An 87,902-nucleotide genomic window follows, 5' to 3' on the forward strand; every position below is an offset into this window, starting at 1 on the left:
CGCCGGCAGATCGGCGTGTGCAACGAAACGCATTAAGGACTCCTTTGTTCTTCGTGGGGTGCACAGTCGCTGCCTTCCAGGGGCCAGGTGGAAGGGCTGGACGGGAGCAAGGCTAAGGTGGCGAAATCAGCGTGCCGTGCTGATCTTCCTCAAGATTAGGTCGCTGGCAAGAGCACAGCTAGCCTCTTGGTTGCCGATGTTTGATACTAATTTTCCGGCCCAGCCCGCGGAGAGGCAGCGACCCTCAGGGGCTTACGCTTGCTGCCCCAATTGCATGAATGCCCCAGATGGAGAATGACAAATAAGCGCAGCACATGACGGAGCAACCGCGCGCTGGCCGATCGGCTGCTCGCCATGCGAGCCAGCCGGAAAGCCATCTCACCTGACGTAAAACATTTCCGTCAGGTGTCGCTAACACGACTAGTCCAACCCGCTGGTTGGCTGGACTATGAGTACGAAATCCACCTGACCGTAAAGGCACGGGAAAAATTTCAGGATGCAGGGGAAACACAAAACAACACAGCAACGTGCCCAGGGTCGACTTCTTCCATAGAGTGCTCGCGTCATCCAGAGCAAAAAACCTGTTGAAGATCAGCGACAGGGAACGAATCGCTCTGGCGGTGCCAACGGCCAAGGGGACAAATGCCGGCGGGCAGTAGGGGTGAGGAATACCGCTAGTGGCCTCTGCCCATAATGCCGGAGTGCAATTCGTGCTTGCTGAAGGTTGGTTAAGTCCCCACAACATCAGGTGACCAAGACCGACATCGCACACTCTGCGGCAGCTGCGGGGTGGGGTGACGGTGAAGTACACCCACCCTGACGTCAGGCAAGCCCGAAAAACCGTCAGAATAGAATGAGCTTGTCCTTTCCTGACGGAGGCTGAACAAAGCTCCAAGAGCCAAATCGGACACTTCTGGCCCGGCTCGGGTGTCAACCACACTGCGACGCGCTCCCGGTCTTGGTATTTGCTGAATCCGGAACCGGCCGGCTGACGCGCCCTTGGAGGCAGTCGGACGCGTGCTATAGCGCGGACAGGATCCCGGCAACGTCGTCCAGGGCACCGGGGACCAGGGAGTAGTAGGCCCAGGTCCCGCGCTTCTCCCGGTGCAGGATCCCGGCTTCAACCAGGATCTTGAGGTGGTGGGAGACGGTGGGCTGCCCCAGGTCGAGGGGCCCGGTCAGGTCGCAGACGCAGGACTCCCCCGCCTCTTCACCCTTCACGATGGACAGCAGGCGCAGGCGGTTGGGATCGGCCAGCGCCTTGAAGACGAGAGCTTTCTGCTGGGCTTCCTCGGCGCTGAGCGCCGGCTTGGCCGAGGGAACGCAGCAGGAAGCATCGACGGCGGGGTCAAGGGTCTGCAGGGGGTTCATGACTCCCATTATGCAGTAGATTGACATCCGTCGATATAGCCCGGAATACTGCAGATATCGATTTTCATCAATCTAAGCACCAGGAGCCCAGTGAGCACCCCGACCGAGACAATGCCCGCGCCAGGGGAAGCCGTCGTCGGCAAACTCTCCACCCTGGACCGCTTCCTCCCGGTATGGATTGTCGCTGCCATGGTGCTGGGACTGCTGCTGGGCAACCTGGTCCCCGGCCTGAACACAGCATTGGAAGCGGTCAAGGTGGGCGAAGTGTCCCTGCCCATCGCCGTGGGCCTGCTGGTGATGATGTACCCGGTGCTGGCCAAGGTCCGTTACGACCAGGCCCACCGCGTCATCGCGGACAAGAAGCTCATGGTTTCCTCACTGGTGATCAATTGGGTCCTGGCCCCGGCGTTCATGTTCGCCCTTGCATGGCTCTTCCTGGCGGATCTTCCCGAGTACCGGACAGGCCTGATCATCGTTGGCCTCGCCCGCTGCATCGCCATGGTGATGATCTGGAATGACCTTGCCTGCGGGGACCGGGAGTCCGCGGCCGTCCTGGTGGCCATCAACTCCGTCTTCCAGGTTGTGGCCTTCGGCGCGCTCGGCTGGTTCTACCTGCAGCTCCTGCCGTCCTGGCTGGGACTGCCCACCACCAGCGCCGATTTCTCCTTCCGGGCCATTACCCTCTCGGTGCTGGTCTTCCTGGGCGTCCCGCTGCTGGCCGGTTTCCTCACCCGTACCGTCGGCGAGAAAGCCAGGGGCCGCGACTGGTATGAGGGGACGCTCCTCCCCAAACTCGGCCCGTGGGCACTCTACGGCCTGCTGTTCACCATCACCCTCCTCTTCGCCCTGCAGGGCGGGACCATCACCGCCCGCCCGCTGGATGTTGCCCGGATCGCGCTTCCACTGCTGGTCTACTTTGTGGTGGTATTCGGCGCCGGCATGCTGATCGGCAAATGGCTCGGCCTTGGCTACGCCAAGACAACCACCCTCGCTTTCACCGCCGCCGGTAACAACTTCGAACTGGCCATCGCCGTGGCGATTGGCACCTTCGGCGTGACGTCCGGCCAGGCGCTTGCCGGCGTCGTTGGCCCCTTGATTGAGGTGCCGGCACTTGTTGCACTGGTGTATGCGGCCCTCTGGGCCCGCATTCGCTTCTTCAGCCCCGCCCCCGCCTCCCTCTGACCCGCACTACATCCCTGGAGAACTTCATGAGCACCGAAACCGACAAGAAGCCGTCCGTCCTGTTCGTCTGCGTCCACAATGCCGGCCGCTCCCAGATGGCCGCAGCGTTCCTCACCTCGCTGTCCAAGGGCTCCATTGAAGTACGGTCTGCCGGCTCCCAGCCTGCGGACAGGATCAACCCGGCCGCCGTCGAGGCCATGGCCGAGGTGGGAATCGACATGTCCGCCGAGGTTCCCAAGGTCCTGACCACCGAGGCGGTGAAGGAATCCGATGTGGTGATTACCATGGGCTGTGGCGATGATTGCCCTTACTTCCCCGGCAAACGGTACGAGGACTGGGTCCTGGAGGACCCGGCAGGCAAGGGTGTGGATTCCGTCCGCCCCATCCGCGACGAGATCAAGGGACGCATTGAGGAACTGATTGCATCCCTGACCCCCGCCGCCAAGTAGCACCGCGCCAACCAGCACCAGCCCCGACCACCAGGAGACTCCAGTGAGCGACACCGTGAACACCGAACAGCTGATCATCATCGGCTCCGGCCCCGCCGGCTACACCGCAGCCATCTACGCCGCGCGCGCCGGGCTCAAGCCCCTGGTCCTGGCCGGTTCCGTTACCGCCGGCGGCGCCCTGATGAACACCACCGAAGTGGAAAACTTCCCGGGCTTCCCGGGCGGCATCCAGGGCCCGGAGCTCATGGACGGGCTGCAGCAGCAGGCGGAAAAGTTCGGCGCGCAGGTGATGTTCGACGACGTCACGGAGGTCACGCTGGCCGGTCACCTCAAGCGCGTGGTCACCGGCGGCGGGGAAACCTATGAGGCCCCGGCCGTCATCCTCGCCACCGGCTCCGCCTACAAGGAACTCGGCCTGCCGGAGGAGAAGAAGTTCAGCGGCCACGGGGTTTCCTGGTGCGCCACCTGCGACGGTTTCTTCTTCCGTGACCAGGACATCATCGTGGTCGGCGGCGGCGATTCGGCCATGGAGGAAGCGATGTTCCTAACCCGTTTCGGAAAGTCCGTCACCGTCGTCGTGCGCAGGGAGGAACTCCGGGCCTCCCGCATTATGGCCCAGCGTGCCAAGGACAACCCCAAGATCAGCTTCGCCTGGAACTCCGCGGTGACCGCCATCCACGGCGACGGCAAGGTCACCGGCGTGACGCTCACTGACACCCGAAGCGGGGAGACCCGGCACCAGGCAGCCACCGGCATCTTCGTCGCCATTGGCCATGTCCCGCGCACTGAGCTGGTGGCCGGGCAGGTGGAGCTCGATGACGAGGGCTACATCAAGGTGGACTCCCCCACCACCGTCACCAACCTCTCCGGCGTCTTCGCGTGCGGGGACGCAGTGGACCACCGCTACCGGCAGGCCATCACCGCCGCCGGCACCGGCTGCGCCGCCGCCCTCGACGCCGAGCGCTACCTGGCAGCACTCGAGGACGCGGACAGCATAGCCACTGCCCTGGTGGAGGAACCCACCCACGCCTAGCGCCACGCCTGCCGCTTTGCGAACGGACGGAACCGAGGACCCGATGCATGCAGCCAAGAACCTTCCCGTCGCGGTGATCGGGGCGGGCCCGGGGTTCTCGCCGTGGCGGTTCAACGTGGACTGCCGGCAACTGAATCCGGCTGACGGCATCTACCCCATGGCCACCAGCACGGACATGCCCATCACCACATCGACCCAGGACGCCAGAGGCGATCAGCACCGTCACTCCGTTGGCGCTAATGGACGTAGTGGGTACTCGAATTCCGGCACGCACCCGTTTCGCGGTACTTGGGCCGCTTCGGCGCCTGCGGCAGCGGGCTAAGTGCCGGTTGCCCTCGGCCGCCACAGCACCACAGCCTGGGACCGGGGCCGGGGACGCTGGCCGCGTGCCAGGCTCACCACATCTCCCGCCGCGCCTGCGGCGAAGATCCGCGCGTCAAGCGACTGGCGGCGCCTGCCGAGTTCCTCGGTCAGTTCCGTAATCCGGCTCTGCAGGGCTGCCACCTGGTTTTCAAGTTCCAGGATCCGTTTGATCCCTTCCAGCGAAACGCCTTCCTGGGACAACCGCTGCACTTCACGCAGCATGTTGACGTCCCGCTGGGAGTAGCGGCGGGACTTGCCGGGGGCGCGGCTGGGCGAAACGATTCCCAACCGGTCGTACTGGCGCAGCGTCTGGGGGTGCATGTCCGCGAGCTCAGCCGCCACCGAAATCACGAAGATGGGCTGGTCAGCATTGATGTCCAAGACACACCTCCCCTGCTACAACCGGGCCTTGGCGGCCAGGCCCTCGCGGACGTCGGCTCCGGCAGTGGCCTCGGCGAAAGCCTTGACCGCAGCTTCGGCTTCCTTGTTCAGGTTCTTGGGAACGGCGACGTCGATGGTCACCAGCAGGTCGCCGGTCCCCTTGGACGTCTTCACGCCTTTGCCCTTGACCCGCAGCGTACGGCCCGACGGCGTTCCCGCCGGAACGCGGACCCGCACCCTTTCGCCGTCAATGGTGGGCACCTCCACGTCCGCCCCCAAAGCAGCTTCGGGGAAGGTGACCGGAACGTGGATGCGGAGGTTGTCGCCGTCGCGCGTGTAGAACGGATGCGGCTGGACTGCGACGGTCACCACCAGGTCACCGTTGCCGGCGGCACCGGGCTGGCCCTTGCCCCGTACGCGCACCTTCTGACCGTCCTTGATTCCCGCCGGAACACGGACGTCGATCACTTCACCGCTGGGTTCCCGCAGGCCGATGGTGGTGCCGCGGATGGAGCCGGCAAAGGAAATGCTCGTGGAAGCGGTGCGGTCGGCACCCTTCTGCGGGGTCCGCTGGTATCCGGTCTGGCCGAAGCCACTGCCGAACAGGTCGGCGAATTCGGGCGGAATGCCGCCGGCGGAGGGGTTGAACCCGCCCGCATGCCGGCCGGTGTTGCCAGTAAAGAGGCCGCCGAACAGGTCCTCGAAGCCGCCGTTGCCGGCCCCTGCCCCGCCGGGAGCGAAGCGGGCACCGCCGCCCATGGCCCTGATGGCGTCGTACTGCTGGCGCTCATCCGGATCCGAGAGCACCGAGTAGGCCTCGGAAATGTCCTTGAACTTCTTCTCGGCAGCGGCGTTCCCCGCATTCGTATCAGGGTGGTGCTGCCGCGCGAGCTTCCGGTAGGCCTTCTTGATGTCGGCGTCGGAAGCGTCCTTGGCAACACCAAGGATCTTGTAAAAGTCCTTGTCCACCCAATCCTGGCTAGCCAATGGCGTTTCCTTTCAAAGTCTTCTAACTAACAGCTCTCCGCGGTACAGGGGCCCCCGCCCCTACGCTGGACGGCCAAGGATCTGCGATCCTCAGCCGCCCAGCTTCGGCAGGCCCGATGCCACTCCCGGGGCCCCTGTACCGCTCCGAGCTATGTTGTTACCTCACCTTAGGCGAGGCTCACGCCGGAACCGCGACGATGACCTGTGCCGCGCGGAGGACGCGGTCGCCTGACTTGTAGCCTGAGCGGAGCACCTGGCTGACCGTGTCAACTTCGATGTCCTCGCCGGGCTGCTGGATCAGGGCCTCGTGGATCGTGGGATCGAACTCCACGCCGGTCTCGTCGATCCGGGTCAGGCCGTACGTCTTCAACGCGTTCTCCAGCTTGTTCGCGATCGCGGCGAACGGACCATCCGCCAGATCGCCGTGCTGCCGGGCTGCATCAACGTCGTCCAGAACCGGAAGCAGGGAGTTCAGGACGCCGATCACGGCCATCTCCCCTGCCACGGCGCGGTCGCGTTCGACCCGCTTGCGGTAATTGACGTACTCGGCCTGCAGGCGGAGCAGGTCGTTCCTCAGCTCCGCCGCTTCCGCACTGGCAGAACCGGCGGGTGCCGCGCCCTGGGCCACGGATTCCTCCGCCGGCACCTCAACGCGGTTGAGGATCTCCTCAGCCTGAGCCAGCGCGTCGCCGTCGGCATCCTGCGAGGCCGAGGCCGGCCCGGTCCCGGCGCCCGGGGCGGAGTGGTCGCCCTCGGGGTGCCGTGCCTGTCCGGTCACCGGGTCAACCTTGCGGTTGTCCCTGATGACCGGCTCATCGTTGTGCCTGCTCTGGTCGGTGGAAGTGTGCTCTTCCTCGTTACCGTGATGGGGCATGATTACTTCTTCGCTTCGTCTTCGTCGATGATTTCGGCGTCGACGATGTCCTCGTCAGCCTTACCGCCTGCGGAGCCTGCCGCGCCTTCAGCACCTGCGGCTCCGGTGTTTCCGTCCGGGGAGCCGGCCTGGGCGTAGATAGCCTCGCCGAGCTTCGTCTGGGAAGCCTGCAGCTTCTCGAACGCGCTCTTCACGGCGGCGTCATCGGTGCCCTCAAGGGCCTTCTTGAGGTCGTCGACGTCGGCCTGGACCTGGGTCTTAATCTCTTCAGGCAGCTTGTCGGCGTTGTCGGCGATGAGCTTGTCCACGGAGTAGGCCAGCTGCTCGGCGGAGTTGCGGGTGTCGGTTGCCTCGCGGCGGGCCTTGTCCTCGGCTGCGTGCTCCTCGGCGTCACGGACCATGCGGTCAATGTCTTCCTTGGAGAGCGCGGTGCCGCCGGTGATGGTCATGGACTGTTCCTTGCCGGTGCCCTTGTCCTTCGCAGAGACGTGGACGATGCCGTTGGCGTCGATGTCGAAGGTGACCTCGATCTGCGGGATGCCGCGCGGTGCCGGGGCGATGCCGGTCAGCTCGAACGTACCCAGCGGTTTGTTGTCGCGGGTGAACTCGCGCTCGCCCTGGAAGACCTGAATGGCCACCGACGGCTGGTTGTCATCAGCGGTGGTGAAGGTCTCGGACCGCTTGGTGGGGATAGCGGTGTTGCGCTCGATCAGGTGCGTCATCACACCGCCCTTGGTTTCGATACCGAGGGACAGCGGGGTGACGTCGATCAGGAGGACGTCCTTGCGCTCACCCTTCAGCACACCGGCCTGGAGGGCTGCACCAACGGCCACAACCTCGTCCGGGTTGACGCCCTTGTTCGGCTCCTTGCCGCCGGCAAGTTCCTTGACCAGGTCGTAGACGGCGGGCATACGGGTGGAGCCGCCGACGAGGACGATGTGGTTGATGTCGGAGAGCTTGATTCCGGCTTCCTTGATTACATCGTGGAACGGCTTTTTGGTGCGCTCGAGCAGGTCCTTGGTGAGGTCCTGGAACTTGGCGCGGGTCAGCTGCTCGTCCAGGTGGACCGGGCCGTCGGGAGTGACGGACAGGTACTGGAGCGAAACGTTGGTGCTGGTGGAGGAGGACAGTTCCTTCTTGGCCTGCTCGGCAGCTTCGCGGAGGCGCTGCAGGGCGATCTTGTCCTTTGACAGGTCGATGCCCTTGACCTTGAGCTGGTTCAGCAGGTAGTCAACAACGCGCTGGTCCCAGTCGTCGCCGCCGAGGCGGTTGTCACCGGCGGTGGCGCGCACCTGGATGGTGGAGAAGCTGTCTTCGTCCTTGCCGACTTCCAGCAGCGAGACGTCGAAGGTACCGCCACCGAGGTCGAAGACCAGGATGAGTTCGTCCTCCTTGCCCTTGTCCAAGCCGTAAGCCAGTGCAGCCGCAGTGGGCTCGTTGACGATGCGCAGGACGTTCAGGCCTGCGATCTCACCGGCTTCTTTGGTGGCCTGGCGCTCGGCGTCATTGAAGTATGCCGGAACGGTGATAACGGCGTCGGTGACCTTTTCACCCAGGTAGGACTCGGCGTCGTTCTTCAGCTTCATGAGGATACGCGCGGAGATTTCCTGCGGGGTGTACTTCTTGCCATCGATGTCCACCTTCCAGTCAGTGCCCATGTGGCGCTTGACGGAGGCGATGGTGCGCTCGATGTTGTTGACGGCCTGGCGCTTGGCGATCTCACCAACCAGCACCTCGCCGGACTTGGAGAACGCAACGACGGACGGCGTGGTGCGGCCACCCTCGGCGTTGGCAATAACGGTGGGCTCGCCACCTTCGAGAACGGAGACGACGGAGTTGGTGGTTCCGAGGTCAATACCTACTGCACGTGACATGTGTTGCTTCCTTCTTTCCTTGGAAACTGGCTGGCGCCCGCTATTGAGCGTTCTGCACTCAACCTTACTCAGCGCACTTCAGATGTCAATCAGAAGTTGAGTGGAGTGCGCTCAACTTCTAGGCGCTGCGCTGGTCACGGTGGTGTTTTTCCCTGCAATGGCGCGGATCCTGCAGCTTAAAGGGAACGACGGCGGTTCTCCATTTTCGCTATGGGAGAACCGCCGCCGCACGTTTTTCGTTGACCTGCTAGCGCTCGCTCTCGCGACCGCCATGCAGCGGACCGCGCTCCTCGGCCGTCGTATTCACCTGCCGGTCCGTGAGGCCTTCGCGGATGCCATCGGTTGCGCGGGCGGAACTGGCAGCTCCGGCATCACCGTAGTCGCCGTCCGGGTACTCCCCGTCCTCGAGGTCTTCGCGCTCAGTACCGACCCCCCCGGCCGGACCGTAGTCGCCACTGGCGTAGCCGCCCTGTTCGAGGTCATCGCGAGGGGTGTCGCTGACGCCTGCAGCACCGTAATCACCGTCCGCGTACTCGCCACCCTCGAGGCCTTCGCCACGGGCGCCTGCCGCACCTGCATCACCATAGTCGCCGTCCACATACTGCCCACCCTCGCCTTCCAGCCCAGGGGCCGTGCTTCCCCTTCGCGGCTCCTCGCCAGGGATTTCCGGGTTCTCAGTCATGGTGCATCTCTCCTTTGAGTTCCGCGTCCATGCGGGCGCATTGGCAGTCTATCGAGCGGGTGTTTCCGCCAACAGGGCCTCAGCCCGGCCCGGACGCTCCTCAAACTCCTGCCGCGCCAGTTTGCTGGGCCACCAGATGCGGGGACCGATGTCGTAGGCCAGGGCGGGCACCAGCAGCGAGCGCACCAGCACGGTATCCGGCAGCACGCCGAAGGCCACGATGAAGGCAAGCTGCACCAAGAACATGATGGGGATGACGCCCAGGGCCGCGAAGGTGGCAGCGAGCGGGTGCCGTGCTTGAGCGATTCCTCGCGGACTCCGCTTATCAGGAAGATGTTGTAGTCCACGCCAAGGGCTACCAGGAAAACGAAGCCGAAAAGAGGCACCGTGGCGTCCGCGCCGGGGAAGCCCAGGATGTTGTTGAGGAAGAGGGCAGAAACTCCCATGGCACCGTAGGAATCTCAATGATGTTGGCGAGTGCTTGACATCCCGAGTGACGGGGTCGATGTTTGGCATGTCCAACACATCCAGACCATCCCAAGGAGCAGATATGGAAGCCACGCCCTACGGAATCCTGCACTTCTTCCCGGGAGGCACAAAGGACCAGTACGAGGCCTCAATTGCCGCCACTCACCCAGGCGAGGGGCGCCTGCCCGACGGTCAGATCTTCCATGCCGCAGGCGCTTCTGCCGGTGGTTGGACGATCATAGCCGTCCATGAGTCGAAGGAGAGCTGGGAGAAATTCCGTGACGGCACCCTCCTTCCCCTGATGCAGCAGGGCATCGAGGGCGGATTCGCATCACCGCCCGAAGAGACAGTCATCGATCTGTACAAGATCATGCCCTAGCGATTCAGGCCTGAGCTTGACCCTGCCGCAGTGGAACTACCGCCACACCTCCAGAGGGATGAACGTGGAGTGGACCTCTACCCGCCGTCGAGGTTCGCCAATGGGCTGGTCGACTCCGCTGGTGTGTCTCGTCAGGCGGCCACGGAAGTAACCCCTGCCGAGACTGCCATGTAGGTGGTGCCGCCGCGGAGCATGGCCCAGAGGACGTTGAGGCGGCGCCGGGCCAGGGAGAGCATGGCCTGGACGTGAGTTTTTCCTCAAGACGTTTTCGGTCGTAGTAGGTCCGGGAGCGGGGCCGCTTCTCAGGGCCGAGAACCCGGAGAGGTAAAAGACGCGGAAAAGCCGTCGGTCGTAACGTCCGGGCCGGTGGTGGTTGCCGGTGATCCGGCCGGAGTCCCGGGGTGCCGGGGCCAGTCCGACAACGCCGGCGTGTCCTTATCGGGCGATCATGTCGCGTCTCTCAATTTAATGAGTCGTCCGGCCACAGCAACAAAGCCAATACCCGCCTCCCCTGGGTAGCCACCCTACAACGGCCACGGAACCACCGGTCAACAACATAAGGACAGCACCACGGAAAGCACCAGCAGGACCGGCGCCAGGACGGAGCGCAGCATCAGGATGAAGAGGATCACCACCAGGACCACGGTGATGATGATCACCAGGTCGCGCTGGGCGGTGGTGTTGGTGTCCAGCGCCGTCGCGGTCACACCGCCCACCAGGGCCCCCGGATCCACCCTCTTCACTTCCTCGCGCAGCGCCTTGACCGCTTCCTCGGCTTCAAGCGAGTCCGCAGCCGAGTCCAGCGTGGCGTTGATGAGCACCTTGCCCTCGCGGACGTCAGGGGCGCTGGAAGTGCCGGGGGCTCCGGTAATGGGCACCGAACCCTGCGCCAACAGGTAGGCTTCGTCCACGGCGTCGGCCGCCTTCACGGTGTCCAGCACTTCCTGCGCCTTGCCCTGGTCTGCAACCACGACGGCGGGGCTGCCGCTGCCGGCGTCGAAGTGACGCACCAGCGCGTCCTGGCCATCCACGGCATTGGACGCGGTGAGGATGACGTCCGTCTGCGGGACGCCGTCGGCCTTGAGCTGCAGGACGCCTGCGGAGGCGGCCACCAACAGCAGGACCGAGGCAAGCCATATCCGCGGCCGCCTGGCGACCAGGGAGCCGGTGGCATGCCACAATCCCTCCTGGCCCTCCAGCCCGGTGACAAGTTCCGGTTCGCGCCCGTCCACAGAAACCAGCTTGGGAAGGAAAGGCCAGAAGGCCGCCCTCCCCAGGAGCGCCCTCAACTGACCGCCGCCCTGACGCCCGGCAATAACAGTTAGGGCGGCACGTTGGGGGTAGCGTTTGGTTATGAGTGCGCAGCAGCCTGAAGATGACGTTTACACCCACGGCCATCACGAATCCGTGGTCCGCGCCCATGCGGCCAGGACTGCCGAAAACTCCGCCGCATTTGTCCTGCCGCACCTCGCGCCGGGAACAAACGTGCTTGACGTCGGCTGCGGACCAGGCACCATCACGTGCGACTTCGCCGCCGTCGTAGCCCCCGGCAAAGTGACAGGTCTGGACAGGTCGCCGGATATCATCGCCCAGGCACAGGCACTGGCGGTCGAGCGCGAGGTGCCCAACGTAGAGTTCGTTGCCGGCAACATCTACGACCTGGACTTCGAGGACGATACGTTCGACGTGGTTCACGCCCACCAGGTGCTCCAGCACCTGACAGATCCGGTGGAGGCATTGCGTGAGATGCGGCGCGTGGCAAAGCCAGGCGGCATCGTTGCCGTCCGCGACGCCGACTTCCACGGCATGAGCTGGTACCCCGCCATTCCAGAGCTGGACGAATGGATGGAGCTTTACCAGAGGATCGCACGGCACAACGGGGCGGAGCCCGACGCCGGGCGGCGGCTGGTCAGCTGGGCGCAGGCGGCGGGGTTCACCGACGTCGCCCCCAGCAGCAGCAACTGGCTCTACGCCACCGGCCAGCAGCGCCGCTGGCAGGCGCGGGTGTGGGGCGAGCGGGTCCTGCATTCGGCCTTCGCGGAGCAGGCCCTGGAATACGGCTTCGCCAACCCCGCGGACCTCGCCCGCATCTCCGCCGGCTGGCACCGCTGGGGCTCCACGGACGACGGCTGGTTCCTGATCCCGAACGGTGAGGTCATCGCCAGGGCCTGAGTTGCAGGAGCCCTTCAGGCGGCACGCCATATCCCACAGACAGGCACGCGTAAGATTGCGGGGTGCAATTTTCCCTTTGGCTGGCCCTCGCAGGCGCCGGCGCGCTGATCAGTTTCACCCCAGGCGCCGGAGCCATCAACACCATGAGCAATTCCCTGAACGCCGGCTTCCGCCGCTCCATGTGGGGAATACTCGGCCAGCAGGCAGCCCTCGTGATCCATGTGGTGATCGTGGCCCTGGGAGTCGGCGTGCTCGTGGCCAGCTCGCCCGTCGCGTTCAACGTGATCCGCTACGCCGGTGCGGCCTATCTCGTGTACCTGGGCATCAGGCAATTCCTCAGCAAGCCCAGCGTGGAGGAACAGCAGGCTGCGGTCCTCCGCAACGAGCCGGCCTGGTCCATCTTCCGGCGCGGTCTCTGGGTGAACCTGCTCAACCCAAAGGCAATCGTCTTCTTCCTCGCCTTCATGCCCCAGTTCATCCGTCCGGACCAGCCACTCCTGGCCCAGTACGCGGTGCTGACGGCAACGATCGTGGCCATCGACATCCTGGTCATGTGGTTCTTCTTTGCGGCGGCAGCCCGCTCCTTCCAGCGGTTCACCCGTACGGAACGCGGCCAACTTGTCCTCAGCAAAGTCTTCGGGATCCTCTTCGTTGCGGTCGGTATCTTGCTCGCCTTCATGCACTGACCGGACAGGCCTCAACGTTGTTACCTACCCATTTCCAGCCAAGTCATGCTTCTTTACAAGCCAGTCAACTTTTATGAATACGCATCTAGCCAACCCGGCTGTTAGCGCTCATGCTTAGTTCCATGAACTCAACGTCGAGCCCATACCGCGTCATCGCCGTCTGCACCGGAAACATCTGCCGGTCGCCCATGGCCGAGCTCATGCTCACCGCGGCACTGGAGCGGGAGGGACTCGACGGGCTGGTGACCGTGGACTCGGCCGGAACCACAGGGTATGAGGCCGGCAGGCCCATCGATCCCAGGGCAGCCCGCAGGCTGGCCGCGGCCCAACTTGTGTCAGACCGGCACGTCGCCCGCGAATGGGTTCGCGAATGGTTTCAGGAGCGGGACCTGATCCTTGCACTGGACATCGACCACTACGCATGGCTGAGCGAAGCGGCGCCCGACCAGGAATCCCTGTACAAGATTCGCATGCTCCGCAGCTTCGACCCCGCCATGGCCGGCCTCGATTCCCTGGACCAGGGCATCGAGGATCCCTGGTATGGCGGGCATGCGGACTTTGACGCCGTCTGGCACCAGATCCACGCCGCCCTGCCCGGAATTGTGGACCACATCAAGTCAGCCATGCTGGGGGAGCCGGCAACTTCAGCGGCAGGCTTACTGAAAACGGTACGCTCTACTGCATGAGCCCAGCCCCCGTCATCATCGCTATTGACGGGCGTTCCGGCGCTGGGAAGACCACCCTCGCCGTCGAACTTGCAGCCCGGCTGCGCGTCCACCACAAGGTTTCCCTGTTCCACCTCGAGGACATCTACCCCGGCTGGAACGGCCTGGCGCCCGGCATCGAACGCTACGTCTCCACCGTGCTGACGCCGCTGAGCCGCGGGGAGGCCGCAGCATGGGTCAGCTGGGACTGGGAGAGGCACTACGACGGCGATGCCCGGGTGACGCTGCCCGCTGAGATCGTCATCGTGGAGGGCGTGGGCGCCGCCGCCGCCGAAGCGCGGCCGTTGCTGAGCGCGGTCATCTGGGCCGAATCCCCGGAGGACGTGCGCAGGACCAGGGCGCTCCAGCGTGATGGCGCAACCTACGAGCCGTACTGGGACCAGTGGGCATCGCAGGAGGAAGAGTGGCTCGCGGGTGATGACGTCCCCGGCCACGCCGACCTCCGGGTACGGAACCCGGCCGACGGTTCTGCACCCGGAGACATACTCCAGGTCCTCCCCTACCTCCCCCGGCTGGCACCTGCCCTGGCGCCGGAGCTCTCCGCGCGCCACGGGATCCGCCTGCGGTCGGAGCGGCTGGAGGTCCGGCCGGATCCCGCCAAGCTGTTCCATGCCCTGTATGCCGGCTCCGCCAATGCCGTCTGGCTGGACTCCTCGAACGCGGACACAGCCGGAGCGCACCAGTCCGGAGCAGCGGCATCCAGTGCTTTGGAGCGCAGCCGCTTCAGCATCATGGCGGACGACGGCGGCATTCTCGGCCAGTCCGTAACGCACCACAGGGGCCGCAGCCTCGTCCGTGCCGGCTGCGCAACCGCCACGGTGGAAGGACCTTTCTTCCGCTGGCTCGGCACCGTCTGGGGCGCCCGCGCCGTCGACAATCCTGAAGGGTATCCCGGCGACTTCATGCTGGGTTGGCTGGGTTGCCTGGGTTACGAGCTCAAGCGCGAAACCGGCGGAACCGACCTTCCCTCCAGCACGCCGGACGCCGCCCTGATCTTCGCCGCCAGGGCGGTGGTCCTGGACCACAAGGAAGGGACTGCCTGGCTACTGGCACTTGACGCTCTGGATGCGGACCAGTGGATTGCTGAAGCGCGTGGGGCCGTGGCAGCCGCGGAACCGGCGGCGGTGGCCGGCGGCAGCACCGGCGTCGTACTTCCGGCGCCGCCATCCTTCCGCAGCCGGGACAGCCGCGGGGCGTATCTGGAAAAGGTCGCCGCCGCCCAGCATGAGATTGCGGAAGGCAACTCCTACGAGGTCTGCCTGACCACAACCCTGTCGGCACGCGCACCGGTGAACGCGCTGGATTCGTGGAGCACCTACCTCGCGCTGCGCGGCAGGAATCCCGCTCCCTTCGCCAGCTACCTGAGACTGGGCGGGCTCACCGTGGCCAGCACCTCGCCGGAGCGGTTCCTGAAAATAGCGTGCGACGGCGGCATGCGCGCCGAGCCCATTAAGGGAACCCGCCGGCGGGCGGGCGATCCGCACGAGGACCGGCAGCTGCGGGAGGACCTGGCTACCTCGCTGAAGGACCGGACAGAGAACATCATGATCGTCGATTTGCTGCGGAATGACCTCAGCCACTTCGCCGTCCCGGGCTCGGTCACCGTGAGCAGGCTGTGCGCCATCGAGAGCTACGCCACCGTGCACCAGATGGTCAGCACCATTGACGCCCGGCTGCTGCCGGGATCATCGCGGGCCGAGGCGGTGGCTGCCTGCTTCCCTGCCGGCTCGATGACCGGAGCACCCAAAATCAGCACCATGGCGATCCTGGACCGGCTGGAGGGCGGGGCGCGCGGCGTCTACTCCGGCGCCATCGGCTATTTCTCCCTTAACGGGGCCACGGACCTCGCCGTCGCAATCCGGACCCTGGTAATCAGCGCGGAAGGTGACGGCACCGCCGAGCTGACCCTCGGCATCGGCGGCGCCATCACGTCCGATTCCGTCCCGGAGGAGGAATACGAGGAGATCCGGACCAAGGCGTTCGGCGTCCTCTCAAGTCTCGGCGCGGAGTTCCCGGAAGATTAGGACAGCTCCAGTTTCACGGTCAGCCGCGCCGGGCAGGCCTGTCAAACTTCCACCCTTCGGCCTTGAGCTGCGGAATAACCTCATCAACGGCTTCCACGGTCTGCGTTCTGTCACCGCCGCCATCGTGCAGCAGCACAACCCCGCCGGGCCGGATTCCTTCACGGAGCCGCCGGACCAGCTCCTGCGTTCCGGGCGGCTCCCAGTCACTGATGGTCAGCTGCCAGCCGAGCGGCTGCATGCCCAGTTCCGCGGCTACTTCCGGCGTTTGCCCCCAGCTTCCGTACGGGGCACGGAAATAGTCGATCTTCGCATCCGGCAAGGCTTCCCGGATGGCCGCGCTGGTTTCCAGCAGGTCCGCCCTAATGGCCTCGGCGCTCCATTCCGCCATGTTGTCGTGGTGCATGGTGTGGTTGCACAGCAGGTGGCCCGCCGCCGCGATCTGCCGCACGATGTCGGGGTGCTGCTTCACATGGTCGCCCCAGAGGCAGAATGTCGCCTTGACGTGGTGCTTGTCCAGGACTGCCAGCAGCTTGGGAGTGGTCACGGGGTGTGGGCCGTCGTCAAAGGTCAGGCTGGTGTACTTTCCGTCGTGGCGGGTGGAGTCGACAATCGCGGAAGTTGCCTCGTCCGCCTGTGCTGCCGTTGCCCCGGCGAGTCCCCCGGGAACAGAAGCACCCAGGGCGAGAACTGCCGCCGCAAGGGGGAAGGCTGCCTTACGGAGGGAAACTGGGCGGCGAATCGGTAGCGTCATTGCTTTCCTTTCTGTCATCATGAGCCCCGCCGCGTCCCTGGGCACGGACTACGGCGCGGGAATCACAAAGATTTCCGGTAATTTCCGGAACGAGCTCAGCGTAGAGTCCCGCGCGGGCACCGTCAAGGGTGCGGCGGGAAACGATGGCTTTGTTTCAGAGAGGGGCTGGCGGCAGGATTAGTGGCTTGCCGGTGCGGCAGTGCTCTCCCGGACCACCAGCCGGGTGGCCAGTTCCACTCGGGGACTCTCGGGGCCTTCGCCCTGGAGCATCCGAAGTACCGTGCGGGCGGCAAGTTTGCCCATTTCGGCCAGCGGCTGCCGGACGGTGGTGAGGGGAGGCGAAGCCCAGCGGGCTTCAGGAAGATCGTCGAACCCTACAACACTGATGTCCTCGGGCACCCGCAGGCCCTTCTTGCGCACCGCTTCGTACACTCCGAGGGCCATCTGGTCACTGGCGGCGAAGACCGCAGAGGGCGGCTCCGGCAACTCAAGCAGGCTGCAGCCGGCGCGGAAACCGGACTGGTAGTCAAAGTCGCCCTCCATGGCCAGCGCTGGATCGAAAGCAATACCCGCCGCATCCAGGCCCGCCCTGTAACCGTCCAGCCTTGCTCGGCTGCACCACAGTCCAGGTGTACCGGCGACGAACCCGATGCGGCGGTGGCCGGCCGCTGTCAAATGCTCTGTTGCGCCCACCGCTCCCGTCCAGTTGGTGGCGCCGATGGTGGGCACGTCCAGGTCGGGCACGCCGGCAGGGTCCACCACTACCGCAGGTACCTGCAGGCGCTGGAGTTCTGCGCGCAGGAAGGAATCAAGGTCGGTGGTCACCAGGATTGCCCCGTCGCTGGCCCTGGCGCTGACGTTGTCGAGCCACTGCCGGGTTGAGGTGGGGCTGGTCTGGCGGTGGATGGCGGACACCACCGTGGAGACCCCCGCCTCATTGGCAGCTTCCTCCACGCCGCGGATGATCTCCACGGCCCAAGGACTGTCCAGGTCGTTGAATACGAGGTCGATGAGCCCGGAGCGTGCTTCCGGACGTGCTCCCCGCCGCTGGTAGCCGTAATCCCTGAGCAGCGTTTCCACGCGTTCACGGGTCCGGGGGGCAACATCACCGCGGCCGTTGAGCACCCGGGAAACAGTGGGCACAGATACACCTGCCTCGGCGGCGATGGCCGAAATAGTGACTGCCGGGCGGTGACTTTCCTGCACGCATTCCTCCTGGTCCGCTGCAAGTATAGGCCTTTCCAGCACGGTGGACGGATTCAGTTTTGTCGAAACTCTTGACGCGCGCTCCGAAATATTCCTAACCTACTTCTACGCGACTTCCGGAAACTTCCGGAAGTCGCTTTCTCGGCCTCATCCGCCGATTTACTCAGTACCTCAAAGGAGAGCTCTTCATGAAGGTTGCAAAACTCGTCGCCGCCGCTGCACTGGCGTCGACCTTTGTCCTCCCGACGGCCTTGCCCGCGATGGCAGGCCAGGATGGCAAGCCGCAGCCCCCCGGCCTTGCAAAGCAGGACACCCTGCGCTGGGCCGCCCCCAAGGACGTCCGGATCGGCACGGCAGTTGCCGGCGGCGGGCACCACGACACCATGCCCTACGCCAACCCGTTCACCTCTGATGCCCAGTACCGCCAAGTGCTGGCAGCGGAATTCAGTTCCGTCTCCCCTGAGAACCAGGCGAAGTGGGAGTTCATCCACCCGCAGCGGGACCAGTACCGGTTTGCGGAAATGGACGCCATCGTGGAATTTGCGCAGCAGAATGGACAGGTGGTGCGCGGCCACACGCTGTTCTGGCACAGCCAGAACCCCGCCTGGCTGGAGCAGGGGAACTTCAGCAAGGAGGAACTCCGTTCCATCCTCAAGGACCACATCACCACCGTGGTGGGACGGTACGCCGGCAAGATCCAGCAGTGGGATGTCGCCAACGAGATCTTCAACGGCGACGGAACGCTGCGCACCGCCGACAACATCTGGATCCGGGAGCTCGGGCCGGAAATCATCGCCGATGCCTTCCGCTGGGCCCAGGAAGCCGACCCCAGCGCCAAGCTCTTTTTCAACGACTATGGCGTGGAAAGCATCAACCCCAAGAGCACGGCCTACGTCGGCCTCATTTCGAAGCTCCTGGCCCAGGGAGTCAAGGTGGATGGCTTCGCCGTCCAGGGCCACCTGAGCACCCGTTATGGTTTCCCTGGGGACCTGCAGGCAAACCTTCAGCGTTTTGAAGACCTCGGCCTGGAAACGGCCGTCACTGAGATCGACGTCCGTATGGACGTTCCGGCCGGAACCAAGCCTACGGACGAGCAGCTGGCCAAGCAGGCGAGCTACTACCAGCGGGCCTTGGACGCATGCCTGAACGTTGAGGGATGCAAGTCCTTCACCATCTGGGGCTTCAACGACAAGTACTCCTGGGTGCCTGTCTTCTTCGGCGGCGAGGGCGAGGCAACAGTGATGTGGGAGGACTACACCCGCAAGCCTTCCTACTACGCACTGCAGTCCACCCTTGCGGCGGCAACCCCGGGCGGGGAACAGCGCTACAGCCAGCACCCGGCCTACCAGCGGTAATAAGATCAACAGCAGATAGTCAAACGGCCCGGAACCTTCTGGTTCCGGGCCGTTTTGTCTAACCCTCCAGCCCGTACACGCTGAAGGCGAGGGCATGCGACTGCCCGGGCTCCAGGACAACGAGGTCCTGCCCCGAATTAAAAGCATCAGGCGGGCAGGTCATCGGCTCCACGGCAAGTCCTTTGCGGCCGCGCAGCTCACCCGAGTAGAGCTGCAGCCAAGGCGCCTGAGCAGTGGCCGACCGCACCACGGCTGAAAGCTGCAAGGCAGGGTTGCGCAGGGTGACGTCCCACTCCCCCTCGGGAAGATCGGTGAAGGCGTGGTCCAAGGACTGGGAGGCAATCTTCCGTGCCGCCGAAAAATCAAAGTCTGTTCCCTGGCTGTCAAGGAGTCCGGCAGGCCGCAGCTTCTCGTCCGTCAGGAGCACCTTGCGTGCCCGGAAGCCCAATTCGCAGTTGGAGATATCCTCGCCTCCTACCGTGACGTAGGGGTGGGAGCCGCAGCCATAGGGTGCCGGCGCCGTGCCGCAATTTCGGGCCTCAAGCTCAACCCCCAGCCCTGTGGCAGCGTCCAGCACGTAGGACGCCGAGAGGGCCAGCTGGAAGGGATAACCGGGTTCGCCCCGCAGGAGGTGCGTCAGGGTCACGGAGGCCGCAGAGCGCTGCTCCACCAGCCACTCGCTCCACAGTGCAAGCCCATGCAGGGCACTGCCGGTGGCTGCCTCGTTGACGGGCAGCTCATAGGACTGCCCGCCGAAGGCATAGGACCCGCCCGCCACCCGGTTCGGCCACGGCATGAGGGTCTTTCCCGCATATGCCGGGGGCAGCTCAGCGGCCGGGAAGGGAAGCACCAAGTCCTTGCCCTGGTACGAGAGGTGCTGCAGTCCCGCACCCACAGTAGTGACTGTTGCCGCATAGTCCCCCGCGTGGAGGGTGATGAGCTCACCGTTGGGGTTGGCGATAGGTGACATCCGGTTCCTTTCAGGAGAGGTGTTGGTAGGCATCAGCTGGCGGGCCCTGCGGTGCTTTGGCGGACAACGAGCGATGTTGCAAGGTCGAGGCGCAGATTCTGCGGCCGCTCGCCTTCGCGCAGACGCAAGACCATCCGCGCCGCCTCTTCGGCCATCTCAATCAGGGGCTGGTGCACCGTGGTCAAGGCCGGGCTGGACCAGCGGGCCACCTGGAGGTCGTCGTATCCGACGATGGACAGCTGATCCGGAACGGACACTCCCAGCTGGCGGGCCGCATCGAGCACCCCGAGCGCCTGCAGGTCGCTGCCCGCGAAGATAGCACTGGGGCGGTCCTTCATCTGCAGCAGTTCCAGCGCGTGCGCGCGGCCGCCGTCAACCTGAAAGTCGCCGTACCTGATGAGCGAGCGGTCCAGCGGAATGCCCGCGGCGTTCAGGGCGGAGCTGTAGCCGTCGATCCGCGCCAGCGAGCACATCATGTCTTCCGGTCCCGAGATGGCGGCAATGCGCCTGTGCCCCAGTTCAATCAGGTGCCGGGTTGCCATCATTCCCCCCGCCCAGTTGGCTGAGCCGACCGACGGAACATCGGGGGCCGGGTCGCCGGCCGGGTCGATGATGGCGAAGGGAATGGAACGCGACTCCAGTTGCTGCCGGTACTCAAGCGGCAGGTCGGAAAATACCAGGACCACGCCAGCGGGGCGCCGCGCCATGACACCTTCCACCCAGCCGGCAGCCGGAGCTTTGCGGGTGCCGCTTTCCGTCAGCACCACGCTCAGGCCGTTGGCCTTGGCGACATTTTCGACGCCGCGGATGATCTCCAGAGCCCATGCGCTTTCAAGTTCGGGAAAAACGAGCTCCAGGAGCGCCGATTTCGAGGACGCATTCCTTCTTTTGTACCCGTGCTCCTCCAAAAGCTCCTCAACTTTCGTTCGCGTTTTCCGCGAAACATCTGACCGCCCGTTGAGGACCTTCGAGATGGTGGAGAGGGATACGCCCGCTTCCTCGGCCAGTTGGGCCAGGGTCACGCGCGTATCAGATGGGGAAACAGGGCTGGTCATGGACATCATGATAGCGAGAGTTTCGATAAATGTAACGCAACTTAGCGGAAGTCTTGCGCGTGGCCCACGGCACACCTAGACTGTGATCCGTAAAACAACTTTCGATCTAGGTATCGAAACTTTCGAGAGGCGTTCAAGGATGAACAAGCATGGATGGGTGGCCCGCAGCCTTGCAGGCGGCGCGGCTTTGGCCCTCGGCCTGACTATGGCCGGATGCTCAGGAGGGAACGGCGCAGCCAGCCGGCCCGAAAATGAAATTCACATCGCGATGTACGGCGACGCTGGCAACACCGTCGAGCAAAAGATCATCGACACGTTCAATGCAACATCTGAGGTCAAGGTTGTCCTGGACAAGATTCCGGGCGCCGAGTACCAGTCCAAACTGCAGACCATTATCGACACGCCCACGGCTCCGGACATCTTCTTCAACTGGGGTGGCGGCAGCATCAAGAACTTCGTTGATGCCGACCTGCTCCTCCCGCTCGATGACTTCATCAAGGAAGATCCGCAGCTGAAGGACGCCTTCCTGCCGTCTGTCTTTGAGACCGCAGTCATTGACGACAAGGCCTATGGCATCCCCATGCGTGGAACGCAGCCAGTCATGCTCTTCAATAACTCCAAGGTGCTTGCCGATGCAGGCATTGCCAACCCTCCCGCCACATGGGACGAACTCCTCGAGGACGTCAAGATCCTCAAGGACAAGGGCATCACCCCAATCGCCCTGGGCGGCGCGGACCGTTGGCCTACCCTGATGTGGGTTGAGTACGTCTACGACCGGGTGGCCGGTGAAGGCCTGTTCCAGAAAGCCCTGGAGGGTGACACCAGCGTTTGGGAGTCGGAGGAAAGCCGCAAGGCCCTGGGCATGCTCCGTGACCTGATTGACGCAGGAGCGTTCGGCACGAACTTTGATTCCGTGAAGTTCACCGACGGCGGTTCACCCGCCCTTCTTGCCAGTGGCAAGGCGGGCTTTGAGCTGATGGGCTCGTGGGAGTACTCCACGCAGCAGAGCAGCGACCCTGCGTTCGCCGCCGAGGTGCTGGGCTACAGCGAGTTCCCCAAGATCGAAGGCGGGCTCGGTGACGAGGACAACCTGGTGGGCAACACCAACAACTTCTACTCAGTGCACAAGAACACGCGCTACCCGGAAGCCGTGCGCGACTTCCTTAAGCTCATGTACTCGGACCAGTTCGTGCAGGAACAGGTGGGCATCGGAAACCTGCCCACCACCAACAACACGGAAAAGTTCCTCGACAAGGCAGCAGACCCTGAGTACGCCAAGTACCAGTTCAACCTGGTGAAGGAAGCCCCGTCCTTCCAGCTCTCCTGGGACCAGGCCTACCCGCCGGAAGCAACTGTCACCATCCACACCGCCGTCGCCCAGTTCTTCAGCGGACAGATCGACGAAGACGGCTTCATCAAGGCCATGCAGAGCCTTTAGGAAACAACTATGACGACGACGCTTGCACCACGCAGGCGCCCGGCACGCCAGGGTGGCCCCGCTGAGGGCCGCCCTGCGAGCCGGGGCGGCTCCTCCGTGGGCCGCCCCGGCTTTGTCTGGGCCCTTCCTGCCAGCATTTTCTTTGCACTTTTCGCGCTGGTCCCGCTCCTGGCGGTGGCCGCGCTCTCCTTCACCAGCTGGAGCGGCCTTGGCGACCCGAAGTTCGTCGGGCTCAAGAACTGGGAAGCCCTCTTCGAGGACCCGGTCATGCTCCAGAGCCTGTGGCTCAGCCTGCTGTTCATCGTGCTCGGCATCGTCACGCAGACCCCGCTCAGCATTCTGCTCGGCGTCTGGGCTGCCGGGAACCAGAGGAACCGCGCGATCCTCAGCGCCATCTACTTTGTTCCGCTCCTGCTGTCCTCAGCCGCCATTTCCGTTCTGTGGCGGGCACTGCTGGACCCCAACTTCGGAATTCCCGGCCAGATGTCCTGGCTGTTTGGAGACGGCAATGTCCTCGGCACGCAAACCGGTGCCATCGCGGTGCTGATCTTCGTGGGCATGTGGCAGTTCACGCCGTTCCACACCCTGATCTACCAGGGTGCCGCCCGGCAGATCCCGCCTGTCCTGTACCAGGCTGCTTCAATCGACGGTGCCGGCACCGTCCGGCAGTTCTTCAGCATCACGCTGCCGCAGCTGAAGAACAGCATCATCACCTCGGTGATCCTCATGGTGGTCGGCGGCCTGACCACCTTTGAAACCGTCCTCATCCTGACCAACGGCGGCCCGGGAACCGGTACCACCATCACCGCCTTCCACATGTACCAGGAAGCCTTCCGGCGGTTCGATTTCGGCACCGGCAGCGCCATTGCGCTGGTACTCGTGGTCATCTCCACGGCCATCTCCTTCGCTGTGGTCCGCCTCTCGGGTTACGACAAGATGCGCAGTTCCCTGGAGGGGCTCTAAATGAAAACACGTCCGAATTACCTCGCCGGCATCGGAGCCTTCATCTGGCTGGGCATCGTGGCGGTTCCGCTGTACGTGATGCTGTCCGCGACCTTCCAGACGCGTGCCGGGTTCGGCGACAACGGGCCGCTGTCCCTGCCCACCACGTTCACCCTCCAGAACTATGTGGATGCCGTCACCAGCGGTTTTGGCCGCTACTTCCTGAACACCATCATCGTCACGGTCGGCGTGGTGGGGCTCGTCCTGCTGTTGGTGCCGCCGCTGAGCTACGCGATTGTCCGCAGCCAGAGCCGGGCCGCTTCAGCCATCTTCCGCCTGTTCCTGCTGGGCCTTGCCATCCCGGCCCAGGCCGTCATCGTTCCCGTGTTCTACCTCATTAACACTGTGGGCCTCTATGACAACCTGTTGGGCGTTATCCTCCCCACCGCGGCCTTTGCCCTGCCGATCTGCACCATCATCCTGAGCGGGACCATGCGGGACATCACGCCTGAGCTCTATGAAGCCATGGCAATGGACGGCGCAACCCCCGCCCGTTCCTTCCTGCGCCTGGTCCTGCCACTGTCCAAGGGCGGCCTGTCCACCATTGCCGTGTTCTCGGCGCTCCAGGCCTGGAACGGCTTTCTCTTCCCGCTGATCCTGACCCAGTCCGAGTCCACCCGGGTGGTCACGCTTGGCCTGTTCAACTTCCAGACCCAATTCGGTATCAACATCCCCGGCCTCCTGGCCGCTGTGACCCTGTCCATGGTGCCCGTACTCCTCGTCTACCTCTTCGCGCGCCGCGCGCTTGTCCAGGGCCTCATGGGCGCTGGCGGAAAGTAATCATGACCGAAACCACGACCCACAGCGCCCCGTGGCGCGACACCGCGGCCACGGCCCAAGAACGTGCGCACAGCCTCATTGACGCCATGACCCTCCGGGAGAAGACAGGCCAGCTCTTTGGAGTTTGGGTTGGCGCCTCCACCGAAGGCGGAGAAGTGGCGCCCCACCAGAATGAGATGAACCCTCCCGTCGACCTGGATGAAATCCTGCCGAACGGCCTGGGACAGCTGACGAGGCCGTTCGGGACCGCGCCCGTCGACCCGGCGCTCGGCGCGCTGTCGCTCCAGCGGACCCAGCAGCGCATCGCCGCAGCCAACCGTTTCGGTATCCCCGCTCTGGTGCATGAAGAATGCCTGGCAGGCTTTGCCACGTGGCAGGCCACCGCCTACCCCGTACCACTGGCCTGGGGCGCCACGTTCAACCCGGAACTCGTCCGCACCATGGGCGCCGCGATCGGCAAGGACATGCGCTCCGTGGGCGTGCACCAGGGCCTCGCGCCCGTGCTCGACGTCGTGCGTGACGCCCGCTGGGGGCGGGTGGAGGAAACCATCGGCGAGGACCCCTACCTGATCGGCACCCTGGCCACCGCCTACATCCAGGGGCTGGAGAGCAGCGGCATCATCGCCACGCTGAAGCACTTCGTGGGCTACTCCGCCTCCAAGGCCGGCCGGAACCTGGCACCGGTGTCCGTTGGCGCCCGGGAGCAGGCCGATGTCCTGCTCCCGCCCTTCGAAATGGCCGTCCGTGAGTCCGGCGTCCGCTCGGTGATGCACGCGTACACGGACATGGATGGCGTCCCCACAGCCGCCGACGCCTCCCTGCTCACCGGTCTCCTCCGCGACACCTGGGGTTTCAGCGGCACTGTTGTGGCCGACTACTTCGGCATCGCCTTCCTGAAGAACCTCCACGGCGTCGCCGGTTCCCTCGGTGAAGCCGCAGCCGCCGCGCTGGCCGCGGGCGTCGACGTCGAACTCCCCACCGTGCACGCCTTCGGCGAGCACCTCATCGCGGAGATCGAGGCAGGGCGCCTGCCGGAAAGCATGGTGGACCGCGCGCTGCACCGGGTGCTGGTGCAGAAGATCGAACTGGGCCTGCTGGACGAGGGCTGGTCGGCGGTTCCGCCTGCCCTGGAGAGCGCCAACACGCAGGACAGTGCGCGCCTGGAAGGCAGCATCACGCTCGATACCGTGACCAACCGGAAACTGGCAGCCCGGATCGCCGAGGAATCGATCATCCTGGCCAGCAACAACGGCATCCTGCCGCTGCAGAACCCGGCCCGTATCGCCGTCGTTGGGCCCAACGCGGACAACACCCAGGCCTTCCTGGGCTGCTACTCCTTCCCCGCGCACGTGGGCGGACAGCACCCGGACGTTCCGGTCGGCATCGAGCTGCCCACCGTAGCTGAAGCCCTTCGGGCCGAGTTCCCGGGCAGCGCCATCTCCGTCACCGCCGGCTGCTCGGTGGACGGCACCTCGACGGAGGGATTTGGCGACGCCGTTGCTGCCGCCGGCGAAGCGGACGTCGTGGTCGCCGTCCTGGGCGACCGGGCAGGACTCTTCGGAAGGGGAACCAGCGGCGAAGGCTGCGACGTGGAATCCCTGGTGCTTCCCGGCGTCCAGCAGCAACTGCTGGACCGGCTGATCCAGACCGGCAAGCCCGTGGTGCTGGTGCTCCTTACCGGCCGCCCGTACGCTGTGGGCTCCGCCGCCGAAGAAGCCGCCGCAATCGTCCAGGCATTCTTCCCCGGCGAGGAGGGCGGTCCTGCCGTAACCAAGGTCCTCAGCGGCCGCGTGAACCCCAGCGGCCGGCTGCCTGTCAGCATCCCTGCCCGGCCGGGCGCGCAGCCCTCCACCTACCTGGCCTCCCGGCTGGCCAAGGCCAGCAGCGTCTCCAACATCGATCCAGCCGCTGCCTACCCGTTCGGTCACGGCCTTAGCTACACCACTTTCGAGTGGAGCGGGCTGTCAGTGGACGGACCCGCAGCCATCCCCACGGACGGCGAAGCAAAGGCCAGCATCGCCGTCACCAACACCGGTGACCGGGCAGGAACGGAACTGGTCCAGCTGTACCTCCACGATCCCGTGGCGTCGGTTGTCCGGCCCGAGCAGCGGCTCGTCGGATATGCCCGCGTTCCCCTCGAGCCGGGTGAATCCGCCCGCGTTGCCTTCACGGTACCGGCCGACGTCGCATCCTTCACGGGACGGGACGGCCGCCGGATCGTCGAACCAGGCGACCTCGAACTCGGCTTCGGCGCCTCCAGCGGAGACATCCGCCTGAAGGCGACGGTCGCCCTCACTGGAGAAACCCGAGTGGTGGACCACAGCCGCAGGCTGCACTGCGGCGTCGAGGTAACACCCGGTACCTGAACCTGACATCCCGGCCGGGGCGCCCTTCCGGCGCCCCGGCCGGCCGCCCTCCACTTTCTATTGCGCAGCCCCCAGCAGATCCACGAGCGAAAGGACACCAGATGGACAGCGCCCCGCATCGCCTGACCGTTTCTGCAACGACCCGCTCAGAGGCGGATGAGAAGCTCAATGCCTCGGTCCGGCAGCTCCGCGCCCTCGCCATGGAAAACCCCACCAGGGGTATTCTCGTGACAAAGTGGGGTGCCGGGCATTTCACGGTCGAACTCAGCGACCAGGTGCCCTATGGGCAGACATGGGAATCCGTAAAACACGTGGACTCCGCCAGTTGAACCGCTCAAGCCACGCGGCGGACCCCCACCATCAGTGCTTCCATACGAGTTAGGTTTGCCGCGTGACGGACACTCATCAATCCCCGACTGCCGGCCCCCAGGCGCCCCGCTCCATCAAGTACGTCCTGATGCTTGGCGCCCTTGCCGCGCTTCCCGCGGTCACGACGGACATGTACCTGCCCTCGCTGCCGGCGGTGGTGGCGGATCTTGAAACCACGCAGGCGGCTGCCCAGCTGACGCTGTCCGGAACCCTCCTTGGCGCCGGGATAGGCCAACTGGTCATCGGCCCGTTCTCGGACCGCTTCGGACGGCGGCTGCCGCTGGTCATCGGCATCTCACTGCACGTGGTGATCTCGCTGCTGTGCTCCATTACGCCCAACATCGAGACCCTCACCGGGCTGCGTGTCCTGCAGGGCTTCTTCAACGCTGCGGCCGCCGTGGTGGCCATCGCCGTCATCCGCGACCGTTTCGCCGGCGCGGCCGCGGCCCGCCTGCTGTCCCGCCTGATGCTGGTGATCGGCGTCGCTCCCCTTTTCGCCCCGACCGTGGGCCAAGCCGTGGCCGGACTCTGGCAGTGGCGCGCCGTCTTCTACGTACTGGCACTCATCGGGGTCGTCCTGGTAGCCATCGTATGGAAGTTCATGCCTGAAACGCTGCCTGCGGACAGGCGCAGCCCCGGCCGCCCGCGGCACGTCGCCGGCGCCTACTGGTCTCTCATGCGGGACAAGCACTTCATGGCGCTGGCCGTCATACCGGGCCTGGGGCTCGCCCTGATTATGAGCTACGTGGTGGGCTCCCCCTTCGTCTTCCAGGATGAGTACGGCTTTACCGAGCAGCAGTTCGCCCTCGCCTTCGCGCTGAACGGCGCAGCGCTGGTCCTTTCGGCGCAGCTCAATGCCGCCCTGGTCCGGAAGTTCCCTCCCGTGCGCCTCCTGCGGACCGCCGTCCTTGTCCAGTTGGCCGTTTCCGTGCTTCTGCTGGCGGTGGTGGCCACGGGTGCCGGCGGCGCCCTGGGCCTGATGGCAGGGCTGTGGCTCGTGCTGGGTGCGCAGGGAATGATTCCAGCCAACGCCTCCGTGCTGGCCCTGCACAACTACGGGCACATGGCCGGGACCGCGGCAGCCGTCATTGGTGCCCTGCAGTCCGGCGTGGCCGGTTTGGTGAGCCCCCTGGTAGGACTGCTGGGCGGAAACGCGCTGTCCATGGTGGGCGTCATGATCGGCAGCTGCGTCCTCACGGTGATGGTGCTGGCAATCGGAACGCCGGCCTACCGCAGGGGCGGCTGGCCGGAGCACGGAAACCGCAGCGATGACGAGCGGGTGGCTGCCGAGGACTAAGTCCCGCGGCTGGGAGCTACTGCACCGTTGCCGTCAGCCTTGCCACGTTGTCCACGTAGCGCGCCGCAAACGGGCGCTTGCGCCAGACGGGAAGTTTGAGCTCGTGCGAGATGTCCCGGTACGTGTCCTCCACGGCTCGCATCTTGGTGACGATGTCCTCGCCCAGCAGCATCACGGACACCTCCAGGTTCAGCGAGAAGGAACGCATGTCCATGTTGCTGGAGCCCAGGACCGCCACCTCGTCGTCGATTGTGAAGTGTTTGGCGTGGAGCACGAACGGGGCCTTGTAGAGGTAGATCCTGACACCGGCCTCCAGCAGGGCCTCGTAATAGGACTGCTGCGCGTGGTGGACCAGGAACTGGTCGCCCTTCTCGGACACGAACAGCTCCACCTCCACGCCGCGCTGGGCAGCAGTGGTGATCGCGTAAAGCAGGGAATCGTCCGGCACGAAGTACGGGCTGCAGATCGAGATCCGGTGCTGGGCCGAATAGATGAGGGTGTTGAAAAGCCGCAGGTTGTTTTCGGTGATGAACCCCGGTCCGCTGGGAACCACCTGCGCGGTGACGTCCCCCGGCTCGGGATTCGCCGGGAGCTGCAACTGGTGCTCCAGCGACTCGTCAGTCTCGCTGAGCCAGTCCGTGGCGAAAACGACGTTCAGCGTGGTGACGACCGGCCCGCGCAGGCAGGCCATCAGCTCCACCCACTCCCGCCCCGCCTTACGGTGGCGGGGATTGTTGTAGGAGGGCTCAATCAGGTTCTGCGACCCGGTGAAGGCGATTTCGCCGTCGATCACCATGATCTTGCGGTGGTTCCGCAGGTCGGGCCGGCGCCACTGGCCGCGGATGGGCAGGAGTGGAAGCATGCGCTTCCACTGGATCTTGCCCGCCCGGAGCCGTTTCAGGAGCTTCCGGTAGCCCTGGACGCGGAGGGTGCCGATGTGGTCGAACAGCACACGCACTTCCACGCCGCGCTCGGCCGCTTCCTCCAGGGCGGTGAGAAGCTCATCGGTGATGTGGTCCGTGCTCATGATGTAGAACTCGGCGTTGACGAATTTCTTGGCCCTCCGCACCGCCTTGGTCATGTCCAGGATCGAATCCGGGTATCCCGGGATCAGGTCCACGGAGTTTCCGTCCACCATGGGCAGGGACCCGAGCCGCCGGTTCAGTTCCCCCGCTGACTTCACCCATTCAGGGCCGGGGTAGTCGCTTTCGACGTCGGCAAGCGAAGATAACCCGGCCCGCACCCTGTCGTTGACCAGCTGCTGCTGCTGCCGCCGGCGGCTGGACAGCCTGAAGTTGCCAAACAGCAGGAACAGGATGATCCCCAGGAACGGGACAAAGAAGATGCCCAGCAGCCATGCCATGGCCGTAGTGGGCCGCCGGTTTCCGGGGATGATCCCCACAGCCAGCACCCTGATGACCAGGTCGGCTACGCCCAGCAGCACCACAACCCACATCGGCGCGGTACCGGCAAGCGAAAATGGCCATAACACGAAAAATAACCCCCGGAGGACGGGCTCCCGGCGGACTGTTCCGGCCGGGGCACTCTGCCCAGCTTATCCGTGGCACGCCGCACTAAGCTGGAGCCATGACCTCTCCAGCTCCCGTGGTTCTCGTTTTCCTCGACCCCGCCTTCCCTGACGGCCGGCTCGCCGATGCCTCCAAACCCCAGCTCCTGGTGACAGATCAGGGCGCCACCCGGGGGGATGGCATCTTTGAAACCATGCTGGCTGTGGCCGGGACAGTGCGGAAGATCCAGGCGCACCTGAGCCGCCTTGCCGGGTCTGCAACGGCACTCGACCTGGTGATTCCAAGCGAGGAAGAGTGGCGCCGTGCCATTGCAGCGGCCCTCGCCGAGCACCGGCTGCAGCATCCGTCCGCAGACGCTGCAGGGGATGAACTCGTGGTCAAGCTGGTGGTGACCCGTGGCGTGGAGGGCGCGGCGTCGCCTACCGCCTGGGTGCAGGTGTCGCCTGCGGGGGCAGCCGCGCGGCGCCAGCGGGAGACGGGCATCGACGTGATATTCCTGGACCGCGGCTATGACAGCAGCGCCGCCGAGCGCGCCCCCTGGCTGCTGCTGGGCGCCAAGACCCTCTCCTATGCGGTGAACATGGCCGCGCTTCGCCACGCCCACAAGCAGGGAGCTGACGACGTCATTTTCATCTCCTCTGACGGGCGTGTGCTAGAAGGACCTACGTCCACCGTGCTGTTGGCCCACGTTGAAACGTCCGACGACGGGACGTCCGTTAAGCGCCTTGTCACACCGCAGCTGGACAGCGGCATCCTGCCGGGAACCTCGCAGGGCGCATTGTTCACCGCGGCGAAGGCCGCGGGCTGGGAACTCGGTTACGGCCCGCTGGAGCCGCAGGACCTGCTGGACGCAGACGCCGTCTGGCTGATCTCGAGCGTCCGCCTGCTGGCCCCGGTCAACCGCATTGACGGCCAGGAGATTGGTACGCCCTCAGTGCAGAAGGAACTGACCGCCGAACTGAACGAACTGTTTGCCGGCATCCGGTAAACGCCGTGGACGCCCGCGCGGTTTGTGGCCCGCAAGCCGGCCCACCGTCATCGGCCAGGAGTTCCCAGCATTCGTCAGAGGTCAGGTTGCCATTCGGCTGCGTCTGCGGATCCATGAACCACGCTTAGGGGCACTGGCCCGGGCGGCCTGGTCCCCATCGAAAGCTGGGCTTCGAGTCCGGACAGCAGGATGGTCAGCCCCTGGTCCAGTTCTGCGGCCCCGTCGTATTTCGCGAGCGCCGGGGCCAGCGCCCGGAGCCGTGGGAACTCCTTCGCGGGAAGCCGGTGCAGCCCCAACCGCAGCAGTACTTCGTTCTCCTCCGGGTCAACCACGAATTCCTGCAGTTCGTTGAGGATGTGGCCGTAGAGGAAGCCGTAGTAGGCCCGGTAGACGTGGAGCGCCCCATCCGGGCTGAAGCCTGCCTTGATGAGGAGGGTGAGGATCTGCTCGAGAGGCCTCAGGGTGCCCAGTGGCCGCAAACCCAGGGGGATATCCCTGCTCAGCCGGGGCTTTCTGGCAGCCCCCGCTGTGGCGGGCAATTTTTGGGGGCCATGGTTTCCGTCCTGGGGCGTTGCGTCGGCGAGGCAGCGACTATAAGTCCATACGCTTGCCGGATCTGCAGTCTACGGGTAAAGTCTACAGTGTAGATGCGGAAGTGAGACCGCCGTTAGTCCCCCGATCTGAGGGGCTCTTATAACACTCCATTGCCCCGTGCAGGGCATTTGAGCTTGGCTGCTGTAGCCGAACGGCGGCACCACCGCACCTAGCGAAGGGAAGCCCTCATGGCGAATTCGCAGTTTGACCTCTTTCTCCAGGAAGCCACCTACACTGACCCGGCCTCGGAATGCAGCCTTGACCGGGACCGTCTTTACGGCCTGTACACCAGCTGGTGCTTCATCAACCAGCACCAGCCGGGCCGTGAGTCCGTGTTCTGGTCCGCCATGAATCAGCGGGTCACGCCTGGGCACAATGGCCTGCGCATGAAGGGCCCGGCTGCTGCCGACTACATCCTGGCCAGCTACCCGGGGCTCGTGTAGGGAAACTGGTGAAATGATCGGCGTGGGCCGCTGCCTTCCAAGCATGCGGCCCACGCTTTTCCATTGACCGCACAACAACAGCGTCAGGTGGGAATGATCCGGAAAAGGAACCTGGTCCGCACCATGGCCCAGAGGAGTCCGAGCACGAGCGCGTAGCCGAGTGTGTTGATGAGAAGGTCCCCCTGCTGCAGTACCGGGATACTCGCGACCACGGCGATCAGCACCACGTGCATGATGAACACATGGAGGGTGGCGCGGCCCAGGGGGATCAGGAGCCAGCCCACGGCCCGCTGAACCGGTTTCCGGTAAGCAGTGAGGAAGGCGTAGGCGGCCACCGCCACCTGAGGTGATGCGCCGTCGTCCGTTCCTTGGGCAAGGCGCGGGCCAAGGCAGCTTTTGCGTTCAGTTACGCAACATGACGACGGCGGCGGTGCGGCGTCCGGCGCCAGGTGTTACTTTTTGGGGGAGTAATGAGTACCGGCGCCAAGCCCTGACTGGCCGGTCGGCAACCCTCCTTCCACGGCGGGGTGCCTCAGGTGAGTACTCGGCACATCGACCCATTCGAGCTGCAAGCGTGAGAGAAGGAGATCCGTCGTGTCCGACGCACCCGCCCTTGACGAGAAACTGTCCTACCGCCTGATCAGCGGCGCAGACAACCGCGAGTTCTGCGAACGGATCTCGAACGCCCTGGCCGAGGGTTACGTGCTGCACGGCAGCCCGGCAGCAACCTTCAACGGCACCAGCGTGATCGTGGCGCAGGCGGTTGTCCTGCCGGCAGCTATTGCCTCGGCGGACGCCGCCGTGGCGAACGCAGTTGACGACCTTGACTCCGCGGACGACGACCTCGAGTTCGACGGCGAGGGCCACGCATGAGCTACGCCGGAGACCTGACGCCGCAGGAGGCCTGGGAGAAGCTCGAGCAGGGCGCCATCCTGGTGGATGTGCGCACCGAGGGCGAATGGGCCCACATCGGCATCCCCGACACCAAGGCCACGGACAACGATCCCCTGTTTATCCAGTGGACCTTCCCGGGCGGCATCCCCAACCCGGACTTCATCAAGGACCTGACCCTGCAGGCTCCGGAAGACCCAGCCACGGAACTGGTTTTCCTGTGCCGCTCGGGCCAGCGTTCCATCGCTGCCGCCATCGCCGCAACGCAGGCCGGCTTCACCTCCTACAACGTCCTGGAAGGATTTGAGGGTGAGCCTGACCGCTACGGCGAACGCACCGTCAACGGCTGGAAGAACCGCGGCCTGCCGACCAACCTGGGAATGAATTAAGTGACCTTCAACGAAGACGCCGCCGGCTGGAGCCCAGACACCCAGGCCGTCCGCGGCGGACTGGACCGTACCAACTTCCAGGAAACCAGCGAGGCCATTTTCCTGAACTCGGGTTTCGTGTATGAGTCCGCCGCTGCTGCCGAGCGGGCCTTCACCGGCGAGGACGAGCGTTTTGTCTACTCCCGCTACGGCAACCCCTCCGTGGCCACCTTCCAGGAGCGGTTGCGCCTTTTGGAAGGCACGGAGGCATGCTTTGCGACGGCGTCCGGCATGTCCGCCGTGTTCACCGCCCTGGGTGCCCTGCTGGCTGCCGGCGACCGCGTGGTGGCTGCCCGCTCCCTGTTCGGCTCCTGCTTCGTGATCCTCAACGAAATCCTGCCGCGGTGGGGTGTGGAGACGGTGTTCGTGGACGGACCCGACCTTGAGCAGTGGCGCGAGGCGCTCTCCAAGCCCACCACCGCCGTCTTCTTCGAGTCCCCGTCCAACCCCATGCAGGAGATTGTGGACATCGCTGCGGTCAGCGGACTGGCGCACGCCGCGGGCGCGCAGGTCGTCGTCGACAATGTCTTTGCCACTCCCCTGCTGCAGCGCTGCGGCCAGCTCGGGGCCGACGTCATCGTGTACTCCGGGACCAAGCACATCGACGGCCAGGGCCGGGTGCTCGGCGGCGCCATCCTGGGCACGAAGGACTTCATCGACGGCCCGGTGAAGCAGCTGATGCGCCACACTGGCCCGGCGTTGTCCGCCTTCAATGCGTGGGTTCTGACCAAGGGGCTGGAAACCATGTCCCTGCGCGTGAACCACTCCTCCGCCACCGCCTTCCGACTGGCCGAATGGCTGGAGCAGCAGCCAGCCGTGAGCTGGGTGAAGTACCCGCTCCTGAGGTCGCACCCGCAGTATGAACTCGCGGCGAAGCAGATGAGCGCCGGCGGTACGGTGCTGACCCTGGAGCTGGCCCCTTCCGGCGGACGCTCTGGCAAGGAAGCGGCCTTCGCGCTGCTGGACGCCCTGCGGATTATCGACATCTCCAACAACCTGGGCGATGCGAAGTCCCTTATCACCCACCCGGCAACCACCACGCACCGCGCCATGGGTCCCGAAGGCCGGGCCGCCATCGGGCTCACCGATGGTGTGGTGCGGCTTTCCGTGGGCCTCGAGGACGCCGACGACCTGATCCGCGACCTTGAGCAGGCACTCAAGCAGATCTAGCCGGTTTTGTCCGGCGCTGCTTCCTCCGGCGCTATGTTGTCCAGCCGTGCGCTGTCCGGCTGGAGTTCCAGCCGGACGTCGACACTGTCCCCGGCTTTGATGCGGGCTTTGTCCCTGACCGCCTTTTTCACCGGCAACAGGTAGGAGCCGGCCTTGGTGTCCGGGAAAAGCGACGTCTGCCAGGTCTCGCTCCCGATTTCCGCTGTCACCTTCACCGACCCGAAGGCTTTGGTGCCGGTGCCTCGCTCGGCGAGGTGGTCCGCGATGTCGTCTGCCACGTGGGGCGGCAGCGTGAGGAAGTGCCAGGCGGCCTCGCCCGGGTAGAGCCACAGTTCGGCTGTGAATGCGTACGACGGCGTCACGCGCCGAGTATCGCACGTCGCCTTTTTGCGCCGCTACTGGTTGGTGGTTGAGCTTGTTGAAACCCGTCTGACGCCTGCCCTCGTAACCGCACCACCGCTAGTCAGACCCCTTGGCATGCCCGGGGTATGGAAAGCTGGATCTCACCCACCGGCCGAGCATACAAAAACGAACACCAGGATTGGGACCCACCCCGCTGGCCACCCGGGATGCTGCTTGGGCAGAGAAGTCTCCTGGAAGAGGCGTTGCGGGAGAGGCTGTCCGCCTTGAAGCCTGCCTTCTAGGGCTGCCGCACCCGGATCAGCTCCGGAACGGCTGCCACCTCAGAAAGGTCCAGTGCGTCCCGCATCGTGATGTTTACCGCGTGCCGCACCACTGCGCCGAAGCCGAAGTCGTCCGGCTGCGCGGCCAGGGCCTTGTCCCGCACACGGCGTTGTTCCGCCGCCCCAGTGCCCCGCGCGATCACATCCTCCACGCCATGCCGGGTGAGGGCGAGCTCGCCCTGCTCGTCCAGGACTGGGGCCAGGTAATCCACCAGGGACCGGACAACATCCGCGGCCGGCGCGGGCCGGAAGTTCCCGAAATCCAGCAGTTCGCCACTGAGTCCGGCGCTGCTTGCCTGCCACGATGCCATCCGCAAAAGCACTGTGGGCACGGGGGCCGGATCGATGCCGTCGCGCCACTCCCGGCTTGCCGTTTCCACCAGCGCGCGCACCAGGATAGCGATGAGCGCCGCATCCTCTGCCCGCAGACAGACATCCGCCACCCGGACCTCCACCGTGGGATGATTCCGGGACAGCCGCGCATCGAAATAGAGCATCCCTTCGTCCAGCATCACTCCGCTGTCCAGTAGGCGGGTGACCACCCGCCGGTACGCGGGGTGCGTCCCGTAAACTCCCGCCGGACCCGAGGTGGGCCAGCGGTTCCACGCCTGGGTACGGTAACTCTCAAAACCAGTGGGGACGCTGTTCCAGAAGGGAGAGTTGGCGCTCAAAGCCGTCAGCACGGCGAGCTTGTCCCGGATACGGTCCAGGACCGCTACCCCTTCCTCCGGCGACTCGATGTAGGTATGGACGTGAAAGCCACAGGTTAGCTGCTCCTGCGCCGTGAGGCCGAACCGCTCCAGCATCAGGGCGTACCGGGGATCCGGCGTCGTATGGGTCATGGACGCCAGCGGCGACGTCGCAAGCGCAGCCACCCTGGCACCGTTCCTTCGGGCTGCCTGGTCTGCGAGCGTCCTGCCAGCGCGGATCTGGTCCAGCAGCACACCATACTCCAGGCAGGGCCGCGTCTGGGTCTCAATCTGCTCAAGCTTGAGCTCGGCACTCAGGCCCATCTTCTCGTCGTCGTAAACCGTCTTGTCTTCGGTTTCCAAGGCGTGTTGATCCGGCGCGTGATCCGTTGCCGTGCTGTGCCCCGAGAGCAGGGCGTCAGCAAGGGCAAGAGGCTCCCCCGTCTCCGGATCAACAATCAGGAGCTCTTCCTCGACACCGAAGGTTCGCATACTGCAATTCTGCGTCAGATGGAGGGTTTTTGGAGGCAGCTAGGCCTTCATGACGAAGCGTGAAAATCAGTCCTGGAAATACTCCACTTTCGCCCCGATGGTGTTCAGCCGTTCTGCAAGGTCCTCGTACCCGCGCTCAATGACGTAGATGTTCCTCAGCTCCGACACTCCCCGCGCGGCAAGCATTGCCAACAACAGGCATGCGGCCGGCCGAAGCGCTGGCGGGCATCCCACCTCGGCTGCTCGCCACTTGGTGGGTCCGTTCACGTAGATCCGGTGCGGGTCCAGGAGCTGCACCTGGGCTCCCAGCCGGTTCAGTTCCGTAAGGTAGATGGCCCGGTTCTCGTACACCCAGTCGTGGATCATGGTTTGGCCCTGGGCGTTTGCTGCAATGACGGCGAAGAAGGGCAGGTTGTCAATATTGAGCCCTGGGAAAGGCATCGGGTGGATCTTGTCCTCCGGAGCGCGCAGCTCGGAGGGCTTGGTGGTGACATCCACCAGGCGGGTCCTGCCGTTGCGGGCCATGTACTCGCCCGAGATCTCCAGCTGCTGGCCCATCTGACCCAGAGTGGCAAGCTCAATTTCCATGAATTCAATGGGCACGCGCCGGATAGTCACCTCGGAGTCGGTGACAATGCCGGCCGTGATCAGGCTCATGGCCTCGATGGGGTCCTCGGAGGGGAAGTACTCAATATCCTCGTTAATGGAGGTACGCCCGGTGATGCGCAACGTAGTGGTGCCCACACCTTCGATGGTCACACCCAGCATCTGCAGGTAGAAGCAGAGGTCCTGCACCATGTAGTTGGGGCTGGCGTTCCGGATGACGGTTGTACCCTCGCGGTGGGCCGCGGCCATGATGGCGTTCTCGGTGACAGTGTCTCCGCGCTCCGTCAGGACAAAGGAGCGGTCGCGGGTATCCGCGGGCGGTGCCTGGACTGAGTAAAAACCAGCGGTGGCTTCCACTGAAAGCCCGAACTGGCGCAGCGCCTGCATATGGGGTTCAACGGTGCGGGTGCCAAGGTCGCAGCCGCCCGCGTACGGCAGCTGGTACTTGGCGGATTCATCCAGCAGGGGTCCCAGCAGCATGATGACGCTGCGCGTGCGCCGGGCAGCCTCAACATCCATGGCCGCCAAGTCCAGTACGGCTGGCCGGCGAAGCTCCAGGTCAGTGTCGTTGAGCCAGGTGCACTCCACACCGATGCTGGAGAGTACCTCGACAATCCGGTTCACTTCTTCAATCCGTGCGAGGCGGCGGAGAATGGTGGTTCCGCGGTTGATGAGGCTGGCGCAGAGCAGCGCAACTCCGGCATTCTTGCTGCTGTTGACATCCACCGCCCCGGAGAGGGTGCGGCCGCCTTCCACCCGCAGGTGGGTCATCTGGGGCTTGCCCACGTTGACGATGCTCCGGCCGAAGATGGTTTCGAGGCGCTGGATCATTTTGAGGCTCAGGTTCTGCTTGCCCTGCTCCATCCGGGCCACTGCGCTCTGGCTCGTTCCCAGCTCGGCAGCCAACTGCCCCTGGGTCCAGCCCTTCTCGCTCCGGGCATCCCTCAACATGGCGGCAACGTGCTCAGTGGTTTCCTGCGTCATGCTCCAATTTATATCATAAATGATCTACTTGTCATCAACCCTAACCCCCATGGGACTACCCTGGCGATCATTTACCCGCTACATGCGATAGAAATAGGACCTTCGACTCCTTGACCTTGCCGCAAAAGGGGCGGGAAACTGGAGAGTACGTTCTTGGTCCAACGGCAACGGAGGCAGCATGCGCCGCACCCGTTCCAGTCCGGCACCGCCCACAGGATTTGCGCTGTGGCTGGTCTTCCTGCTGGTGCCTGCCCTCCTCCTGCCCTCCGGCTTCCCCTCCTTTGCGGCACCCTCGCCCGGCGAAGGGAAACAGACCGTGCTCGGCAACGACATCTCCTGGCCGCAGTGCAGCACAGACTTCCCCACCGGTCAGGCCTTTGCCATTATCGGCGTCAACAACGGCCTGGCCAACAACACCAACCCCTGCCTGGCAGAACAGCTCAGGTGGGCGGAGGACTCGGCCGGGCATCCGGAACAACCCACCGTGTCGCTGTACGTGAACACTGCCAACCCTGGCGCCGCCGGCTCCTGGTGGCCGGACAATGACGAGTATCCCCCCGGCCGGGCGGTCCACAACCCTTACGGCCCCTGCACCCGCGGCGACTATGGCAAGGCCTGCGCCTACATGTACGGCTACGCAAGGGCCTACGACGACGCGTACCACCGCGGGGTCACCAATCCCGCCGGCTATCTCTGGTGGCTGGACGTAGAAACCGAGAACACCTGGTCCGGCACAGACAAGGATGCCAACCGGACCGTCCTTGAAGGCATGGCGGACTTCTTCCACAGCATCGGCGCGAAGGTGGGGATCTACTCCACCGGGCAGCAGTGGGAACAGATTGTTGGAACAGTCAACAGTTCAAGCAGCCTGTACTCCCTGCCGAGCTGGCTGGCAGGCTCCCTGAACGCCTCGGGTGCGGCCAGCGCCTGCTCGAAGGCACCCCTCACCGGCGGCGGCAGGGTGGCGCTCACCCAGTTCGTCCTGCAGGGTTTCGATTACAACTACCCCTGCCCATAACCCGTCCGGACGTCAGCTGCCCAGCCACACCGTATTCCACGTGCCAAGGGCCACCGCAGCAACAACCGCCGCTGCCGCCATCACCACACCCCCGGCCAGCACCCACGCGTCCAGCGCACTGTAGGTTGATTCTCGGGCCCACGTCCGCCCCCCCCCGCCGAAACCGCGTGCCTCCATGGTCACCGCCAGCCTCGAGGCCCGGCGGATTGCCTGCACCAGGAGTCCGAAGCTCTGGCCCAGGGTCGCTTTCACCCGCTGCAGCACACTCCCACGGGAACCCACCCCCCTCGCGCGGCGGGCCATGCCGATAATCTGCCACTCCTCGGCCATCAGGCCCACCAGACGCATGGCAGCGAGCGTACCCAGCACGAAGCGGTGTGGAAGGCGCGCCTTCTGGGCCAGCGCATCGGCCAGGTCGGTGGGGTCGGTGCAGCTCATCAGCAGCACGGCGGGCAGGGCGATTGCCAGTCCGCGCAGCATGAACCCCACCCCCAGTTCCAGCGAACCTTCGCTCATGGTCCAGATGCCGACGTCGACCAGCACCCTTCCGCTGTCCGGCGCCAGGATGGAGGTGCTCCAGCCGCCGATGGCAGCGGCGACGATAAGGGGCCAGCCGCGCTGCCACAGCAGCGTCAGCGTGAGGCCTGCCAGCGGGAACATCAGGAGTTCGAAGACCAGGGCCACCGAGGCTGAAACCCAGTCGATGGAAAGTGCCAGCACGGCAGTGATGAGGAAGACGGCGGCAAACTTGCTCAGGGGATTGGCGCGGGTCAGCAGGGCCTGGCTGCCGCGCAGATTCAGCTCCTGCCTCATGGCGCCACCTGTTCCGCGGGTGCCAGCCTCAGCTCGGTTCCGCCCAGGGCAGCCGTGAATTCGGCGTCGTGGGTCACAGACACTACGGCGGTGCCGGCGTCCAGCAACTCCGCCAGGAAGGAGGCAAGCTCAGCCCACGTGATGGCATCCTGCCCGAACGTGGGCTCGTCCAGGACCAGAACCTGGGGATGGGCGGCCAGGACCGTTGCCACCGAGAGCCGCCTTTTTTCCCCGCCGGAGAGTGTGTAGGGGTTGGCGTCCACCAAGTGGGTGAGCCGGAGCCGTTCCAGCAGTTCGTCCACGCGCTCCTCGCCATGGCCCAGGTGCCGTGGACCAAACAGCAGTTCGTCAAGGACTCTCCCGGTGACGAACTGGTGCTCCGGCTCCTGGAACACCGTACCAATCCGCTCGATGAGCTGCTCGGCTTTCCATGTGTAGGGATCTATGCCGGCTCCACGGCTCAAGCCAGTGGTTGCCGAAACCCTGCCGTCCACCGGCTCCAGCAGCCCGGCAAGAGTCAGCGCGAATGTGGATTTTCCGGCACCGTTCGGCCCGGTAACGGTCAATGCCTGCCCCGCCCGGACCTGGGCTGTGATGCCCTCCTGCACGGGCACCGGCGGCAGTTTGCGGAAGCCGCTGCGGCGCGGGCGTTCGCGGGATACTGCCAGTTTTTCCGCGGCGATCAGGAGGTTTCCCGTTCCCTGGGCAGGGCTGGCCGCACGCATGCGCGTTTCGGGGACGTACCCGGGCAGCCAAACGCCGGCGGCAGCGAGCATGGACCGCGCGTCGGCAAGCACCTGGTCCGGCGGGCCGTCCAGCAGCACGGCGCCGTCCGTCGCACTGCCCGGCTGCAGCACCACGATCCGGTCCACCAGGTCCTTCCATACGGACACCCGGTGCTCTATCACCAGCAGCGTGGCACCGGTCTTATCCAGGCAACGGGCTACGGCGTCCCGGACTTCCAGGACGCCGGCCGGATCCAAATTGGCCGTGGGCTCATCAAGGAGGATGAGCCCCGGCCGCATCGCCAGGATGCCGGCGAGCGCGAGCCGCTGCTTCTGCCCCCCGGACAGGGCCGACGTCGGATGGTCGAGCGGCAGGTGGGATAGTCCGACGTCGTCCAGCGCCTCATGCACCCGGGCCCAGATGGCGCCGCGCGGTACCGCGAGGTTCTCGGCGCCGAAGGCGACGTCGTCACCCACCCGGGAGAGGACCACCTGGGTCTCCGGGTCCTGCTGCATCAGGCCGGCGCGCCCCCGCTGCTCCCGGGGGTAGGCGCCGTCAACCAGCAGCGAACCGGACTCATCGGAGTCGCCGGCCTCACCGTCGTCGTTAGCATCTCCCAGCACCCCCGCCAAGGCGTGGAGGAGCGTGGACTTCCCGGCGCCGGACGGGCCGAGGAGCAGCACCCGCTCCCCCGGCCGGATGTCCAGGTCCAGGGCACGGATGGCAGGCCTGGCGCGACCGGCATGCCGCCAGCCCCAGCCCCGCGCGCTGATGGCAGCCGGCCGCGCCGCGACGGAGGCGCCGTGATGGGACGTCGCCGTCATCAGGAGAAGACGGGCTCCGTTGCCGCCTTGCGGGAGGCAAAGGAGCTGAGGACGCCGGTCCGTGCCAGGCCGCGGGTGGCGACCCAGGACAGGGCGCCGGCGATGACTGCTCCGGAAATCATGGTGAAGACGATGTAGGCCAGCTTGTCCCCGCCGGAGTAGGCGATGTTCCAGCCCCACGGCGCAAAGGAGTCGTTAAGGCCACAGAAGAGACCGGCCGCGGCGCCGGCCAGCAGCGAGACCGGCAGGTTGAACTTCCGGTAGACGAAGACGGCGAAGATGATTTCCGCGCCCAGGCCCTGGACGAAGCCGGAGAACAGCACTGACGCCCCGTACTGCGAGCCCATGAGGAGCTCGCCGGTGGCCGCGACGGCCTCGCAAAACAGTGCCGCGCCGGGCTTGCGGATGATCAGCATGCCCAGCACCGCGGGGATCATCCAGCCGCCGGCGATCAGGCCGGTCAGGGGCGGGTAGACGGCGTTTATGGGCGCGGACACGGCCGCGGCACCTTGGGACCAGGCCCAGAAAATGACGCCGCCGGCGATGGCGATGAGGGCCGCCACCACAATGTCCACGACACGCCAGGACTTGCTGGTGGTCTTCTTGATAGCTGTAGTTGCCATGTGATCCTCCTGAGGAACAGGAGGGGAAAGCGCGGCAAAAGGCAGAGACTGCCTGATGCCGGACTTCGAGAAACTCGACTCCCTTACGCCGGTACTAACCGGATCAGGTTCGAGGGTCTGCGGCTGTCCGCACTCTCAGCGCCCACCTGCGGTCCCTGGCCTGGCCAGTTCCGACGGCGGCGCTCCCCTGTCGTTGAATGATTCTGTCGGTAATGATTCGCCCTGTTGGGCGTGGTCCAGTTTACATCCCAGGAGGAGTAGATTGTGGGCCATGACTGCCAATCTGCCGGATGTGACCGGCTACGATCCCGACTCCGATGCCGCGCAGCCGGAGGGCTCGCTGGAAGAACTCATTGGCCGGATCGAAGGGGAAATCCACGAACTGCAGTTTCCCGGGTTCTCCCTGGACGACGCCCTGAATCTGGGGCTGCTCCTGGTCGAGCTGGGCAAGGAACGCACGCTGCCCATAGCTATCGACATCACCAAGGGCGAGCAGATCCTTTTCCATGTTGCCCTGCCCGGCGCCACCCCGGATAACGGGCACTGGATCCGGGCGAAGCAGCGGACAGCGGCCCGGTACGAAGTCCCTTCGCTGCTGGTGGGCCTGCGCGGCCGGCTCCGGGGCGGCAGGATCGAGGACGAGGGCTGGTTCGACGAAACCGTCTATGCCGCGCATGGCGGCTCCTTTCCCATCTATGTCACCGGGGTGGGGGCTGTAGCCACCGTCACCGTTTCCGGGCTTCCCCAGGTGCAGGATCACAACCTGGTGGTGGAAGCCCTGCGCGAGGTCCTGCAATCCGCAGCGGCTGACGGCGCACAGTGAACGGCGGGCAGGCCGAGAACCCGGTCCGGGCGGCGCTGGACAAAGCCTCGGAGGAGATGATCTTCATCGGGCCGGACCACCCCTACTACCCCTTGCTGGCGGAGCTGGTGTCCGCCGTTGGAAAGTCCTGGCAGCAAGGGTATGAGCACGGCCGCCGCGGCGGTCAGCATGCAAACCCCTATGCTTGGAACAGTCCGGAAAGGTAGCTCCTTGGGAAACAAATACCAAGGCTGCTTAGCATATATTAGTAATCATGCTTACTATGTTGTCTCCCGGTTTTTGAGGAGTACAGGACATGGCAGCCAGCACCGGACTGAGAGTCGCGCGGACGGGCCTGCAAAAGGCCGCACTCGGAACCGGCGCCGTCTTCTGCCTGGCCGGCATCCTGGGATTCATTCCCGGCATCACCTCAAACCTGGAGTCCCTCACCCCGGCCGGGCATGGCTCCGGAGCCCTGTTGCTGGGACTCTTTCAAGTTTCCGTTCTGCATAACCTGGTCCACCTGCTCTTTGGGGTTGCCGGCGTCCTGATGGCGTCCACGCACGCACAGGCCAGGAACTTCCTGGTCTATGGCGGCGTCATTTACCTGGTCCTGTGGCTGTACGGCCTCCTGGTGGGCGACACCACGCCCGCGAACTTCGTCCCCGCAGACAATGCAGACAACTGGCTGCACCTTTCCCTGGGCCTGGCCATGATCGCCCTGGCCGTCATGCTGGCCCGCGGCCCGGCACCCAGCAGAAACACCGGCAGCAGTACCGCGCCTGCCACCAGCTCTTCCCCACCCGGCACCCGTGGCCGTTGACCCCTTTCCCCAACCCCCGGACGTCAGGGAAGACGTCCGGGACCGGCACCACGCCACACCTGAAGGAGCATCATGAAAATCCCAAAACAGCGGGGCCCTGTCAGCACCGCCCTGTTTGGCGTTCTTGCTGAAGCACCCGGCACACAAGCCAAGGGACTTGAAGGGCTGCAGCGGCTGGTGGCCGCCCAGCTCGCAGCGAGCACGGACATCATTGCCGACGACGACCTCCAGCTGGCGCTGTTCTGCCTTTACGAGCTCCACTACTCCGGGCTTGAGGGCGTAAGTGACGAGTGGGAGTGGGTACCGGAACTCATCAGGGTCCGGCAGTTGCTCGAAACGCCGTTCGAGGCAGCCCTGCGGGACGCTGCCGCCGAGGCGGCCGGCAACCTGGAGCTGCCCCCCGCCTCGGGGCTCACCAGTGATGCCGTGGCAGACGTGCTGTTCGGCCTGGCGGCGCGTGACGGCGGTCCCAGCCTCTCCCGCTACGTGGCGAAGAAGGCCACGCTTGAACAGCTCAAGGAATTCCTGATACATAAGTCCATCTACCAGCTAAAGGAAGCGGACCCACACACCTTCGCCATCCCCCGGCTCTCCGGGCGTGCGAAGGCCGCACTGGTGGAGATCCAGGCCGATGAGTACGGCGGCGGACGGCCCGAGCGGATGCACAGCGCGCTTTTCGCCCGCACCATGCGCGGCCTGGGCATGACTGACCACTACGGCGCCTATGTCAATGACGTCCCCGCCGTCTCCCTGGCAGCAGTCAACCTGATGTCCCTGTTCGGCCTGAACCGGCGCCTGCGTGGTGCCATCACGGGACATCTGGCCATCTACGAAATGACGTCCTCCCAGCCCAACCGCCTGTACGGCAACGGCTTCCGCAGGCACGGCTTCGATGCTCAGGTGACCCATTACTTCGATGAGCACGTGGAAGCCGACGCCGTCCACGAGCAGATCGCAGGCCGCGACCTGGCCGGGGGCCTGGTGGAGGCCGAACCCGGGCTGCTCAATGACGTCCTCTTTGGCGCTACCGCTGTCATGGCCATCGACGGCAGGCTGTCAGCGCACATCCTGCAGGCCTGGGAGAGCGGCAGGACGTCACTGAGAGCGGCAGTACCGGCGGCAGCATGAGCGCCGTGCCGCACGACCAGCCATTGGACGAGCCGTTGGACCAGCCGGCGGAGTACATCCTGCCGCTGCGCTGGACTGACGATGCGGACCTCCCGGAACTGGTTGCCTACCTCCGGCACCTCACCGGCTGGATCGCGGTCACGGTGGTGGACGGCTCACCCCCCGCCCTCTTTGAACGCCACCGTGCGCTGTTCCCTCCTGCCGTCCGGCATATCCGACCGGAAGCAGGCACTGAACCAGGCCGTGAACCAGGACCCGCGCCGCGCGGAGGCAACGGCAAGGTTGCCGGGGTGATGACCGGAGTGCGCGCGGCCTCGGCGGAGCTGCTGGTAATAGCCGACGACGACGTGCGCTACACGCGGGAGTCCCTCGCCGCCGTCGTCCATCACCTTGGTTGGGCAGAGGTTGTGCGGCCGCAGAACTACTTCGATTCCCTGCCATGGCACGCCTGGTGGGACACCTCCCGGACCCTGATCAACCGGGCCTGGTCGGACGACTTTCCCGGGACGCTGGGGGTCCGCCGGAGTGCGCTGCTGGCAACCGGCGGCTACGATCCCGTGCTGTTCGAAAACCTCGAACTGATCCGGACCATTAAGGCGGCAGGCGGCCGGGAGAGAATCCTTCCGGACCTGTTCGTGGCCCGCAGGCCGCCCAAGGCACGGCATTTCCTGAAGCAGCGCGTCCGGCAGGCATACGACAACTTCGCCCAGCCGCGCAGGCTTGCCGTGGAGCTCGCGCTGCTTCCACTGCTTGTTGGCGCAGCCTGCCTGCCCGCGCGGCACCGCCGGAACGCCCTCCTGGGCCTGGCCGCCGCGCCCGCAGTCGCCGCCGAGGTTGGCCGGCGGCGGCACAACGGAACTGCGGTCTTTCCGCTGGGTGCGGTACCGTTCGCCCCGCTCTGGGCCCTGGAACGGGCGGTTTGCATGTGGATTGCGCTCGGATACCGGCTGGCCGGAGGCGTACCGTATGCGGGAACCAGGCTCAAAACGGCAGCCCATCCGCAAGCCGAGCTCCGGCGGCGGCACCACGGCAAACTCGCTGGAACGGGCCAGCGGGATGAACAGGTTTCCACCAGCACAACAGAGCAGGAGCAAGCATGAACCAGGAACCACCAGAGAGCTCCATCGTGGTCTGCCCGGACGGACCGCTAATTGTGCGCGGCGACTTCGAAATCGTGACGCCTTCCGGGGAGCCGGTTCCCCGCGAGAGGAAGACAGTAGCGCTGTGCCGGTGCGGGGCTTCGGCCATCAAGCCGTATTGCGACGGTACCCACAAGATGATCAAGTTCCGGACGGAACCGCCCTCCCCCTGATTCGCCGCCTTGTGCCACCTGCCCGGCTGCTGTGCAGCTAGGCTGGGTGCAGTCCGTTTACCGCCCGCAAGGAGTACTAGGAATGAATTTCTTCATCAAGCTGCTCGGCACCGGAATCAGCCTCGGCGCCGGCTTCCTCGGTACCAAGATGGTCAACACCATCTGGGAAAAGACCACCGGACGGAAGCCGCCCACCGGCAAGGACGAGGATGTTCCCACCAGCCTGCAGTCCGCGCTGACGTTCGCGCTGATCTCCGCTTCAGTCAGCACCATCATCCAGGTCCTGGCCAACCGCGGCACCCAGCGTGCCATCACCCGGTTCGCCAAGACCCAGGACATCGTCTAGGGCTCACTGCAGGACGGAGATCAGTCTCCCCGGCCGCCGTCGGAACCGTCCTCCCGGGCGGCCCTGGCGGCGGCTTTCTGCACCACGGCCTCCAGCTCATCCGAGGTAAGGAGCTCGCGGTGCAGGTGCTTGGTGCGGTAGCCCGCGCGGCCCACCATGTGGGCGGACACCGGCACGGTGAGCAGCTGGAAGATCCAGGCCACCAGCAGGACGGGCCAAACCCACCAGGTGCGCATCTGCAGCCCGATGGACGCCAGGAGCAGGAACAGGCCCAGCACCTGCGGCTTGGTGGCAGCATGCATCCGGCTCAACAGGTCCGGGAACCGCAGCAGGCCGATGGCCGCACCCAGGGACATGATGGCGCCAACGATCATGAATACCGCGGACAGCATGTCCACCCAGGCATCCGGGCTGGTGCGATCAGGATTCATTGGGCTGCTCCCTCCGGTCTGCCACGAACCTTGCCACCGTCACGGACCCGATGAAGCCAATGATCGAGATGGCCACCACCAGCATCAGGTTGTTCAGGTGCCGGTTGACGGCCATGTCAACGCACAGGGCGCCGCCCAGGATGGCCAGCAGGACATCCGTTGCCAGTACCCGGTCCAGCAGGGAGGGTCCGCGGGAGATCCGCACAATCGCGCCGGCCGCCGCAAGCGAAAAGATCACGGCGGTTACCACCAGGACAATGTTCATCATGCGGTAGCCTCCATACGCAGGGTTTCCAGTTCTTCCTTGGTGCCCATGATCCTGATCAGCCCCGCCTCAATGGACCGCACTTCCTGCTTCAGGCTTTCAACGCGCTGCGGAGAGCTGATGTTCAGGGCGTGCAGATAGAGGGTGGAGGTTGAACGGTCCACCTCCACCACCAGTGAACCTGGAATCAGGGAAATCACGTGGCCGGTGGCCGTGACCATCAGGTCCTGCCGGCTCCGCAGCGGCACAGCGACGACGGCGTTGGTCACCTTTGGTCCGCGCGCCACCGCGAGGTAGAGGAGCTGTGCGCTGGCAGCGGCAACCTTTCCCAGGAACACGAGCGCAAAGGGGATGGCGTAGAGGATGTTGAAGCGGCCGCTGAGTTCCACCGGCGGAAGGTAGAACAGCCGTGCCACTGCCACGGCCAGCAGTGCTCCGAACAAGAGGTTGCCCGGGCTGAAGTCCTGCCACAGGGCTCCCCAGACAATCACCAGCCACACCAGGAGCGGCAACTCCTGGCGGAGCGAAATCCGACGGCGGCTCATCGCCCTCCTCCCGAGGTCAGGGCCGGCGGCACCACAGTGTCATCACCGAGCACGGCGTGGACGTAGGCGGACCTGTCCAGCATGTCCTCCGCGGCCTGGTCAGAGACCGTGAACAGCGGTCCGGCAAAAACAGTCAGGGCTATGCCGAGCACCACCAGCCCCGCGGTGGAGCCAACCATGGTGCGGGGCAGGAGGGTGACAACGTCCTGATTGGCGGCGTTCCGTTTTGCGCTGTTCCGTTTTGCGCCCGGCCCGACCATGGTCCGGGCAGCAGGTGCAGCAGGTGTAGCCAGCAGCACAGGGTCCGGATGTTCGGCGTCGGAGGGCCTCCGCCAGAACGCGCGGTTCCACACCCTGGCGATGGCCAGCAGGGTCAGGAGGCTGGTAACCACGCCGCCGATCACCAGGGCGTAGGCCAGTGGCGTGCCAAGTGCGATGCCGGCCTGCATGAGGCCCACTTTCCCCAGGAAGCCGGAGAACGGCGGGATGCCGGCCAGGTTCATGGCCGGCACGAAGAACAGCAGTGCCAGCAGCGGCGACAGCTTGGCCAGGCCGCCCAGCCGGTCCACGGAGGAGCTGCCGCCCCTGCGTTCAATCAGGCCTGTCACCAGGAACAGGCTGGTCTGGATGGTGATGTGGTGTGCCACGTAGAAGACCGCGGCGCCCAGCCCTGCAACCGAGGACATGGCCAGGCCGAACACCATGTACCCGATGTGGCTCACCAGGGTGAAGGACAGCAGACGTTTGATGTCGCTTTGCGCCAGGGCACCCAGGATTCCCACCACCATGGTCAGCAGCGCCGCCACCATCAGCGGCGTGTTGAGGGAGTCACCGGGGAAGAGCAGGGTTTCCGTCCGCACCATCGCATAGACGCCCACCTTGGTGAGCAGGCCGGCGAACACCGCCGTGACCGGCGCCGGCGCTGTCGGGTAGGAGTCCGGCAGCCAGAAGGACAGCGGGAACACAGCGGCCTTGATGCCGAACGCCACCAGCAGCATCACGTGCAGGAGCGTCCGGGTGCCCTGGTCCAGCTCACCCAGCTTGATGGCAAGGTCCGCCATGTTGACGGTTCCGGTGGCTCCGTAAACCATGGCGATGGAGATCAGGAACAGCACCGAGGACACCACGGACACCACCACGTAGGTGACGCCGGCCCGGATGCGGGGTCCGGTGCCGCCCAGTGTCATCAGCACATAGCTCGCCGTCAGCAGGATCTCGAAGCCCACATAGAGGTTGAAGAGGTCGCCGGAGAGGAAGGCGTTGGACACCCCGGCCACCAGGATGAGGTAGGTGGGGTGGAAGATCGACACCGGTGCGTCCTGGTCGCCGTCGGCCATGCCCTGCCCGGTGGCATACACCAGCACGGCAAGGCTGACCGCCGAGGAAACCACCAGCATCAGGGACGAGAACTGGTCCACCACCAGCACGATGCCCCACGGCGGCAGCCAGCCGCCGATGGTCACGGCAACCGTGCCGCCGTCGCAAACGGAGGCCAGCAGGAGGCATTCCAGCAGGAGGGTGAGGGACAGCAACCCGATACTGACGGCACGCTGGGCGCGTGAGTGCCGGATCAGCAGGAAGGTCAGGGCGGCGCCCAGGATGGGAAGTACGACGGCGAGCGGGGCCAGGGATGCGAGGTTCACCTTCCGCCTCCGTCCGGACGTGGGGCAACGTTCGCAGAGCCCGGTTTTTCTTCTTCGACTGCGGCTTCCGCAGGCATTTCGCGGCCGCCGGCCATGACGGTGACCGGGAACTCGGACGTCTCGGCGGGGATCACGGCGTCATCCTCAGCATCGAAGCTCGGAGTTTCCGCCACCCGGAGGTCTTCGATGTCAGCCTGGATCTCATCGCGCCGCGCCAACACCCAGGTGCGGTAGATGATGCCGAGCATAAAGGCGGTCACGGCGAAGGAGATGACGATGGACGTCAGGATCAGTGCCTGTGGGAGGGGATCGTTGTAGTCCCCCGCAGCGGGGTCCTTCGAATACAGCGGGGCCAGCCCGGCGTACCCGCCGGTGGCAAGGATCAGCAGGTTGGTGGCATTGGCCAGCAGCATTAGGCCCAGCAGGACCCGGGTCAGGCTGCGTTCCAGGATCAGGTAGATGCCGCACGCGTACAGCGCCCCCATCACGATCAGCAGTGTCAGGTTCACGCTCATGCTTGCCCGCCCTTTGCGGTGGTCCCGGCTGTGCTGCCGCTGAAATCCTGTCCTTTGGCTGCAGAGGCGGGGAATGAATCAAGTACAGATTCCTGCTGCCCGGCCGGTCCCTCGCCGTGCTCGGCGGCCGACCGCTCTTCAACGTGTTCGTCGATCTCGGCCCCGAGGCTCCGCAGGACATCCAGCACCAGGCCCACCACCACGATGTACACGCCGATATCGAAGATGGTGGAGGTGACGAACTTGATGTCCCCGAACACCGGAAGCCAGAGTTCGATGATGGCCGTCTGGAACACCTGGCCACCCAGCAGCAGCGGCACCACCCCGGACGCTGCCGCAACGGCCAGCCCGATCCCCAGTAGAGTCCCGGCGCTCACCGGGGTAGCCTCGCTCAGCTCGAACCGCCCGCCCGCGAGGTAGCGGATGGTCAATGCGAGGCCTGCGGTGAGGCCGCCGGCGAAGCCGCCGCCTGGGAGGTTATGGCCAGCCAGCAGAAGGTAGAGCGAGAAGATGATCATGGAGTGGAAGACCAGCCGGGTGACCACCTCAAAAATGATGGACCGGCGTTCCGGGGCCAAGGTGCGGCCTGCCACGATCCAGGCGTCCCGGGCCGCAGCGGCGAACTTCCGGCTGACGGCCAGTGCGGCGGCATCACGGGAACCGGGATTGGCCAAACGGTAGCGGCCCACCGTTCCCTCCGCCACCGTGGCGGCATTCTTGATCCGGTCGCCGCGTCCGCGGATGAAGATCAGGCTCGCAACGCCGGTGGCTGCGAGGGCCAGGACCGTGATCTCGCCGAACGTGTCCCATGCCCGGATGTCCACGAGCGTCACGTTGACGATGTTGAGTCCGCCGCCGCCCTCGTAGGCGAGGCGCGGGAACTCGAGGGAGACCGGTATGGCGGTCCGGGCACCCATCGCGTAGATCGCGGCGAACACCATGGTGACGCCGAAGCTGAGGCCGATGATCACGCGGACTACCCGGTATTTGCCGCCGGTGCGGTCGCGGAGTTCGGGCGGCAGGCTCCGCAGCGCCAGGACGAAAGCCACCAGGATGATGGTCTCCACCAGCATCTGCGTCAGCGCGAGGTCCGGGGCGCCCTGCAGCGCAAACATCAGGGCGATGCCGTATCCGGTAACTGAGACCATCAGGACCGCAAGGAACCGCTTGTTGGCCTTGACGGCCGCCAGCGCGCCGATCACGATTGCCGCACCCACCACCAGCTGGAGCGGGGAATTGGGGTCCACCAGGTAGATGCCGTCCGGCAGTGGTTTGCCGGCCAGCAGGATGGCGGACAGGGGAAGAATGAAAGCGACACTCAGGATGACGGCGAGGTAGTAATACAGGGAACCGCGCTGGGTGCGGCCCGTAATCCACACCGCCACGTCATCAAGCGCACCGATGGTGTACTGGTACGCCTTGTCCCCGTCCACCCACGGCGGCACCAGGGACTGCACCCGTGAAACGGCGTCGCGGCCAAAGTACATGGCCAGGCCCAGCGCGAAGGTGAGGGCGGTCAACCCCAGGGCAGGAGTGAAGCCATGCCACAGCGCAAGGTGGCCGGCCTGGTCAGCGGGCGTGCCGGCGTCGGAATCGGTGGAGGCAAACAAGGCGGCGTACGGCTGGATCCACCCGTCCACGGGAACTGGCCACACGCCGTAGATGATGGTCAGGAGGCTCAGGACGGCGGGCGCGGCGAGGAAGGAGGGCCTGATGGCCCTGAAGGGCGTGCGCTCCACGCCGGGTTTGACCGCGAAAGCACCCCACATGAAGCGGGCACTGTAGGCAAAGGTGAGGACGGAGCCAATGACGATCCCGGCAAGCACCACCGTTCCCCGCGATCCTGCCGCAGGGTCCGCCGCATGGTGGACGAACGCCTCCAGCACCGATTCCTTGGCCACGAAGCCGCCGAGCAGGGGTACGCCCGCCATGGAGGCGGCCCCGATGCCCGCCACGACGCCCAGGGCCCGGGACGACCTGAAGACGCCGGAGAGCTTGCGGACATCGCGTGTCCCTGACTGGTGGTCGATGATGCCCACCACCAGGAACAGGCTGGCCTTGAACAGTCCGTGGGCCAGGAGCATCGCCAGGCCGGCGAGCGCCGCATCGGGGGTGCCCAGGCCCACCACCATGGTGAGGAAACCAAGCTGGCTGACGGTGCCGTAGGCCAGGATGAGCTTGATGTCAGTCTGCCGCAGTGCCCGGTAGCCGCCCACCAGCATGGTGGCGAGGCCGAGCCCCAGCACCACCGGCTGCCAGTAGGCCGCCTCGGAGAAACCTGGAGCGAGCCTCGCCACGAGGTAGATCCCGGCCTTGACCATCGCGGCGGCGTGCAGGTAGGCACTGACGGGGGTAGGGGCCGCCATGGCGCCGGGGAGCCAGAAGTGGAACGGGACCAGGGCGGACTTGGTGATGGCGCCCACCAGGATGAGGACGACGGCGGCACCCACCGCTGGCCCCGTGGCTCCGTCAACCAGGGCGGGCGCCTGCTCCAGGATGGCGGAAATGCGGTAGGTTCGTGCGGCGTGGCCCAGCATGATGAGCCCCACGAGCATCGCAAGCCCGCCGGCGGTGGTGACCATGAGCGCCTGAAGCGCGGAGCGCCGTGCCGCCAGCCGGGTCCGCGCGTACCCGATCAGGAGGTAGGACAGGATGGTGGTGAGTTCCCAGAAGATGAACAGCAGCAGCAGGTCATCCGCCACCACCAGTCCGAACATGGCGCCGGCAAAGGCCAGCAGCTGGGCACCGAAACCGCCGAGGTCCTGGTCTCTTTTCTTGAAGTACCTGGCGCAATAGACCAGCACCAGGGCACCGACCCCAAGCACCAGCAGCGACATGACCCAGGCCAGGGCGTCCATCCGGAAGGCGAACTCAAGCTGGAGGCCCGGGATCCACGGGACCACCTCTTCAACGGCACCCTGCTCCGAGTAGACCGGACCATGCTGGAACAGCAGCCAGGCAAAGGAGGCGGCGGGAACAGCAGCGAGCGCGTAGAAGGCGTTCCGGCCCCAGGCCCTGAAGAGGAAAGGCGCCAGGGCAGCCACCGAAAAGTGCACGGCAAGGACTGTAATCACTGGCATCTCCGCAGCGTCAGGGTTTCGATTGTCAAAAGTTGGAGCAGGCGGTTCATTCGTTAGGTCCGGGAAGGTTCAGTTTATCAAGGCTTCTGTATCGCTTCCGCCGCCAATGTTGTATCCTTTCCTGCTTTCCCCGGCCTGACTGGCCCCGGTTCCGCCGGGTGTTCGCCGCCGCGGATACGATGCTTCCTATGAACAGCGCCAGCGCTCCCGGGGCAACGCAGCCGTCCTCGGAGCTCGAATCCGGGAATCAGGCAACCAGCAAGGGGCGGGTCCTGGCATGGGCTTCCTGGGACTGGGGCTCGGCTGCCTTCAATGCGGTGATGACGACGTTCGTCTTTACCGTGTACCTCACTTCGAACGCTTTCGGCGCCGAGGACCAGGCATCGGCAGTCCTCGGCGGCGCCTTGGCTGTTGCCGGCCTTGCCATCGCGCTCCTGGCACCGGTTACGGGTCAGCGCTCGGATGCCGGCGGCAGGCGAAAGCTGTGGCTGGGAGTCAACACGGCAGCTGTCGCCCTCCTGACGGCACTGTGCTTCTTCGTGTTCCCGCGGCCGGAATTCCTGCTGCTGGGCGTGTCCCTCATTGCGCTGGGCAACGTGTTCTTCGAATTCGCGGGCGTCAACTACAACGCCATGCTGGCCCAGGTCTCCACGCCGCGGAACATCGGCAAAGTCAGCGGGTTCGGCTGGGGCGCCGGCTACCTGGGGGGCATCGTTGCCCTGCTGATCGTCCTGCAGCTGTTCGTCCAGCCCAGCATCGAATGGTTCGGCGCCTCCACAGAGGACAGCCTGAACATCCGGCTGGTGGCCGTGTTCTCAGCCCTGTGGTTTTTCATCTTCGCCCTGCCGGTGCTGTTTGCCGTCCCGGAACTTCCCAAGGCACCGCAGGCCAAGCGGCTCGGGATCCTGGCCAGCTACGGGCTGCTGGTCCGGCGGATCAAGGCGATTTACGCCACCAGCCCGCACACCATCTATTTCCTGCTGGCGAGCGCCGTCTTCCGGGACGGGCTGGCGGCTGTTTTCACGTTCGGCGGAATCATCGCTGCAGGAACCTTCGGGTTTGAGCTGTCCCAGGTCATCTTCTTCGCCATCTTCGGAAACGTGGTGGCCGCGGTGGGGGCGGTCATCGGCGGCTTCCTGGACGACCGGATCGGCCCCAAGCGGGTGATCATCGGTTCGCTGGTGGGCCTGCTGATCGCCGGCACGGTCATCCTGGTCCTCGGCAACGGCGACTACGTCTTCCTGGGCATGGCCTGGCCGGGCAGTACCACGTTCTGGGTCTTCGGACTGTTCCTTTGCCTCTTCGTAGGCCCGGCACAGTCATCGTCCCGGGCGTACCTGGCACGGCTCGCGCCGCACGGCGAGTCAGGAGAACTGTTCGGCCTGTACGCCACCACCGGCCGCGCAGTCAGCTTCCTGGCACCGGCCCTCTTTACCCTCAGCATCACCCTGGCCACGCCCTTCGTGGCACCCGGTGAAGCACAGCGCTGGGGCATCCTGGGCATCATGGTGGTCCTCCTCGCCGGCCTGCTGGTCCTGCTGCCGGTGAAATCGCCTGGCCAGGCTCCCATTGCGGTGGTTCCCGCGGCTTGAGCGGCCGCAGGCTTTTGGGGTTGAAACGCTTTTTCATGCGGCGGGTTTCCTCTACCCCCTTGACCGCCTTTTGTTATCGATCACATAATGGAGCAGTCAGAGAATGAATCCTTTCAAAAAGTCTCAACGATGAGGAGTACCAACCCATGGGCCAGTCCTTGAAACGTCCCCGCGCGGGGATTATCGGCACGGGCGGCATAGCCCATGCTCATGCAGAGGCACTGAAGCTTGCAGGGGCGGAACTGGTGGTTGCCGTGGATATCGACCTCGGCCGGGCCGCCGCGTTCGCCGGGAAAACGGGATTCGCCGGCACCGCTCCCAGCCTGGCCGCAGCCGCCGAAGCGGGACTGGACCTGGTCGCTGTCTGCACGCCGCCGTCGTCGCATGCCCCGCTGGCCCTGGAAGCACTCGCACTCGGCCTGAACGTGGTGCTGGAGAAGCCACCGGCGCTGTCACTGCGGCAGCTGCAGGAGCTCCAGGAAGCCGAGCGCACCACCGGGAAACGCGTCAGCTGCATTTTCCAGCACCGCTTCGGCACGGGTGCAGGCAAGCTGGCGGAGCTGCAGAAGTCCGGGGCCCTGGGCAATCCGCTGACGGGCTTCTGCAATACGCTGTGGTTCCGGAACCAGGAGTATTTTGACGTACCGTGGCGCGGCCAGTGGGACATCGAAGGCGGCGGACCCACCATGGGGCACGGCATCCACCAGTTCGACCTCCTCCTCCATCTGTGGGGTCCGTGGCAGGAGGTGACGGCCTTCGCAGGGAGGCTCGCCCGCCGCACGGAAACGGAGGACGTCTCCACTGCGATCGTCCGGTTCGAATCCGGAGCCCTCAGCACCGTCATAAACTCCGTCATTTCGCCCCGGGAAACCTCCCAGCTCCGCTTCGACTACGAGCACGCCACCGTGGAACTGGAGCATCTCTACGGATATGACGGGTCACACTGGAGCTTCACCCCCGCGCCCGGCCAGGAGCACCTGGCGGACCTGTGGGCGGACGGCCGGGCGGACGCGCCCAGTGGCCACCCCGCACAGTACCAACGGATCATCGAGGCCGTCAGCTCCGGAACGGTGCCGCCGGTCACGCTGGCAGACGCCTACCCCACCATGGAACTCGCCGCCGCAATGTACGCCTCCGCCATCACAGGAAAAACCGTACGCCGCGGCGAAATCACCGAAGGAAACCCGTTCTTTGACCGTGCCGACGGCCGGCTGGAACCATGGAAACTGGAAACGAGCCACGCATGAGCGCCACCCCCGGAACAACTGCTGCCGAAGCCCCCGCAAACCAGCTCACCTGGACGGACGATGGAGCCGCCGTCGTGATTTTCCTTGACGGCGTGGACGTACTCACCTACACCTACGCTGCCGACGATCCCCAGGAGGAATCGCCCAGGCCGTATTTCCACCCCGTCCGCACCAGGTCCGGCGATCTGGTCAGCGCCTATCGCCCGCACGACCATGTGTGGCATAAGGGCATCGCCTGGTCCCTGCCGCACCTGGGTGCGGACAACTTCTGGGGCGGCCCCAGCTACCGGCGCGGCCAGGGCTACCAGTGGCTGCCAAACAACGGCGCCATGCGGCACCGCGAGATCATTGAGGCAACGCACGACGGCGGCGCGTTCGCTTTTGCCCACACGCTGCGGTGGATCACCCACCAGGGGTCGCTCGTGGTCGAGGAGGAGCGGTCCTTCCAGGTTGTGCCGGGGACGGACGGCAGCTACACCCTAGTCTTTGCGACTGAGATGACCAACGTCTCCGGCGAAGAAATCCATATTGGCTCCCCCACCACCGAGGGGCGGGACAATGCCGGATACGGGGGGCTGTTCTGGCGCGGGCCGCGGTCCTTCGCCGGCGGGACCATCATCGGGCCCGGCGGCGCTGCGGGCGAGGAACTCCGCGGCCAGCGGGCGCCATGGCTGTCCTTCGTGGGGCAGCATGACGAAAACTGCCGTTTCTCCACCGTGGTCATGGTGGACGATCCGGGGAGTGCCCACCCGGAACCCGAGTGGTTCGCCCGCTCCGATCCGTTTGCCTGCATGGGCCCTGCTCCCTTCTTCAGCCAGGAAGTCCTGTTCCCGGCAGGATCAACCCTGCGCTTCCGCCACGCCGTGGTCGTTGCCGACGGGCAGTCCGACGCAGCGCGGGCTGAAGCCCTGGCCACAGCCGCCCGTGAAGTACTGGCCGGCACAGCAGGGCGGCGGGCAAACAGGTGAACCGCACTGCCTCAGTTCCAGGTTTTCCGGGCGGCACTGCTGTCAGCGGACTGCGGGTCTACGACTGGGAGTCCGACGACGGGCTGTGCGGGGGTTCGCCGCACCTGCACACGGTGTCTTCCGAGGCCTACCTGGTCACGGCCGGCAGGGGCGAGGTGCACACCCTTTCCATGGCAGGCGCCGAGGAACACAGCCTGGCGGCCGGAGCCCTGCTCTGGTTCAGCCCCGGCACCGTTCACCGACTGGTGAACACGGAGGCCCTGGCCCTGACCGTCATCATGTCCAACGCTGGGCTGCCCGAGGCCGGAGACGCGGTCCTGACATTTCCCCGCCACATCCTGCAGGACCCGGACCTGTACGCGGAGCATGCTGTCCTGCCACGCGATGTGGAGGAGCCCGCTGTGTCCGCGGCCGCCCGCCGTCGGCGTGACCTTGCCCTGGAGGGATACTCCGAACTGCATACGTCAGTGCTCCGGAATGGCCCTGGTGCCCTGACGGAGTTCCACCACGTCGCGGCCCGTCTGGTCCGGCCCCGCGTGGAACGCTGGAAGGAACTGTGGGAAGCGAACGTCCTGGCCCAGGTCAAGGCGACCGGGCAGGCACTGGAGGAGCTGGCCGAGGGATCAGCTGCATCCTTGGCGGGCGCAGCCGTTGCACGCGGCGGCCGGCGGACCGGCGAGGGGTACGGAATGTGCGGCCGCCTCACCACCTGGGAGGACGCGCGGCTGTGAAACCCCCGCCCGCCGGCGCCGGGCCGGGCCGAGCAGCCACAATTTACGAAGTCGCCCGGCTCGCGGGGGTCTCGCACCAGACAGTCTCCCGGTACATGGCTGACCCTTCCAAGCTGAAGGCTGCGACGTCAGAGAAGGTCGAGCGGGCCATGGCGGAACTGAACTACACGCCCAACCTCACGGCCAGATCACTGCGGACCAGGTCCACCTACCGCCTCCTTGCCCTGGTGCCGGGTGCCTCACCCTACTTTCCGTCCAGGATGCTGACCGGGGCCGCCGCAGCCGCGCAGGACGCAGGGTACCACCTGGACGTCGTCGCCCTTGAGGGCAGCGGACCGGACAGGACGGAACGGCTCCGCAGAATTCTCGACGGCGGTCCTTTTGCAGGAGCGCTCTCCTTCGTTCCCCTTGCCGGAACCGATCTCCTGCAGGCGCAGGAACGGATCCCGGTAGTGGTTGCAGGGGAATATGACGACCAGATGCGCGGCCAGGGCAGGATGTCGGACGGTTCCGCGGCAGGGTCCATCGTGGCGCACCTGGCCGCCCTGGGACACCGGCGGATCGCCCACATCGCCGGCCCCCAGGAATGGCCGGCAGCGAGGAACCGCCTGCGGGTCTATCGGCAGGCGGTTCAGGAGGCCGGGCTGGAGGACGGCGGGGTGGCTGAAGCGGAATGGAACGCAGCTTCCGGCTACGCGGCGGCGCAAACCCTCGTGGCTGACCGCTCCATTACCGCCATATTCGCCGCCAATGACCAGCTGGCCGTCGGGGCTATCCGTGCCCTCCACGAAGAAGGCCGCAGGGTCCCTGACGACGTGAGCGTGGTGGGATGGGACGACCATCCGGAGTCTGCTTTTTTGGTCCCCTCGCTGACCACCGTTCACATGGATCTCGAGGCCCAGGGAAGCCATGCCATGAAGCAGCTGCTCGCGGCGCTGAAGCCCGGCAGAACCCCTCCGCCGGAACCTGGAACCGCGGGCATGCGGCTGGTCCTGCGGGAATCGTCCGGCCCGGCCCCAAGGGCCCCGGGGCAGACTAGTCTGGAAGCATGAACGTGGATGAGACGAACCTTCCGGGCCTTGGCCGGCGGAAGGACTTTATGACGGCTTCGGGCCGCCGGATCGGCGTCGTGGAGCTGCGGGAGGGCCAGACGGAACTTATCGTGTCCACCTGGGATGATCCCGATACCTGCCAGGCTTCCATCCCGCTGACGGCGGAAGAGGCGGCAACGCTGGGCAACCTGCTGGGCGGACAGCACCTGGCCATGAAACTGTCGGAGGAGCACAAAGATGTTCCCGGCATCGTCACCCGGCAATTTTCCATCACGCCGGACTCCCCGTTCCAGAACCAGCCCATGGGAAAGGCCTGCATCCGCACCCGCTGCGGCGTTTCCATCGTGGCGATCATGCGTGAAGGTGAGGTGCTGCCATCGCCGGGGCCCGACGTCGTCCTTCACACCGGTGATCTGCTGATAGCTGTCGGTACCCAGGAAGGTCTCGATACGGCGGCCGATATCCTTCGTAACGGATAAGCGCAATGGACCCGTTGGCCCTGACCCTCATTGAACTGGGGGCCGTTGTGTTCTGCCTCGGCCTGTTGGCCAGGCTGGCCGGACGGATCGGAATGTCGCCAATCCCGCTGTACCTTCTCGGCGGGCTCGCCTTTGGGGCCGGCGGGATTATCAAGCTCGAGGGTATGCACGAGTTTGCGCATCTTTCCGGGGAAATCGGCGTTATCCTGCTGCTGCTTATGCTCGGTTTGGAATATACGGCCGCAGAGCTCTTCACCGGATTGAGGAGATCCTGGCAGGCCGGCGTGCTTGACCTGGTCCTTAACTTCCTGCCGGGCGCGGCTCTTGCCTACCTGCTGGGCTGGGGCGGGGTAGGAGCCATGGTGCTGGGCGGGGTCACCTACATCTCCTCGTCAGGAATCGCAGCAAAGGTCATCACGGACCTGGGCCGCATCGGCAACCGGGAAACCCCGGTGGTGCTGTCCATCCTGGTTTTTGAGGACCTGGCCATGGCCGTCTATCTTCCGGTCCTCACCACCATCCTTGCCGGGGTCAGCTTCCTCGGCGGCCTTACCACCGTCGGCATCGCGCTGGCCGTCGTCAGCCTGGTGCTGATGGTGGCACTGCGCCACGGGCACCAGGTGTCCAAGGCTGTCCATAGCGAAAACTCCGAAGTGTTCCTGCTGAACCTGCTGGGTGCCGCGCTGCTGGTGGCCGGCCTGGCCTCAGCCATGCAGGTTTCCGCGGCAGTGGGCGCCTTCATGCTCGGGATCGCAATCTCAGGCGCGACGGCACACAACGCCACCCGCATCCTTGAACCGCTGCGCGACCTCTTCGCCGCCATCTTCTTTGTGGCGTTCGGGCTCAATACCGATCCCTCATCCATTCCTCCGGTGCTCGGCTGGGCCCTGGTGCTGGCGGTCATCACCGCCGCCACCAAGATGGCCACCGGGATCTGGGCAGCGAAACGCGTGGGCATTGCCAGGCCGGGCCGGTTCCGTGCGGGGGCTACTTTGATTGCCCGCGGCGAGTTCTCGATCGTGATCGCCGGGCTGGCAGTGGCGTCCGGAGCGATACCCGGCGAACTCGCTGCCCTTGCCACCGCCTATGTGCTGCTCCTGGCCGTCACAGGCCCGCTCGCGGCACGCTATGCGGAGCCGCTGGCCAAGGCCGTGCTGCCGGCTCCGAAGGTGGCTGCGAAGGCCTGACCACGCAGGGGCGCTTCGGCTGTCCGCTGCCCGTTCGCCGACTGCGGAAGTCCTCCGGGGTCAGATACCTGTGCGGTGGAAGTTCAGGTGGCTGCGGCTGGCGGTAGGCCCGCGCTGGCCCTGGTACCGGTTGCCGTATTCGCCTGAGCCGTAGGGGTACTCCGCAGACGAGGAAAGCCGGAAGAAGCACAGCTGGCCGATCTTCATGCCGGGCCACAGCTTGATGGGCAGCGTGGCCATGTTGGACAGCTCCAGTGTGACGTGGCCTGAGAAGCCGGGGTCAATGAACCCGGCAGTGGAGTGGGTCAGCAGTCCCAGCCTTCCCAGGGACGACTTCCCCTCCAGGCGGGCTGCGATGTCATCAGGCAGCGTGACGGTTTCAAAGGTGGAACCGAGGACAAACTCGCCCGGATGCAGGATGAAGGGCTCATCCTGCTCCACTTCAACGAGGCGGGTCAGCTCCGGCTGCTCCTCTGCCGGATCAATGTGTGCGTACTTGTGGTTGTCGAACAGGCGGAAAAACTTGTCGATCCGGACATCCACCGACGACGGCTGGACCATCGCGGGATCGTACGGCTCGAGCACGATCCGCTGGGAGTCTATTTCGGAACGAATATCGCGGTCAGAGATCAGCACCGTCCCAAATTACCGTATCGGTTATCCACAGCCGCATTCTTTCGTTGTTGCTGGTGCCCAGTGGGGCTAGTGTTGCTTCAGTGATTCAGGCGCCGGATGGTCTCCCGGATGGCCCAACAGAGCTGGGGATGTTTGTGAACAAAAAGGTCGTGCCCTCTTTCATTGGCGTGCTCTGTGCATTGGCCCTGGCCTCCTCCGGGGGCACGGCTCCCCTGCCCCCTGCCGGAAGCGGGCTTGCCACGGCTTCCGGCGCCAGCAGCGTTGCCTTGGCTCCTTCCGTTGTCCATGACGACGGCGAATCCTCCTCCGGGGCAGGCGCCACCGGACCCCTGCTCACCCCCGCCGTGGAACCGGATATCCGCCCGGCCTCACCTACGGTGCCCTTGGCGACCGCTGCTGGGCCCGAAACGGCACCGGAACCGGCCACCCTTGAGGCTCCTGGCGCCGGCGCAACCACCAACGCCGCCGGGGCAACGGCACCAGCGGCGCCTACCACCGCCCCCGAAGCCGAGCTGGCAGAAACAGGACCCGAGGTCCCCTCCATTCCGCCGCTGTGGGCCCCGGACGAGGAACTGGTTTCCCCCTCTACCTCCCGGCAATCCGTTCCGGAGTCTGCAACTGCCGTTCCCGCCCCGGAGGCGCTGGTTCCGCTTAATAATGCGACCGCCGTCCTTACCGTATTCAACAAGATCAACGAATACCGGGTGTCTAGGGGCCTGAACCCGGTCAAATACAACAGCACCGTGGCGGGGCTGGCGCAGGAATGGTCGGACAGCATCGCCTCCCGCGAGGTGATAGAGCACCGCGCCAGTTTCTGGACCGATCCGCGCGCCCTGAGCCCCAACAACGGCGCCGGCGAAGTCATCGCCATCCGCACCGACCGGGATGCGGCGCTGCTGGTGGAATGGTGGAAGGGCTCTCCCGGCCACAACGCCATGCTGCTCGATCCCCGCTTCAACGTGATGGGCGCCGGGATCAGCTATACGGACAGGACGTACCAGATCTGGGGTGTGGTCAACTTCTTCGGCTATACCGCCCTTCCTGCAGGCACGACGGATTCCCCCGGCGGCAGCGCTCCCAGCACCGCCTTCCCGCCACCGGCCCCCACCATGTGCGATGCCCCCGTGCGTCACATGCCGCCCACGCTTGACCTCTCGGCCGCAGCCATCAAGGGGCCAGGTGACCTGGTGACGGTGGACTCCACCGGGCAGCTCCTCGGCAGGGCGGCCACAGGGGCGCGCACTTTTGGTGCGGCCAGGGTGATCGGGTCGGGCTTCGCCGGCGCTAAGGAAGTCCTCACCACGGACTGGGACCGTGATGGCGCCTACGATCTCCTGACGCAGTGGACCAACGGCTCCCTTACCCTGCACCGGGGCATAGCCGGCGGAGGTTTCCAGGCGCCAGTGACGCTCGGCAACGGTGGGTGGGAAACGCTGACCCTGGCAGTGGGGGGCTGGTGCGCCAACAACAGGATGCCCCAGCTCCTGGCGCTGGACGGCGCCGGGAACCTCTACCTGTACCCCAACAAGGGCACGGGCGACTTGTCCGCCCGCACGTTTGTGGGCTCCGTAGGGACTGCCCGGAAGCTGTCCATGGTGGATTACGATGCCGACGGCTTCCAAGACGTCCTGGCCCTCCGGGCTGACGGCTCAGTCCAGCTCTACCGCGGCTGGGGAACCACAGCCCTGCGCGCAGAGGCAAGGCCCACAGTGGCCACCGGATGGGGAGACGTCACCGGCATCAGGGCGCTGCGGGATGTTACGGGGCTGAACTCCACCGGGCTGGGGCTTCGGCGGGCCTCGGACGTGGTCCAGTACTGGGACCTGTCCTCAGGAAGCCTCGCCTCGGCGTCGAACATTGCGGGTCCCTGGGCGGGCCAGCGCCTGGCGCAGTAGGGCTTGCCCATTAAAGGCTGGAGCGGCAAGGCGGGAACAGCGGGGACGGGTCAGTGAGGCCGGAACAGCAAGCTGGCCAGCTGGCAGCTAAATCGCCGGCTGGAGCTCTAAGACGTCCTTGAGGCGCTCCAGCTCGGCTACGTCAGAGCTGACGCTCCGCTGCAGCATCCTGTTCAGGAAGCCCAGCCGGTTCAGAAAGCCGAGCTTGTCAACGAAGCCAAGCGGCCCCTCCGGGCGGGCTTCCAGGGCAAACCGGACCCGGGTCCCCGAGGCCTCGGTGCTCAGATAGTAGCCGCCCGTCCGGTGTGCGGGGCCAGAGACGACCGTGAACTGGATTTCCGCACCGGGCCGCGCCTGGGTAATTTCCAGTTCTGCCGGGATGCTGAGCCCCGAGCGCCCTGCCACCATCTTCCGGTAAACCGCGCCCTTGGATGCCGCGGCTCCCTGCACCAGCTTGACGCTGCGGACGCTGTCGCGCCATAGCGGAAGGTTTGCCGCATCCAGCAGGTACAGATACACAGCCATGGCGTCCCGCCGGATGAGGACCTCGTGCTCTGCGAATGCCATCGGAATCTTTCTGTGGTTGACGTGGGCCTGCCGCGGCAGCTGCATCCCCCCGGCACCACAGCTACCCGGATCAGGTTAGCCAGCGCTCCGCACGCCCACCTAGCCACAGCCGGGGACGTTATTGAAGAGTTACTGCATGACGCGCCGGCCGCAGTGACACGGAGCGGCTGAAGGGGTGGTGGGCAAACCGGGCAGACTTCTGCGCTAAGCTATGTTCTGCCCCTCCACAAGGGGGGCGCTGCGGCTGTAGCTCAATGGTAGAGCGCTAGCTTCCCAAGCTTGATACGCGGGTTCGATTCCCGTCAGCCGCTCCACGCCTGCTGTTCCTCGGAGGCTAGGCAGCAACCCGGCGGATGATCTGCACCGGTTGCCTGCGGTCCTTGAGGTTTACCTTCAGCAGCAGCGAGCCCTTCCGTGCGAGGATCACCGCCACCGTCAAAGCCGCCAGGGCCGGCACCCCGCCGGACACCAGCAGGGCCAGATGGGGGTGGCGTGCTCGGCGATCCAGCCCAGCATGGGCCCGCCGATGGCCTGGCCGCCGATCAACACCATGGTGTAGAGGCTCATCACCCTGCCCCTGATGCCCATATTGGTGCTCACCTGGACCAGCTGGTTGGACCCGGTGAGGAACATCAGGCACCAGAAGCCGGACAGCACCATCACCGCGCCGAACACCGGCATCGACGGCGCCAGGGCCGCAAGGCACAGCATGGCACCGTACATTCCTGCGCAGAACACCACCGAGCGCAGCCGCAGCTGCCTGCGCCGGGTGGACGCGACTGCACCTGTCAGTGCGCCAAGCGCCACCAGGGCGTTCAGGAGCCCGTAGCCGCCGGCGCCCGCCTCGAACACATGGTCGGCGAAGGCGGCGAGCACCACTGGCAGGCCCATGGCGAACACCGCGATGAAGCCGGCCATAAGCCAGGGCCAATAGATGGTGGGCTTGCTGAGCGCGTACCGCAGGCCCTCACGGAGCATCCCCTTGCTCTTCGGTGCCGGTGCGCTGACAAACAGCTGGTCCTTCCGCAGGATGAGCAGCATGGCAACCGTGGAGCAGCAGGCGAAGGCGTTGCCGGCGAACGCCCATCCGGCCCCCACCGCAGTCAGCAGCCATCCAGCCAGGGCGGGACCGATCAGACCGCCGAGCTGGAAGGTGGTGGAATTGACGCTGATGGCGTTGCGGAGATAGGCAGGCCCCACCAGTTCGTGGACGAACACCTGCCGGGTCGGCTGGTCAAGGACAGTCACCAGGCCAAGCACCAGTGCGATGACGTAGACATGCCACACTTCGACGACGCCGCTGAGCGCAAGGGCCGCGAGCGCCGCCGCCAGCACTGCGGCCATGCTTTGGCACAGGATCAGGATTTTCCGCTTGACGAACCGGTCGGCGATCATGCCACCCCAAGGGCCCAGCAGGAGGGACGGCAGGAACTGCAGCGCCACGGTGATTCCGACAGCGGCGACGGAACCTGACAGTTCCAACACCATCCAGTCCTGGGCGATCCGCTGCATCCAGATCGCGATCACTGCGATGAAGTGCCCAATGGCGAAGATGCGGAAGTTGGGCACCTTGAGCGAGATGAAGGTGTGCTTCCACGGCAGCCGCTCGCTGACGACGGCGAGGGGCTGGGTTTGGGGGTGCTGGGCTGAAGGGTCTGGCTGGGCTGGAGCGCCCTGCGGTGACTGAGGGCTTTGCGGCGCTGAAGGGTCTTGTTGCGCTGAAGGGTCCTGCGGTGCTGGACGCCCTGGCGGCGCAGATCCTGCGGAGTCGATGACCGGCTGGGTAACGGTTGCCGATGAAGGCGGTGGAGGTGCCACAGGTATGTCCTCACAGTGCGTGCGGTCCGGAATGCCCTTAACGCTAGGCTGGGCATCACGAATTATGGAGACGTATCGTCCCTATAACTCCTATTGCAGAGTGCAATGCCGCCGCGCCCGTCCCGATGCCTCCGGAGTCCCAATGTTTGAACCAACCCAGTTGCGCTCCTTCCTTGCCGTTGCGGAAACACTCAGTTTCACCAAAGCGGCAGAACGGCTTGGTCTGGCGCAGCCAACGGTTAGCCAGCATGTGCGCAAGCTGGAGGCGGCGGCCAAAAGGGTCCTGGTCAGCAGGGATACCCGGGATGTGCGGCTGACCGACAACGGGGACGCGATGGCCGGTTTTGCCCGGAACATCCTGGCCGCCCACGACTCTGCGTCCCGCTACTTTTCGGGGTCTGCGATGCGCGGAAGGCTCCGGTTCGGCACGGCGGATGATTTGGCCATCACGGGTCTGCCCCGGATTCTGCGGGAATTTCGGCAGATCTACCCGCAGATCAACCTGGAGCTGACGGTAGGCCAGAGCGACCAGCTGTACAGGAAGCTCGATGCAGGCCAGCTCGACCTGGTTTTCGTGAAGTGGGTCGCCGGCGCAAAGGACGGGACGGTGGTCCAGCATGACTCGTTCTCCTGGGTTGGGCTGGAGCAAACCACCCTGGACCCGGGGGCTCCCGTCCCGCTGATCGCCTACCCGTCACCGAGCTTGAGCAGGAAGCTTGCCATTGATGCCCTTGAGTCCCATGGCAGGACCTGGCGAATCACCTGCACCACGCGGCAGATCAGCGGTGTGCTCGCGGCAGTCAGGGCGGGGATCGGCGTAGCGGTTATGCCGTCGTCGCTCGTTCCCGAGGACCTGAAGATCATCACCCGGCGCTTTGACCTGCCGGCGGTGGGCGATGTCGACTTCACCCTGATCCGCAATCCGCTGGCCAACGCAGAAGTCATTGATGCCCTGACGCAGTCCATTGTGGGCCGGACCATTAACCGCCCAGCATAACGCCGGTATCAGTCCGTTGCGTGCAGCGACAAGCAGTTTTCCATTGATTGCGGAAGGTTGCATCACTTATGCTGATTTTCCCAGGGTCAAGCAGCTGGCCGTTCACCAACACGAGCGCGCTCCTGAATGCCAGGACCCCAGCTCGGGACAGGCAGCCAATGACGACAGCCAAGAATTCCCACTACAGCCCGGCCCATTCCCGCGCACACACCACCGCGCGGCCGCTTGGCACCCGCAACGCCAAGCTCGGTGCAGGCATAGCCACCACCGATTCCGGATACATCGGCAAACCCACTTGCGACAGGTGCCGGACTGACGAATTCGTCTACCTCGAGTCCTACATCCCCCCCACCTACCGGCGTGACGGGTCGGTAGCCGCCCTGGGCGAAGTCGCCTATACCTGCACCCGCTGCGAGGATTTCTCGGCCCACAGCGTTCCGGTTACATGGACGCCGCCGGGGTGGTACCTCGGCTGATCTCCGCAGGTCTCATTCCGCGCAGCCAGCGTGGACCCTGACAACAGAAGGCCGGGCCCTCACCGAAAGGTGACGGCCCGGCCTTCTGCTGTGGTGTCCGGGGACTGGATTAGATCAGCGCATCGGACAGGTGGTTGGGGGTTCCGAACCGGTGGGCGGTGATGCTGACGGCCTGTTCGTGCAGGAACGGCAGCAGCTCCACGCGTCCGGCTTCGGTAACCGGGTGGGCGTAAATCGCCATATCCGGGCAGCCGCCGGTAGCCCTGGCCAGCTCAGCGGAATCCCCACCAATCAGGCGGATGCGCCCGTTGGACAGCTTGCCCGCCGAGGCGCGGCGCCCTGCGGAAGCCAGCCAGTCGGCGTCGGACTCCACCGCCACCTCAATGTCCAGCGCGGTGAGCACGGAGCGCAGCTGGGCGGGAAGTTCGACGGCGGTGGACACCGTGAGTTCCGAGCCGGCCAGCACGCCGGCCGCTGCCGTCCGGACGAGGTGCGCCAGCGGCGCACCTTCCGAGAGGCGGACGGTGACCGGCAGGCTGCGGTAGCGGAAGATGTTGCGTTCCGCGCTGAGGCCGGACACGTCCTTGGCGGTGCCGAATTCCTCGGCCCAGGCCTCGGCGTCGGACGCCAGGGCGCGTTGGACGGACTCAAGGTCGGCGGGCTCGAGTGCGGGGCCGGCGGCGTTGAGGATCCGGCGGACACCAGGGTGCGTGACGGCGGCACTTGCAGTGCTGCGGGAGGAGACCCAATCACCCAGGCCGGCCAGGTAGTTGGGTCCGCCCGCCTTAGTGCCGGCACCGACAGCGGACTTCTTCCAGCCGCCGAACGGCTGGCGCTGCACGATGGCGCCGGTGATGCCGCGGTTGACGTACAGGTTGCCGGCCTGGATGCTGTCCAGCCAGATGCCCAGCTCCTCGGAGTTCAGGGAGTGCAGGCCCGCGGTGAGGCCGTACTCGATCTGGTTCTGGATGGCGACGGCCTCTTCAAGGGTCTCCGCGGTCATCACGCCGAGGACCGGTCCGAAGAATTCGGTCAGGTGGAAGTAGGAACCGCGCTTGACGCCGTAGCGCACGCCCGGGCTCCAGAGCTTGCCGGTCCCGTCCAACTTCTTTGGCTGCACGGCCCAGTTCTCGCCCTCGCCCAGGGTGGTGAGGGCGTTGAGCAGCTTGCCGTTGGCGGGCTCGATGATGGGGCCCATTTGGCTGGTGGGATCCTGCGGGTAGCCCACCTTCAGGGAGGTGACGGCGTCTATCAGCTGGTTGTGGAACCGCTTGGACTTGGCAACGGAGCCCACCAGGATCACCAGCGAAGCGGCGGAGCACTTCTGGCCGGCATGGCCGAACGCGGAGTAGGCCACGTCCTTGGCCGCGAGGTCCAGGTCGGCGCTGGGGGTGACAATGATGGCGTTCTTGCCGCTGGTTTCGGCCAGCAGCGGCAAGTCCTGGCGGAAGGACCGGAAGAGCTCGGCGGTCTCGTAGCCGCCGGTGAGGATCACGCGGTCCACTGCCGGGTGGCTGATCAGCTGCTTGCCGAGTTCCCGTTCGCCCAGCTGCACCATGGTGAGCACGTCGCGGGGCACGCCGGCTTCCCACAGGGCTTCGATCATTACGGCACCGCTGCGGGCGGCCTGCTTGGCGGGCTTGATGACGACGGCGGAGCCGGCGGCCAGTGCCGCGAGGGTGGACCCTGCCGGGATGGCGACCGGGAAGTTCCATGGCGGGGTGACAACGGTGAGGTTGGCAGGGATGAACGTCGCGCCGTCGACCCTGTCCAGCTTGCGCGCGGATTCCGCGTAGTAGTGCGCGAAGTCAACCGCCTCGCTGACCTCGGGGTCGCCCTGGTCGATGGTCTTGCCGGTCTCGCTGGCCATGACCTCGAGCAGGTCAGCGCGGCGGGCCTCCAGGACGTCGCCGGCGCGGTGCAGAATCTCGGCGCGTTCGTCGCCGGAGAGTTCGCCCCAGGCCTTGCCCTTTTCAACGGCGGTCTCGATCGCCTTGTTGAGCATCGCCTCGTCGTTGATGAAGGCAGCTGCGACGGAGGCGTTGCCCAAAGTGGAAGACGGGACGCGCTCCAGAATGGCCCGGCCCCAGTCGCGGTTGGCAGGCAGGGACGGATCGGTGTCCGGGGTGTTTTCGAAGTGGTCATGCGGCATCGGGACCGGCGGCAGGCTGCGGTTCTGCTGGCGGTTGGCCTGCGGGACGCTGTTGTCCAGCGCGGCGAGGGAGGCGAGGAAGCGCTGCTTCTCGCGCTCGAACAGGACCTCGTTCTCGCTCAGTTCGAACACGGCGGACATGAAGTTGTCCTGGCTGGCGCCCTCTTCGAGGCGGCGGATCAGATAGGCGATGGCGACGTCGAACTCGGACGGGTGCACCACGGGGGTGTAGAGCAGCAGCGAACCGACGTCCTTCTTGACGGCCTCGGCCTGGCCCTGCGCCATGCCCAGCAGCATTTCGAACTCGACGCCGGATTCCACGCCGCGCTGCTTGGCCAGGAGCCAGGCGAAGGCGATGTCGAACAGGTTGTGGCCAGCGACGCCGATCCGGATGTTCTTGATCCGTTCCGGATGCAGGGAGTAGTTGATGACGCTCTTGTAGCTGGTGTCGGAGTCCTGCTTGGTGCCCCAGGTGGCCAGCGGCCAGTCGTGCAGGGAGGATTCAACCTGCTCCATGGGCAGGTTGGCGCCCTTGACCACGCGGACCTTGATGCCGGCGCCGCCATTGGCGCGCCGCTCCGCGGCCCAGTCCTGCAGCCGGATCATCGCGGAGAGGGCGTCCGGGAGGTAGGCCTGGAGCACGATGCCCGCTTCCAGGTTCTTGAACTCGGGCTTGTCAAGGATCCGGGTGAAGACCGCGATGGTCATGTCCAGGTCCTTGTACTCCTCCATGTCCAGGTTGATGAACTTGGCCTTGCCGCCGTCGCGTGCGAAGGAGGCGGCGCGCTGGAACAGCGGGGTGAGCTTTTCGACAACATGTTCCACGGCTTCGTCAAAAGCCCAGGCGGAGTGCGGGGCGACGGTGGAGGACACCTTGATGGAGACGTAGTCCACGTCCGGGCGGGCAAGGAGCGTGTGGGTGCCCTCGAGCCGGCGGGAGGCTTCGTGCTCACCAAGGACAGCCTCGCCGAGGAGGTTGACGTTGAGCTTGATTCCGTCCTTCCTGATCTTGGCGATGGCGGGGCCCAGCTTGGCGTCGGTGGCGTCCACGATCAGGTGGCCCACCATTTCGCGCAGGACCTTGCGGGCAATCGGGATAACGACCTGCGGGAGCACCGGGGCCATGGCGCCGCCGACCTGCACTGCACGCCGCATGTACCACGGGAGGAAGGCAGGGACCTTGGGTGCGAGTGCTGCCAGGTTCCGTGCGGCGACGTGCAGGTCCTCCGGACGGACCACGCCGTCCACAAAGCCGACGGTGAATTCGAGCCCGTTGGGGTCCTTCAGCACGCCGGCCAACTGCTCGGCGGAGGCGTCCACGGGGACCTTCGAGGCCTCGGTCAGCCAGTGGCGGACCAGTGCCACTGCTTCATTGGCCAGGGCTTTGGCCTGGGGGACGTCGACGTCGACAGCCTGCTGAACGGTACCGGTGCCAACTGCCGGTTCCATTGCTACGTGGGTCATGGTTTTTCCCGTACTTTCTTGTTTTCGAGAAGGTCTTTCCACCAGTATGAGCTTCCACTCACATAAGATAAAGCGATCTTTTCTAAGTAATACAGGTTAGAAAAACCAAATCTTTCTTACCGTCCGCGCCTCCCCTGCCACCTTCCCTGCACGGGCCCATCTCAACCCCGACGCCCCATCACTCCCTGCATCTAATCCCCAACGCCCCACCACCTCCCGCGTGAAATCCGGGGCTGCTTGTGCACCTCAATAAGAAACGAATGAACCCTCCCCCACGCGTGGTGGAAGAGGGTTCATCGGTTTGGTGCGGCAGCTGATGGGGCGTCCGGGGAAAGTGCCCCGCAGGTGACGGGGCGTCCGGGGAAAGTGCCCCGCAGGTGATGGGGCGTGCGGCGGGGTCAGCGGAGGGGGCGGTGCATCTCCACGAGCTCCTCGTGCCTCGGGCTGTCGGGGTTCATCAGCGAGTGCTTCTTGCCGTAGAAGAAGTAGATCGCCAGGCCCATGACCAGCCACACCCCGAAGCGCGCCCACGTCTCCCAGTGCAGCTGGAACATCAGGAACGCGGATGCCAGGACGCCGAAGGCGGGGATAAACGGCATCAGCGGCAGGCGGAAAGTGCGCGGTGCGTCCGGGCGCTTGTAGCGGAAGATGATCACGGAAACGCAGACGACGACGAACGCGGCCAGGATGCCGATATTCGTCAGGTCAGCCACTTCCTTGATCGGGAAAACGCCGGCCAGGAACGCGGAGCCGACGCCCGCAATCCACGTGACGCGCTGCGGGGTGCCGTGGCGGTCCGTCTTGGCGAACCAGCCCGGCAGAAGACCATCGCGGCTCATGGCGAACCATACGCGGGTTACGCCCAGGAGGAACGTCAGCATCACGGTGAGGATGGACAGCACAGCGAACACCGAAATGATTGTGGCGATCACGGGCAGGCCAACCCCCGTGAAGGCCGAGGCGAAGCCGGCCGTGGGATCGATGTCCTTGTAGTTCTGCATGCCGGTCAGCACCAGAGTGGCGGCCACGTAGAGCAGCATGGCGATGATCAGGGACAGCACGATGGCCTTGGGCATGTGTTTCTTGCCGTCTGTGGCTTCCTCGGCAGCGGTGCTCATGGCGTCATAGCCGAAGACCGCGAAGAAGACGGTGGCCGCACCGGCGAGGACGGGGCCAAAGCCGCTGGGCATGAACGGGTTGTAGTTGTTGGTGTCGATGTAGAAGACGCCCAACCCGATGATGAAGAGGATCAGGAGGACCTTGATGGCCACGGCCACGAGTTCGAACCGGCCAAAGGCCTTAGTGCCGCGGGACAGGATCCAGGTGACCAGCAGGCAGACCAGGATGGCGGGGATGTTGACGATGCCGCCCTTGCCCTCATCCGGCGTCGAGGTCATCCAGGCCGGCATGTTGATGCCGATGCCGGACAGGAACGCGTCGAAGTAGCCCGAGATGCCGATGGCCACCACGGCCACGATGGCAATGTACTCGAGCAGCAGGTCCCAGCCGATGAACCAGCCAACGATTTCGCCGAGCGCCACATAACCGTAGGTGTACGCCGAGCCGGCGCGCGGGATCATGCCCGCGAATTCGGCGTAGGACAGTGCGGCCGCCGCGGAGGCGAGGCCTGCGATCAGGAAGGAAATCAGCACCGCGGGCCCCACCCCGGGTGTTCCTTCGCTTCCGGCAGCCACCAGGCCGGCCAGGGAGAAAATGCCGACGCCGATAATGCCGCCAACGCCGATTGCGGTCAGCTGCCACAGCCCGAGTGACTTGAAGAGGCCGCTGTGCTTATTCTCTTCTTCAATGTCGTCTATGGGCTTGCGCCGCATGATCGACTGGGTCATATCTCTAGTGCTCATCAGGAACTCCTGCTTGGGGTGCGACCCCGTCACGGCGCGCGAAGAATCGCTTGTGACGGGGGTAACTCGGTCCCAACAGTATGCAAGCGGGGTTGCGTTAGATAAAGTGACTACTTCTAACCTATATTCGTTAGTTTCAGTTAGGAATTCCCCATGCTCGACGTGCGCAGGCTGCGCCTGCTCCGGGAATTAAGCATCCGGGGAACGCTCGCAGAGGTGGCGGACGCCCTCCAATACAGCCCGTCGTCGGTCTCCCAGCAACTGGCACTGCTGGAGAAGGAAGTGGGCGTGGAGCTGCTCCGGAAGACGGGCCGGCGGGTGCAGCTGACCCCTCAGGCGGAGGTTCTGGTGGCGCACACCGCACAGCTGCTCCAGACCATGGAGCAGGCCGAGGCGGACCTGGCGGCATCGCTGACCACCGTGACGGGCACTGTGCGGATCGCCGTTTTCCAGTCGGCGGCGCTGGCGCTCATGCCCGAAACCCTGACCCGTATGGCCCGCGAGTACCCCGAGGTCCGGATCGAGATGATCCAGCGCGAGCCGGAAACAGCGCTTCACGAAACCTGGGCACGTGACTTCGACCTTGTCATCGCCGAGCAGTACCCGGGCCACGCCGCGCCGCGGTACCCGGAGCTGGACCGGATCAGGCTGACCACCGATGCGATACGGCTGGCCGTTCCACCGCAGTCCGACGGCGGCCCGGCCATCCGCTCCATCGAGGACACTGCGCACCTTGCCTGGGTGATGGAGCCACGCGGCGCGGCGTCAAGGCATTGGGCCGAGCAGGCCTGCCGGAGCGCAGGTTTCGAACCGGACGTGCGCTTTGAGACTGCGGACCTGCAGGCGCAGATCAGGCTCATCGAGTCGGGGAATGCCGTGGCGCTGATGCCGGACCTGGTGTGGACGGGACGCGGCACCACCGCCCAGCTGCTGGACCTGCCCGGCAAGCCGCACCGCACCATCTTCACGTCGGTCCGGCGCTCCAGTGCCAAGCGGCCGGCGATTCTGGCCGCCCGGGAAACGCTCGCTGCCGCGGCGCAAGCGGTGGCAGCGGCGGCGGATAACGACGGCGGATGAGGGCCGCCGTCGTGCCCTAGCTGCTGAAGGTGGCTCCGGTCCTCCCTGCGCGGCGACTCCCTGCTTCAGTGCGCCGGGACCGTCCCTGCGCGACTGTTCCGTGCGTCACTGCGCCGGTGCGCGCCCGGCGCTAGACTGATGCCGTTATGAATCGAACAATGTTCAAGTCCAAAATCCACCGGGCCACCGTCACCCATGCTGATCTGCATTATGTAGGCTCGGTCACCGTTGACCTGGACCTGCTCGAGGCGGCCGACATTCTGCCCGGCGAACTCGTCTCCATTGTGGACGTGACCAACGGGGCCCGCCTGGAGACGTACACGATCGCCGGCGAGCGCGGTTCCGGCGTCATCGGCATCAACGGCGCGGCGGCGCACCTGATGCAGGAAAACGACATTGTCATTCTGATCACCTACGCGCAGATGACCACCGACGAAGCGAAGGCCTACGAGCCAAAGGTGGTCCACGTGGACGAGAACAACAGGGTGGTCCAGCTCGGCAACGACCCCGCCGAGGGCCTCACGCCCGGTTTGCTGCGCCCCCCTTTCGCGCTTAACAACGCCGCACTGTAACCGGAGCGTGAGCCCCGCTCCCCCGCCCCGCCGTGCCCTGCGGGATCACTTCCTGGAAGCCACACCTTGCTAGGGGTACTCGCGGGCTTCTTCGTGGTGTGGTGCATCATCCTGGTGGGCTGGTTCGTGGGCCGGCAGAACATTTTGGGCGCCAACGCCCGCCAGGTCCTGAGCTCCCTCACCTTCTTCGTGGCCAGTCCCGCCCTGTTGTTCGAAACCCTCAGCAAGGCCCGCCTCGCCGAGGTTTTCGCAGCTCCCCTGCTGGTGGCGGCCGTGTCCGCCGTCGCCACCGCCGCTATTTTCTTTGTCATCGCCAAGGTCTGGCTTAAGCGGTCGCTGCCGGAAGCGCTGATGTCCTCCATGGCGGCGTCGCTGGTCAACTCGGCCAACCTGGGCATCCCGGTTGCGGTCTATGTTCTGGGCGATGCCAGCTATGTGGCGCCGCTGCTGATCTTCCAGCTTGCCTTCTTCACGCCGCTGTTCCTGATGATCCTGGATTCAAGCACCAGCAAGCACCGCACCACGCCGCTGAACTTCATTGTAATGATCCTGCGGAACCCGATGATTGTCGGTTCGGCCCTGGGGCTGCTGGTGGCCGGCACGGGTTTCAAGGTGCCGGAACTGATCATGGAGCCCATCCATTTGATCGGCGGTGCAGCGATTCCGGCCATGCTGATCGCTTTTGGGATGAGCCTGAACGGCAGCCGCCCGCTGCAGGCTTCGGAGGCCCGCCGTTTGGACGCCCTGCTGGCCAGTGGGTTCAAACTGGCGGTCCAGCCGGCGCTTGCGTATGTTTTTGCCCGGTTCGCGCTGGGACTGGAAGGCCATATCCTGTTTGCCGTCGTGGTGACCGCTGCCCTGCCCACGGCGCAAAATGTCTTTGTGGCCGCGAGCCGCTACAAAACCGGCCTCACCGTAGCCAAGGACACCGTGCTGATTACCACTGTGGTGGCCGTGCCGGCGATGATCGGCGTGGCGCTGCTGCTGACCTGACCACAGCTTCTGGAGGGCTGATGAATACTGTTCTGGACACCGTGGTGATCGGCGGCGGAGCCATGGGCTCGGCTGCCGCGTGGGCTTTGTCCCGCCGCGGCCGGCAAGTGACGCTGGTGGAGCAGTTCGGGCCGGGTCATAAAATGGGAGCCTCCCACGGCACCACGCGCAACCTGAACCCGGGTTACCACCAGCCGGAATACGTGGCCATGCTCGCCGAGGGACTTGCCCTGTGGGACGAGCTGGAGCAGGAAAGCGGCGAACAGTTGCTGGCACGTACGGGCGTGGTCAATCATGGACCGGAGCCGCGGTTCGCCGCGGTCGCCGCTGCCTTGAACGAGGCCGGCATCCGCACCGAGTTCCTCTCCCCTGCCGAGGCCGGCGAGCGCTGGCGCGGGATCCGCTTCGACCAGCAGGTCCTGCACATGCCCGACGGCGGCCAGCTCAACCCGGACGCTGCCCTGCCGGCATTCCAGCGGCTCGCCGCCGCCCGCGGAGCCGACATCAGGCACCACACGAAAGTGGTGGATTTCCAGGTGGACGACGGCGTCCGGCTGGTTTTCGAGTCCGCTGCCGGTACCGAGGTGGTGACTGCAGCCCAGGCAGTAGTGACCGCCGGCGGCTGGACGGAGAAGCTGCTGGGCGGTGCTTTCAAGGGCGGGGCGCTCGAGGGCGCCGGTGACGCGAAGCTGCGGATTCCACAGCTTCGCGTCACCCAGGAGCAGCCGGCGCATTTCCGGATCGCAGACGACGGCGCGGTCTGGCCCGGCTTCAACCACTACCCTGGCGCTGGTGCCAAATACCGGAACTGGTACTCGCCTGTCTACGGGATGCACACGCCCGGCGAGGGGATCAAGGCCGGGTGGCACGGGGTGGGTCCGGTGACAGACCCGGACCTGCGTTCCTTCCTGCCGGAGCCGGTGCAGCTCGCCGCCCTGCAGGATTACGCCCGCACCTGGCTTCCCGGAGTGGACCCGGACGCCTTCGAAGCGGTCAGCTGCACGTACACCACCACTCCGGATGAGGACTTCATCCTTGACCGGATCGGGCCTGTGGTCATCGGCGCAGGATTCTCCGGCCACGGCTTCAAGTTCACGCCCGTGATCGGCCGGATGCTCGCGGACCTGGCAACGGGCACCCGCCCGGCGCCACAGATTTTCCGCGCGGGTCGCTAGCTGCACACGCCGTTAGCGACCCGGTCAGTCGGCGAGGCGCCCTTAGCGCGGTCTTTCCTCCACTTCGGTGAGGACGGGCTTCCCGTCTGCACCGCCGTCGTCCGCGCTGCCGCCGTCGAGGGCGCTGCCACCGTCGTCCCTTCCGCCGCCGTCCTCCCCGGATCCCGTGCCACCAGCGCGGACGGCGGGCATGGCCAGCACCGCCGCAACGGTGAGCAGGCCCGCAACCGCGGCGGCGAGGAAGACGGCGCCGGACGCGGCCACCACGGCCGGCCCGTTGCTGTCGCCTCCCCGCGTGCCGGAGTAGATTGCGTTGGCCACCGCCCCGAACACGGCCACCCCCAGGGCGCTGCCGATGGAGCGGGCGAACATGTTGGTGCTGGTCACCACGCCGCGCTCGTGCCACGGGACGCTGGACTGGGCAGCGATCAGGGTGGGGGTTGCCACCAGGCCCAGGCCGAGTCCGACGACGAAGCAGCCGAGGGCGACCAGCGCCACGTTGGGCGCCGCTGACGTGAGGGTCAGCACCAGCAGCCCCGCCACGGTGACGGAAATGCCGATCAGGGCGGTGGACTTGAATCCAATCCGCAGGTAGAAGCGGCCGGCCTGTGAGGCGCTGATGGGCCAGCCGAGGGTCAGTGCCGCCAGGGCCAGCCCGGCAACCAGGGGGGACGTGGCCAGTGCACCCTCCAGGAAGGTGGGCACGTAGGACGTCAGCCCGATCATCACCGCCCCGACACCGAAGGACACCAGGGCAGTGGTGCCGAGGAGTCGCCGGGATATGACCCAGGACGGCAGGATCGGTTCGGCCGCCCGCCGCTCCACCAGCAGGAACAGTGCCAGGAGCACCGCGCCCACCGCGAAAACCGCGATACTGACGGGCGAGTCCCAGTCCCAGGCCTGGCCGCCCTGGAGCGCGCCGAGGATCAGCAGGCCGAGGGAGACCGCCAGCAGGCCCGCGCCGGCGTAGTCCACGCGGTGCTTCGCCCGGTCCACGTTCTCGTGCAGGGTGCGGACCAGCATCCACCCGGCCAGCAGGCACAAGGGGATGTTGACCAGGAAAATGCCGCGCCAGAAACCCAGGGAGGCAAAGATGCCGCCCAGGCTGGGGCCCACCACGGAGGACGCCGCCCATACGCTGGCCAGGTAGCCCTGGACTTTGGCGCGCTCCTCAAGCGAATAGATGTCGCCGGCGATGGTGATGGAGACCGGCAGCACTGCGCCCGCCCCTATTCCCTGCAGGGCGCGGAACGCAATCAGGGCCGGCATGCTCCAGGCGATGCCGCAGAGGATGGACCCGAGCAGGAACAGCCCGATGCCGGCCAGGATGATGGGCTTGCGGCCCATCATGTCGGAGAGCTTGCCGTAGATGGGCACCGAGACGGCCTGTGCCAGCAGGTAGGCCGAAAAGAGCCACGGGAAGGACTCGAATCCGCCCACGTCCCGGACGATGGACGGAACGGCAGTGGCCACGATGGTGGAGTCGATGGCCACCAGCCCGGTGGCCAGCATCAGGGCGATCAGGATGGGCCCGCGGTCGGAGCGGAATCCTACGCCCGCTGCTTTGGCCGTTGCAGCCTGGTTGCGGCCGCTCACACCCGGGCCAATCCGGCCGCCTCGGCCAGCATTTCGACGGAGCGGAGCCGCTCCTCCGTGCCGGGGCTTTGGTGCGCCACAATGAGTTCGTCGGCGTCGGCGTGCTTGCCAAAGCCGTCCAGGTAATCGAGCACGACGTCGGGCGTCCCCACTGCGGAGTAGGTCATCATCTGCGAGACGTGCTGGCCTTGGGGGGAATCGAGGATCATGTCTGCTTCGTCGTCGGTGAACTCGCGGCCGCCGCCGAAGAACAGGGACACCCGGGCGCGCATGGTCGCACGCAGCATGGCCTGGGCCTGAGAGGCGGAATCGGCGGCAATGACGTTGACCCCCGCGATCACATGCGGCGCATCCAGCTGCGCGGAAGGCTTGAACTCGCGGCGGTAGAGGGCCACCGCATCCTGCAGGGCGTTCGGGGCAAAGTGCGAGGCAAAGGCGTACGGCAGCCCAAGCTGGGCGGCAAGCCGGGCTCCAAACAGGGACGAGCCCAGGATGTACAGCGGCACGTTGGTGCCCTTGCCCGGAGTTGCCTCAACACCATGGATGCGGGTGGGCCCGGTGAGGTAGCCCTGCAGTTCCAGGACGTCCTGGGGGAAGCTGTCCGCGGACATCGGGTCGCGGCGCAACGCGCGCATTGTGTTCTGGTCGCTGCCGGGGGCGCGGCCCAGGCCGAGGTCGATCCGGCCCGGGTGCAGCGTTTCCAGTGTCCCGAACTGTTCGGCGATGGTGAGCGGGGAGTGGTTGGGCAGCATGACGCCGCCGGCCCCGAGCCGGATGCTCTCGGTGTGCGCGGCAACGTGGGCAATCAGGACGCTGGTGGCCGAGGAGGCAATGGAGGACATGTTGTGGTGCTCGGCGTACCAGACGCGCCGGTACCCCAGCTTTTCCGCGCTCTGCGCCATGGCCACGCTGCCCGCGAAGCTCTCCGCCGCCGTCTGGCCTTTGCCGATGGTTGCCAGGTCAAGTATGGAAAGCGGAAGAGTCACGTCTAGTGCCGGCCTTTCAAAAAAGTTGCGTAGTTTTGCTTCGCCGGGTCACGGCGCGCACGAAGGGCATAACGACGGCGGCGCCCGGCTTATTTCTGTGATCTGCGCAAAACTCAGCAGGCTGATGATGTTGCCGCCCCTGTGAGCTAGAGGCAACGAACCAGCTGGAACTGTCCGAAATCATCGACCTGAAGGACCTGGGAGCCGTCCACCGGCTCGGCTTCGGCGCCATGCGCATCGTCGGCGAGGGGGTCTGGGGCGCGCCCGCGGACCGCGCCGCCGTGGACGTGATGCCCCGCGCCGTTGAACTCGGCGTCGACTTCATCGACACCGCTTATTCCTACGGCCCCAACATCAGCGAGGAGATCTTGGCCGAGGCATTGCATCCGTACAGTTGACCCTGTTCGCGGCGGACAACAAGACCCTGATCGGCAACGAGGTGGACATTGCGTACGCCGTGGGCGAGACGCTGGGGCTGGAGATAGAGGTGCTTCCGGTGGCGTGGGCGGACTGGCTGCTGGGCGTTGAGTCGGCCAAGTACGAGGCCGTGCCTCTTGGCTGGCCCTTCAGTCCGGCCGTGCGGACCTGACGTTCGGGCCCACGCCGCTGCCGCCTACAAGGCAGCGCAGGACGCCAGGTCAAAGCTGTGGGCACCCTCAACGGCGGCTGGCCGCGCACCGCTGAGATCGCGTTCACCACCAAGAAGGACAACGGCCTGGCCGTCGCTGCCCAGGCTGCGCTGATCGACAACGGCACTACGCCAAGATCCTGGACCGCTGGGGCCTGTCATCGGAGGCAATCCATAAGTCCGAGCTGAACCCGGCAGGCCTGCCCAAAAAGTAAGCGGTCTGCCGACGAAAGGTCCCTGCCGGGAAGCAGCCCGGCAGGGACCTTGCTGCCTGGTGTCCAGGCGGCGGACTGCTACTGCTGTACGTCCCCGTCCAGCCCGCGGAGGTGTTCAAGCCGCTGCCGGGCCAGTTCAATATCGGTGGAGTTGACCAGTTGGGCCTTGTCGGGCCGGTCTGGAGAGCCTCGCAGCTCGCCGCTGTTGAGCATTCCCAGTACTTGGTTGACGTCGATGTTCAGCGCTTTGGACGCCTGTTCAATGGTGAGGTAACGGTGGTAGCGGCGGGTCATGTCTCACTCCCGGTGGTTTGCAGCTCGAGCGCCGAAATAAAGCGGCCCTGCTGCTGAACCGGGGGAGCCCTGTGCCAAGCCATGCAAGCTCTTAGTCAATGGTAGAGCGGGAACAGCAGCGCGGGCCACTGAGCCTCCATTAAGGTGCTCGGACCGCCCATGCCTTGAACTACTACAGCAGCTGCTCCCACACCGTCAGCTGGAGCCTGACCGTCTCCAAGGAAGCAGTCCCCACGGAAGGGTCGACGACGGCACTCACCTCGCCGCCGTCGTCGTCCCTTCGCGAACCAGCCGGACGCATCAGGCCCGGACCGCCTCGGCCGCTGTGCGCACCGGCGTCTCCAGCCCAGGTTCTCGCGCAGCGTGGTGCCCCTGTACTCCGTGGGGTAGACGCCGCGTTCCTGCAGCTCCGGCAACAAGGTGGAACCCGTGAACGTCTCGTCCACACGGGCCGTGCGGGACGTGACGAACCGCCGGATGGACCGAGGCCCTTGTCCTTGGCCTCCGCCCGCCACTGGTCGGCCAGCTGCCGGGCCTTCGCTCCATGGAAGCCGCTGCCGCGCGTCTCCGAGGTACCGACGCAAGGGCCGCGAGCATGGTCTGCACCGGTCCGCACCAGCCGGAGACCAAACACCTCTACCTCACCACCGGCTACCAGCGGCAGTTCGACGTCGAGGCCGAGCCGGAGACGCTGGGCATCCTGGCGTTCACCAAGGAGCTTACGGCGGTTCGAGAAACTGAGGCGCCGGGTACCTCGGTTCCCGGAGCGGGCGCCGCTAAGCTGGCGGGATGGCCGGGAAAACCACAGCAGAAAAGCTTGCCACCATCCAGAAGGGCTACACCCTGGAGGGCGCCACCATCGAGCTGGGGGCTGCCATCATCGACGGCGAACTCCGCAAGGACGCGCCCGTGCGGCTGCCGCTGGCCATGATGAACCGGCACGGGCTGGTGGCCGGCGCCACGGGCACTGGCAAGACGGTCACGCTGCACATGATGGCCGAACAGCTCTCCGCCTCCGGGGTGCCGGTGTTCCTGGCCGACATCAAGGGCGACCTTTCCGGGCTGGCCACCGCCGCCGCCGGCAATGAAAAGCTGGCGGCCCGCACCGAAAGTATTGGGCAGCCTTGGCAGGGGAAGGCGTTTCCGGTGGAGTTCCTGGCGCTGGGCGGCGACGGCAACGGGGTGCCCGTGCGGGCAACGGTATCGTCATTTGGCCCCCTCCTGCTCTCGCGGATCATGGAGCTCAACGACACGCAGGAATCCAGCCTGCAGCTGGTGTTCTATTTCGCTGACAAGAATGGCCTGGAACTCGTAGACCTCAAGGACCTCCGGGCGGTGATCCACTTCCTCACCTCGGCCGAAGGGAAACACGCCCTGGAGGAACTGGGCGGACTGTCGAAGGCCACCGCCGGGGTCATCCTGCGCGAGCTTGTCAGCTTGGAGGCGCAGGGACTGGAGAAGTTCTTTGGTGAACCGGAGTTTGATACCGCCGAGCTGCTCCGCACCGCACCTGATGGCCGCGGCGTCATCACCTGCCTGGAGCTGCCCACCCTGCAGACCAAGCCCATGCTGTTCTCCACCTTCCTGATGTGGCTGCTCGCTGACCTCTTCGAGGACCTGCCCGAGGCCGGCGACCTGGACAAGCCCAAGCTGGTGTTCTTCCTGGACGAGGCGCACCTGCTGTTCAATGGCGCCTCCGACGCCTTCCTTGAAGCCATCACCACCACGGTCCGGTTGATCCGGTCCAAAGGCGTGGGCATTTTCTTCGTCACGCAGACGCCCAAAGACGTCCCCGCCGAGGTCCTGGGCCAGCTGGCGAACCGGGTGCAGCACGCCCTCCGCGCCTTCACGCCAGAGGATGCCAAGGCACTCAAGGCAACGGTGTCCACCTTCCCCCTCAGCGACTACGACCTTGGAGAAACCCTGACCTCTGCGGGAATCGGTGAAGCTGTGGTCACCGTCCTGAACGAGAAGGGCGCCCCTACACCTGTGGCGCACACCCGGCTGAGGGCACCGGAATCGGTTATGGGCCCCAGCGACCAAACCGTGGTCAGGAGCACCGTGGCCGCCTCCGCCCTGCTGCCGAAGTACGGAACCGCCATAGATAATCCCTCCGCCTACGAGAAGCTTTCCGGGAAGCCGTCCGCCTCCACCGGGCCGGCGGTGACCCATAAACCGCCCGTTCCCGCCGCTGGGGAGACCCCCGACATCGATGAGGAGGCCCGCCGGATCGAAAAGGAGATCCTGGGCCGGCCGAGCAGCAGGCCTGCTGCCGGGCCAGACGAGCGGCGGCGGACCCGGGCCGGGGAGTCCCGCCCGTCACGCTCCTCGGCCGACGATCCCATGGCTGATTTCGGCGGAGTGCTGGGCGGCGCGCTCGGTGGCGGCCTGAAGAGCATGGCCAGGTCCATCGGCACCCAGCTCGGACGGGAGCTGATGCGCGGGGTGTTCGGCACCTCGTCCCGCCGGCGCCGCCGCTGATTCCGCCGGGCTCCTGTTGCCGAAGCTGGCTCTTGCCGCCGCCCGTCCTGGCCACAGGTCTGACTGAGGCGCCGCCGTCGCGTCTTTCCATGTCCGTTCAGCCTGCCCGCAGGCCACCCAACTTTAGGGCGATCCATCCCAACGTTAGTACTGTAAGGAACGTGCAGATGAGTCAAGCGTTGGTGAGGATCGCGGCCGGATGGCTGCTGGGACTCATGCTTGCCGTCGCCGGCGCCGTGGTTGCGGTGAACCTGGTCAACAACACGGTGGCCAGTCCGCAGCAGCCCGTCCGCGAATACCTGGACGCGCTGCAAAGCGGCGACGGCGGGAAAGCACTGGGGCTCCTGCGTGCAACCGTCCCGCCCAGCAACGCCGCCATGCTCGACGGGACAGCCCTGCAGACTGCCACTGCCCGTTTTGGGAACCTGGAGATCGGCGAAGCGGAGGAACGCGCCAACAATCAGGTCATGGTGCCCATGGAGTACACCATTGCCGGCAGCCGGCTCCGCACCGAGTTCCTGCTCCAGAAGACCGGAACCGAGTGGATTTTCTTCAACACCTGGGCCTTCGTCCCCTCCCGCCTGCCCACGTTGGACATCACCGTGGTCAACGCCAGCGAAGCCACCGTCAACGGCGTACCCGTGAACATGCCGAACGGCCGGAACTCCTTTGCGGTGTTCTACCCCGGCGAGTACGAGGCCACCGTCAACGGACAGTACTTCTCGGCCGCCCCCACCCGGGCCACTGTCACCGCGCGGGACGTACCCGTTGCGCCGCTCAACCTCCTTACCCAGGCCACGGACAACCTGAAAAAGGACGTGGGGGCCAAGGTGAAGGAGTTCCTGGACAACTGCGCCGCTGTTGCAGTCAAGGAACAGCGGCTCCAGCCCGACTGTCCCTTCTACTACGCCAGCAACAACAGGGTTCAGGACGGCAGCATCAGGTGGACCGTCACCGAGTACCCCAACGTGTCCATCGAGCCCTTTGACGGACGCTGGGTGGTGGCCCCCCTGGACGGCAAGGCCAAGGTGGAAGCCCTCCAGCAAAACCTGTTCACCGGCGCCTGGTACCCCCTCAACGAAGAGGTGGACTTCAGCTTCACCACCCGGCTGGACGTTTCCGGGGACACGGTCAAAGTCACGCCGGTGCTGAGTTTCTAGGCTTTCGCTCCACACTGGCCCGGTTCTCGAGGCAGCAGGTGCAGAACTGGCCCGGTTTCAACCCGCACGGGGCTGTAAACCGGGCCAGCTGGACAACAAGGGTCGCGTCAGTCCATGCCGCGCAGGTCCAGCACCAGCTCAGTGTCGCCATCACCCTGCAGCACCACGGGGATGCCCCAGTCCTGCTGGTAGAGGTGGCAGGCAGCGTGGTCCGGAATCTCGCCGTCTTCAGTTTCCGGGCCGTCGCAGGCCGCAGCCCGGGCCGTGATGTGCAGAACGCCCTCCGGCACCTCGGACGACAGCTCCAGCGTCCGGAGCAGCCCCACCGAAGTCCCACCGCCGGAGACCAGCAGCTCAGGAGGCGTGGACGAGATCTTCAGCTGAGTGGGATCGCCCCAGCGGTCGTCCAGTTTCTGCCCGGTGGGGGCGGTGAAGCGCACGGTCAGTTCCAGCGGGCCGGGGGCCACGGGGCTCTTGGGCCGGTGGGTCTGGACCGCACCTTCATCCACCTGCTGGGCTTCCTTGGGAATGGGCACGTACACCAGCTGGTGCTGGTTCGCCTCAACCACCACCAGCAGCGGCTCGGAACCGGCCGACTGCGTGTGGTCCACGATCACGTCGGACGGTTCCAGGAGGCCGCGCGCCAGCGTGGACACCGTGCCGGAGGTGGGATCGTAGCGGCGCACGGCGCCGTTGTAGGTATCGGCGATCGCCACAGAACCGTCCGGCAGTACCGTCACTCCCAGCGGGTGCTGCAGGCGGGCCTCTGCGGCCGGGCCGTCCCGGAAGCCGAAGTCGAACAGGCCCTTGCCGATGGCGGATTCAACGGTGATGGCGCCGTCGTCGTCAACAACGAGCTTGCGGAGGGCCGACGTCTCCGAGTCTGCCACCCAGATGCTGCCCTCAGCGTCCTCTGCCAGGCCGGAAGGCTGGGCGAACCACGCTTCGTGCGGGGCGCCGTCGAGCAGGCCCTCCAGTCCGTTGCCTGCGATGATGGCCACGGCACCGGTGAGGGGATCAAAGCTGAAGATCTGATGCGTTCCGGCCATGGCGATCACCACGGCGTTCAGCTTGCGGGACCAGACAAGGTCCCACGGCGAGCTCAGTGCGACGTCCAGCGGATGGCCGCCAAGTTCCCCCGTGAAGCCCACCGCGTCCTCATCCACGCGGGCTGGTCCCGCCTCCAGCAGCCGCTGGACACCGCTGCCGGCAAGCGTGGAGGCTTTGCCGTCTGCGAGGGAAAGGCCGCGGAGCCGGTGGTTGACGGAGTCGGCAATGACGACGTCGTAACCTGCCCTGGATGCCACGTCTTCCGGCAGGAGGACCAGACCTTGGGGCTCGTTGAATTGGGCCACGGCAGAGTCACCGGCTGCAGGGCCGTCCCCGTAGCCCTTGGTGCCCGAGCCGAACGTGCCCAGGACAGTATGGAAGTCTGTGCCCAGTTCCACCAGCCGGTGGTGGCCCGTGTCGGTCACCAGCCAGGAGCCGCGGGCGTCCGGAGCACTGAAACCCCGCCCGGGCGGGAGGAAGAGCGCCTTGCCTGGGAAGCGCAGGGTGCCCGAGGTGGGTTCAGGCGCGACGTACGGACCGGAACCGCGGTGCAGGGTGCCCTTGGCCTCGTGCTGGGCAACGAGCTCGGAGATCAGCACGGCCAGCCCGTCTGCGTGGCCTTCGCCGGAGAGGTGCGCAACGATGTAGCCCTCGGGATCAATGACCACCAGGGTGGGCCAGGCACGCGCGGTGTACGCCTTCCAGGTCTCCAGCTCGGGATCGTCCAGCACGGGGTGGTGGATCTCGTAGCGCTCCACGGCCGCGGCGAGCGCCACCGGGTCGGCTTCATGCTCGAACTTGGGCGAATGGACGCCCACGGTGACCAGGACGTCCGAATACTGTTCCTCGAGCGGCCGCAGTTCGTCCAGGACGTGCAGGCAGTTGATGCAGCAGAAGGTCCAGAAGTCGAGCAGCACGATCTTGCCGCGCAGCGCCTCAAGGTCCAGGGTTTTGCCGCCGGTGTTCAACCAGTTACGGCCCACCAGTTCGGAGGCTCGGACCCGGTGGTGGGTACGTACGGTTTCGCTCATCAGCGTCCTTCCAGCTTGTTTCGTTCAGCCAGCCTGGCGTCGCGTTCGGCCAATTTGGCAAACATATCGTTGTAAGCGGTGAGATCGGCGTCGTTATTCCTGTCAGCTGCGCGGTCCACCCGTTTTGTTTCCCGCTGGTCGGAACGGGACCACATGATGGCGACGCCGATCGCCACCAGGAGGGTGGGCACTTCACCGATGCCCCAGGCCACCGCGCCGCCTGTTTGCTGGTCTTCCAGCGCGGATTGTCCCCAGTCCCGTCCCAGGTTGCCGAAATAGTCGGCAGCGAGGAGGTTGCTCCCACCCATGATGGCGACGCCGAAGAAGGCGTGGAAGCCCATGGTGGCCAGGAGCAGCAGGAGCCGCATGGGGTACGGCGCCCGCCTCGGCAGGGGATCCGTGCCGATCATGCTCAGGACGAAGATGTACCCGGTGAGCAGGAAATGCACAATCATCAGCTCGTGGCCAACGTGCTCGCGCATGGCAAAGCCGAACAGGTCAGAGTAGTAGAAGAGGACAATGGAGCCGGCGAAGTTCGCAGCAGCGAACAGCGGGTGGGTCACCAGTTGCGAGAACTTCGATTGGACGAACACCAGCAGCCATTCCCGCACTCCGCGGGAACCGTCCCGGCGGGCAGGCAGTGCCCGGAGGGCGAGGGTTACCGGCGCCCCGAGGACCAGGAAGATGGGTGCCACCATGGTCAGTGCCATGTGGTCCACCATGTGTGCCGAAAACAGCACACGGCCGTAGACCGACGGCGGGCCGGACGTGATGTAGGTAAGCACCAGCAGGCCGATGACCCAGTTCGCTGAGCGGAACCACTGCCACTTGTCACCGCGCTGGTGGACCTTTGCCACGCCCAGGAAGTAGAAGACAAGCCCGAACAGCGCCACGGCGATCCAGATCCAGTCCAGGCGCCACTCGGTAAGCCACCTTTCAGGCGTCAGTTCCGGGGGAAGCTCGTACCCGGTAAGGATGAACGCCGGGGAGGCATCAGGGGCATAGGTGGTGGGCTCAGGCGGTGCGGAGCGGCCCAGAGCGACTGCGATGCCGGACGTTGCCCCCATGACCAGGAATTCCGCCAGGACCAACTGCCACAAAACCCGGCGTGAGGACATGGTGGAGCCCGTGCGGCCCAGCTGCGGAATAACCCACTGCCGGTGCATGAATCCGATGCCGCCCAGCACCAGGGTGGCCGCGGACTTCGCCAGGATCAGCTGGCCGTAGGGCGATCCAAAGAGATCGCCCCAGTTGGTGATCCGGATGCTGGCGTTGATGATGCCCGATGCGAAGACCAGCACGAAGGCGAAGCCGGCAAGGGAGGAGAACCGGCGCAGGGTCGGCTCGGTGATGTCCGTTGCGGCGGCGGCCTTGGGGCCCGTGAGGATTCCCGAGAGCAGGGCGAGCATGATGATGCCGCCCACCCAGGTGCTTACTCCTACCAGGTGCAGGCCCAAGGAGTTGATGGCTCCCTCGTGGTCCGAGGAGCTTGAGGAGTGGCCGATCAGCGCCGTGGGCACGAGCCCTGCGAAGGCAAGGATCAGGGTCAGCGCGAGTCCGCCGAGCGACCTGACGCCAAACAGGGCAGTGGTGACCACTGCGGCAATGATCGTGACGGCGAGCCACGCCCGTCCGGTGTCGATGTCAGTCATGAAGAAGACCAGCGCCTGGGTGAACTCGGGGTCGCCGGAAAGGCCTTGTCCGGCCACGTCCGAGTAGGTGAGGACCAGGACGGCGATGGCGGACAGCGTCCACCCCGCACCTGCAGCGGAGGCGACGGCCAGGGCACGGGCGAAGGCAGGATGCTCCGGTCCCTCATCCCGGGCGGCTTCCCTGCCCCGGCTGCGTGGGGACAGGCTCTTCGGCAGGATACCGACGGCAAAGATCAGGCCGCCGATGACCGTTGCCAGCGAGACATTGTGGATAGCCTTGCTGACGGGCAGGCCCCAGCGGACCAGTTCTCCAGGATCGGAGACGGCACGGGCGCCGGCGGCACCCGAGAAGATCAGCGCCGCGGCGAGGCCCAGGAACAGTGCCGCGAGGCCCACCAGTTGCCAAGCCGGGGGGATTCCCAAGGCACCGTTGCCCTTACCCGGCACCCCGCTGCCCCGCTCTCCCTTGCCGGGAGCGGACTGGGGCCGGGTGGAACGCGGTGTTGCGGCAGAAGACACCATTCCATTGTCCGCTACGCCTGCCCGCGCCGCGAATCGGCTCAAAGCAAAAGGAGCGGCAACCCTGCGGTTGCCGCTCCTTTGTCCGCGCCCGGCGTCGATCTAGGGCGGCGCCGGGGGAAAAGCTTACTTCTTGTTGGAGACAGCAGCCTTCAGCTTGGAGCCGGCGGTCAGCTTCACGCTGTGGCCTGCGGCGATCTGGATGGTCTCCCCCGTCTGCGGGTTGCGGCCGGTGCGTGCTGCACGGTCGGTGCGCTCGACGGCGAGCCAGCCCGGGATGGTGATCTTCTCGCCCGCGGCGACAGAAGTCTCGAAAACCTCGAACAGTGCATCGAGGACGGAGTTGACGGCTGCCTGGCTGGTGCCGGCCTTGCCCGCTACCTCTGCAACAAGTTCACTACGGTTCTTAGCCATTTATGTCCTCCTGGACGGTCATCATTCTGGAGCCTGCACGCGGCGTGCGTACAAGCCACTGTTCGAAAACTTACCAGCTTGGACACCTGCGGTCCGCAAATTCCGCGTGTTTCCGCCATTTTTTGAGCTTAATCACCGGGTTATTCGGGTTTCCCGTCCCCAAATCCGGTCCCCAGCACACGCTCTATCACTTGATGCTGCCTTTTCCGGGACGCCCTATCACTTGATGTCGCTTTCCCCCCGACGCTCTATCAGTTGGTGTGGGGTTTCGCCGGACGCTCTATCAGTTGGGGTGGGGTTTCGCCG

80 protein-coding genes, 1 tRNA gene, 8 pseudogenes and 2 riboswitches are annotated in these 87,902 nt (G+C 65.6%); of the genes and pseudogenes, 48 read left to right on the plus strand and 41 right to left on the minus strand.

Annotation, left to right across the window (positions count from 1 at the left end; genetic code table 11):
- Positions 1-1,020: 1,020 nt before the first annotated feature.
- Complete coding sequence (locus FDW81_RS15230) at positions 1,021-1,371, minus strand: helix-turn-helix transcriptional regulator (RefSeq protein ID WP_138135072.1); 351 nt, start codon at positions 1,369-1,371, stop codon at positions 1,021-1,023.
- 111 nt (positions 1,372-1,482) lie between these two features.
- On the opposite strand from FDW81_RS15230, the gene arsB reads away from it, so the two are divergent.
- Genes arsB through trxB form a run of 3 tightly spaced genes read left to right on the plus strand, consistent with a single transcriptional unit; the run spans position 1,483 to position 4,035 of the window.
- The gene (gene arsB, locus FDW81_RS15235) at positions 1,483-2,553 is read left to right on the plus strand and encodes an ACR3 family arsenite efflux transporter (protein WP_138135141.1); all 1,071 of its coding nucleotides are present in this window, start codon (positions 1,483-1,485) and stop codon (positions 2,551-2,553) included.
- Between the two features lie 26 nt (positions 2,554-2,579).
- Positions 2,580-3,002 (plus strand): arsenate reductase ArsC, encoded by a 423-nt coding sequence (locus FDW81_RS15240; RefSeq protein WP_138135073.1) that lies wholly within the window; start codon positions 2,580-2,582, stop codon positions 3,000-3,002.
- Positions 3,003-3,057: 55 nt separating this feature from the next.
- On the plus strand, positions 3,058-4,035 hold the full coding sequence (gene trxB, locus FDW81_RS15245; protein WP_138135142.1) for a thioredoxin-disulfide reductase: 978 nt from the start codon (positions 3,058-3,060) through the stop codon (positions 4,033-4,035).
- Positions 4,036-4,353: 318 nt separating this feature from the next.
- On the opposite strand, the gene FDW81_RS15250 is transcribed toward trxB, so the two are convergent.
- The 6 genes and pseudogenes from FDW81_RS15250 to FDW81_RS15275 all read right to left on the minus strand — a co-directional run.
- On the minus strand, positions 4,354-4,779 hold the full coding sequence (locus FDW81_RS15250; protein WP_138135074.1) for a heat shock protein transcriptional repressor HspR: 426 nt from the start codon (positions 4,777-4,779) through the stop codon (positions 4,354-4,356).
- Positions 4,780-4,794: 15 nt separating this feature from the next.
- Entirely contained in the window at positions 4,795-5,766 is a 972-nt protein-coding gene (locus tag FDW81_RS15255) for a DnaJ C-terminal domain-containing protein (protein ID WP_171027239.1), read from the minus strand.
- 178 nt (positions 5,767-5,944) lie between these two features.
- Positions 5,945-6,640, minus strand: coding sequence for a nucleotide exchange factor GrpE (locus tag FDW81_RS15260; RefSeq protein ID WP_138135075.1), 696 nt, complete (start codon positions 6,638-6,640; stop codon positions 5,945-5,947).
- A 2-nt stretch (positions 6,641-6,642) separates the two neighbouring features.
- The gene (gene dnaK / locus FDW81_RS15265; RefSeq protein ID WP_138135076.1) at positions 6,643-8,514 is read right to left on the minus strand and encodes a molecular chaperone DnaK; all 1,872 of its coding nucleotides are present in this window, start codon (positions 8,512-8,514) and stop codon (positions 6,643-6,645) included.
- 247 nt (positions 8,515-8,761) lie between these two features.
- The gene (locus tag FDW81_RS15270; RefSeq protein WP_138135077.1) at positions 8,762-9,196 is read right to left on the minus strand and encodes a hypothetical protein; all 435 of its coding nucleotides are present in this window, start codon (positions 9,194-9,196) and stop codon (positions 8,762-8,764) included.
- A gap of 48 nt (positions 9,197-9,244) precedes the next feature.
- Positions 9,245-9,645: pseudogene (locus tag FDW81_RS15275) on the minus strand (MMPL family transporter); the annotation flags it as partial.
- Positions 9,646-9,746: 101 nt separating this feature from the next.
- On the opposite strand from FDW81_RS15275, the gene FDW81_RS15280 reads away from it, so the two are divergent.
- The gene (locus tag FDW81_RS15280) at positions 9,747-10,043 is read left to right on the plus strand and encodes a hypothetical protein (protein WP_138135078.1); all 297 of its coding nucleotides are present in this window, start codon (positions 9,747-9,749) and stop codon (positions 10,041-10,043) included.
- A gap of 131 nt (positions 10,044-10,174) precedes the next feature.
- Here the strand turns inward: FDW81_RS15280 and FDW81_RS15285 are convergent.
- A pseudogene (locus FDW81_RS15285) lies at positions 10,175-10,472 on the minus strand (transposase); the annotation flags it as partial.
- 131 nt (positions 10,473-10,603) lie between these two features.
- Positions 10,604-11,374: pseudogene (locus FDW81_RS15290) on the minus strand (MMPL family transporter); the annotation flags it as partial.
- A 22-nt stretch (positions 11,375-11,396) separates the two neighbouring features.
- Here FDW81_RS15290 and FDW81_RS15295 point away from each other — a divergent pair.
- From FDW81_RS15295 to FDW81_RS15310, 4 genes are all read left to right on the plus strand, one after another.
- Entirely contained in the window at positions 11,397-12,215 is an 819-nt protein-coding gene (locus tag FDW81_RS15295) for a methyltransferase domain-containing protein (RefSeq protein ID WP_138135079.1), read from the plus strand.
- A 62-nt stretch (positions 12,216-12,277) separates the two neighbouring features.
- The gene (locus FDW81_RS15300; protein ID WP_138135080.1) at positions 12,278-12,901 is read left to right on the plus strand and encodes a LysE family transporter; all 624 of its coding nucleotides are present in this window, start codon (positions 12,278-12,280) and stop codon (positions 12,899-12,901) included.
- Between the two features lie 122 nt (positions 12,902-13,023).
- Positions 13,024-13,587 carry a low molecular weight protein-tyrosine-phosphatase gene (locus FDW81_RS15305; protein ID WP_138135081.1) on the plus strand — a complete coding sequence of 188 codons (564 nt, stop codon included), beginning with the start codon at positions 13,024-13,026 and terminating at the stop codon, positions 13,585-13,587.
- Positions 13,584-15,650, plus strand: a complete 2,067-nt coding sequence (locus tag FDW81_RS15310) for a chorismate-binding protein (protein ID WP_138135082.1) — start codon at positions 13,584-13,586, stop codon at positions 15,648-15,650. Before FDW81_RS15305 ends, FDW81_RS15310 begins: the two co-directional genes overlap by 4 nt.
- 19 nt (positions 15,651-15,669) lie before the next feature.
- Here FDW81_RS15310 and FDW81_RS15315 read toward each other — a convergent pair whose 3' ends face one another.
- A complete protein-coding gene (locus FDW81_RS15315) occupies positions 15,670-16,401 on the minus strand; it encodes a polysaccharide deacetylase family protein (RefSeq protein ID WP_240720325.1) in 732 nt (243 codons plus the stop codon).
- 19 nt (positions 16,402-16,420) lie between these two features.
- Between FDW81_RS15315 and FDW81_RS18170 the strand changes: the two genes are divergently transcribed.
- The gene (locus FDW81_RS18170) at positions 16,421-16,582 is read left to right on the plus strand and encodes a hypothetical protein (RefSeq protein WP_171027240.1); all 162 of its coding nucleotides are present in this window, start codon (positions 16,421-16,423) and stop codon (positions 16,580-16,582) included.
- Here FDW81_RS18170 and FDW81_RS15320 read toward each other — a convergent pair.
- Positions 16,579-17,607 carry a LacI family DNA-binding transcriptional regulator gene (locus tag FDW81_RS15320; protein WP_138135084.1) on the minus strand — a complete coding sequence of 343 codons (1,029 nt, stop codon included), beginning with the start codon at positions 17,605-17,607 and terminating at the stop codon, positions 16,579-16,581. The genes FDW81_RS18170 and FDW81_RS15320 overlap by 4 nt on opposite strands.
- Before the next feature lie 188 nt (positions 17,608-17,795).
- Here FDW81_RS15320 and FDW81_RS15325 point away from each other — a divergent pair, with 188 nt between their 5' ends.
- A complete protein-coding gene (locus tag FDW81_RS15325) occupies positions 17,796-18,962 on the plus strand; it encodes an endo-1,4-beta-xylanase (RefSeq protein ID WP_138135085.1) in 1,167 nt (388 codons plus the stop codon).
- Positions 18,963-19,020: 58 nt separating this feature from the next.
- On the opposite strand, the gene FDW81_RS15330 is transcribed toward FDW81_RS15325, so the two are convergent.
- Complete coding sequence (locus tag FDW81_RS15330; RefSeq protein WP_138135086.1) at positions 19,021-19,932, minus strand: aldose-1-epimerase; 912 nt, start codon at positions 19,930-19,932, stop codon at positions 19,021-19,023.
- Positions 19,933-19,964: 32 nt separating this feature from the next.
- Positions 19,965-20,993: a LacI family DNA-binding transcriptional regulator gene (locus FDW81_RS15335; protein ID WP_138135144.1), complete on the minus strand. Its 1,029-nt coding sequence runs from the start codon at positions 20,991-20,993 to the stop codon at positions 19,965-19,967.
- A 133-nt stretch (positions 20,994-21,126) separates the two neighbouring features.
- Here FDW81_RS15335 and FDW81_RS15340 point away from each other — a divergent pair, with 133 nt between their 5' ends.
- From FDW81_RS15340 to FDW81_RS15365, 6 genes are all read left to right on the plus strand, one after another.
- Positions 21,127-22,425, plus strand: a complete 1,299-nt coding sequence (locus FDW81_RS15340) for an extracellular solute-binding protein (protein WP_138135087.1) — start codon at positions 21,127-21,129, stop codon at positions 22,423-22,425.
- A 9-nt stretch (positions 22,426-22,434) separates the two neighbouring features.
- On the plus strand, positions 22,435-23,388 hold the full coding sequence (locus FDW81_RS15345) for a carbohydrate ABC transporter permease (protein ID WP_138135088.1): 954 nt from the start codon (positions 22,435-22,437) through the stop codon (positions 23,386-23,388).
- On the plus strand, positions 23,389-24,207 hold the full coding sequence (locus tag FDW81_RS15350; RefSeq protein WP_138135089.1) for a carbohydrate ABC transporter permease: 819 nt from the start codon (positions 23,389-23,391) through the stop codon (positions 24,205-24,207).
- Between the two features lie 2 nt (positions 24,208-24,209).
- Positions 24,210-26,573 (plus strand): glycoside hydrolase family 3 N-terminal domain-containing protein, encoded by a 2,364-nt coding sequence (locus tag FDW81_RS15355; protein ID WP_138135090.1) that lies wholly within the window; start codon positions 24,210-24,212, stop codon positions 26,571-26,573.
- Positions 26,574-26,674: 101 nt separating this feature from the next.
- Positions 26,675-26,902 carry a hypothetical protein gene (locus FDW81_RS15360; protein ID WP_138135091.1) on the plus strand — a complete coding sequence of 76 codons (228 nt, stop codon included), beginning with the start codon at positions 26,675-26,677 and terminating at the stop codon, positions 26,900-26,902.
- Positions 26,903-26,964: 62 nt separating this feature from the next.
- Positions 26,965-28,239, plus strand: coding sequence for a multidrug effflux MFS transporter (locus FDW81_RS15365; RefSeq protein ID WP_138135092.1), 1,275 nt, complete (start codon positions 26,965-26,967; stop codon positions 28,237-28,239).
- A 16-nt stretch (positions 28,240-28,255) separates the two neighbouring features.
- On the opposite strand, the gene cls is transcribed toward FDW81_RS15365, so the two are convergent.
- Positions 28,256-29,695 carry a cardiolipin synthase gene (cls, locus tag FDW81_RS15370; protein ID WP_138135145.1) on the minus strand — a complete coding sequence of 480 codons (1,440 nt, stop codon included), beginning with the start codon at positions 29,693-29,695 and terminating at the stop codon, positions 28,256-28,258.
- A 131-nt stretch (positions 29,696-29,826) separates the two neighbouring features.
- On the opposite strand from cls, the gene FDW81_RS15375 reads away from it, so the two are divergent.
- Complete coding sequence (locus tag FDW81_RS15375; RefSeq protein WP_138135093.1) at positions 29,827-30,756, plus strand: aminodeoxychorismate lyase; 930 nt, start codon at positions 29,827-29,829, stop codon at positions 30,754-30,756.
- A 155-nt stretch (positions 30,757-30,911) separates the two neighbouring features.
- On the opposite strand, the pseudogene FDW81_RS15380 reads toward FDW81_RS15375, so the two are convergent.
- A pseudogene (locus tag FDW81_RS15380) lies at positions 30,912-31,244 on the minus strand (TetR/AcrR family transcriptional regulator C-terminal domain-containing protein); the annotation flags it as partial.
- 294 nt (positions 31,245-31,538) lie between these two features.
- On the opposite strand from FDW81_RS15380, the gene FDW81_RS15385 reads away from it, so the two are divergent.
- Positions 31,539-31,793: a hypothetical protein gene (locus FDW81_RS15385; protein ID WP_138135094.1), complete on the plus strand. Its 255-nt coding sequence runs from the start codon at positions 31,539-31,541 to the stop codon at positions 31,791-31,793.
- Between the two features lie 83 nt (positions 31,794-31,876).
- Here FDW81_RS15385 and opgC read toward each other — a convergent pair whose 3' ends face one another.
- The gene (gene opgC, locus FDW81_RS15390; protein WP_370279097.1) at positions 31,877-32,128 is read right to left on the minus strand and encodes an OpgC domain-containing protein; all 252 of its coding nucleotides are present in this window, start codon (positions 32,126-32,128) and stop codon (positions 31,877-31,879) included.
- Positions 32,129-32,259: 131 nt separating this feature from the next.
- Positions 32,260-32,374, plus strand: a riboswitch (SAM riboswitch).
- A 13-nt stretch (positions 32,375-32,387) separates the two neighbouring features.
- Here opgC and FDW81_RS15395 point away from each other — a divergent pair.
- The 3 genes from FDW81_RS15395 to FDW81_RS15405 are packed head-to-tail and all read left to right on the plus strand — an operon-like array spanning position 32,388 to position 34,282.
- Positions 32,388-32,666 (plus strand): DUF1737 domain-containing protein, encoded by a 279-nt coding sequence (locus FDW81_RS15395; protein ID WP_138135095.1) that lies wholly within the window; start codon positions 32,388-32,390, stop codon positions 32,664-32,666.
- Positions 32,663-33,073, plus strand: a complete 411-nt coding sequence (locus FDW81_RS15400) for a rhodanese-like domain-containing protein (RefSeq protein WP_138135096.1) — start codon at positions 32,663-32,665, stop codon at positions 33,071-33,073. Before FDW81_RS15395 ends, FDW81_RS15400 begins: the two co-directional genes overlap by 4 nt.
- Positions 33,074-34,282 (plus strand): O-succinylhomoserine sulfhydrylase, encoded by a 1,209-nt coding sequence (locus FDW81_RS15405; protein WP_138135097.1) that lies wholly within the window; start codon positions 33,074-33,076, stop codon positions 34,280-34,282. It begins immediately after the preceding gene.
- Here the strand turns inward: FDW81_RS15405 and FDW81_RS15410 are convergent.
- The 3 genes from FDW81_RS15410 to FDW81_RS15420 form a co-directional block, all read right to left on the minus strand.
- Positions 34,279-34,644 carry a DUF1905 domain-containing protein gene (locus tag FDW81_RS15410; RefSeq protein ID WP_138135098.1) on the minus strand — a complete coding sequence of 122 codons (366 nt, stop codon included), beginning with the start codon at positions 34,642-34,644 and terminating at the stop codon, positions 34,279-34,281. The genes FDW81_RS15405 and FDW81_RS15410 overlap by 4 nt on opposite strands.
- A 278-nt stretch (positions 34,645-34,922) precedes the next feature.
- A complete protein-coding gene (locus tag FDW81_RS15415) occupies positions 34,923-36,146 on the minus strand; it encodes a glutamate--cysteine ligase (protein ID WP_138135099.1) in 1,224 nt (407 codons plus the stop codon).
- A gap of 66 nt (positions 36,147-36,212) precedes the next feature.
- Complete coding sequence (locus FDW81_RS15420; RefSeq protein ID WP_138135100.1) at positions 36,213-37,736, minus strand: UDP-N-acetylglucosamine 1-carboxyvinyltransferase; 1,524 nt, start codon at positions 37,734-37,736, stop codon at positions 36,213-36,215.
- A 178-nt stretch (positions 37,737-37,914) separates the two neighbouring features.
- Between FDW81_RS15420 and FDW81_RS15425 the strand changes: the two genes are divergently transcribed.
- The gene (locus FDW81_RS15425) at positions 37,915-38,754 is read left to right on the plus strand and encodes a hypothetical protein (RefSeq protein ID WP_138135101.1); all 840 of its coding nucleotides are present in this window, start codon (positions 37,915-37,917) and stop codon (positions 38,752-38,754) included.
- Positions 38,755-38,766: 12 nt separating this feature from the next.
- Here FDW81_RS15425 and FDW81_RS15430 read toward each other — a convergent pair whose 3' ends face one another.
- Genes FDW81_RS15430 through FDW81_RS15440 form a run of 3 tightly spaced genes read right to left on the minus strand, consistent with a single transcriptional unit; the run spans position 38,767 to position 41,740 of the window.
- Complete coding sequence (locus FDW81_RS15430) at positions 38,767-39,567, minus strand: energy-coupling factor transporter transmembrane protein EcfT (protein ID WP_138135102.1); 801 nt, start codon at positions 39,565-39,567, stop codon at positions 38,767-38,769.
- Entirely contained in the window at positions 39,564-41,117 is a 1,554-nt protein-coding gene (locus FDW81_RS15435) for an ABC transporter ATP-binding protein (RefSeq protein ID WP_138135103.1), read from the minus strand. Before FDW81_RS15435 ends, FDW81_RS15430 begins: the two co-directional genes overlap by 4 nt.
- Positions 41,117-41,740: an ECF transporter S component gene (locus FDW81_RS15440; protein ID WP_138135104.1), complete on the minus strand. Its 624-nt coding sequence runs from the start codon at positions 41,738-41,740 to the stop codon at positions 41,117-41,119. The genes FDW81_RS15435 and FDW81_RS15440 overlap by 1 nt, the downstream gene beginning before the upstream one ends.
- A 62-nt stretch (positions 41,741-41,802) precedes the next feature.
- A riboswitch (TPP riboswitch) is annotated at positions 41,803-41,939 on the minus strand.
- 72 nt (positions 41,940-42,011) lie between these two features.
- On the opposite strand from FDW81_RS15440, the gene FDW81_RS15445 reads away from it, so the two are divergent.
- The 7 genes from FDW81_RS15445 (at position 42,012) to FDW81_RS15475 (ending at position 46,151) form a co-directional block, all read left to right on the plus strand.
- Positions 42,012-42,563 carry a heme-degrading domain-containing protein gene (locus FDW81_RS15445; RefSeq protein WP_138135105.1) on the plus strand — a complete coding sequence of 184 codons (552 nt, stop codon included), beginning with the start codon at positions 42,012-42,014 and terminating at the stop codon, positions 42,561-42,563.
- Positions 42,560-42,769, plus strand: coding sequence for a hypothetical protein (locus FDW81_RS15450; protein WP_138135106.1), 210 nt, complete (start codon positions 42,560-42,562; stop codon positions 42,767-42,769). The genes FDW81_RS15445 and FDW81_RS15450 overlap by 4 nt, the downstream gene beginning before the upstream one ends.
- Positions 42,770-42,858: 89 nt before the next feature.
- Positions 42,859-43,365 (plus strand): DUF4383 domain-containing protein, encoded by a 507-nt coding sequence (locus FDW81_RS15455; RefSeq protein ID WP_138135107.1) that lies wholly within the window; start codon positions 42,859-42,861, stop codon positions 43,363-43,365.
- A 72-nt stretch (positions 43,366-43,437) separates the two neighbouring features.
- Positions 43,438-44,493, plus strand: coding sequence for an iron-containing redox enzyme family protein (locus FDW81_RS15460; protein WP_138135108.1), 1,056 nt, complete (start codon positions 43,438-43,440; stop codon positions 44,491-44,493).
- Positions 44,490-45,593: a glycosyltransferase family 2 protein gene (locus FDW81_RS15465; protein WP_171027241.1), complete on the plus strand. Its 1,104-nt coding sequence runs from the start codon at positions 44,490-44,492 to the stop codon at positions 45,591-45,593. Before FDW81_RS15460 ends, FDW81_RS15465 begins: the two co-directional genes overlap by 4 nt.
- Entirely contained in the window at positions 45,590-45,805 is a 216-nt protein-coding gene (locus FDW81_RS15470; protein ID WP_138135109.1) for a CDGSH iron-sulfur domain-containing protein, read from the plus strand. The genes FDW81_RS15465 and FDW81_RS15470 overlap by 4 nt, the downstream gene beginning before the upstream one ends.
- An 82-nt stretch (positions 45,806-45,887) precedes the next feature.
- Entirely contained in the window at positions 45,888-46,151 is a 264-nt protein-coding gene (locus FDW81_RS15475) for a DUF4235 domain-containing protein (RefSeq protein WP_138135110.1), read from the plus strand.
- A 20-nt stretch (positions 46,152-46,171) separates the two neighbouring features.
- Here the strand turns inward: FDW81_RS15475 and mnhG are convergent, their stop codons facing one another.
- Genes mnhG through FDW81_RS15505 form a run of 6 tightly spaced genes read right to left on the minus strand, consistent with a single transcriptional unit; the run spans position 46,172 to position 52,624 of the window.
- Positions 46,172-46,582: a monovalent cation/H(+) antiporter subunit G gene (gene mnhG / locus FDW81_RS15480; RefSeq protein ID WP_138135111.1), complete on the minus strand. Its 411-nt coding sequence runs from the start codon at positions 46,580-46,582 to the stop codon at positions 46,172-46,174.
- A complete protein-coding gene (locus FDW81_RS15485; RefSeq protein WP_138135112.1) occupies positions 46,572-46,850 on the minus strand; it encodes a monovalent cation/H+ antiporter complex subunit F in 279 nt (92 codons plus the stop codon). The genes mnhG and FDW81_RS15485 overlap by 11 nt, the downstream gene beginning before the upstream one ends.
- On the minus strand, positions 46,847-47,392 hold the full coding sequence (locus tag FDW81_RS15490) for a Na+/H+ antiporter subunit E (RefSeq protein WP_138135113.1): 546 nt from the start codon (positions 47,390-47,392) through the stop codon (positions 46,847-46,849). Before FDW81_RS15490 ends, FDW81_RS15485 begins: the two co-directional genes overlap by 4 nt.
- The gene (locus tag FDW81_RS15495; RefSeq protein WP_138135114.1) at positions 47,389-49,035 is read right to left on the minus strand and encodes a Na+/H+ antiporter subunit D; all 1,647 of its coding nucleotides are present in this window, start codon (positions 49,033-49,035) and stop codon (positions 47,389-47,391) included. The genes FDW81_RS15490 and FDW81_RS15495 overlap by 4 nt, the downstream gene beginning before the upstream one ends.
- On the minus strand, positions 49,032-49,550 hold the full coding sequence (locus FDW81_RS15500; protein ID WP_138135115.1) for a Na(+)/H(+) antiporter subunit C: 519 nt from the start codon (positions 49,548-49,550) through the stop codon (positions 49,032-49,034). Before FDW81_RS15500 ends, FDW81_RS15495 begins: the two co-directional genes overlap by 4 nt.
- Positions 49,547-52,624: a Na+/H+ antiporter subunit A gene (locus FDW81_RS15505; RefSeq protein ID WP_138135116.1), complete on the minus strand. Its 3,078-nt coding sequence runs from the start codon at positions 52,622-52,624 to the stop codon at positions 49,547-49,549. The genes FDW81_RS15500 and FDW81_RS15505 overlap by 4 nt, the downstream gene beginning before the upstream one ends.
- 194 nt (positions 52,625-52,818) lie before the next feature.
- Here FDW81_RS15505 and FDW81_RS15510 point away from each other — a divergent pair, with 194 nt between their 5' ends.
- The 7 genes from FDW81_RS15510 to FDW81_RS15540 all read left to right on the plus strand — a co-directional run bounded on the left by FDW81_RS15510 (position 52,819) and on the right by FDW81_RS15540 (position 59,886).
- The gene (locus FDW81_RS15510) at positions 52,819-54,222 is read left to right on the plus strand and encodes an MFS transporter (protein WP_138135117.1); all 1,404 of its coding nucleotides are present in this window, start codon (positions 52,819-52,821) and stop codon (positions 54,220-54,222) included.
- Between the two features lie 146 nt (positions 54,223-54,368).
- Positions 54,369-55,469 (plus strand): Gfo/Idh/MocA family protein, encoded by a 1,101-nt coding sequence (locus tag FDW81_RS15515; protein WP_138135118.1) that lies wholly within the window; start codon positions 54,369-54,371, stop codon positions 55,467-55,469.
- A complete protein-coding gene (locus tag FDW81_RS15520; protein ID WP_138135119.1) occupies positions 55,466-56,437 on the plus strand; it encodes a PmoA family protein in 972 nt (323 codons plus the stop codon). The genes FDW81_RS15515 and FDW81_RS15520 overlap by 4 nt, the downstream gene beginning before the upstream one ends.
- A complete protein-coding gene (locus FDW81_RS15525; RefSeq protein WP_138135120.1) occupies positions 56,434-57,168 on the plus strand; it encodes a cupin domain-containing protein in 735 nt (244 codons plus the stop codon). Before FDW81_RS15520 ends, FDW81_RS15525 begins: the two co-directional genes overlap by 4 nt.
- Positions 57,165-58,220, plus strand: a complete 1,056-nt coding sequence (locus FDW81_RS15530; protein WP_171027242.1) for a LacI family DNA-binding transcriptional regulator — start codon at positions 57,165-57,167, stop codon at positions 58,218-58,220. Before FDW81_RS15525 ends, FDW81_RS15530 begins: the two co-directional genes overlap by 4 nt.
- Positions 58,217-58,699, plus strand: a complete 483-nt coding sequence (locus tag FDW81_RS15535; RefSeq protein ID WP_138135122.1) for a cation:proton antiporter regulatory subunit — start codon at positions 58,217-58,219, stop codon at positions 58,697-58,699. The genes FDW81_RS15530 and FDW81_RS15535 overlap by 4 nt, the downstream gene beginning before the upstream one ends.
- Before the next feature lie 5 nt (positions 58,700-58,704).
- Entirely contained in the window at positions 58,705-59,886 is a 1,182-nt protein-coding gene (locus FDW81_RS15540) for a cation:proton antiporter (protein ID WP_138135123.1), read from the plus strand.
- 60 nt (positions 59,887-59,946) lie between these two features.
- Here FDW81_RS15540 and dcd read toward each other — a convergent pair whose 3' ends face one another.
- Positions 59,947-60,522 (minus strand): dCTP deaminase, encoded by a 576-nt coding sequence (gene dcd, locus FDW81_RS15545; RefSeq protein WP_138135124.1) that lies wholly within the window; start codon positions 60,520-60,522, stop codon positions 59,947-59,949.
- 128 nt (positions 60,523-60,650) lie between these two features.
- On the opposite strand from dcd, the gene FDW81_RS15550 reads away from it, so the two are divergent.
- The gene (locus tag FDW81_RS15550; RefSeq protein WP_138135125.1) at positions 60,651-62,417 is read left to right on the plus strand and encodes a CAP domain-containing protein; all 1,767 of its coding nucleotides are present in this window, start codon (positions 60,651-60,653) and stop codon (positions 62,415-62,417) included.
- Positions 62,418-62,504: 87 nt separating this feature from the next.
- Here the strand turns inward: FDW81_RS15550 and FDW81_RS15555 are convergent, their stop codons facing one another.
- Positions 62,505-62,984, minus strand: coding sequence for an SRPBCC family protein (locus tag FDW81_RS15555; RefSeq protein WP_138135126.1), 480 nt, complete (start codon positions 62,982-62,984; stop codon positions 62,505-62,507).
- Between the two features lie 240 nt (positions 62,985-63,224).
- On the opposite strand from FDW81_RS15555, the gene FDW81_RS15560 reads away from it, so the two are divergent.
- Positions 63,225-63,298 (plus strand) — tRNA-Gly (locus FDW81_RS15560).
- Between the two features lie 20 nt (positions 63,299-63,318).
- On the opposite strand, the pseudogene FDW81_RS15565 reads toward FDW81_RS15560, so the two are convergent.
- Positions 63,319-64,802: pseudogene (locus FDW81_RS15565) on the minus strand (MFS transporter).
- A gap of 142 nt (positions 64,803-64,944) precedes the next feature.
- On the opposite strand from FDW81_RS15565, the gene FDW81_RS15570 reads away from it, so the two are divergent.
- Complete coding sequence (locus FDW81_RS15570) at positions 64,945-65,799, plus strand: LysR family transcriptional regulator (protein ID WP_138135127.1); 855 nt, start codon at positions 64,945-64,947, stop codon at positions 65,797-65,799.
- A 158-nt stretch (positions 65,800-65,957) separates the two neighbouring features.
- Positions 65,958-66,275: a hypothetical protein gene (locus tag FDW81_RS15575; protein WP_138135128.1), complete on the plus strand. Its 318-nt coding sequence runs from the start codon at positions 65,958-65,960 to the stop codon at positions 66,273-66,275.
- 109 nt (positions 66,276-66,384) lie between these two features.
- On the opposite strand, the gene FDW81_RS15580 is transcribed toward FDW81_RS15575, so the two are convergent.
- Together FDW81_RS15580 and FDW81_RS15585 are read right to left on the minus strand one after the other, a co-directional pair.
- Positions 66,385-69,891, minus strand: a complete 3,507-nt coding sequence (locus tag FDW81_RS15580) for a proline dehydrogenase family protein (protein WP_138135129.1) — start codon at positions 69,889-69,891, stop codon at positions 66,385-66,387.
- 398 nt (positions 69,892-70,289) lie between these two features.
- Complete coding sequence (locus tag FDW81_RS15585) at positions 70,290-71,753, minus strand: amino acid permease (RefSeq protein ID WP_138135130.1); 1,464 nt, start codon at positions 71,751-71,753, stop codon at positions 70,290-70,292.
- A 153-nt stretch (positions 71,754-71,906) separates the two neighbouring features.
- Between FDW81_RS15585 and FDW81_RS15590 the strand changes: the two genes are divergently transcribed.
- From FDW81_RS15590 to FDW81_RS15605, 4 genes are all read left to right on the plus strand, one after another.
- Positions 71,907-72,830, plus strand: a complete 924-nt coding sequence (locus tag FDW81_RS15590; RefSeq protein WP_138135131.1) for a LysR substrate-binding domain-containing protein — start codon at positions 71,907-71,909, stop codon at positions 72,828-72,830.
- A gap of 146 nt (positions 72,831-72,976) precedes the next feature.
- Entirely contained in the window at positions 72,977-73,402 is a 426-nt protein-coding gene (gene panD / locus FDW81_RS15595) for an aspartate 1-decarboxylase (RefSeq protein ID WP_171027243.1), read from the plus strand.
- A 66-nt stretch (positions 73,403-73,468) separates the two neighbouring features.
- Positions 73,469-74,395 (plus strand): AEC family transporter, encoded by a 927-nt coding sequence (locus FDW81_RS15600; RefSeq protein ID WP_138135133.1) that lies wholly within the window; start codon positions 73,469-73,471, stop codon positions 74,393-74,395.
- A gap of 20 nt (positions 74,396-74,415) precedes the next feature.
- The gene (locus tag FDW81_RS15605) at positions 74,416-75,570 is read left to right on the plus strand and encodes an FAD-dependent oxidoreductase (RefSeq protein WP_138135134.1); all 1,155 of its coding nucleotides are present in this window, start codon (positions 74,416-74,418) and stop codon (positions 75,568-75,570) included.
- A gap of 42 nt (positions 75,571-75,612) precedes the next feature.
- Here FDW81_RS15605 and FDW81_RS15610 read toward each other — a convergent pair whose 3' ends face one another.
- A complete protein-coding gene (locus FDW81_RS15610; protein ID WP_240720331.1) occupies positions 75,613-77,082 on the minus strand; it encodes an MFS transporter in 1,470 nt (489 codons plus the stop codon).
- Positions 77,083-77,162: 80 nt separating this feature from the next.
- Complete coding sequence (locus tag FDW81_RS15615) at positions 77,163-78,152, minus strand: LLM class flavin-dependent oxidoreductase (RefSeq protein WP_138135136.1); 990 nt, start codon at positions 78,150-78,152, stop codon at positions 77,163-77,165.
- A 170-nt stretch (positions 78,153-78,322) separates the two neighbouring features.
- On the opposite strand from FDW81_RS15615, the pseudogene FDW81_RS15620 reads away from it, so the two are divergent.
- Positions 78,323-78,544 (plus strand): annotated as a pseudogene (locus FDW81_RS15620) (aldo/keto reductase); the annotation flags it as partial.
- Between the two features lie 2 nt (positions 78,545-78,546).
- A pseudogene (locus FDW81_RS15625) lies at positions 78,547-78,995 on the plus strand (ABC transporter substrate-binding protein); the annotation flags it as partial.
- A 78-nt stretch (positions 78,996-79,073) separates the two neighbouring features.
- Here the strand turns inward: FDW81_RS15625 and FDW81_RS15630 are convergent.
- From FDW81_RS15630 to FDW81_RS18770, 3 genes and pseudogenes are all read right to left on the minus strand, one after another.
- Positions 79,074-79,289: a hypothetical protein gene (locus FDW81_RS15630; protein WP_138135137.1), complete on the minus strand. Its 216-nt coding sequence runs from the start codon at positions 79,287-79,289 to the stop codon at positions 79,074-79,076.
- Positions 79,290-79,461: 172 nt separating this feature from the next.
- Positions 79,462-79,590, minus strand: coding sequence for a hypothetical protein (locus tag FDW81_RS18630; protein ID WP_255467122.1), 129 nt, complete (start codon positions 79,588-79,590; stop codon positions 79,462-79,464).
- Positions 79,590-79,863: pseudogene (locus FDW81_RS18770) on the minus strand (F420-dependent methylene-tetrahydromethanopterin reductase); the annotation flags it as partial. The pseudogene FDW81_RS18770 and the gene FDW81_RS18630, both read right to left, overlap by 1 nt.
- 215 nt (positions 79,864-80,078) lie before the next feature.
- Here FDW81_RS18770 and FDW81_RS15645 point away from each other — a divergent pair.
- Entirely contained in the window at positions 80,079-81,770 is a 1,692-nt protein-coding gene (locus tag FDW81_RS15645; protein WP_138135138.1) for a helicase HerA-like domain-containing protein, read from the plus strand.
- Positions 81,771-81,937: 167 nt separating this feature from the next.
- Positions 81,938-82,930 (plus strand): hypothetical protein, encoded by a 993-nt coding sequence (locus FDW81_RS15650; protein ID WP_171027244.1) that lies wholly within the window; start codon positions 81,938-81,940, stop codon positions 82,928-82,930.
- Positions 82,931-83,037: 107 nt separating this feature from the next.
- On the opposite strand, the gene FDW81_RS15655 is transcribed toward FDW81_RS15650, so the two are convergent.
- The 3 genes from FDW81_RS15655 to FDW81_RS15665 form a co-directional block, all read right to left on the minus strand.
- Positions 83,038-85,011, minus strand: coding sequence for an NHL domain-containing thioredoxin family protein (locus FDW81_RS15655; protein WP_138135139.1), 1,974 nt, complete (start codon positions 85,009-85,011; stop codon positions 83,038-83,040).
- Positions 85,011-87,185 carry a cytochrome c oxidase assembly protein gene (locus tag FDW81_RS15660; RefSeq protein ID WP_138135140.1) on the minus strand — a complete coding sequence of 725 codons (2,175 nt, stop codon included), beginning with the start codon at positions 87,183-87,185 and terminating at the stop codon, positions 85,011-85,013. The genes FDW81_RS15655 and FDW81_RS15660 overlap by 1 nt, the downstream gene beginning before the upstream one ends.
- 123 nt (positions 87,186-87,308) lie before the next feature.
- On the minus strand, positions 87,309-87,596 hold the full coding sequence (locus FDW81_RS15665) for an HU family DNA-binding protein (RefSeq protein ID WP_009358243.1): 288 nt from the start codon (positions 87,594-87,596) through the stop codon (positions 87,309-87,311).
- Between the last annotated feature and the right edge of the window lie 306 nt (positions 87,597-87,902).

It is taken from the genome of Pseudarthrobacter sp. NamB4, assembly GCF_005796185.1.
Taxonomy (GTDB): Bacteria; Actinomycetota; Actinomycetes; order Actinomycetales; family Micrococcaceae; genus Arthrobacter.

Excerpts from the sequence above, each read along its gene's own strand:
- FDW81_RS15230 (WP_138135072.1), bottom strand. The coding sequence starts at position 1,371 with ATGAACCCCCTGCAGACCCTTGACCCCGCCGTCGATGCTTCCTGCTGC.
- arsB (WP_138135141.1), top strand. The coding sequence starts at position 1,483 with ATGCCCGCGCCAGGGGAAGCCGTCGTCGGCAAACTCTCCACCCTGGAC.
- FDW81_RS15240 (WP_138135073.1), top strand. The coding sequence starts at position 2,580 with ATGAGCACCGAAACCGACAAGAAGCCGTCCGTCCTGTTCGTCTGCGTC.
- FDW81_RS15260 (WP_138135075.1), bottom strand. The coding sequence starts at position 6,640 with ATGCCCCATCACGGTAACGAGGAAGAGCACACTTCCACCGACCAGAGC.
- dnaK (WP_138135076.1), bottom strand. The coding sequence starts at position 8,514 with ATGTCACGTGCAGTAGGTATTGACCTCGGAACCACCAACTCCGTCGTC.
- FDW81_RS15270 (WP_138135077.1), bottom strand. The coding sequence starts at position 9,196 with ATGACTGAGAACCCGGAAATCCCTGGCGAGGAGCCGCGAAGGGGAAGC.
- FDW81_RS15280 (WP_138135078.1), top strand. The coding sequence starts at position 9,747 with ATGGAAGCCACGCCCTACGGAATCCTGCACTTCTTCCCGGGAGGCACA.
- FDW81_RS15295 (WP_138135079.1), top strand. The coding sequence starts at position 11,397 with ATGAGTGCGCAGCAGCCTGAAGATGACGTTTACACCCACGGCCATCAC.
- FDW81_RS15305 (WP_138135081.1), top strand. The coding sequence starts at position 13,024 with ATGAACTCAACGTCGAGCCCATACCGCGTCATCGCCGTCTGCACCGGA.
- FDW81_RS15310 (WP_138135082.1), top strand. The coding sequence starts at position 13,584 with ATGAGCCCAGCCCCCGTCATCATCGCTATTGACGGGCGTTCCGGCGCT.
- FDW81_RS15315 (WP_240720325.1), bottom strand. The coding sequence starts at position 16,401 with ATGACGCTACCGATTCGCCGCCCAGTTTCCCTCCGTAAGGCAGCCTTC.
- FDW81_RS18170 (WP_171027240.1), top strand. The coding sequence starts at position 16,421 with ATGAGCCCCGCCGCGTCCCTGGGCACGGACTACGGCGCGGGAATCACA.
- FDW81_RS15325 (WP_138135085.1), top strand. The coding sequence starts at position 17,796 with ATGAAGGTTGCAAAACTCGTCGCCGCCGCTGCACTGGCGTCGACCTTT.
- FDW81_RS15330 (WP_138135086.1), bottom strand. The coding sequence starts at position 19,932 with ATGTCACCTATCGCCAACCCCAACGGTGAGCTCATCACCCTCCACGCG.
- FDW81_RS15335 (WP_138135144.1), bottom strand. The coding sequence starts at position 20,993 with ATGTCCATGACCAGCCCTGTTTCCCCATCTGATACGCGCGTGACCCTG.
- FDW81_RS15340 (WP_138135087.1), top strand. The coding sequence starts at position 21,127 with ATGAACAAGCATGGATGGGTGGCCCGCAGCCTTGCAGGCGGCGCGGCT.
- FDW81_RS15345 (WP_138135088.1), top strand. The coding sequence starts at position 22,435 with ATGACGACGACGCTTGCACCACGCAGGCGCCCGGCACGCCAGGGTGGC.
- FDW81_RS15350 (WP_138135089.1), top strand. The coding sequence starts at position 23,389 with ATGAAAACACGTCCGAATTACCTCGCCGGCATCGGAGCCTTCATCTGG.
- FDW81_RS15355 (WP_138135090.1), top strand. The coding sequence starts at position 24,210 with ATGACCGAAACCACGACCCACAGCGCCCCGTGGCGCGACACCGCGGCC.
- FDW81_RS15360 (WP_138135091.1), top strand. The coding sequence starts at position 26,675 with ATGGACAGCGCCCCGCATCGCCTGACCGTTTCTGCAACGACCCGCTCA.
- cls (WP_138135145.1), bottom strand. The coding sequence starts at position 29,695 with ATGTGGGTTGTGGTGCTGCTGGGCGTAGCCGACCTGGTCATCAGGGTG.
- FDW81_RS15375 (WP_138135093.1), top strand. The coding sequence starts at position 29,827 with ATGACCTCTCCAGCTCCCGTGGTTCTCGTTTTCCTCGACCCCGCCTTC.
- FDW81_RS15385 (WP_138135094.1), top strand. The coding sequence starts at position 31,539 with ATGGCGAATTCGCAGTTTGACCTCTTTCTCCAGGAAGCCACCTACACT.
- FDW81_RS15400 (WP_138135096.1), top strand. The coding sequence starts at position 32,663 with ATGAGCTACGCCGGAGACCTGACGCCGCAGGAGGCCTGGGAGAAGCTC.
- FDW81_RS15415 (WP_138135099.1), bottom strand. The coding sequence starts at position 36,146 with ATGCGAACCTTCGGTGTCGAGGAAGAGCTCCTGATTGTTGATCCGGAG.
- FDW81_RS15420 (WP_138135100.1), bottom strand. The coding sequence starts at position 37,736 with ATGACGCAGGAAACCACTGAGCACGTTGCCGCCATGTTGAGGGATGCC.
- FDW81_RS15425 (WP_138135101.1), top strand. The coding sequence starts at position 37,915 with ATGCGCCGCACCCGTTCCAGTCCGGCACCGCCCACAGGATTTGCGCTG.
- FDW81_RS15430 (WP_138135102.1), bottom strand. The coding sequence starts at position 39,567 with ATGAGGCAGGAGCTGAATCTGCGCGGCAGCCAGGCCCTGCTGACCCGC.
- FDW81_RS15435 (WP_138135103.1), bottom strand. The coding sequence starts at position 41,117 with ATGACGGCGACGTCCCATCACGGCGCCTCCGTCGCGGCGCGGCCGGCT.
- FDW81_RS15440 (WP_138135104.1), bottom strand. The coding sequence starts at position 41,740 with ATGGCAACTACAGCTATCAAGAAGACCACCAGCAAGTCCTGGCGTGTC.
- FDW81_RS15445 (WP_138135105.1), top strand. The coding sequence starts at position 42,012 with ATGACTGCCAATCTGCCGGATGTGACCGGCTACGATCCCGACTCCGAT.
- FDW81_RS15455 (WP_138135107.1), top strand. The coding sequence starts at position 42,859 with ATGGCAGCCAGCACCGGACTGAGAGTCGCGCGGACGGGCCTGCAAAAG.
- FDW81_RS15460 (WP_138135108.1), top strand. The coding sequence starts at position 43,438 with ATGAAAATCCCAAAACAGCGGGGCCCTGTCAGCACCGCCCTGTTTGGC.
- FDW81_RS15465 (WP_171027241.1), top strand. The coding sequence starts at position 44,490 with ATGAGCGCCGTGCCGCACGACCAGCCATTGGACGAGCCGTTGGACCAG.
- FDW81_RS15470 (WP_138135109.1), top strand. The coding sequence starts at position 45,590 with ATGAACCAGGAACCACCAGAGAGCTCCATCGTGGTCTGCCCGGACGGA.
- FDW81_RS15475 (WP_138135110.1), top strand. The coding sequence starts at position 45,888 with ATGAATTTCTTCATCAAGCTGCTCGGCACCGGAATCAGCCTCGGCGCC.
- mnhG (WP_138135111.1), bottom strand. The coding sequence starts at position 46,582 with ATGAATCCTGATCGCACCAGCCCGGATGCCTGGGTGGACATGCTGTCC.
- FDW81_RS15485 (WP_138135112.1), bottom strand. The coding sequence starts at position 46,850 with ATGATGAACATTGTCCTGGTGGTAACCGCCGTGATCTTTTCGCTTGCG.
- FDW81_RS15490 (WP_138135113.1), bottom strand. The coding sequence starts at position 47,392 with ATGAGCCGCCGTCGGATTTCGCTCCGCCAGGAGTTGCCGCTCCTGGTG.
- FDW81_RS15500 (WP_138135115.1), bottom strand. The coding sequence starts at position 49,550 with ATGAGCGTGAACCTGACACTGCTGATCGTGATGGGGGCGCTGTACGCG.
- FDW81_RS15510 (WP_138135117.1), top strand. The coding sequence starts at position 52,819 with ATGAACAGCGCCAGCGCTCCCGGGGCAACGCAGCCGTCCTCGGAGCTC.
- FDW81_RS15515 (WP_138135118.1), top strand. The coding sequence starts at position 54,369 with ATGGGCCAGTCCTTGAAACGTCCCCGCGCGGGGATTATCGGCACGGGC.
- FDW81_RS15520 (WP_138135119.1), top strand. The coding sequence starts at position 55,466 with ATGAGCGCCACCCCCGGAACAACTGCTGCCGAAGCCCCCGCAAACCAG.
- FDW81_RS15535 (WP_138135122.1), top strand. The coding sequence starts at position 58,217 with ATGAACGTGGATGAGACGAACCTTCCGGGCCTTGGCCGGCGGAAGGAC.
- FDW81_RS15540 (WP_138135123.1), top strand. The coding sequence starts at position 58,705 with ATGGACCCGTTGGCCCTGACCCTCATTGAACTGGGGGCCGTTGTGTTC.
- FDW81_RS15550 (WP_138135125.1), top strand. The coding sequence starts at position 60,651 with ATGTTTGTGAACAAAAAGGTCGTGCCCTCTTTCATTGGCGTGCTCTGT.
- FDW81_RS15555 (WP_138135126.1), bottom strand. The coding sequence starts at position 62,984 with ATGGCATTCGCAGAGCACGAGGTCCTCATCCGGCGGGACGCCATGGCT.
- FDW81_RS15570 (WP_138135127.1), top strand. The coding sequence starts at position 64,945 with ATGTTTGAACCAACCCAGTTGCGCTCCTTCCTTGCCGTTGCGGAAACA.
- FDW81_RS15575 (WP_138135128.1), top strand. The coding sequence starts at position 65,958 with ATGACGACAGCCAAGAATTCCCACTACAGCCCGGCCCATTCCCGCGCA.
- FDW81_RS15580 (WP_138135129.1), bottom strand. The coding sequence starts at position 69,891 with ATGACCCACGTAGCAATGGAACCGGCAGTTGGCACCGGTACCGTTCAG.
- FDW81_RS15585 (WP_138135130.1), bottom strand. The coding sequence starts at position 71,753 with ATGAGCACTAGAGATATGACCCAGTCGATCATGCGGCGCAAGCCCATA.
- FDW81_RS15590 (WP_138135131.1), top strand. The coding sequence starts at position 71,907 with ATGCTCGACGTGCGCAGGCTGCGCCTGCTCCGGGAATTAAGCATCCGG.
- panD (WP_171027243.1), top strand. The coding sequence starts at position 72,977 with ATGAATCGAACAATGTTCAAGTCCAAAATCCACCGGGCCACCGTCACC.
- FDW81_RS15605 (WP_138135134.1), top strand. The coding sequence starts at position 74,416 with ATGAATACTGTTCTGGACACCGTGGTGATCGGCGGCGGAGCCATGGGC.
- FDW81_RS15610 (WP_240720331.1), bottom strand. The coding sequence starts at position 77,082 with ATGCTGGCCACCGGGCTGGTGGCCATCGACTCCACCATCGTGGCCACT.
- FDW81_RS15630 (WP_138135137.1), bottom strand. The coding sequence starts at position 79,289 with ATGACCCGCCGCTACCACCGTTACCTCACCATTGAACAGGCGTCCAAA.
- FDW81_RS18630 (WP_255467122.1), bottom strand. The coding sequence starts at position 79,590 with ATGCGTCCGGCTGGTTCGCGAAGGGACGACGACGGCGGCGAGGTGAGT.
- FDW81_RS15645 (WP_138135138.1), top strand. The coding sequence starts at position 80,079 with ATGGCCGGGAAAACCACAGCAGAAAAGCTTGCCACCATCCAGAAGGGC.
- FDW81_RS15650 (WP_171027244.1), top strand. The coding sequence starts at position 81,938 with ATGAGTCAAGCGTTGGTGAGGATCGCGGCCGGATGGCTGCTGGGACTC.
- FDW81_RS15655 (WP_138135139.1), bottom strand. The coding sequence starts at position 85,011 with ATGAGCGAAACCGTACGTACCCACCACCGGGTCCGAGCCTCCGAACTG.
- FDW81_RS15660 (WP_138135140.1), bottom strand. The coding sequence starts at position 87,185 with ATGGTGTCTTCTGCCGCAACACCGCGTTCCACCCGGCCCCAGTCCGCT.
- FDW81_RS15665 (WP_009358243.1), bottom strand. The coding sequence starts at position 87,596 with ATGGCTAAGAACCGTAGTGAACTTGTTGCAGAGGTAGCGGGCAAGGCC.